The organism is Streptomyces sp. NPDC017202 (assembly GCF_044331705.1).
Lineage (GTDB): Bacteria > Actinomycetota > Actinomycetes > Streptomycetales > Streptomycetaceae > Streptomyces.
In genome coordinates this window covers 1-114,636 of sequence record NZ_JBIRNP010000004.1, presented here as the reverse complement: position 1 = coordinate 114,636, position 114,636 = coordinate 1, and the positions used below count along the sequence as shown (strand labels likewise).

95 protein-coding genes, 2 tRNA genes, 1 rRNA gene, 1 pseudogene and 1 riboswitch are annotated in these 114,636 nt (G+C 72.3%); of the genes and pseudogenes, 57 read left to right on the top strand and 42 right to left on the bottom strand.

Annotated elements, in window-relative coordinates; translation table 11 throughout:
• Window positions 1-27: 27 nt before the first annotated feature.
• The 6 genes from pth to ACH4N1_RS10525 form a co-directional block, all read right to left on the bottom strand.
• The gene (gene pth, locus ACH4N1_RS10550; RefSeq protein ID WP_398096115.1) at window positions 28-630 is read right to left on the bottom strand and encodes an aminoacyl-tRNA hydrolase; all 603 of its coding nucleotides are present in this window, start codon (window positions 628-630) and stop codon (window positions 28-30) included.
• Between the two features lie 72 nt (window positions 631-702).
• Window positions 703-1,299, bottom strand: a complete 597-nt coding sequence (locus tag ACH4N1_RS10545) for a 50S ribosomal protein L25/general stress protein Ctc (RefSeq protein ID WP_398096113.1) — start codon at window positions 1,297-1,299, stop codon at window positions 703-705.
• A gap of 201 nt (window positions 1,300-1,500) precedes the next feature.
• The gene (locus ACH4N1_RS10540; protein WP_363086569.1) at window positions 1,501-2,475 is read right to left on the bottom strand and encodes a ribose-phosphate diphosphokinase; all 975 of its coding nucleotides are present in this window, start codon (window positions 2,473-2,475) and stop codon (window positions 1,501-1,503) included.
• Window positions 2,476-2,610: 135 nt separating this feature from the next.
• Window positions 2,611-4,059, bottom strand: coding sequence for a bifunctional UDP-N-acetylglucosamine diphosphorylase/glucosamine-1-phosphate N-acetyltransferase GlmU (gene glmU / locus ACH4N1_RS10535; RefSeq protein ID WP_398096111.1), 1,449 nt, complete (start codon window positions 4,057-4,059; stop codon window positions 2,611-2,613).
• A gap of 112 nt (window positions 4,060-4,171) precedes the next feature.
• Window positions 4,172-4,246: transfer RNA gene (locus ACH4N1_RS10530), tRNA-Gln, on the bottom strand.
• 14 nt (window positions 4,247-4,260) lie between these two features.
• Complete coding sequence (locus ACH4N1_RS10525; protein ID WP_398096109.1) at window positions 4,261-5,124, bottom strand: hypothetical protein; 864 nt, start codon at window positions 5,122-5,124, stop codon at window positions 4,261-4,263.
• A gap of 166 nt (window positions 5,125-5,290) precedes the next feature.
• Between ACH4N1_RS10525 and ACH4N1_RS10520 the strand changes: the two genes are divergently transcribed.
• Window positions 5,291-6,583: a sensor histidine kinase gene (locus ACH4N1_RS10520; RefSeq protein WP_398096107.1), complete on the top strand. Its 1,293-nt coding sequence runs from the start codon at window positions 5,291-5,293 to the stop codon at window positions 6,581-6,583.
• A 39-nt stretch (window positions 6,584-6,622) separates the two neighbouring features.
• Here ACH4N1_RS10520 and ACH4N1_RS10515 read toward each other — a convergent pair whose 3' ends face one another.
• Window positions 6,623-7,150, bottom strand: coding sequence for an SUKH-3 domain-containing protein (locus tag ACH4N1_RS10515; RefSeq protein ID WP_398096105.1), 528 nt, complete (start codon window positions 7,148-7,150; stop codon window positions 6,623-6,625).
• Window positions 7,151-7,244: 94 nt separating this feature from the next.
• Window positions 7,245-7,760, bottom strand: a complete 516-nt coding sequence (locus ACH4N1_RS10510; protein ID WP_398096103.1) for a YwqJ-related putative deaminase — start codon at window positions 7,758-7,760, stop codon at window positions 7,245-7,247.
• A 308-nt stretch (window positions 7,761-8,068) separates the two neighbouring features.
• On the opposite strand from ACH4N1_RS10510, the gene ACH4N1_RS10505 reads away from it, so the two are divergent.
• The 3 genes from ACH4N1_RS10505 (at window position 8,069) to ACH4N1_RS10495 (ending at window position 12,938) form a co-directional block, all read left to right on the top strand.
• The gene (locus ACH4N1_RS10505) at window positions 8,069-9,082 is read left to right on the top strand and encodes an SMI1/KNR4 family protein (RefSeq protein WP_398096101.1); all 1,014 of its coding nucleotides are present in this window, start codon (window positions 8,069-8,071) and stop codon (window positions 9,080-9,082) included.
• Window positions 9,083-9,089: 7 nt separating this feature from the next.
• Window positions 9,090-11,861, top strand: coding sequence for an SUKH-4 family immunity protein (locus tag ACH4N1_RS10500; RefSeq protein WP_398096099.1), 2,772 nt, complete (start codon window positions 9,090-9,092; stop codon window positions 11,859-11,861).
• 207 nt (window positions 11,862-12,068) lie between these two features.
• Window positions 12,069-12,938, top strand: a complete 870-nt coding sequence (locus ACH4N1_RS10495; protein WP_398096097.1) for a cellulose-binding protein — start codon at window positions 12,069-12,071, stop codon at window positions 12,936-12,938.
• Between the two features lie 340 nt (window positions 12,939-13,278).
• On the opposite strand, the gene ACH4N1_RS10490 is transcribed toward ACH4N1_RS10495, so the two are convergent.
• Complete coding sequence (locus tag ACH4N1_RS10490) at window positions 13,279-14,784, bottom strand: MFS transporter (RefSeq protein ID WP_398096096.1); 1,506 nt, start codon at window positions 14,782-14,784, stop codon at window positions 13,279-13,281.
• A gap of 495 nt (window positions 14,785-15,279) precedes the next feature.
• On the opposite strand from ACH4N1_RS10490, the gene ACH4N1_RS10485 reads away from it, so the two are divergent.
• The 4 genes from ACH4N1_RS10485 (at window position 15,280) to ACH4N1_RS10470 (ending at window position 23,580) form a co-directional block, all read left to right on the top strand.
• A complete protein-coding gene (locus ACH4N1_RS10485; RefSeq protein WP_363086560.1) occupies window positions 15,280-16,068 on the top strand; it encodes an ABC transporter ATP-binding protein in 789 nt (262 codons plus the stop codon).
• Window positions 16,065-18,644, top strand: coding sequence for an ABC transporter permease (locus ACH4N1_RS10480; RefSeq protein WP_398096095.1), 2,580 nt, complete (start codon window positions 16,065-16,067; stop codon window positions 18,642-18,644). The genes ACH4N1_RS10485 and ACH4N1_RS10480 overlap by 4 nt, the downstream gene beginning before the upstream one ends.
• Before the next feature lie 444 nt (window positions 18,645-19,088).
• Entirely contained in the window at window positions 19,089-22,619 is a 3,531-nt protein-coding gene (mfd, locus tag ACH4N1_RS10475) for a transcription-repair coupling factor (protein ID WP_398096094.1), read from the top strand.
• A 241-nt stretch (window positions 22,620-22,860) separates the two neighbouring features.
• A complete protein-coding gene (locus ACH4N1_RS10470; protein ID WP_398096093.1) occupies window positions 22,861-23,580 on the top strand; it encodes an HNH endonuclease family protein in 720 nt (239 codons plus the stop codon).
• Window positions 23,581-23,664: 84 nt separating this feature from the next.
• Here the strand turns inward: ACH4N1_RS10470 and ACH4N1_RS10465 are convergent, their stop codons facing one another.
• Entirely contained in the window at window positions 23,665-24,057 is a 393-nt protein-coding gene (locus tag ACH4N1_RS10465; RefSeq protein WP_382783402.1) for a hypothetical protein, read from the bottom strand.
• Window positions 24,058-24,284: 227 nt separating this feature from the next.
• On the opposite strand from ACH4N1_RS10465, the gene ACH4N1_RS10460 reads away from it, so the two are divergent.
• The 10 genes from ACH4N1_RS10460 to ACH4N1_RS10415 all read left to right on the top strand — a co-directional run bounded on the left by ACH4N1_RS10460 (window position 24,285) and on the right by ACH4N1_RS10415 (window position 34,811).
• Window positions 24,285-25,115 carry a glycoside hydrolase domain-containing protein gene (locus ACH4N1_RS10460; RefSeq protein WP_398096091.1) on the top strand — a complete coding sequence of 277 codons (831 nt, stop codon included), beginning with the start codon at window positions 24,285-24,287 and terminating at the stop codon, window positions 25,113-25,115.
• A gap of 144 nt (window positions 25,116-25,259) precedes the next feature.
• Window positions 25,260-25,910 carry a SurA N-terminal domain-containing protein gene (locus ACH4N1_RS10455; protein ID WP_398096089.1) on the top strand — a complete coding sequence of 217 codons (651 nt, stop codon included), beginning with the start codon at window positions 25,260-25,262 and terminating at the stop codon, window positions 25,908-25,910.
• Between the two features lie 49 nt (window positions 25,911-25,959).
• Entirely contained in the window at window positions 25,960-26,943 is a 984-nt protein-coding gene (locus ACH4N1_RS10450) for a nucleoside triphosphate pyrophosphohydrolase (RefSeq protein WP_398096088.1), read from the top strand.
• A gap of 435 nt (window positions 26,944-27,378) precedes the next feature.
• Window positions 27,379-28,677: a cytochrome P450 gene (locus ACH4N1_RS10445; RefSeq protein ID WP_398096087.1), complete on the top strand. Its 1,299-nt coding sequence runs from the start codon at window positions 27,379-27,381 to the stop codon at window positions 28,675-28,677.
• 181 nt (window positions 28,678-28,858) lie between these two features.
• Window positions 28,859-29,899, top strand: a complete 1,041-nt coding sequence (locus ACH4N1_RS10440; RefSeq protein ID WP_398096086.1) for a transglycosylase family protein — start codon at window positions 28,859-28,861, stop codon at window positions 29,897-29,899.
• 204 nt (window positions 29,900-30,103) lie between these two features.
• Window positions 30,104-30,285: riboswitch (cyclic di-AMP (ydaO/yuaA leader) on the top strand.
• Window positions 30,286-30,288: 3 nt separating this feature from the next.
• On the top strand, window positions 30,289-31,005 hold the full coding sequence (locus tag ACH4N1_RS10435; RefSeq protein WP_398096084.1) for a transglycosylase family protein: 717 nt from the start codon (window positions 30,289-30,291) through the stop codon (window positions 31,003-31,005).
• Window positions 31,006-31,336: 331 nt separating this feature from the next.
• Window positions 31,337-32,623 (top strand): phosphopyruvate hydratase, encoded by a 1,287-nt coding sequence (gene eno, locus ACH4N1_RS10430; RefSeq protein ID WP_366057364.1) that lies wholly within the window; start codon window positions 31,337-31,339, stop codon window positions 32,621-32,623.
• A 137-nt stretch (window positions 32,624-32,760) separates the two neighbouring features.
• The gene (locus ACH4N1_RS10425) at window positions 32,761-33,240 is read left to right on the top strand and encodes a septum formation initiator family protein (RefSeq protein ID WP_398096082.1); all 480 of its coding nucleotides are present in this window, start codon (window positions 32,761-32,763) and stop codon (window positions 33,238-33,240) included.
• Window positions 33,241-33,267: 27 nt separating this feature from the next.
• Window positions 33,268-33,873, top strand: a complete 606-nt coding sequence (locus ACH4N1_RS10420) for a DUF501 domain-containing protein (protein ID WP_398096081.1) — start codon at window positions 33,268-33,270, stop codon at window positions 33,871-33,873.
• Entirely contained in the window at window positions 33,870-34,811 is a 942-nt protein-coding gene (locus ACH4N1_RS10415; protein WP_398096080.1) for an exopolyphosphatase, read from the top strand. The genes ACH4N1_RS10420 and ACH4N1_RS10415 overlap by 4 nt, the downstream gene beginning before the upstream one ends.
• A 4-nt stretch (window positions 34,812-34,815) precedes the next feature.
• On the opposite strand, the gene ACH4N1_RS10410 is transcribed toward ACH4N1_RS10415, so the two are convergent.
• Window positions 34,816-35,085 (bottom strand): type II toxin-antitoxin system RelE/ParE family toxin, encoded by a 270-nt coding sequence (locus ACH4N1_RS10410; protein WP_398096078.1) that lies wholly within the window; start codon window positions 35,083-35,085, stop codon window positions 34,816-34,818.
• On the bottom strand, window positions 35,082-35,354 hold the full coding sequence (locus tag ACH4N1_RS10405) for a type II toxin-antitoxin system Phd/YefM family antitoxin (protein WP_159768479.1): 273 nt from the start codon (window positions 35,352-35,354) through the stop codon (window positions 35,082-35,084). Before ACH4N1_RS10405 ends, ACH4N1_RS10410 begins: the two co-directional genes overlap by 4 nt.
• Before the next feature lie 528 nt (window positions 35,355-35,882).
• Here ACH4N1_RS10405 and ACH4N1_RS10400 point away from each other — a divergent pair.
• Entirely contained in the window at window positions 35,883-37,271 is a 1,389-nt protein-coding gene (locus ACH4N1_RS10400) for an NAD(P)/FAD-dependent oxidoreductase (protein ID WP_366057373.1), read from the top strand.
• Between the two features lie 206 nt (window positions 37,272-37,477).
• On the opposite strand, the gene ACH4N1_RS10395 is transcribed toward ACH4N1_RS10400, so the two are convergent.
• On the bottom strand, window positions 37,478-40,006 hold the full coding sequence (locus ACH4N1_RS10395; RefSeq protein WP_398096076.1) for an ABC transporter permease: 2,529 nt from the start codon (window positions 40,004-40,006) through the stop codon (window positions 37,478-37,480).
• 57 nt (window positions 40,007-40,063) lie between these two features.
• Window positions 40,064-40,834, bottom strand: a complete 771-nt coding sequence (locus ACH4N1_RS10390) for an ABC transporter ATP-binding protein (RefSeq protein WP_398096074.1) — start codon at window positions 40,832-40,834, stop codon at window positions 40,064-40,066.
• Between the two features lie 392 nt (window positions 40,835-41,226).
• Here ACH4N1_RS10390 and ACH4N1_RS10385 point away from each other — a divergent pair.
• The 3 genes from ACH4N1_RS10385 to ACH4N1_RS10375 all read left to right on the top strand — a co-directional run bounded on the left by ACH4N1_RS10385 (window position 41,227) and on the right by ACH4N1_RS10375 (window position 43,860).
• Window positions 41,227-41,312: transfer RNA gene (locus tag ACH4N1_RS10385), tRNA-Leu, on the top strand.
• A gap of 206 nt (window positions 41,313-41,518) precedes the next feature.
• The gene (locus ACH4N1_RS10380) at window positions 41,519-42,694 is read left to right on the top strand and encodes a 4-hydroxybenzoate 3-monooxygenase (RefSeq protein ID WP_398096072.1); all 1,176 of its coding nucleotides are present in this window, start codon (window positions 41,519-41,521) and stop codon (window positions 42,692-42,694) included.
• Window positions 42,695-42,945: 251 nt separating this feature from the next.
• Entirely contained in the window at window positions 42,946-43,860 is a 915-nt protein-coding gene (locus tag ACH4N1_RS10375; protein WP_382780666.1) for a Bax inhibitor-1/YccA family protein, read from the top strand.
• A gap of 99 nt (window positions 43,861-43,959) precedes the next feature.
• Here ACH4N1_RS10375 and ACH4N1_RS10370 read toward each other — a convergent pair whose 3' ends face one another.
• Complete coding sequence (locus ACH4N1_RS10370) at window positions 43,960-44,190, bottom strand: DUF4287 domain-containing protein (RefSeq protein WP_366057378.1); 231 nt, start codon at window positions 44,188-44,190, stop codon at window positions 43,960-43,962.
• A 104-nt stretch (window positions 44,191-44,294) separates the two neighbouring features.
• Between ACH4N1_RS10370 and ACH4N1_RS10365 the strand changes: the two genes are divergently transcribed.
• Window positions 44,295-44,606 carry a hypothetical protein gene (locus tag ACH4N1_RS10365; protein ID WP_398096070.1) on the top strand — a complete coding sequence of 104 codons (312 nt, stop codon included), beginning with the start codon at window positions 44,295-44,297 and terminating at the stop codon, window positions 44,604-44,606.
• Window positions 44,607-44,637: 31 nt separating this feature from the next.
• Here ACH4N1_RS10365 and ACH4N1_RS10360 read toward each other — a convergent pair whose 3' ends face one another.
• From ACH4N1_RS10360 to ACH4N1_RS10350, 3 genes are all read right to left on the bottom strand, one after another.
• Complete coding sequence (locus tag ACH4N1_RS10360; protein ID WP_398096069.1) at window positions 44,638-45,435, bottom strand: hypothetical protein; 798 nt, start codon at window positions 45,433-45,435, stop codon at window positions 44,638-44,640.
• Between the two features lie 295 nt (window positions 45,436-45,730).
• Window positions 45,731-46,951 carry an acetyl-CoA C-acetyltransferase gene (locus ACH4N1_RS10355; protein ID WP_382789813.1) on the bottom strand — a complete coding sequence of 407 codons (1,221 nt, stop codon included), beginning with the start codon at window positions 46,949-46,951 and terminating at the stop codon, window positions 45,731-45,733.
• Between the two features lie 247 nt (window positions 46,952-47,198).
• On the bottom strand, window positions 47,199-48,221 hold the full coding sequence (locus tag ACH4N1_RS10350; protein ID WP_398096068.1) for an SGNH/GDSL hydrolase family protein: 1,023 nt from the start codon (window positions 48,219-48,221) through the stop codon (window positions 47,199-47,201).
• A gap of 149 nt (window positions 48,222-48,370) precedes the next feature.
• Between ACH4N1_RS10350 and ACH4N1_RS10345 the strand changes: the two genes are divergently transcribed.
• The gene (locus tag ACH4N1_RS10345; RefSeq protein ID WP_398096067.1) at window positions 48,371-49,759 is read left to right on the top strand and encodes a cystathionine beta-synthase; all 1,389 of its coding nucleotides are present in this window, start codon (window positions 48,371-48,373) and stop codon (window positions 49,757-49,759) included.
• Between the two features lie 591 nt (window positions 49,760-50,350).
• Here ACH4N1_RS10345 and ACH4N1_RS10340 read toward each other — a convergent pair.
• Window positions 50,351-50,776: a hypothetical protein gene (locus ACH4N1_RS10340; RefSeq protein ID WP_398096664.1), complete on the bottom strand. Its 426-nt coding sequence runs from the start codon at window positions 50,774-50,776 to the stop codon at window positions 50,351-50,353.
• Between the two features lie 270 nt (window positions 50,777-51,046).
• On the opposite strand from ACH4N1_RS10340, the gene ACH4N1_RS10335 reads away from it, so the two are divergent.
• Together ACH4N1_RS10335 and ACH4N1_RS10330 are read left to right on the top strand one after the other, a co-directional pair.
• Window positions 51,047-51,979, top strand: coding sequence for a MurR/RpiR family transcriptional regulator (locus ACH4N1_RS10335; RefSeq protein WP_398096066.1), 933 nt, complete (start codon window positions 51,047-51,049; stop codon window positions 51,977-51,979).
• A 164-nt stretch (window positions 51,980-52,143) separates the two neighbouring features.
• Entirely contained in the window at window positions 52,144-52,728 is a 585-nt protein-coding gene (locus tag ACH4N1_RS10330; protein WP_398096064.1) for a hypothetical protein, read from the top strand.
• A gap of 69 nt (window positions 52,729-52,797) precedes the next feature.
• Here the strand turns inward: ACH4N1_RS10330 and ACH4N1_RS10325 are convergent, their stop codons facing one another.
• The 4 genes from ACH4N1_RS10325 to ACH4N1_RS10310 are packed head-to-tail and all read right to left on the bottom strand — an operon-like array spanning window position 52,798 to window position 54,916.
• Window positions 52,798-53,172, bottom strand: coding sequence for a hypothetical protein (locus ACH4N1_RS10325; protein WP_398096063.1), 375 nt, complete (start codon window positions 53,170-53,172; stop codon window positions 52,798-52,800).
• 19 nt (window positions 53,173-53,191) lie between these two features.
• Window positions 53,192-53,668 (bottom strand): roadblock/LC7 domain-containing protein, encoded by a 477-nt coding sequence (locus ACH4N1_RS10320; protein WP_398096061.1) that lies wholly within the window; start codon window positions 53,666-53,668, stop codon window positions 53,192-53,194.
• A gap of 34 nt (window positions 53,669-53,702) precedes the next feature.
• Entirely contained in the window at window positions 53,703-54,527 is an 825-nt protein-coding gene (locus ACH4N1_RS10315; protein WP_398096060.1) for a transcriptional regulator, read from the bottom strand.
• A complete protein-coding gene (locus tag ACH4N1_RS10310; RefSeq protein WP_398096058.1) occupies window positions 54,524-54,916 on the bottom strand; it encodes a hypothetical protein in 393 nt (130 codons plus the stop codon). The genes ACH4N1_RS10315 and ACH4N1_RS10310 overlap by 4 nt, the downstream gene beginning before the upstream one ends.
• Before the next feature lie 565 nt (window positions 54,917-55,481).
• On the opposite strand from ACH4N1_RS10310, the gene hutU reads away from it, so the two are divergent.
• The 4 genes from hutU to hutI all read left to right on the top strand — a co-directional run bounded on the left by hutU (window position 55,482) and on the right by hutI (window position 61,145).
• Entirely contained in the window at window positions 55,482-57,200 is a 1,719-nt protein-coding gene (hutU, locus tag ACH4N1_RS10305; RefSeq protein ID WP_398096056.1) for a urocanate hydratase, read from the top strand.
• A 122-nt stretch (window positions 57,201-57,322) separates the two neighbouring features.
• The gene (locus ACH4N1_RS10300) at window positions 57,323-58,525 is read left to right on the top strand and encodes an allantoate amidohydrolase (protein ID WP_398096054.1); all 1,203 of its coding nucleotides are present in this window, start codon (window positions 57,323-57,325) and stop codon (window positions 58,523-58,525) included.
• On the top strand, window positions 58,522-59,859 hold the full coding sequence (locus ACH4N1_RS10295; protein WP_398096052.1) for a formimidoylglutamate deiminase: 1,338 nt from the start codon (window positions 58,522-58,524) through the stop codon (window positions 59,857-59,859). Before ACH4N1_RS10300 ends, ACH4N1_RS10295 begins: the two co-directional genes overlap by 4 nt.
• Window positions 59,856-61,145 (top strand): imidazolonepropionase, encoded by a 1,290-nt coding sequence (gene hutI / locus ACH4N1_RS10290; RefSeq protein ID WP_398096051.1) that lies wholly within the window; start codon window positions 59,856-59,858, stop codon window positions 61,143-61,145. The genes ACH4N1_RS10295 and hutI overlap by 4 nt, the downstream gene beginning before the upstream one ends.
• A 116-nt stretch (window positions 61,146-61,261) precedes the next feature.
• Here the strand turns inward: hutI and ACH4N1_RS10285 are convergent.
• Both ACH4N1_RS10285 and ACH4N1_RS10280 read right to left on the bottom strand, forming a co-directional pair.
• A pseudogene (locus tag ACH4N1_RS10285) lies at window positions 61,262-62,158 on the bottom strand (DMT family transporter); the annotation flags it as partial.
• A 260-nt stretch (window positions 62,159-62,418) separates the two neighbouring features.
• Window positions 62,419-63,336: an RNA polymerase sigma factor SigF gene (locus ACH4N1_RS10280; RefSeq protein ID WP_398096049.1), complete on the bottom strand. Its 918-nt coding sequence runs from the start codon at window positions 63,334-63,336 to the stop codon at window positions 62,419-62,421.
• Window positions 63,337-63,569: 233 nt separating this feature from the next.
• Between ACH4N1_RS10280 and ACH4N1_RS10275 the strand changes: the two genes are divergently transcribed.
• Complete coding sequence (locus ACH4N1_RS10275) at window positions 63,570-63,947, top strand: STAS domain-containing protein (RefSeq protein WP_382794555.1); 378 nt, start codon at window positions 63,570-63,572, stop codon at window positions 63,945-63,947.
• A gap of 343 nt (window positions 63,948-64,290) precedes the next feature.
• A complete protein-coding gene (locus tag ACH4N1_RS10270) occupies window positions 64,291-64,773 on the top strand; it encodes an ATP-binding protein (RefSeq protein WP_363086520.1) in 483 nt (160 codons plus the stop codon).
• A 153-nt stretch (window positions 64,774-64,926) separates the two neighbouring features.
• On the opposite strand, the gene ACH4N1_RS10265 is transcribed toward ACH4N1_RS10270, so the two are convergent.
• A complete protein-coding gene (locus tag ACH4N1_RS10265) occupies window positions 64,927-66,423 on the bottom strand; it encodes an oligopeptide:H+ symporter (RefSeq protein WP_398096047.1) in 1,497 nt (498 codons plus the stop codon).
• Between the two features lie 508 nt (window positions 66,424-66,931).
• On the opposite strand from ACH4N1_RS10265, the gene ACH4N1_RS10260 reads away from it, so the two are divergent.
• Both ACH4N1_RS10260 and ACH4N1_RS10255 read left to right on the top strand, forming a co-directional pair.
• Complete coding sequence (locus ACH4N1_RS10260) at window positions 66,932-67,609, top strand: response regulator transcription factor (RefSeq protein WP_366057401.1); 678 nt, start codon at window positions 66,932-66,934, stop codon at window positions 67,607-67,609.
• Window positions 67,610-67,849: 240 nt separating this feature from the next.
• Window positions 67,850-69,124 (top strand): ATP-binding protein, encoded by a 1,275-nt coding sequence (locus ACH4N1_RS10255; protein WP_366057402.1) that lies wholly within the window; start codon window positions 67,850-67,852, stop codon window positions 69,122-69,124.
• Between the two features lie 40 nt (window positions 69,125-69,164).
• On the opposite strand, the gene ACH4N1_RS10250 is transcribed toward ACH4N1_RS10255, so the two are convergent.
• Window positions 69,165-69,668: a GtrA family protein gene (locus ACH4N1_RS10250; protein ID WP_382788582.1), complete on the bottom strand. Its 504-nt coding sequence runs from the start codon at window positions 69,666-69,668 to the stop codon at window positions 69,165-69,167.
• A 199-nt stretch (window positions 69,669-69,867) separates the two neighbouring features.
• Between ACH4N1_RS10250 and ACH4N1_RS10245 the strand changes: the two genes are divergently transcribed.
• The 5 genes from ACH4N1_RS10245 to ACH4N1_RS10225 all read left to right on the top strand — a co-directional run bounded on the left by ACH4N1_RS10245 (window position 69,868) and on the right by ACH4N1_RS10225 (window position 73,333).
• A complete protein-coding gene (locus ACH4N1_RS10245) occupies window positions 69,868-71,010 on the top strand; it encodes a 5-(carboxyamino)imidazole ribonucleotide synthase (RefSeq protein ID WP_398096045.1) in 1,143 nt (380 codons plus the stop codon).
• The gene (gene purE / locus ACH4N1_RS10240) at window positions 71,007-71,537 is read left to right on the top strand and encodes a 5-(carboxyamino)imidazole ribonucleotide mutase (RefSeq protein WP_398096044.1); all 531 of its coding nucleotides are present in this window, start codon (window positions 71,007-71,009) and stop codon (window positions 71,535-71,537) included. Before ACH4N1_RS10245 ends, purE begins: the two co-directional genes overlap by 4 nt.
• A 5-nt stretch (window positions 71,538-71,542) precedes the next feature.
• Entirely contained in the window at window positions 71,543-72,721 is a 1,179-nt protein-coding gene (locus ACH4N1_RS10235) for a dipeptidase (protein ID WP_398096662.1), read from the top strand.
• Between the two features lie 79 nt (window positions 72,722-72,800).
• Window positions 72,801-73,073, top strand: a complete 273-nt coding sequence (locus tag ACH4N1_RS10230) for a type II toxin-antitoxin system Phd/YefM family antitoxin (RefSeq protein WP_398096042.1) — start codon at window positions 72,801-72,803, stop codon at window positions 73,071-73,073.
• Window positions 73,070-73,333, top strand: coding sequence for a Txe/YoeB family addiction module toxin (locus tag ACH4N1_RS10225; protein WP_398096041.1), 264 nt, complete (start codon window positions 73,070-73,072; stop codon window positions 73,331-73,333). The genes ACH4N1_RS10230 and ACH4N1_RS10225 overlap by 4 nt, the downstream gene beginning before the upstream one ends.
• A 154-nt stretch (window positions 73,334-73,487) precedes the next feature.
• Here the strand turns inward: ACH4N1_RS10225 and ACH4N1_RS10220 are convergent, their stop codons facing one another.
• Entirely contained in the window at window positions 73,488-73,892 is a 405-nt protein-coding gene (locus ACH4N1_RS10220) for a VOC family protein (RefSeq protein WP_398096039.1), read from the bottom strand.
• 217 nt (window positions 73,893-74,109) lie between these two features.
• Entirely contained in the window at window positions 74,110-75,453 is a 1,344-nt protein-coding gene (locus ACH4N1_RS10215; RefSeq protein ID WP_398096038.1) for a UDP-glucose dehydrogenase family protein, read from the bottom strand.
• Between the two features lie 205 nt (window positions 75,454-75,658).
• Here ACH4N1_RS10215 and ACH4N1_RS10210 point away from each other — a divergent pair, with 205 nt between their 5' ends.
• Window positions 75,659-76,816 carry an acyl-CoA dehydrogenase family protein gene (locus ACH4N1_RS10210; RefSeq protein ID WP_382793424.1) on the top strand — a complete coding sequence of 386 codons (1,158 nt, stop codon included), beginning with the start codon at window positions 75,659-75,661 and terminating at the stop codon, window positions 76,814-76,816.
• A 75-nt stretch (window positions 76,817-76,891) separates the two neighbouring features.
• On the opposite strand, the gene ACH4N1_RS10205 is transcribed toward ACH4N1_RS10210, so the two are convergent.
• On the bottom strand, window positions 76,892-77,521 hold the full coding sequence (locus tag ACH4N1_RS10205) for an HAD-IA family hydrolase (protein ID WP_398096036.1): 630 nt from the start codon (window positions 77,519-77,521) through the stop codon (window positions 76,892-76,894).
• Window positions 77,514-78,806 carry an LCP family protein gene (locus ACH4N1_RS10200; protein WP_398096034.1) on the bottom strand — a complete coding sequence of 431 codons (1,293 nt, stop codon included), beginning with the start codon at window positions 78,804-78,806 and terminating at the stop codon, window positions 77,514-77,516. The genes ACH4N1_RS10205 and ACH4N1_RS10200 overlap by 8 nt, the downstream gene beginning before the upstream one ends.
• Window positions 78,807-78,924: 118 nt before the next feature.
• Between ACH4N1_RS10200 and ACH4N1_RS10195 the strand changes: the two genes are divergently transcribed.
• Entirely contained in the window at window positions 78,925-79,482 is a 558-nt protein-coding gene (locus ACH4N1_RS10195) for an acyl-CoA thioesterase (protein WP_398096032.1), read from the top strand.
• 102 nt (window positions 79,483-79,584) lie between these two features.
• Here the strand turns inward: ACH4N1_RS10195 and ACH4N1_RS10190 are convergent, their stop codons facing one another.
• The gene (locus tag ACH4N1_RS10190) at window positions 79,585-80,937 is read right to left on the bottom strand and encodes an LCP family protein (RefSeq protein WP_398096031.1); all 1,353 of its coding nucleotides are present in this window, start codon (window positions 80,935-80,937) and stop codon (window positions 79,585-79,587) included.
• 249 nt (window positions 80,938-81,186) lie between these two features.
• Between ACH4N1_RS10190 and ACH4N1_RS10185 the strand changes: the two genes are divergently transcribed.
• Complete coding sequence (locus tag ACH4N1_RS10185; RefSeq protein ID WP_398096029.1) at window positions 81,187-82,230, top strand: glycosyltransferase family 2 protein; 1,044 nt, start codon at window positions 81,187-81,189, stop codon at window positions 82,228-82,230.
• A 28-nt stretch (window positions 82,231-82,258) separates the two neighbouring features.
• On the opposite strand, the gene ACH4N1_RS10180 is transcribed toward ACH4N1_RS10185, so the two are convergent.
• The 4 genes from ACH4N1_RS10180 to ACH4N1_RS10165 form a co-directional block, all read right to left on the bottom strand.
• Window positions 82,259-83,944, bottom strand: coding sequence for an LCP family protein (locus ACH4N1_RS10180; protein ID WP_398096027.1), 1,686 nt, complete (start codon window positions 83,942-83,944; stop codon window positions 82,259-82,261).
• A gap of 53 nt (window positions 83,945-83,997) precedes the next feature.
• On the bottom strand, window positions 83,998-85,752 hold the full coding sequence (locus tag ACH4N1_RS10175) for an LCP family protein (RefSeq protein ID WP_398096025.1): 1,755 nt from the start codon (window positions 85,750-85,752) through the stop codon (window positions 83,998-84,000).
• Window positions 85,753-86,017: 265 nt separating this feature from the next.
• A complete protein-coding gene (locus ACH4N1_RS10170) occupies window positions 86,018-87,094 on the bottom strand; it encodes an LCP family protein (protein ID WP_398096023.1) in 1,077 nt (358 codons plus the stop codon).
• A gap of 387 nt (window positions 87,095-87,481) precedes the next feature.
• Complete coding sequence (locus ACH4N1_RS10165; protein WP_382784580.1) at window positions 87,482-88,240, bottom strand: TIGR03089 family protein; 759 nt, start codon at window positions 88,238-88,240, stop codon at window positions 87,482-87,484.
• A gap of 129 nt (window positions 88,241-88,369) precedes the next feature.
• Here ACH4N1_RS10165 and ACH4N1_RS10160 point away from each other — a divergent pair, with 129 nt between their 5' ends.
• On the top strand, window positions 88,370-89,893 hold the full coding sequence (locus ACH4N1_RS10160) for a peptidoglycan recognition protein (RefSeq protein ID WP_398096022.1): 1,524 nt from the start codon (window positions 88,370-88,372) through the stop codon (window positions 89,891-89,893).
• A 207-nt stretch (window positions 89,894-90,100) separates the two neighbouring features.
• Window positions 90,101-91,183 (top strand): sugar phosphate nucleotidyltransferase, encoded by a 1,083-nt coding sequence (locus ACH4N1_RS10155; protein ID WP_398096020.1) that lies wholly within the window; start codon window positions 90,101-90,103, stop codon window positions 91,181-91,183.
• Between the two features lie 109 nt (window positions 91,184-91,292).
• On the opposite strand, the gene ACH4N1_RS10150 is transcribed toward ACH4N1_RS10155, so the two are convergent.
• The 4 genes from ACH4N1_RS10150 to ACH4N1_RS10135 form a co-directional block, all read right to left on the bottom strand.
• Window positions 91,293-92,336 carry a DNA-3-methyladenine glycosylase family protein gene (locus tag ACH4N1_RS10150; protein WP_398096018.1) on the bottom strand — a complete coding sequence of 348 codons (1,044 nt, stop codon included), beginning with the start codon at window positions 92,334-92,336 and terminating at the stop codon, window positions 91,293-91,295.
• A 102-nt stretch (window positions 92,337-92,438) separates the two neighbouring features.
• Entirely contained in the window at window positions 92,439-93,743 is a 1,305-nt protein-coding gene (locus ACH4N1_RS10145; RefSeq protein WP_398096016.1) for a coenzyme F420-0:L-glutamate ligase, read from the bottom strand.
• Entirely contained in the window at window positions 93,740-94,699 is a 960-nt protein-coding gene (gene cofD, locus ACH4N1_RS10140; protein ID WP_398096015.1) for a 2-phospho-L-lactate transferase, read from the bottom strand. Before cofD ends, ACH4N1_RS10145 begins: the two co-directional genes overlap by 4 nt.
• A 75-nt stretch (window positions 94,700-94,774) precedes the next feature.
• Window positions 94,775-95,269 carry a cysteine dioxygenase gene (locus ACH4N1_RS10135; RefSeq protein ID WP_398096013.1) on the bottom strand — a complete coding sequence of 165 codons (495 nt, stop codon included), beginning with the start codon at window positions 95,267-95,269 and terminating at the stop codon, window positions 94,775-94,777.
• A gap of 716 nt (window positions 95,270-95,985) precedes the next feature.
• On the opposite strand from ACH4N1_RS10135, the gene ACH4N1_RS10130 reads away from it, so the two are divergent.
• The 3 genes from ACH4N1_RS10130 to ACH4N1_RS10120 all read left to right on the top strand — a co-directional run bounded on the left by ACH4N1_RS10130 (window position 95,986) and on the right by ACH4N1_RS10120 (window position 101,693).
• Window positions 95,986-96,255 (top strand): WhiB family transcriptional regulator, encoded by a 270-nt coding sequence (locus tag ACH4N1_RS10130; RefSeq protein ID WP_363086494.1) that lies wholly within the window; start codon window positions 95,986-95,988, stop codon window positions 96,253-96,255.
• A 168-nt stretch (window positions 96,256-96,423) separates the two neighbouring features.
• On the top strand, window positions 96,424-100,092 hold the full coding sequence (locus tag ACH4N1_RS10125) for a glycosyltransferase (protein WP_398096012.1): 3,669 nt from the start codon (window positions 96,424-96,426) through the stop codon (window positions 100,090-100,092).
• Window positions 100,089-101,693 (top strand): DUF5719 family protein, encoded by a 1,605-nt coding sequence (locus tag ACH4N1_RS10120; protein WP_398096011.1) that lies wholly within the window; start codon window positions 100,089-100,091, stop codon window positions 101,691-101,693. The genes ACH4N1_RS10125 and ACH4N1_RS10120 overlap by 4 nt, the downstream gene beginning before the upstream one ends.
• A gap of 34 nt (window positions 101,694-101,727) precedes the next feature.
• Here the strand turns inward: ACH4N1_RS10120 and ACH4N1_RS10115 are convergent, their stop codons facing one another.
• Entirely contained in the window at window positions 101,728-102,177 is a 450-nt protein-coding gene (locus tag ACH4N1_RS10115; RefSeq protein WP_366057444.1) for a metallopeptidase family protein, read from the bottom strand.
• A gap of 294 nt (window positions 102,178-102,471) precedes the next feature.
• Between ACH4N1_RS10115 and ACH4N1_RS10110 the strand changes: the two genes are divergently transcribed.
• The 8 genes from ACH4N1_RS10110 to ACH4N1_RS10075 all read left to right on the top strand — a co-directional run bounded on the left by ACH4N1_RS10110 (window position 102,472) and on the right by ACH4N1_RS10075 (window position 111,854).
• Window positions 102,472-102,894: a DUF3499 domain-containing protein gene (locus ACH4N1_RS10110; protein WP_359061972.1), complete on the top strand. Its 423-nt coding sequence runs from the start codon at window positions 102,472-102,474 to the stop codon at window positions 102,892-102,894.
• A gap of 210 nt (window positions 102,895-103,104) precedes the next feature.
• Window positions 103,105-104,469, top strand: coding sequence for a phosphomannomutase/phosphoglucomutase (locus tag ACH4N1_RS10105; protein WP_398096009.1), 1,365 nt, complete (start codon window positions 103,105-103,107; stop codon window positions 104,467-104,469).
• A 661-nt stretch (window positions 104,470-105,130) separates the two neighbouring features.
• A complete protein-coding gene (locus ACH4N1_RS10100) occupies window positions 105,131-105,301 on the top strand; it encodes a Trm112 family protein (RefSeq protein ID WP_094102991.1) in 171 nt (56 codons plus the stop codon).
• 251 nt (window positions 105,302-105,552) lie between these two features.
• On the top strand, window positions 105,553-106,686 hold the full coding sequence (locus tag ACH4N1_RS10095) for an SIS domain-containing protein (protein ID WP_398096007.1): 1,134 nt from the start codon (window positions 105,553-105,555) through the stop codon (window positions 106,684-106,686).
• Between the two features lie 232 nt (window positions 106,687-106,918).
• On the top strand, window positions 106,919-108,070 hold the full coding sequence (manA, locus tag ACH4N1_RS10090) for a mannose-6-phosphate isomerase, class I (protein ID WP_398096005.1): 1,152 nt from the start codon (window positions 106,919-106,921) through the stop codon (window positions 108,068-108,070).
• Between the two features lie 193 nt (window positions 108,071-108,263).
• The gene (locus tag ACH4N1_RS10085; protein ID WP_398096003.1) at window positions 108,264-109,244 is read left to right on the top strand and encodes a cation diffusion facilitator family transporter; all 981 of its coding nucleotides are present in this window, start codon (window positions 108,264-108,266) and stop codon (window positions 109,242-109,244) included.
• 345 nt (window positions 109,245-109,589) lie between these two features.
• Complete coding sequence (ahcY, locus tag ACH4N1_RS10080) at window positions 109,590-111,047, top strand: adenosylhomocysteinase (RefSeq protein ID WP_398096002.1); 1,458 nt, start codon at window positions 109,590-109,592, stop codon at window positions 111,045-111,047.
• A 192-nt stretch (window positions 111,048-111,239) separates the two neighbouring features.
• Window positions 111,240-111,854, top strand: coding sequence for a hypothetical protein (locus tag ACH4N1_RS10075; protein ID WP_398096000.1), 615 nt, complete (start codon window positions 111,240-111,242; stop codon window positions 111,852-111,854).
• Between the two features lie 17 nt (window positions 111,855-111,871).
• On the opposite strand, the gene ACH4N1_RS10070 is transcribed toward ACH4N1_RS10075, so the two are convergent.
• On the bottom strand, window positions 111,872-112,843 hold the full coding sequence (locus ACH4N1_RS10070) for an RDD family protein (RefSeq protein WP_398095999.1): 972 nt from the start codon (window positions 112,841-112,843) through the stop codon (window positions 111,872-111,874).
• Window positions 112,844-112,970: 127 nt separating this feature from the next.
• Here ACH4N1_RS10070 and ACH4N1_RS10065 point away from each other — a divergent pair, with 127 nt between their 5' ends.
• Window positions 112,971-113,975, top strand: coding sequence for a stage II sporulation protein M (locus tag ACH4N1_RS10065; protein ID WP_398095997.1), 1,005 nt, complete (start codon window positions 112,971-112,973; stop codon window positions 113,973-113,975).
• 573 nt (window positions 113,976-114,548) lie between these two features.
• Window positions 114,549-114,636, top strand: a 16S ribosomal RNA gene (locus ACH4N1_RS10060); the annotation flags it as partial.

Here is a 114,636-nt window from a genome sequence, read left to right as displayed (position 1 = left end):
CACCTGTCCACGCCCCGCACCCCCGGCTCAGGAGTTGTACGTCCCCTGCGCCCGCTCCAACCCCTCGATCACCAGACACTCCACCGCGTCCGCCGCCCGGTCCACGAAATAGTCCAGCTCCTTGCGCTCCGCCCCCGAGAAGTCCTTCAACACGAAATCCGCCACCTGCATCCGCCCCGGCGGCCGGCCGATCCCGAACCGCACCCGGTGGTAGTCCGCCCCGAACGCCTTCGTCATCGACTTCAGACCGTTGTGCCCGTTGTCCCCCCCACCCAGCTTCAACCGCAACATCCCGTAATCGACGTCCAACTCGTCATGAACCGCCACCACCTGCGCCACCGGCACCTTGTAGAACTCCCGCAAGGCGTTCACCGGCCCACCCGACAGATTCATGTACGACATCGGCTTCGCCAGCACCACCCGCCGGTTCGCCGGCCCCGGCGGACCGATCCGCCCCTCCACCACCTGCGCCTGCGCCCGCCCGGCCCGCTTGAACCTCCCCCCGATCCGCCCGGCCAGCAGATCGGCCACCATGAACCCCACGTTGTGCCGGTTCATCGCGTACTCCGGACCCGGATTGCCCAGCCCCACGATCAGCCAGGGGGCATTGGCGTCGGTCGTCACGTCCATGTCTCCTCGATACGCGCCAGCCGCTGCCCCCCGAGGGAACAGCGGCTGACGAACAAACGACGACGGTGAGGATCAGGCCTCCGCGGAAGCCTCCTCGCCCCCAGCCTCACCCTCGGTGGGCTCCTCCGCCTGCGCGGCCAGCACCTGCAGCACGACGGTCTCGCCGTCGACACCCAGCTTGGTGCCCGACGGCAGCGGGATGTCCTTGGCCAGAACCGAGTCACCGGCCGTCAGACCCTCGACGGAGACCGTGACCGACTCGGGGATGTGCGTGGCCTCGGCCTCGACCGGCAGCGCGTTCAGGACGTGCTCCAGCAGGTTGCCGCCCGGAGCCAGCTCACCCTCGGTCTGCACGAAGATCTCGACGTTGACCTTCTCACCACGCTGGACCAGCTGAAGGTCCACGTGCTCCAGGAAACCCTTGATCGGGTCACGCTGCACGGACTTCGGGATCGCCAGCTCGTTCGTCTTGCCGTCGATGTCCAGCGAGATCAGGACGTTCGGCGTACGCAGCGCGAGCAGCAGCTCGTGACCCGGCAGCGTCAGGTGGATCGGGTCCGAACCGTGGCCGTACAGCACACCGGGAACCTTGCTGTCACGACGGATACGGCGGGCCGCACCCTTGCCGAACTCGGTGCGGGACTCAGCGGTGATCTTTACCTCGGACATGGCACTCACTCCTCGTAGGAACAGCGACGACACAAAGGTCACCCGGCCACGAACGGCCTGCTACGAAGAGCGCGTCGATAACGGACCGCCGTACACACGCGTCACACGCGTACGGCCTCCCTCGCCGAGCAACTCGCGCAGTCTACTCGGCGGGGAAGGCCGCAGAAAAATCGATCAACCCGGCAGAAGCGGGCGCACCGCCTACTGCTCGTCGAACAGGCTCGTCACCGAACCGTCCTCGAACACCTCACGCACCGCGTTCGCGATCGTCGGCGCGATCGACAACACCGTGATCTTGTCCACTTCCAGCTCACCCGGCGTCGGCAACGTGTTCGTGAAGACGAACTCACTCACCTTCGAGTTCTTCAACCGGTCCGCCGCCGGCCCCGACAGCACCCCGTGCGTCGCCGTCACGATGACGTCCTCCGCACCGTGCGCGAACAACGCGTCCGCCGCCGCGCAGATCGTGCCACCCGTGTCGATCATGTCGTCGACCAGGACACACACCCGGCCCTTGACCTCACCGACCACCTCGTGGACCGTCACCTGGTTCGCCACGTCCTTGTCACGCCGCTTGTGCACGATCGCCAGCGGCGCACCCAGACGGTCGCACCAACGATCCGCCACCCGGACCCGACCCGCGTCCGGCGACACCACCGTCAGCTTCGAACGGTCCACCTTGCTGCCCACGTAGTCCGCCAGCAACGGCAACGCGAACAGATGATCCACTGGACCGTCGAAGAAACCCTGGATCTGATCCGTGTGCAGATCCACCGTCAGGATCCGGTCCGCACCCGCCGTCTTCATCAGATCAGCGATCAGCCGCGCCGAGATCGGCTCACGACCACGGTGCTTCTTGTCCTGCCGCGCATAACCGTAGAACGGCACGATCACCGTGATCGAACGCGCCGACGCACGCTTCAATGCGTCGATCATGATCAACTGCTCCATGATCCACTTGTTGATCGGAGCCGTGTGGCTCTGGATCAGGAAGCAGTCCGCACCACGCGCCGACTCCTCGTAACGAACATAGATCTCACCATTGGCGAAGTCGAAGGCCTTCGTCGGGACGACCCCGACACCCAGCTGGTGGGCGACCTCCTCGGCAAGCTCGGGGTGGGCGCGGCCGGAGAAGAACATCATCTTCTTCTCGCCGGTCGTCTTGATCCCGGTCACAGCACTGTCTCCTCAGAGGTGTCTCAGCCGGCTGACCCAAGACCTCGCCACTGGGCGCGACGGGGCCGTCTCAGCTGGTGGGGGTGCGGATGTGCACTTATCACGGTACGCCGTCCACGACGCACTCGTTTCCGGTCAGTCCTCGCCGGCGCCCTCCCGGGAAGCCGCCTCGGCAGCCTTCGCCGCCGCACTCCCCGGACGCTTACGAGCCACCCAACCCTCGATATTCCGCTGCTGACCACGGGCCACGGCCAGCGAACCGGGCGGCACATCCTTCGTGATCACGGACCCGGCAGCGGTGTACGCACCGTCCCCGACCGTGACAGGAGCCACAAACATGTTGTCCGAACCCGTCTTGCAGTGCGACCCGACCACGGTGTGATGCTTGTCCTGCCCGTCATAGTTCACGAACACACTCGCCGCACCGATGTTCGTGTACTCACCGATCGTCGCGTCCCCCACGTACGACAGATGCGGCACCTTCGTCCCCTCACCGATCACCGCGTTCTTCGTCTCCACGTACGTACCGATCTTCGACCTCACCCCCAGCCGCGTACCCGGCCGCAGATACGCGTACGGCCCCACCGTCGCCTCCGGACCCACCTCGGCCCCGTCCGCCACCGTGTTGTCCACCCGCGCCCCCGCACCCACCACCGTGTCCTTCAACCGGCTGTTCGGACCCACCTCCGCACCCTCACCCACACGCGTCACACCCAGCAACTGCGTCCCCGGCAACACCACCGCGTCCTGCCCGAACGACACCGTCACATCCACCCACGTCGACGCCGGATCCACCACCGTCACCCCCGCCAGCATCGCCGCCGTCAGCAACCGGTCGTTCAGAATCCGACGCGCCTCCGCCAACTGCACCCGGTTGTTGATCCCCGCGATCTCACGATGATCACCAGCCACGGACGCACCCACCCGATGACCCGCCGCACGCAGAATCCCCAGCACATCCGTCAGGTACTCCTCACCCTGACTGTTGTCCGTACGCACCTGCTTCAACGCCTGAGCCAACAACTGCCCGTCGAACGCGAACACACCCGAATTGATCTCCCGGACCGCCCGCTGCGCCTCCGACGCGTCCTTGTGCTCCACGATCCCCGTGACCGCACCCGACACCTCGTCCCGCACGATCCGCCCGTACCCGGTCGCATCCGGCACCTCGGCCGTCAGCACCGTCACCGCGTTCCCGTCCGCGTGATGCGTCGCGGCCAGCCGCGCGAGCGTCGCACCCGTCAGCAGCGGAGTGTCACCGCAGACCACCACCACGGTCCCGTCCACCGCACCGCCGAGCTGCTCCAGACCCATCCGCACGGCGTGCCCGGTGCCGTTCTGCTCCTCCTGCACCGCGGTCCGCACGGCCGGGTCGATGCCGGCGAGATGAGCGGTGACCTTCTCGCGCGCGTGACCGACGACGACGACCAGGTTCTCGGGGTCCAGCTCACGGGAGGCGGCCAGGACGTGCCCCACGAGACTGCGGCCGCAGATCTCGTGCAGGACCTTCGGTAGGGCCGACTTCATACGGGTGCCCTCACCCGCTGCGAGAACGACGACGGCTGCCGGGCGGATGGCGCTCACGGAGTTGCCCTTCGGCTGTGGAGAGGTGGGACATCCGAAGGATACCGGGGCGTTCCCCGGCGGACATGAGAGTGGGCCCCGACCCTTACTAGGTCAGGACCCGAACCGAGCATGGCTCCCCCGCCAGGACTCGAACCTGAAATACATTATCCAAAGTAATGTGTGTTGCCGATTACACCACGGGGGATCACGAGGTGCAGCCTACGCGGTTCGCTGCTTGGCCTCCACCACCATGCCAGACCACCACCCCTCGATGCGACGGTACAAATCGGCTCCTGCGCGAACATCGATGCGGAGGCACCCGCGGTAGCTCTCGTTGGTGTTCTGACGGTTCGTACGAGGGTTGTGCTTCTTGAGCGTCGTCTTGAGGAGCTCGGCCCGCTGCACGCCGACATGGTCCGCCCAGAACTGCTCGGCACTCGCCACATCGGCAGTCTCATGGATCTGCACAGCGAACCTGCGGCGCCCTGACTCCACGCCGAGCAGGTCGAGCCAGGCCAGGTAGAGCGTGATCATGTCCGGGTCGCTGTTCACGAAGGTCACCCGCTCTTGCCGTCTGTAGGGCTTGTTCTTCGCGCCCTCAGCCCAATAGAGGCCTACGCCAACCAGAAAAAGCTCGCGGTCTGTCAGTTGCCTGATCTCGCGTGCCGCAGCCTGCTTGGTTCGCTGCCTCTCCTCATCTCGCAGGCGCAGCGTGGCTTCCCAGCCGCGCTTGGCGATTGCAGATGCTTCTTCGCGTGTCCGCTTGCGCCGCTCCGGCCTCGGCAGATCCCGCACCCACAGCGAGATCGAGCTTTTCGAGCACCCCAGTTCCACCTGGATCTGGTCGTACGTCCAGCCCTGGAGCCGCAGCTCTCGCGCCTTCGCCCGCAGGTCGTCCTTCGCCCTCGGTTGCTTCGTCCACTCCGGGGGAGGCTCGCCCTCCAGGAGGCGGTTGAGGAGGTCGTTGTTGTCCACGTGCAGCCGGTCGCGGATCTGCCGTCGGCTGAGTCCCGCCCGTCGCAGTGCGAGCGCTCGCTCCCGCAGGCCCTCGAAGTCCGCGTACTTGCCGAGTGAATGTGTCATAGGCATACCGTCCGGCCGGAATGCGGGGTTCCGGGCTCGAACAGGGCTCATTCAGCAGTTCGAGGGATACCGGGGGGTTTCGATGCTGTTCGGTTGTGGGGTGTGGTGGGGAGGAGTCGGTGAAAGTCGCCGGAAAAGGCGGGGTGGGCGCCCGTAGGGTGGAGGTATGACCACGACGGGGGAAGAGCACGCCTCGGCTCGGGGAGGGCCTTGGTGGTGGAGCAGGCGCCGCAGCGCGGTGTTCGACTGGAGTCTCGCGGTGGTGTCCGCCGCGGAGTGCGCGGTGGAGGGGTATCCGTTCGCGCGGGACGCGGGTGTGCCGGCGGCGGCGGGGGTGGTGTTCGGGCTGCTCGCGGGGTCGGTGCTGCTGGTGCGGCGGAAGTGGCCGATCGCGGTGGTGCTGGTGGCGATCGCCATCACGCCGGCGCAGATGGGCTTCCTGATGGGGATCGTCGGGCTGTACACGCTGGCCGCGTCCGAGCTGCCGCGGCGGATCATCGCCTCGTTGGCGGGGATGCAGTTGGTGGGGACGTTGATCGTGACGTTCGTGCGGGTGGGGCAGAGCATGGACCAGGGGCGTCTGACGATCGGTGACTGGTTCATTCCGTTCGCGGCGATCACGACGTCGTTGGGGCTGACCGCTCCGCCGTTGCTGCTGGGGCTGTACGTGGGGGCGCGGCGGCGGTTGATGGAGAGTCTGCGGGAGCGGGCGGACAGTCTGGAGCGGGAGTTGCAGTTGCTGGCCGAGCGGGCCGAGGAGCGGGCGGAGTGGGCGCGGGGTGAGGAGCGGACGCGGATCGCGCGGGAGATGCACGACGTGGTGGCGCATCGGGTGAGTCTGATGGTGGTGCACGCGGCGGCGTTGCAGGCGGTGGCGCGGAAGGATCCGGAGAAGGCGGTGCGGAACGCGGCGCTGGTGGGGGACATGGGGCGGCAGGCGTTGACCGAGTTGCGGGAGATGCTCGGGGTGTTGCGCAGTGGGGACGGGCGGGGGCGGCGTGAGGGGCCGTCGGTGTCGGTGGCGGCTGTGGCGGTGGTTTCGCGGGCGCCGGAGGAGGGGGAGGGGCCGTGTCTGTCGGAGTTGGACGAGTTGGTGGGGCAGTCGGCGGCTGCGGGGATGGCGGTGGATCTGTCGGTGGAGGGTGAGGTGCGGGGGTATGCGCGGGAGGTGGAGCAGACGGCGTACCGGGTGGTGCAGGAGGCGTTGACGAACGTGCACAAGCATGCGGCGGGTGCGAAGACGTATGTGCGGTTGGCGCATCGGGTGGCGGAGATCGCGATGCAGGTGGAGAACGAGCCGCCGCCGGAGGTGGGGTCGGCGTCGTCGGCGCGGTTGCCGTCGGGTGGTAACGGGTTGGTGGGGATGCGGGAGCGGGTGGTGGCGTTGGGTGGGGTGTTCGTGTCGGGGCCGACGGAGGCGGGGGGGTTTCGGGTGTCGGCGGTGATTCCGGCGGTGTAGGGGGTGTGGGGGTGGGGCGGGGGTGGGGTGCCTGCGGTGTCAGCCGGCGGTGAGGCGGACGGGTGCGATGCCGGAGACGAGGGCGCCGAGGGCGTGGTCGATGTCGGGGCCGAGGTACCAGTCGCCGGTGTGGTCGAGGGCGTAGACGCGGCCTTCGGCGTCGATGGCGAGGAGGGAGTGGTTGTCGGTCTCGGTGCCGAGGGGGCTGACGTCGGTGTCGAGGGCGCGGCCGAGGTCGACGAGGGTGCGGGCGAGGTGGAGGCCGTGGAGGGGGTCGAGGTGGACGGCGGTGGGGGCGATCTGGCGGCCGGGTCCGGTGGGGGTGATGTGGAGGCCGCCGAATTCGGCCCAGGCTTCGACGGCGGCGGGGGAGACGGCGTGGCGGTGGCCGGCGGGTGAGGTGTGTTCGCGCAGGGTGTCGGCCCAGATCTCGGCTTGTCTGATGTCCCAGCGTCCGGGTTGCCAGCCGGCGGTGCGCAGGGCGGCGTCGACGGGTACGGGGAAGCGCGATGGGGGTCCCGCCGGTCGAGCGGAGTCGAGGCTGGGGGAGGTGCGGTCGGGGTGCATCTGCCCTTCGTTCGTCGGGGTCGTGGGTGGGCGCGGGGCCGTTGTGCGGGGGTGGTGTGGGGTGGTTCGTGGGGGCGTGTGTGGGGGGTGGGGGTCAGTTGCCGTCGGTGGTGGGGTCGACGATGCGGACGCCGAAGTGGGCGCTGAGGGCGGTGCAGGCGCGGCAGGGGGTGGCGAAGCTGCCGTGGAGCGGGTCGCCGTCCTCGCGGATGCGCCGGGCGGTGAGTTTGGCCTGTTTGAGGGCTTTGCGGGCTTCGCCGTTGGTCATGGGTCTGCGGGCGGCGCGTTTGCTGCGGGAGGCGTCGGCGGTGGTGATGTGGCGGGAGATGAGGAGTGCTTCGGCGCAGCGGCCGGTGTAGCGGTCGCGGCGGTCGCTGGGGAGGGTGTCGAGGAATTCCTGGACGAGGGGGTGCAGGGTGGGGGGCTGGTCGCCGCGGGCGGCGGTGCTGGTGAGGGTGGCGCCGCGGACGGAGAGGGCGGCGGCGATGGTGGGGAGTATGCCGTCGCGGCGGTGGCGGAGGACGGGTGCGTGGGGGGTTTCGTCGCTGCTCCAGCCGATGCGGGGGTCGCCGGAGCGGCTGGTGTGCGGTCCCGTTTGCGTGACGTTCATGATCGTTTTTCCCCTCCGTGCATCCCCCCGGAAGTCATCAGAGTGCCAAACGGCGTGGCCGGTGGGGAAGCTGGGGCGGTGCGACACGCCCGGTTCGGGCTGGCTGTCACGAGGGGGTGACGGCTGGTCACGGAAGCGGAGGGCCGGTGACCGGTGTCGTCGTACCGCATAGGCTGTCGGCACCGCCTGGCGCGCGGTTGACGCGCGTGGGAGACCGTTGGAGACAGTCGGATACGGGGCGTGGTGGTCGGTCCGGAGGCGGATTCGGCCGCCGGGGTCCGTCCAGAGCGCCGCAGGGGGCAACCGCCATGACGACAGGTCGGCTCGGGGAGCGAGCCGCGCCGCCGAACGCGGCCTACGCCGGGCAGGTCGTGCATTTCCCGGATCCGGTCCGGGCCGCACGTCACCCGAGAGGGGTACGGGTGGACGAGCGCGGTCACCCGGATTTCTCGTCCTATGCGCGGGCGGCCGCGGAGATCGCGGAGCCGCCGGAGGGTTTCGGTGTGGACGAGCTGCGGCTGACGGACTACGTGTCGGCGAACGCGGCGTTGTCGGCGTCGGGGCACGAGTTGTGGGACACGGTGGACAGTGTGGCGACGCCGCACGGCTGGACGTGGCACCACGTGGCGGGTTCGCGGCGGCTGGAGCTGGTTCCGGTCGAGGTGAAGGCGTTGTTGCGGCATCACGGTGGGATCGCGACGGCGGTGGTGGACCAGGGGAAGCGGGGGACGCGGCCGTTGCAGGAGACGCGTCCGGCGCATTTCGGGCTGCCGAAGTCGGGTGTGGCGGTGACGGAGCAGCAGGTGCAGGGGGTCGAGGAGGACCTCGGGTACCGGTTGCCGGGCGCGTACCGGACGTTTTTGAAGGCGGCGGGCGGTTGTGCTCCGGTGGGTGCGGCGCTGGACGCGGAGTTGGGGCTGTTGGTGGATCAGCCGTTCTTCACGGTGCGGGACGAGGCGGCGGTCAACGATCTGGTGTATGTGAACAAGTGTCTGCGTGATCATCTGACGAAGGACTATCTGGGTGTCGGGTTCGTGCAGGGTGGTCTGCTGGCCGTGAAGGTGAAGGGTGACCGGATCGGTTCGGTGTGGTTCTGCGCGTACGACGACGTGCGGGACGTGGATCCGGCGTGGTCGCCGGCGGAGCGGGTGGAGCGGTTGCTGCTGCCGTGCGGTGAGGACTTCGACGTCTTCCTGTCGCGGTTGGCGGGGCGGCCGCCGGAGTTGGAGACGGTGGCGAATCTGATGGTGGACGGTGGTTTCGCGCGGGTTGTTCCCGTGGCTTCCGGTTCTTCCGTTCCGTCCGTCGGCGTGGGGGAGTGATCGGGTGATGGTGACGTTCGCGCAGGCGCAGGAGCGCGGTGAAGAGTGGGTCAACGGGGACGTTCCGGCGTATCAGCACCGTGAGGTGCGGGTGCGGGAGTTCGGGCTCGGGTTCGTGGTGTGGGCCGAGGACCGTGCGGAGGGGCCGCGTTCGGACGGTGGTGGGCAGCGGTTGGTGCTGGCCCGTGACAGCGGTGAGGTCACGTTGTGGCCGGCGTTGCCGGTGGGTGAGGTGATCCGCCGGTACGAGGAGGAGTACGGCCGTCCGGAGGGTGAGCCGGCGCCGGTGCCGCCGGCCGCGGCGCGGGTGGATCTGAACCAGACGTCGTTCCTGCTGTCGCCGCCGGAGTGGTTGCAGGAGGCGGCGGACCGGTTGGGGATCGGGGAGGCGGCGGATTCTCCGTCGTCAGCGTCGTCAGCGTCGTCAGCGTCGTCAGCGTCGTCAGCGTCGTCAGCGTCGTCCGTGTCTTCTCCGTCCGGGGCCGCTTCCGCTTCCTCCGCTTCCGCTTCCCCGGCTGCTTCCTCCTCGCCCGCACCCGCCGCTTCGGTGGGTGCGGCCGGTGACTTCGGTGATCCGTCGCTGCCCCGGACGCAGGCGGGGATCCCGACGCCGGCTCCCACGCCTGCCGGGGCCACGCCCTGGACGGGTACGGACACCAACGGCGATTCCGGTGACGACCGTTCCGTGCCGCTGCCGGTGACGGTGTTCGCGCCGCCGCTGAGCGGTGCCGACGACGAGGTTCCGCCGCCCTCCGTCGCGTCGGACGCCAAGACGGCGCTGATCTCGGGCGGCAGCCGGATTCCGCCCACGGCGGTCTCGCCGGCGCTCCCGGACGTGGACGGGCAGGGCGCGTCGGGCGGTGCTCCCGCACCGTCGTCCGCCCCTCTGCCGCCTCCGCCTCCGCCTGCGGTGTCGGGTGGGCCGGGGACGCCGCCGCCGCCACCGCCGTCGGCCGGGCCGCAGGGGACGCCTCCGCCGGGACCGTCGTCCTACGGCGGTCCGCAGGCGCCCGGTGCGCCGCGGCCGCCGGCCGGTCCGGGGGCCACGGGGAGTCCGGCCCGGCCGCTCGCGCCGAACGCCGGGGACATCGCCGATGCGGCGACCAGCAAGGCGGCTCCGCCGCCGCGTCGGCGTACCGGTGGGGCGCCGCCGCCCCCGCCGAGCGCGCCGGGGATGCCCGGCGCGCGGCCGGGTGCCACACCTTTGCCGTCCGCCGGTCCGGGTGGGCCGGGTGCGTCGGCGGGCGGTTACGTGCCCACGCAGCTGGTGTCGGCGCTGGGTCCCGAGGGACCGGCGGGACAGCAGGCGCCGGGCGGTCCCGGTGCACCCGGTGCGCCTGGTGCCCCCGGTGGGCCGAACCCGCCCGCGCCGCCGAACTCGCCCGGCGGTACGCCCGCGGGTGGGGTGCACCACGCCGCGACGATGTTCGCCGACCCGAGCCGGATGGGGCCGGGCGTGCCGCAGCCGCCGGGTGCTCCCCAGCCGCCGGGTGCTCCGGGGATGCCCCCTGCCCCGGCCGGGCCCGGCGCCCACGGCTCCGCCGGTGGGGCTCAGGGTGCCGCGCACCGGGCCGCCACGATGCTGTCCGGGCCCCCGTCGGGCGGTCCCGGTGCGCCGCCGCCTCCGCCGCCGCCCGCTCCCGGTGCGCCGGGTGCTCCGGGAATGGCTCCGGGCGCCCCGCGGCCGCCGATGCCGCCGCCCGGTGCGATGCCGCCGGGTGCGATGCCGCCCCCCGGTGCCGTGCCGCCGCCGGGTGTGCCCGGCCCCGGGCAGCCGCAGGCGTACGGGTATCCCCCGCAGGGTCAGCCGACCGTCGGGCCGGGTTACCAGGCCGTGCTGCGCTACCGGGCGCACGACGGGTCGGAGCAGCAGGTGATCCGGCGTTCGGCGCCGGGCACGCCGCACCCGGAGTGGCAGATCTTCCACGAGCTGCGGGCGATGAACGTGCCGCCGGACCAGGTGCTGGAGCTGCACACCGAGCTGGAGTCGTGTGAGCTGCCGGGGGCGTACTGCGCGCGGATGATCCGTGAGCAGTGGCCGCAGGCGCGGATCACGAGTATCGCGCCGTACGGCACGGATCATGCGAGCCGGCAGCAGGGGATGCGGCAGCTCCTGGCTCATCAGGGTGAGTTGCATCAGGTCGCCGACGGTCCGGCGCGTCCCGCCCCGGTGCGGGCCCCGTTGCCGCCGGTGCACCCGGTGCCGCCGGTCCCGCCGGAGGCGATCGCGCAGGAGATGGCCGCGGCGTTCGGGCCGGGGGTGTTCCGGTTCGAGCAGGCGGCGGTGTCCCGGCAGGGTGTGCCGCCGATCGTGGCGCACACGCTGGTGGTGGCGGGTCTGCCGGTGGACCTGGGGCCGTTCTTCTGGGCGCAGGCCCAGCCGGGGCGGCCGGTGCCGACGCTGGCGGAGCTGGCGGCGGAGCGGGGGGTGCAGCCGGCGGCGGACGCGGGCTCGTACCTGGTCATGGGCAGCGACTTCGGCAAGGCGGTCTGCGTGCAGTACGGCACGGCGCACATCGTCGCCGTGCCCGTGGAGGCGGGGCCGGGCGGGGCGCCCGTACCGCCGCAGTTCGTGAACAGCGGGCTGCCGGAGTTCGCGCGCTGCCTGGCGCTGCTGGGGCGGATGTGGCGGCTGCGGTTCGGTCTGAACCAGGAGCAGGCGGGCCGCTGGACCGTCGACTTCCAGGCGCAGTTGGCCGCGCTGGACCCGGCGGCGCTCGGTTCGCCGGAGAGCTGGTGGTCGGTGCTGCTGGAGGAGATGTGGGACGGGCTGCTGTGAGGCGTGCGCCCCGCTGACGCGCATGGGTGCGGGAGGGCCGGACCCGGTCGTGTGACCGGGCCCGGCCCTTTCGTGTGGGTGGCCGACCGTCACCCGCACACGGAGTGTCGCGTTATGAACCCTTACGTCTCATACCTCAGGATATGCGGGAAATCATCTTTTCTGCGGCCGTCCGGTGGAGAGGGGTTCCAGGTGATCAGGGCTTCGATGGCACCACCCGGGTTCATGACCGTGCGCGGGCGCGGTTACCGGCCCGAACAGGTCGACGTGTACGTCGCCGCGCTCTCGGCCGACCGGGACGCCGCCTGGGAGCGGGCCGCCCGGCTGACCGTGCTGGCCAAGGACATGGAGGCGGAGGCCGTACGGCTGCGGGACGCCGTGAGCGGGCTGGCGCCGCAGACGTACGACGCTCTCGGGGAGCGTGCGCGGCGCATCTTCCAGCTCGGACGGGAGGAGGCGGCGGCCGTGCGGGAACGCGCCCGGAGCGCGGCGCGGGAGCAGGTCGCGCGCGCCGAGGCGGACGCCCGGGCGGTGCGCGCGGCGGCGCGGGAACGGGCCGCCGAGGTGCGCGCGGAGGCGGAGGAGCGCGCCCGGCAGCACCTGCGCGCGGCGGGCGCCGAGGCCCACGGGATCCGTGTCGGCGCCCGTCGCGAGGTGAGGGAGCACCGGGGCGAGGCCCTCGCGGCCCTGCGCGAGATGCGCCGGCGCACCGCCGCCCTGCTCGCCGACCGGGAGGGGGCCGAGGCCGAAGGGTGGGCCGCGGTCGAGCGGGCGGAGGCCGACCGGGCCGCCGCGCTCGACGCGGACCACGCGCGGCGGGTGGCGCGGGCCGAGTCGGCGCTGTCCGCGGCGCGGCAGGCCTTCGCCGACGCGGGGGAAGCCGCCCGCCGGCACCAGGAGGAGGCACACGTGCGTGCCGCCGAAGTCCTCGCCGAGGCACGCGCGCGTGCGGAACGGATCGCCCGCGAGACGGAACGGGTGCTGCGCGAACACGGCGAGCGGTGGGACGACGTGCAGGCGCAGATCGACTCCGTGCGCAGCAGCCTGAGCACCCTGACGGGGCACGCCGTGCAATGAGCGCCCGCCGGACCCCGCCCGTCCGCCGGTCACCCCGCCCGCGGGCCGGTCCCCCCGGCCGTCCGTCGGTTTCCCCGCCGGACTGCGCCCGCCGGACTGCGCCCGCCGGACTGCGCCCGCCGGACTGCGCCCGCCGGGACGCAGCCCTCCGCGGCCTCGTACCGGTGCCGCTGTTCCACCGCCCCGCGGCGGCCCGAGGCGGCCCGCGGCGAGGGTGCCGAGCCGGCCGAGGGCGGAGCCGTTGCGCAGGGGAGGGGGGAGGGGCGGCCGGTCTGGAACTCGCCCCGTGGCGCAGGGGCGGTGAGCCGGGGCGTCACCCGCGTCGACAGGCGGTGCGGGATCAGTCGCCCGGCTCGGCCAGTACCGGGAAGCGGCGCGGGGCCAGGCACAGCAGCACCAGGAAGGCGAGCGCGGCGGCGCCCGCCGCGCCCAGGTACACCGCGTGCACGGCCTCCGCGACCGCGTGCCGGGTCGCCCCGGCGGCGGTGCCCGCGTCCAGGTCGCGCACGACGGAGTCCAGGTCGCCCGTGCCGCCCAGCCGGGCCGCCAGCACGCCGTTGGCGACCGCCCCGAAGACGGCCGCGCCGACCGTCTGCCCGCTCTGGCGGCAGAAGAGGACGGACGCGGTGGCGGTGCCGCGCTCCGACCAGCCGACCGTCGACTGCACGCCGACGATCAGCGGCAGCTGGAACAGGCCCAGGGCCGCGCCGAGCAGCAGCATCAGCAGCGCCGGCTGCCAGGCCGCACCCGGATAGGGCAGCAGGGGGAACGCGAGCAGGACCAGCGTCGCCGCGCCGATGCCGAGGAGGGCGGTGTCGCGGAAGCCGATGCGCCGGTACACGTGCTGGCTGAGGGCGGCCGACAGCGGCCAGCTCAGCGTCCACACCGACAGCACGAACCCGGCCGTCACCGGATCCAGGCCCAGCACCGCCTGGGCGTACGTCGGCAGGAACACCGCGGGCGCCACCATCAGCAGGCCCAGCGCGCCCAGCGCGAGGTTGACCGCGGCGATCGTACGGCGGCGCCACACCCAGCCGGGGATGATCGGCTCGGCGGCCCGGCGCTCGACGGCCACGACGAGGCCGGCCAGGGCCAGTCCCGCGGCGAACAGCGCGAACGACGGCGCCGACAGCCACGGCCAGGCCACCCCGCCCTGCACCAGCGCGGTCAGCAGCACCCCGCCGGTCGCGAAGACCGCCAGCGCGCCCGCCCAGTCGACCCGCGCGCGTGTCCCGGACGTCCGCTCCGGCTCGTGCAGGTGACGCACGATCAGCCACAACGCCACCGCCCCGACCGGCAGGTTGACCAGGAAGATCCACCGCCAGTCGGCGTACGCCGCCAGCAGCCCGCCCAGACCCGGTCCCGTGATCGCGGACACCGCCCACACCGTGGACAGCCTGGCCTGGATCCTGGGGCGTTCCTTCAGCGGGTAGAGGTCGGCGGCGAGGGTCTGCACGGTGCCCTGCAGCGCGCCGCCGCCCAGCCCCTGCACGACGCGGAACGCGATCAGCGCGCCCATGTTCCAGGCGAGCGCGCACAGCAGCGAGCCGAGCAGGAAGAGGACCGCGCCGGCCACCAGTACGGGCTTGCGGCCGAAGGTGTCGGAGAGCTTGCCGTAGACGGGCAGGGTGACGGTGACGGCGAGGAGATAGCCGGAGAACAGCCAGGAGAAGACGGAGAACCCGCCGAGGTCGCCGACGATCTGCGGCACGGCGGTGGAGACGACGGTGGCGTCGAGCGCGGCCAGCGCCATGGCGAGCATCAGCGCGGCGACCACCGCTCCCCGCTTCCCGGTGGCCGTGCCCCGCCCCGCGGCCTCCCGCGTCGCGGGTCTGACGTCGCCCATCCCGTACCTCTCCCCTGCCGGTCCCGTGCCCCTTGCACCCATCAGCCCCGGACAGCCTCCCACTTGACCCCGACCCGAGGGGAGGGTGGAGCCTGACCGGGCCTGAGGGTGGACACGACCCCGAGGAACACTCCACCTCTCGGTGGACAGCCCCTAGGGGTATCTCCGTACTACGGCTCGGGGAGGGGTCGTACCGCCGGAGGACGAGAAGGGCCGGGACGGCTCCTTAACCTGGCTTTACGCCGCTGGGGCGGACAACCCCGCCGGCCGGAGGTGGGGTTAACCCCCCGTGAAGACGGGCCCGAGCCCCAGCGCGCCGCACCCGGTCGCGCCGACAGACTCTTCGACGTAGCACCGATGACGCACCACCGGGACGCGCCGCCGCACCACGCGCCGCCGCACCACGCAGCACCGCACCACGCGCCGCCGCACCACACACCGACGCGGCACCACGCGCGTCCCTCGCTTCCTCACTTTCGACCTTTGGAGATTCACGTGACTTCGGCTGTGACCATTCCCAGGCACGGGGGCACTGGAGGGCGTACGGCCGTTGCCGCTCGGGCGCGGCAGGTCGTCAAGGCGTACGGGTCCGGGGAGACCCGCGTCGTCGCCCTCGACCACGTCGACGTGGACATCGCCCGTGGCCGCTTCACCGCGATCATGGGCCCCTCGGGGTCCGGCAAATCCACCCTGATGCACTGCCTCGCCGGCCTGGACACCGTCACGTCCGGGCAGATCCACCTGGACGAGACCGAGATCACCGGGCTCAAGGACAAGAAACTCACGCAACTGCGCCGGGACCGGATCGGGTTCATCTTCCAGGCGTTCAACCTGCTGCCCACGCTCAACGCGATCGAGAACATCACGCTGCCCATGGACATCGCCGGCCGCAAGCCCGACAAGGCCTGGCTGCAGCAGGTCGTCGAGACGGTCGGGCTGTCCGACCGGCTCAGGCACCGGCCCACCCAGCTCTCCGGCGGCCAGCAGCAGCGCGTCGCCGTGGCCCGCGCCCTCGCCGCCCGCCCCGAGATCATCTTCGGCGACGAGCCGACCGGGAACCTCGACTCGCGGGCCGGCGCCGAGGTCCTGGGCTTCCTGCGCCGCTCCGTGGACGAACTCGGCCAGACCATCGTGATGGTCACCCACGACCCGGTCGCCGCCTCCTACGCCGACCGCGTCCTGTACCTCGCCGACGGCCGCATCGTCGACGAGATGCACCAGCCGACCGCCGAGCAGGTCCTGGACCGCATGAAGGACTTCGACGCCCGGGGGCGCACGTCATGACCGTGATGAGAACCTCGATGCGCAACTTCTTCGCGCACAAGGGGCGCATGGCCCTGTCGGCCGTGGCCGTCCTGCTGTCGGTGGCCTTCGTCTGCGGGACCCTGGTGTTCACCGACACCATGAACACCACCTTCGACAAACTGTTCGCGGCCACCTCCTCCGACGTGACGGTGAGCGCGAAGGGCGCCTCCGACACCGGTGAGACGACCTCCAAGAACGGCAAGCCGCCGGTCATGCCGGCCGACGTGGTCGGCACGGTCCGCGGGGCGGCCGGCGTGAAGTCGGCGGAGGGAACCGTCTTCTCCAGCGCCGTGACCGTCGTCGACGCCGACAAGGACAGCCTTTCGCCCACCAGCGGCGGCCCCACCATCGTCGGCAGCTGGAACGCCAACGAGGCCCGCACCATGAAGATCACCGAAGGTGCGGCGCCCCGGAAATCCGGCCAGGTCATGGTCGACGCCGACACCGCCGACAAGCACCACCTGAGGCTCGGCGACGAGATCGCCGTCATCACCGCGGTCGGCACCCACACCGCGAAGGTCTCGGCCATCGCGTCCTTCACCGTCACCAACCCCGGCGCGGCGATCTTCTACCTGGACACCAGGACCGCGCAGCAGACCCTCGTCGGCGAGCCCGACGTCTTCACCGCCGTCAACGTCACGGCCGCGGCCGGGGTGAGCGACGCGCAGCTGAAGAAGAACGTGGCGGCCGCGCTCGGCGGCGACTACAAGGTGCAGACCGCCAAGGAGATCGCGGACGCCAACCAGAAGGACATCGGGGAGTTCCTGAACGTGATGAAGTACGCGATGCTCGGCTTCGCCGGGATCGCGTTCCTCGTCGGCATCTTCCTGATCATCAACACCTTCTCCATGCTGGTCGCCCAGCGCACCCGTGAGATCGGCCTGATGCGGGCCATCGGCTCCAGCCGCAAGCAGGTCAACCGCTCGGTCCTGGCCGAGGCGCTGCTGCTCGGCGTCGTCGGCTCCGTCCTCGGCGTCGGCGCGGGCGTCGGCATCGCCGTCGGCCTGATGAAGCTCATGAGCATGACCGGCATGAACCTGTCCACCGACGACCTCACGGTGGCCTGGACGACCCCCGTCGTCGGCCTGGTCCTCGGCGTCGTCGTCACCGTCCTCGCCGCCTACCTGCCCGCCCGCCGGGCCGGCAAGGTCTCCCCGATGGCCGCGCTGCGCGACGCCGGCGCCCCCGCCGACGCCAGGGCCGGTGTCGTACGGGCCGTCCTCGGACTGCTCCTCACCGGCGGCGGCGCGGCCGGCCTCTACCTCGCCTCCGCCGCCGACAAGGCGAGCGAGGGCTCCCTGTGGCTCGGCCTGGGCGTCGTGCTCAGCCTGGTCGGGTTCGTGGTGATCGGCCCGCTCCTCGCGGGCGGCCTGGTCCGGGTGCTCGGCGCGGTCGTGCTGCGGGCCTTCGGCCCCGTCGGCCGGATGGCCGAGCGCAACGCCCTGCGCAACCCGCGCCGCACCGGCGCCACCGGCGCCGCCCTCATGATCGGGCTCGCCCTGGTCGCCTGCCTGTCGGTGGTCGGCTCCTCCATGGTGGCCTCCGCCTCCGAGCAGCTCGACAACAGCGTCGGCACCGACTTCATCATCCAGAACGACCGGGGCCAGCCGATCATCCCGCAGGCCGTGCGGGCCGTGAAGTCGACGCCGGGCCTGGAGCGGGTCACCGAGTACAAGCTCCTCGACGCCGACCTGACGACCCCGGACGGCAGGACGTCCAAGGGCGAGACCGTCAACGCCGCCGACCCGACGTACGCGACGGACGTCTCCACCGAGACCGTCGCCGGCAAGCTCGCCGACGCCTACCGGCCCGACTCGATGTCCGTCTTCGAGGGCTTCGCCGAGGAGCACGGTCTGACGATCGGCTCCGAGGTCGGGGTCGCCTTCAAGGACGGCACCGCCGCCACGCTCACCGTCCGCGCGATCACCAGCGACGAGGTCGTCATCGACAAGGGCGCCATGTACGCCTCCCTCTCGACCGTCGCCAGGTACGTGCCGGCCGAGAAGATGCCGCTCGACCAGCTCGTCTTCGCCACGGCGAAGGAGGGCCAGCAGGACGCCGCCTACACCTCGCTCAAGGCCGCGCTGCACGACTACCCGCAGTACACCGTCCGCGACCAGACCGACTACAAGGAGGAACTGAAGGACCAGATCGGCCAGATGCTGAACCTGATCTACGGCCTCCTGGCACTCGCGATCATCGTGGCGGTGCTCGGCGTGGTGAACACGCTCGCCCTGTCCGTGGTCGAGCGCACCCGGGAGATCGGCCTCATGCGGGCGATCGGCCTCTCCCGCCGGCAGCTGCGCCGCATGATCCGCCTGGAGTCGGTCGTCATCGCCCTCTTCGGCGCGCTGCTCGGCCTCGGCCTCGGCATGGGCTGGGGCGCCACCGCCCAGCAGCTCCTCGCCCTGGAGGGCCTGACCGTCCTCGACATCCCCTGGCCGACGATCATCGGCGTCTTCGTCGCCTCGGCCTTCGTGGGCCTGTTCGCCGCGCTGGTCCCGGCGTTCCGGGCGGGCCGGATGAACGTCCTGAACGCGATCGCCACGGACTGACCTCCGGTCGGGCGGGCCGGCGCCGAGGAGCCACGGGGGGCTCTTCGGCGCCGGCTCCGTCGTGCCCCCGGTCCGGGGCTTCCGCCTCCGGGTCCTGTCAGGGGCTTCCGCCCCCGGGTCCCGTCAGGGGCTTCCGCTCCCGGATGCTGTCAGGGGCTTCCGCCCCGGGTCCCGTCAGGGGTCCCCGCTCCGGGCCCCGGCCCGTGCCCGCCCATCCGGCTCGGTGGGAGACAGAGCGACGGTGGGGCGTGCCGGCCCGTCCGGCGTCCGGCGGGGGCGGAACGACCCGGCCCGCCGCCACCCCGCGTTGTCCACAGCCCCGGACGCCCCGCCCCGCCCCGTCGTACCCTGGACACCCCCGGCTCGTGACACGCGTCGGGCCCTTCGCGTTGCCCACCCAGCAAAGATCACCCACCTCGGACCCCCGGACGGAAAACCCCCTCCATGAGCCTGCACGGTCTGCTCGACGCCGTAGTGAAGGACCCCGCCCTCGCGGAAGCGGTCTCCGCCGCCGCCGACGGCAACCGCATGCACGTCGACCTCGTCGGCCCCCCGGCAGCCCGCCCCTTCACGATCGCCGCCCTCGCCAGGGAGACCTCCCGCACGGTCCTCGCGGTCACGGCGACCGGCCGGGAGGCGGAGGACCTCGCCGCCGCCCTGCGCTCGCTCCTGCCCCCGGACGGCGTCGTGGAGTACCCCTCCTGGGAGACCCTCCCGCACGAGCGGCTCAGCCCGCGCAGCGACACCGTCGGCCGCCGCCTCGCCGTCCTGCGCCGCCTGGCCCACCCCCGCCCCGACGACCCCGAGACCGGCCCGGTCTCCGTCGTCGTGGCGCCCGTGCGCTCGGTGCTCCAGCCGCAGGTCAAGGGGCTCGGCGACCTGGAGCCGGTGGCCCTGAGGAGCGGCCGGACCGCCGACCTGAACGAGGTCGTGGAAGCCCTCGCCGCCGCCGCGTACGCGCGCGTGGAGCTGGTCGAGAAGCGCGGCGAGTTCGCCGTGCGCGGCGGCATCCTGGACGTGTTCCCGCCCACCGAGGAACACCCCCTGCGCGTCGAGTTCTGGGGCGACGACGTCGAGGAGATCCGTTACTTCAAGGTCGCCGACCAACGCTCCCTCGAAGTCGCCGCGCACGGGCTGTGGGCGCCCCCCTGCCGCGAACTCCTCCTCACCGACGACGTCCGCACGCGCGCGCGTGCCCTCGCCGAACAGCACCCCGAACTGGGTGAGCTGCTCGGCAGGATCGCCGAGGGCATCGCCGTCGAGGGCATGGAGTCCCTCGCGCCCGTCCTCGTCGACGACATGGAGCTGCTGCTCGACGTGCTGCCCAAGGGTTCGATGGCCGTCGTCTGCGACCCCGAGCGGGTCCGCACGCGCGCGGCGGACCTGGTGGCGACGAGCCAGGAGTTCCTCCAGGCGTCCTGGGCGGCCACCGCGGGCGGCGGCGAGGCCCCCATCGACGTCGGCGCGGCCTCCCTGTGGTCCATCGCCGACGTGCGGGACCGCGCGCGCGAGCTGGACATGATGTGGTGGTCGGTGTCCCCCTTCGCCGCCGACCTGGAGCTGGAGGCGGACACCCTCAAGCTCGGCATGCACGCCCCCGAGGCCTACCGCGGCGACACCGCGAAGGCCCTCGCCGACACCAAGGGCTGGCTGGCCGACGGCTGGCGCACGGTCTTCGTGACCGAGGCGCACGGCCCGGCGGCCCGCACGGTCGAGGTGCTGGGCGGCGAGGGCGTCGCGGCCCGCCTCGACGCGGACCTCGGCGAGATCTCCCCCTCGCTCGTGCACGTGGCGTGCGGCTGCATCGACCACGGCTTCGTCGACCCGGCGCTCGGACTCGCCGTACTGACCGAGACCGACCTGACCGGACAGAAGGCGGCCGGCAAGGACGGCGCCCGGATGCCCGCGCGCCGCCGCAAGACGATCGACCCGCTCACCCTGGAGGCGGGCGACCACATCGTCCACGAGCAGCACGGCGTGGGCCGATACATCGAGATGGTGCAGCGCACGGTCCAGGGCGCCACGCGCGAGTACCTGGTCGTGGAGTACGCCCCCGCCAAGCGCGGCCAGCCCGGCGACCGCCTCTACATCCCCACCGACCAGCTGGAGCAGATCACCAAGTACGTCGGCGGCGAGGCCCCCACCCTGCACCGCCTCGGCGGCGCCGACTGGACGAAGACGAAGGCGCGCGCGAAGAAGGCCGTCAAGGAGATCGCCGCCGACCTGATCAAGCTGTACAGCGCCCGCATGGCCGCACCCGGACACGCCTTCGGCGCGGACACCCCCTGGCAGCGCGAACTGGAGGACGCCTTCCCCTACGCGGAGACGCCCGACCAGCTCACCACCATCGCCGAGGTCAAGGACGACATGGAGAAGTCGGTCCCCATGGACCGCCTGATCTGCGGCGACGTCGGCTACGGCAAGACGGAGATCGCCGTCCGCGCCGCCTTCAAGGCCGTTCAGGACGGCAAGCAGGTCGCCGTCCTCGTGCCCACCACGCTGCTGGTGCAGCAGCACTTCGGCACCTTCAGCGAGCGGTACGCGCAGTTCCCGGTGAAGGTGCGGGCGCTGTCGCGCTTCCAGTCCGACACGGAGGCCAAGGCGGTCCTGGAGGGCCTGCGCGAGGGCTCCGTCGACGTCGTCATCGGCACCCACCGCCTGTTCTCCTCGGAGACGAAGTTCAAGGACCTGGGCCTGGTCATCGTCGACGAGGAGCAGCGCTTCGGCGTCGAGCACAAGGAACAGCTGAAGAAGCTGCGGGCCAACGTCGACGTCCTGACGATGTCGGCCACCCCCATCCCGCGCACCCTGGAGATGGCGGTGACCGGCATCCGCGAGATGTCGACGATCACCACGCCCCCCGAGGAGCGCCACCCGGTCCTCACCTTCGTCGGCCCCTACGAGGAGAAGCAGATCGGCGCCGCGATCCGCCGCGAACTGCTGCGCGAGGGCCAGGTCTTCTACATCCACAACCGGGTCGAGTCCATCGACCGGGCCGCGGCGAGGCTGCGCGAGATCGTGCCCGAGGCGCGGATCGCCACCGCCCACGGCCAGATGTCGGAGGCCGCGCTGGAGAAGGTCGTCGTCGACTTCTGGGAGAAGCGCTTCGACGTGCTCGTCTCCACCACCATCGTCGAGTCCGGCATCGACATCTCCAACGCCAACACCCTCATCGTCGAACGCGGCGACAACTTCGGCCTGTCCCAGCTGCACCAGCTGCGCGGCCGGGTGGGCCGCGGCCGCGAACGCGGCTACGCCTACTTCCTGTACCCGCCGGAGAAGCCGCTCACGGAGACGGCCCACGAGCGCCTGGCGACCATCGCCCAGCACACGGAGATGGGCGCGGGCATGTACGTGGCGATGAAGGACCTGGAGATCCGCGGCGCCGGCAACCTCCTCGGCGGCGAGCAGTCCGGACACATCGCCGGCGTCGGCTTCGACCTGTACGTGCGGATGGTCGGCGAGGCGGTCGCGGACTACCGGCGGCAGCTGGAGACCGGCGAAATCGAGGAGGAGGTCCCTCTCGAGGTCAAGATCGAGCTGCCCGTCGACGCCCACGTCCCGCACGACTACGCCCCCGGCGAGCGGCTGCGCCTGCAGGCCTACCGGGCCATCGCCTCGGCCAACTCCGAGGACGACGTCAAGGCCGTGCGCGAGGAACTCGTCGACCGCTACGGCAAGCTGCCCGAGCCGGTGGAGAACCTGCTGCTGGTGGCCGGGCTGCGGATGCTCGCGCGCTCGTGCGGCGTCGGGGAGATCATGCTCCAGGGCACCAACATCCGGTTCGCGCCGGTGGAGCTGCGCGAGTCCCAGGAACTGCGGCTGAAGCGGGTCTACCCGGGGACGGTCGTCAAGCCGGCCGCGCACCAGCTCCTCGTACCCCGTCCCAAGACCGCGAAGGTCGGCGGCAAGCCGCTGGTCGGGCGCGAACTGCTGGGCTGGGTGGGCGAGTTCCTGGTCACGGTGCTGGGGTAGTCACCGTGCGCGGGCGGCGGGCGGGCACCGCTGCGCGAGGTCCGGTGCCCGGGGTCCGGGCGCCGGGGCCCGTGCCCCGCGGCCCCACGGACGAAGGGCGGCGCGGGGCCGTCCGCGGGAGGCTCGCTCCGCGGACGGCCCGCCCGGCCCGCCCCCGTGCGCCCCTGGCCTACGGTGTACACGGGTCCGGCGGGGGAAAACGCCCTGTGCGGGTGTCGGTGGTCCAGCGAGGGAGGGACGCGTGCGGCGTCTGAGCGGCGGAGCGGCGACGGCCGCGGTACTGGTGTGCGTCATGTCCGGCTGCACCGACCAGGTCACCGGCACCGGCTCCACCGGGTCCGGACGCACGGGGGGCGGGGGAGCCGCCCTGGCGGCCGCCGAGTCGCTCACCGTGAAGGGGCGGGCGCCGCGCACCGGTTACGACCGGGACAAGTTCGGCCGCGCCTGGGCCGACACCGACTCCAACGACTGCGGAACCCGCGACGACATCCTCAAACGGGATCTGGAGGACGTCCGGTTCACCGGCGGCACCTGCAAGGTGTCCTACGGCGTGCTGGAGTCGGACCCGTACTCCGGCAAGCACGTCACCTACCGGCGCGGCAGCAGCAAGGTCGACATCGACCACGTCGTCGCCCTGTCCGACGCCTGGCAGAAGGGCGCCAAGTACTGGGACGCGAGCAAACGCATCGCCCTCGCCAACGACCCCCTCAACCTGCTGGCCGTGGACGCGAGCACCAACCGTTCCAAGGGGGACGGCGACACGGCGACCTGGCTGCCGCCCAACAAGGCCTACCGGTGCCCGTACGTGGCGGCGCAGGTCGCGGTGAAGAAGAAGTACCAGCTGTGGGTCACCGCCGCCGAGCAGGCCGCCATGAAGAAGGTCCTCTCCGGCTGCCCGGACCAGAAACTCCCCACGGGCGGCAACCCGACCAGGGCGCCGGAACGTTTCCACGCCGGCTGAGCGCGCAGCCCGACGCCGCCGAGACAGCCGGTGCCGAGACAGCCGGTGCCGAGACAGCCGGTGCCGCCGGGCCCCGTACCGGGACTACCGCCCGTACGGGTACCCCTGCTGGTAGGGGTGTCCCTGCGGCCCCGGCGTGCCGTACGCCATCGCCGGCATCGTCGGGACCCGCCGGTCGAACATGGCGAACAGCAGCATGCAGGCCGCCGTCACCAGCGTCACGATGATGGCGAGGCCCATGAACCCGTCCCCGTCGGAGCTGTCGTCCGTCGCCATCCACGGCACGGTCACGCACTCGTACAGCGCGTACGCGCCGAAGGCCACCCAGTCCGAGGACCGCCCGCGGCGGATCGCCACGTACAGGAACGGCACCCACGCCAGCAGGCCGAAGGACAGCCACGCCAGCGCCACCCAGGCGATCCGCTGGAGCCAGCCCGCCTCGAGCCGCTTGTCCGCATCCGTCATCACTGTCGTCATGTCGCCCCCCTAGTAGCCAGGGAGCAAGATTAGGCCACGGCGGGGCCCGTCCGGACCTCCCTGTCTTTACCGTGACATGAGCGAATCTTGTCGCTGTGAGGGCCCGGTGTTTCCCGATCGCGGGGGAGCCGCCGGGTACCGTGCGTCCGGTTCAGGGGGCACACACCTGCGCACACGCGTACGCCACGACCGGGCCGTGCGCGCGCGGACGAAACGATGGGGTGGGGATGGCCGAGCACCGGCAGTCCAGAAGACGCAGGTACATCACGTGGGGGGTGGCCGGCGCCGCCGTCCTCGCCGGGGCCGGGATCGCCGCGCAGACGTCGATGGCGGCCACCACCTGGCCCGCCCAGAAGACCTACACCGGCCGCGCCTTCGACACCTGCACCGCGCCCTCCCTGGCCGCGATGAAGGCGTGGAAGAGCGACGGCTTCTACGGCGCCGCCGCCGTCTACGTCGGCGGCAAGAACCGCGGCTGCACCCAGGCCAACCTCACCGCGTCCTGGGTGAAGTCGGTCGACGCGGCCGGCTGGAAGCTCATCCCGCTCTACGTCGGCGCCCAGCCGCCCTGCCAGACCGGCACCAGCCCCGAGAAGATCAGCGCCGCCACCGCCGCCTCCCTCGGCGCCACCGACGCCGCGGACGCGGTCGCCAAGGCCGGCGCGCTCGGCATGAAGGCCGGCAGCCCCATCTACCTCGACATGGAGCCGTACGACATCACGAACAAGGCGTGCAACGACGCCGTGCTCACCTACGTGCGCTCCTTCACCAAGACCCTGCGCGCCAAGACCTACCGGGCCGGCTACTACGGCTTCAGCAGCTCCAGCGCCAAGGCGATCGCCACCGCGACGAACAAGACCGACCTGCCGGGCAACCTCTGGTACGCCCTGTGGGACAAGCAGAACACCACCACCACCGACTGGCCGTGGGCCGCGACCCAGTACACCGACCACAGCCGCGGCCACCAGTACATGGTCAACAGCAAGGAGACCCGCGGCGGTTACACGATCACCGTGGACCGAAACGCCTGGGACGCCCCCGTCGCCCTCGTGGGCTGACCTCCCCGCACGGGTGCGGGCGCGGCGGTGCCCGAAGTCCCGGTGAATCGTTGGTCCAATGGGTTGGCCCCAGCCGCACCACTGCCTACCATCGATCACCGCAAGACTTTGTGCACCGCCGCACAATCTCCTCGGGAGGCTTCCTTGCACCGCCGTCGTCGCACCGCGCTCCTGCTGTCCGCCGCGATCGTCGTGGCGGGCCCCCTCCTCACGGCCTGCGGGAACGAGGCCCATCCCGGAGCGGCGGCCGTCGTCGGCGGCCAGCGGATCACCGTCTCGCAGCTGGAGAGCCGGGTGAACGAGGTGCGCGAGGCGCAGCGCGCCGCCGTCCCCGACGAGACCCAGTACGCCCAGGCCATCGCCCGCACCGGCACCCTCACCCGCGACACCCTGCACGGCATGGTCCTCGACCGGGTGCTGCACCGTGCCGCCGAGGACGCGGGCGTCACCGTCAGCCGCAAGGAGGTCCAGGCGATGCGGGCCGGCCTGGAACAGCAGGCGGGCGGCGCCAAGGGCCTGGAGAGCACCTGGCTCCAGCAGTACGGCATCCCGCCGCAGCGCCTCGACGAGAACCTCCGCCTCCAGCTGGAGGCCCAGAAACTCGCCACGGAGCTCGGCACCGACACCAGCCGGCCCGAGTTCTGGAACGCCCTGTCGAAGGCGTCGAAGGAACTCGACGTCGACCTCAACCCGCGCTACGGCGCCTGGGACGTGCAGAAGGTCAGCCGCGTCGACGCGAGGACACCGTGGGTCCGCGACGTGACGACGGCCTCCCAGCCCCCGCAGACGGCCTGACCGTCCGGCACGGCCGGGGGCCGTCGGCGGGTTGGGTTACGTTCGGGGAGTGAACGCAACGAGTCCCGAAGGCGCCCCGGCCCCCGGCCGCGTCGTCCTGCTCACCACCAGCCACCGGGTCGCCCCCGGCCTGCTGTCCTGGCCCGCCTGGCAGGCGCTGCGCGAGGCCGACCAGGTGATGTGCGCGGACGGCACCCATCCCCAGCTGCCGTACCTGCGCGAGGCCGGCATAGCGGTGGCGGAGACCGCCCCCACCGCCGAGGACCTCCTCGCGGCCTGCGCCGGCGGCCGCACGGTCGTCGTGGTGGCGACCGGCGAGGGGGAGCCCGCCCTGACCGACGGCCTGGCCCGCCTGGCCGGCTCCGGCCGCGTGACCATGCCCGACCTGGAGCTGCTCCCCGCCTCCTACGACCTCCCCGGCGCCCGCCTCCTCGACCTCGTGCAGGTCATGGACCGCATCCGCGCCGAGTGCCCCTGGTCCTCCCGGCAGACCCACCAGGGCCTCGCGAAGTACGGCATCGAGGAGGCGTACGAACTCGTCGAGGCCATCGAGGACGGCGACCGCGACGAACTGCGCGAGGAACTGGGCGACGTCCTCCTGCAGGTCGTCTTCCACGCCCGCATCGCCGAGGAGCACGAGGAGGCCCCGTTCTCCGTCGACGACGTCGCGGGCACGATCGTCACCAAGCTCATCCACCGCCACCCGCACGTCTTCGGCGACGCCACCGCGACCACCCCCGAGGAGGTCAAGGAGCACTGGCTGCGCACGAAGGCGGTCGAGAAGCGCCGCGAGTCGGTCACCGACGGCATCCCCCTCCACCAGCCGGGCCTGGCCCTGGCGGCGAAGCTCGCGTCGAGGGTCCGCTCGGCGCACCTGGAGGTGCCGCTCCCGGCGGCGGAGGGCATCGGCTACGAACTGCTCGCCCTGGCGGCCCGCGCGGAGGAGGAGGGCGTGGACCCGGAGGCGGCCCTGCGAGCGGCGGCCCGCACCTACCGGGACGCGATCCGCTCGGCCGAGGGAGTCGGGGAGTAAGGAGGACGGCGCTCGCGCGGGCGGCGCGGGACCCGGACCGCACAGGGCGCACACCGCGCGGCACCCGCTGCCCGCTGCCGCCGGGTGCCGAGCACCACCCGCCGCCCGCTGAGCATCATCTGCCGCCTGCCGCCTGCCGCCTGCCGCCTGCCGCCTGCCGCCTGCTGTCGCCGGGCACCGCCGGGCGCGGTGCCGGGCGCGGTGCCGGGCACATCGGGGCGGCGCCCGCGAGGCGTGCGAGGGCATCGAGCGGAGCCGGGCCGGGGGAGCCGGACGGCCACGACGTGGTCCCGCGCCGGGCGCCGTGAGGCCGGGACGGAACCCCGCCTCCGCGCTCCGGGTTCCGTCCCGCCGAGGCCCCGCGACCGGCGGCCGTGGGCCGTGGCCGCCTCGGGCCGCGCGCGGTCGCCGGCCCGGCCCGGTTACCGTCGGGGAGTGACCCAGCAGCCCGCACCCGAGCCGTCCCCGCCAGCCCTGTTCACCTGGGAGTTCGCCACCGACCCCTACCCCGCCTACGCCTGGCTCCGCGAGCACGCGCCCGTGCACCGCACGCGGCTGCCCAGCGGGGTGGAGGCCTGGCTGGTCACCCGGTACGCCGATGCCAAGCAGGCCCTCGCCGACCAGCGGCTCAGCAAGAACCCGGCGCACCACGACGAGCCCGCGCACGCCAGGGGCAGGACCGGGATCCCCGGTGAGCGCAAGGCCGAGCTGATGACGCACCTGCTGAACATCGACCCGCCGGACCACACCCGACTGCGACGCCTCGTCAGCAAGGCGTTCACGCCCCGCCGGGTCGCCGAGTTCGCGCCCCGCGTGCAGGAGTTGGCGGACGGGCTCATCGACCGGTTCGCGGAGCGGGGCACCGCCGACCTCATCCACGACTTCGCCTTCCCGCTCCCCATCCACGCCATCTGCGACCTGCTCGGCGTCCCCCGCGAGGACCAGGACGACTTCCGGGACTGGGCGGGCATGATGATCCGGCACGGCGGGGGCCCGCGCGGCGGCGTCGCCCGGTCGGTGAAGAAGATGCGCGGCTACCTCCTGGACCTCATCCACCGCAAGCGCCTGGAGCTTCCCGCGGATCCGGCCCCCGGCGAGGACCTCATCTCGGGTCTGATCCGCGCCTCCGACCACGGCGAGCACCTCACCGAGAACGAGGCCGCCGCCATGGCCTTCATCCTGTTGTTCGCCGGGTTCGAGACGACGGTCAACCTGATCGGCAACGGCACCTACGCCCTGCTGACCCACCCCGGTCAGCGCGCCCGCCTCCAGGACTCCCTGGCCGCGGGCGAGAGCGACCTCCTGGCGACCGGCGTGGAGGAACTCCTGCGCTACGACGGCCCGGTGGAACTCGCCACCTGGCGGTTCGCCACCGAGCCCCTGACCGTCGGCGGGCAGGACATCGCCCCCGGCGACGCCGTCCTCGTCGTCCTGGCGGCCGCCGACCGGGACCCGGAGCGGTTCGCCGACCCGGACGTCCTCGACCTGTCCCGCCGCGACAACCAGCACCTGGGCTACGGCCACGGCATCCACTACTGCCTGGGCGCCCCCCTCGCCCGCCTGGAGGGGCAGACCGCGCTGGCCACCCTCCTGACCCGGCTGCCCGATCTGCGACTGGACGCCGACCCGGCCGACCTGAGGTGGCGCGGCGGTCTCATCATGCGCGGACTGCGCACCCTGCCCGTGCGGTTCGGCCCGGCCGTTTCCGGTGAACCCCCCGCAGCCGTCCGCTGACCATCCGTTATGTGCCCGGACGGCGAAGCAGAAGTGACCATTCCTCACTTCTGTGATCTTCACGTGATCTGCGCGGCATTAACTTGTGACAAGTGATCGTCTGCCGATACGTTCACCTGTCAGCGCGGCGCCCCCGTTTCGCGGCCCGTGCAAGCACTGCTGTCTCGAGAAAGGCCCTTGCATGCTCTCCGGGAACGGTCGACACCGGCGCCCCCGCCAGGCTCCGGCCCTCCTCGTCGCGGCCGGCGTGACCGGCTCCGCGATCGCCATCCCGCTGCTCGGCGCCACCGGCGCGAGCGCGGCCGACGGCACGGTGTGGGACACGGTGGCGGAGTGCGAGTCCGGCGGCTCCTGGAGTGCCGACCAGGGCAACGGCGAGTACGGCGGCCTGTCGCTGAGTCAGAAGGACTGGGAGGCGTACGGCGGACTCGACTTCGCCGAGCGCCCCGACCTGGCCAGCCGCAACCAGCAGATATCCGTCGCGCAGAAGGTCCTCGCCGACCAGGGCGTCGGCGCCTGGGGCACCTGCGGGCTGACGTCCGGGCTCAGCAAGGAGAACGGCGCGGGCAGCCTGGACACCGGGGTGGCGGACGAATCGTCCGGCTCCTCCGTTTCGTCCGGCTTGTCCGACCTGTCCAAGGGGTCGTCCGGCTCCTCGAACTCCTCGGGCTCCTCGGGCTCCTCGAACTCCTCGGACTCCTCGGACGGCAAGGGGGCGTCGGCCTCCCCGTCGGCCGAATCCTCCCCGGATGCCACGGACGAGACCTCTCCGTCCGCTTCGTCCTCTTCCTCCGGCAAGCCGGACGGCTCCTCGAAGTCCGATGCGCCGGCGGACGCCGACGCGGGCACCTCGGGGGCGGACGGCGGCTCGCCCACGGCCACCCCCGAAGTGGACGACTCGGACAAGTCGGTCCAGGAGGCGGGTTCTTGGAGCCTCGTCGACACCGGCTCCCTCGCCTCCGGCCGCCACCGCGGCACCTCCGCCGACGAGGTCGTGCCGGACGGCACCACCACCGCCTCCTCCGGCCGGCACGCCGCGGGCGCCTCCGGCGGCGCGGTGGGCACCTACGTCGTGCGCGACGGCGACTCCCTCGTCTCCATCGCCGACTCCCTTGACCTCGACGGCGGATGGCGCGCCCTCTACGCCGAGAACAAGGACGCCATCGGCGCCGACCCGAACAACATCACCCCCGGTCAGACGCTCGACACAGGGGTGGAATAGGGCGGAAAAACGGGAAAAGCAGCGGGAGTTCACGTCACACTTCGCGCTGAATGTCCGTTTTGATCAAAGTGTGGGATGAGTCTCAGAAGGCGTGATCGTCTTTGAAATTCCGCCGAGCGCGTGTCTACGGTCGTGACCGCTCGGCAACCCGAGCCCCGGCTGTCGCAACGCCGAATCCTGCCAGTGGCAGCCCGGGAACAGTCGTCGCGTCAAGCGCCGTAGGCAGGAGCGGGGGACCCAAGGTAAGTGCCGCACCGGTCGGTCGACCGGAACGGCTCGGGGTGAAGCCACACCTCCCGGGAGCAGTGCTCCCGGACGGGAGTGGCCGGGCAACTCACACGGCCCGAACCCGACAGCTCACCTCGCAGGCGTCGGTGAGGGGATCCACCATGCTGTTTTCCGCCAAGGGCAAGCACCGTCGTCCGTCCAGGGCCACCCGCGCCGCCGCGCTCGCCGGTGTCACCGGTGTCGCCATCGCCGCCCCGCTGATGGCGGCCGGCAACGCCTCCGCCGCCACCACCTCCGAGTGGGACGCCGTCGCCCAGTGCGAGTCCGGCGGCAACTGGTCCATCAACACCGGCAACGGCTACTACGGCGGCCTGCAGTTCTCCGCCTCCACCTGGGCCGCGTACGGCGGCACGCAGTACGCCGGCACCGCCGACAAGGCCTCGAAGTCCCAGCAGATCCAGATCGCCGAGAAGGTCCTCGCGGGCCAGGGCAAGGGCGCCTGGCCGGTCTGCGGCGTGGGCCTGTCCGGCGCCGCGTACAACGGCGGCTCGGGCTCCACCGGCGGCTCGTCCGCCGGCGGCTCCTCGGCCGGCGGTTCCTCCTCCTCGGAGACCACCACCCGCTCCACCGAGAAGCAGAGCGCCTCCCGCTCCGCCGAGCGCCCGGCGGCCAAGTCCCAGAAGACCGTCACCACCCCGACCGGCAAGAAGGTCAAGAAGGGTGACGGCGAGTACAAGGTCGCCACGGGCGACACCCTCAGCTCCATCGCCCAGGCGCAGGGCGTCAAGGGCGGCTGGGCCGAGCTGTTCGAGCTGAACAAGGACATCGTCCAGGACGCCGACCTCATCTACCCGGGTCAGCAGCTGCACCTGAAGTGACCTCCGGCTCCCGGCCGGACCGCGGCCCCCTCACGGCCGAGGCGGTCACGCCGAGAGCCTCGTGAGGGAGCCCCCGTCCCCACGGTCCCCCCGCCCCGGTGCGTGTTCCCCCGTACGCACCCGGGCGGGGTTTTCTTTTCCCGTTCGCCGCCTTCTGTTGGCCACCCCCTTTGTTCCGGGCTGAAACAATGGGTACCGTCTCCCTGTCCACGGGACGGTCGGTCGGCCGACCGACGCCCCGAGGCGGTTAGGCTCTAGTCGCAAGGCTCGGCAAGGCCTCCACACGGCCCGCCCGCGCCCCGCACAACCAGCGTCACATCCCAAGAAGGAGATGCTCGTGCCGTCCATCGACGTCGTCGTAGCCCGGGAAATCCTGGACTCCCGAGGCAACCCCACGGTCGAGGTCGAGGTCGGCCTCGACGACGGCAGCACGGGTCGTGCCGCCGTCCCCTCCGGCGCCTCCACCGGCGCCTTCGAGGCCATCGAGCTCCGCGACGGTGACCCGAACCGCTACCAGGGCAAGGGCGTCGAGAAGGCCGTCCTGGCCGTCATCGAGCAGATCGGCCCCGAGCTGGTCGGCTACGACGCCACCGAGCAGCGCCTGATCGACCAGGCCATGTTCGACCTGGACGCCACCGACAACAAGGGCTCCCTCGGCGCCAACGCCATCCTCGGCGTCTCCCTCGCCGTCGCCCACGCCGCCTCCGAGGCCAGCGACCTCCCGCTCTTCCGCTACCTGGGCGGCCCGAACGCGCACCTGCTGCCCGTTCCGATGATGAACATCCTGAACGGCGGCTCGCACGCCGACTCCAACGTGGACATCCAGGAGTTCATGATCGCCCCGATCGGCGCGGAGTCCTTCTCCGAGGCCCTGCGCTGGGGCGCCGAGGTCTACCACACCCTCAAGAAGGTGCTGAAGACCAAGGGCCTGTCCACCGGCCTGGGCGACGAGGGCGGCTTCGCCCCGAACCTGGAGTCCAACCGCGCCGCGCTCGACCTCATCATCGAGGCCATCAAGCAGGCGGGTTACGTCCCCGGCGAGCAGATCGCGCTCGCGCTCGACGTCGCCGCGTCCGAGTTCTACAAGGACGGCGTCTACGAGTTCGAGGGCAAGTCCCGCTCGGCCGCCGAGATGACCGAGTACTACGAGGAGCTGGTCTCCGCGTATCCGCTGGTCTCCATCGAGGACCCGCTGTACGAGGACGACTGGGCCGGCTGGAAGGTCATCACCGACAAGCTGGGCGACAAGGTCCAGATCGTCGGCGACGACCTCTTCGTCACCAACCCGGAGCGCCTGGCCCGCGGCATCGAGGAGGGCTCCGCGAACGCCCTCCTGGTCAAGGTCAACCAGATCGGCTCGCTGACCGAGACGCTGGACGCCGTCGAGATGGCCCAGCGCAACGGCTTCAAGTGCATGATGTCCCACCGCTCCGGCGAGACCGAGGACGTCACCATCGCCGACCTCGCCGTCGCGGTGAACTGCGGCCAGATCAAGACCGGCGCCCCGGCCCGCTCGGACCGCGTCGCCAAGTACAACCAGCTGCTGCGCATCGAGGAGATCCTCGACGACGCCGCCGTGTACGCCGGCCGCAGCGCCTTCCCGCGCTTCAAGGGCTGAGCCGCACGGCAACAGGTTGAACCGGCCCGGCTGAGCCGTTGAGGGCTCATCCCGAGCCAGTCGTACGTACGTCCCCGTACCGGTCCCGTACCGTGTCCGGGGACGTACGCACGTGTGAGACGGGAGGCGGGGACGACATGGCCGTGAAGAACCGGGACCGTTTCTCCACCACGACCAGGATCAAACTGCTCGGCGAGCAGACCGCGGCCCGGGTCTACCGGTCCCAGACCAAGCGCCAGGCCCGCCGCTCGCGCCTGACCGGCCGCGCGGCCCTCCTCGCCCTGGTCCTGTGCACGCTGATCGTGGCCCTGGCCTACCCGATGCGGCAGTACGTCTCCCAGCGCGCCGAGATCGCCGATCTCCACCGCGAGAGGGAGCAGGCCCGCGAGCGGGTGGAACAGCTGCGCGACCTCAAGGCACGCTGGCAGGACGACGCCTACGCCGAACAGCAGATCCGGCTGCGGCTGCACTACGTGCTGCCGGGGGAGACGGGGTACATCGTCGTCGACCCCGACGCCGCCGAGCAGTCCCGCGCCGACCAGGGGGCCGCCGACCGCCCCTGGTACTCGAACGTCTGGGACGCCGTCGACAAGTCCGACGCCGCCGCCGGCCGATGAACCGACTAGAGAGACTTCCGTACAGGCATGGAAACCCCCCCGCCCACCACCCCCCGCACCGAGCCCACCGACGCCGACGTCGAGGCCTTCCGGCAGCAGCTCGGACGACCGCCGCGCGGACTGCGCGCCATCGCCCACCGCTGCCCGTGCGGTCAGCCGGACGTGGTGGAGACGGCCCCCCGCCTCCCCGACGGCACCCCCTTCCCCACGCTGTACTACCTGACGTGTCCCAAGGCGAACTCCGCCATCGGCACGCTCGAGGCGAACGGCGTGATGAAGGAGATGACGGAACGGCTCCAGGCCGATCCCGAGCTGGCGGCGGCCTACCGGGCGGCGCACGAGGACTACGTGCGGCGCCGGGACGAGATCGAGGAGCTGAAGAACTTCCCCAGCGCGGGCGGCATGCCGGACCGGGTGAAGTGCCTGCACGTGCTGGTCGCGCACTCGCTGGCCGCGGGGCCGGGAGTGAACCCGCTCGGTGACGAGGCGCTGGGCATGCTGCCGCAGTGGTGGGCCAAGGGGGCCTGCGTGACGCCGTCCCGGCCGCCGGCCGGGGAGGGCCGGCAGGTGGACACGTCCGAGGACGGCACGGGCCGCTTCGCCTTCGAGCCGGTCGAGGGAGACGCCCGATGACACGCGTCGCCGCCGTCGACTGCGGTACCAACTCCATCCGGCTGCTCGTCGCCGACGCCCACCCCGACACCGGTGAACTGGTCGAACTGGACCGCCGTATGACCATCGTGCGGCTCGGGCAGGGGGTCGACCGGACCGGGCGGCTCGCGCCCGAGGCGCTGGAGCGGGCCTTCGCCGCGTGCCGGGAGTACGCCGCGGTCGTCAAGGAGCACGGCGCCGAGCGGCTGCGTTTCGTGGCCACCTCCGCCTCGCGCGACGCGGAGAACCGGGACGAGTTCGTGCGCGGGGTGCTGGACATCCTGGGCGTCGAGCCCGAGGTGATCTCCGGCGACCAGGAGGCGGAGTTCTCCTTCACCGGCGCCACCAGGGAACTGACCGGCCGTGACGACCTGACGAAGCCCTACCTCGTCGTGGACATCGGCGGCGGCTCGACCGAGTTCGTCGTCGGGGACGACCGGGTGCGCGCCGCACGCTCCGTGGACGTCGGCTGCGTGCGGATGACCGAACGGCACCTGGTCGTGGACGGGGCGGTCACCGACCCGCCCACCGAGGCGCAGATCACGGCGATGCGCGCCGACATCGAGGCGGCCCTGGACCTCGCGGAGCGCACGGTCCCGCTGCGCGAGGCGCACACCCTGGTGGGTCTGGCCGGCTCCGTCACGACGGTCTCGGCGATCGCGCAGGAACTGCCGGAGTACGACTCGCGGGCCATCCACCACTCCCGGGTCTCCCGGGAACGGGTCCGTGAGATCACCGAGTGGCTGCTGCGCTCGACCCACGCCGAGCGGGCCGCGGTCCCGTCGATGCATCCGGGCCGGGTCGACGTCATCGCCGCGGGCGCCCTGGTGCTGCTGTCGATCATGGAGCGGATCGGCGCCGAGGAGGTCGTCGTGAGCGAGCACGACATCCTCGACGGGATCGGATGGTCTGTGGCCTGAGCACCTACAGGTTGCGGTGGACGTCCCGCCGGTCGCCCACCTTGACGACGAGGACGACGAGTTCACCATCGTTGATCTGGTAGGCGACCCGGTAGCTTCCGACCCGGAGCCGGTAGAGCCCGGACGGGCCGGTGAGCTTCCTGACGTCGGCGTCCTCGCGGTACGGGTCGTCGCCGAGCGCGGTCAGTGCGGTCAGGATGCGCATGGCGTCGGGCCGGCTGACGGCCCGGAGCTGCCGCTGCGCTGCCGTAGTGAACCGGAAGGCGTACTTCACGCCGTTTCCCCATCGTGCTCGGTGAACAGATCCGCCAGCAGTTCCGCCATCGTCACGGTGGGACCGCCCTCGGCCAGGACCGCTTCGGCTTCGCGCGCCAGCATGACGTCGGCCGCCTCCTCCAGCGCTTCGAAGTCCGCGATCGGGACCACGGCCGCCACCGGAGCGCCGTTGCGCGTGATGACGGTCGGAACGCCTTCCTCGGCCCGGTTGATGTGGTCGGCGAGGTGCGCGCGGGCTTCCCTTACGGTCACGGTGTTCTCAGTCATGAAAATAGTGTACGCATTTTCGTGTACACGCAGGGTCCGGTTCGGCGAGTCCCGTGCGTGAGCGGTCCTCGACGGCATCGCCCGGCCGGTGGCACGACCTCCTCTGCTGAGCAGGTGGGAGAACGTTTGAGCGCGTTCGGGGGGCTGGGAGCGGCCGGGAAACGCCCCTCGGCGACCCCCCTTCGGAAAACTTCGTGAAGTTCTTCACAAGGAAAACGGCCCTCTCGGAGGACCAAGTGGGGCCGCTTGGCCCTTACGGGGGCCCGACAGTCGGGTGAACATGTTCAAAAGCGGAGGGCGCGGACGTTTCGCGAGGGTCGCGCGAGACGTGTTTCGGGGCCCTCACCCGGCACCCCGGAGCCCGGAGAGGCAGCTCACGCGGCATTGACAACGGCACCGCATGCACACCGGTTCCCGTCGCGCATCATGACATGGATCACGTGGGCGGCGGAGGATAGCACATACCCAGAGGAAGCTTGTGAAGGGGCGCACGAGCGACCCCCCTGGGGCGGGTGGATACTCGATGGCATGAGCACCACGGAGCGTCCCAGGATCCTCGTAGTAGGCGGTGGGTACGTAGGCCTGTACGCAGCTCGGCGTATCCAGAAGAAGATGCGCTACGGCGAGGCGACCGTCACGGTCGTCGACCCCCGGTCGTACATGACCTACCAGCCCTTCCTCCCCGAAACCGCCGCCGGCAACATCTCCCCGCGCCACGTCGTCGTCCCGCTGCGACGCGTGCTGCCCAAGGCGGAGGTCCTCACCGGCCGGGTCACCACCATCGATCAGGACCGCAAGGTCGCCACGATCGCCCCGCTGGTCGGCGAGGCGTACGAGCTGCCCTTCGACTACCTGGTCATCGCCCTCGGCGCGGTCTCCCGCACCTTCCCGATCCCCGGCCTCGCCGAGCAGGGCATCGGCATGAAGGGCATCGAGGAGGCCATCGGCCTGCGCAACCACGTCCTCGAGCAGCTCGACAAGGCCGACTCCACCACCGACGAGGAGATCCGCCGCAAGGCGCTCACCTTCGTCTTCATCGGCGGCGGCTTCGCCGGCGCGGAGACCATCGGTGAGGTCGAGGACATGGCCCGCGACGCGGCCAAGTACTACAAGAACGTGTCCCGCGAGGACATGCGCTTCATCCTCGTCGACGCCGCCGACAAGATCCTTCCCGAGGTCGGCCCCAAGCTGGGCGCCTACGGCAAGGAGCACCTGGAGAGCCGCGGCGTGGAGATCTACCTCTCCACCTCGATGGACTCCTGCGTCGACGGCCACGTGGTGCTGAAGAACGGGCTCGAGGTCGACTCCAACACGATCGTCTGGACGGCCGGCGTCAAGCCGAACCCCGTCCTCGCCCGCTACGGCCTCCCGCTGGGCCCCCGCGGTCACGTCGACACGGCCGCCACGCTCCAGGTGCAGGGCACCGACTACATCTGGGCCGCCGGCGACAACGCCCAGGTCCCCGACGTCGCCGCCCGCAAGGCCGGCGTCGAGAACGCCTGGTGCCCGCCGAACGCGCAGCACGCGCTCCGTCAGGCCAAGGTCCTCGGCGACAACGTGATCTCCGGCATGCGGGGCTTCCCGCAGAAGGAGTACGCGCACTCCAACAAGGGTGCGGTGGCGGGCCTCGGCCTCCACAAGGGCGTCGCGATGATCGTCATGGGCAAGATGAAGATCAAGCTCAAGGGCCGGCTGGCGTGGTACATGCACCGCGGCTACCACGGCCTGGCGATGCCGACGTGGAACCGCAAGATCCGCGTCTTCGCCGACTGGACGCTCGGCATGTTCCTCAAGCGTGAGGTCGTCTCGCTCGGCGCGCTGGAGTCCCCGCGCGAGGAGTTCTACGAGGCCGCGAAGCCGGCCCCGGTGGCGGCGAAGCAGACCGAGAAGACCGGCGAGAAGGCCAAGGCCTCCTGACACGGCTTCACCGAACCGCCCCCCGAAGGGGCCGCCCGCCATCCGTGGTGCGGGCGGCCCCTTCGGCATGAGCGGGGCGGCCGGGCAGGCCCGGACTCCGGCACCGCCGGCCTGCCGCTGCGCGCCCGCACCTGGAACCGACCTGCCGCGGACAGCGGAAGGGGCCCCGTCGCCGTACCCGACGGGGCCCCCGAACCAACCCTGCGTCACTCCGACTTGATGGCCGTCAGCACGTTCAGCCGGGCCGCCCGGCGCGCCGGCCAGAGCGCGGCGAGCACTCCGACCGCGCCGGCCAGCGTCAGGAACACGGCCATCCGGCCCCACGGCAGGACGAGTTCGTAGGTCGGCATCGACGTGCCGATCAGCTCACCGGCCGCCCAGCCGAAGAACACGCCGAGCCCGATGCCCAGGACCCCGCCGAACAGCGAGATCACGAGGGACTCCAGCCGCACCATCCGCTTCACGGCCCGCCGGTCCAGCCCGATGGCCCGCAGCATGCCGATCTCCTGCGAGCGCTCGAACACCGACATCGCCAGCGTGTTGACGACCCCGAGCACCGCGACGATCACGGCCATCGCGAGCAGGCCGTAGAGCATGTTCAGCATCAGCGTGAACATCTGCGCGATCTCGTCGGAGAGGTCCTGCCTGCTCTGCACCTTGATGGCCGGATTGGCGCCGAGTGCCTTCTCCAGCCCGTCCTTCGTGGCGTCCGAGGCGCCGCCGGCCGTCTTGACCATGACCTGCATGTCGGTCGGGTCGTCCTGGTGCGGGGCGAGGGCGGTGTTGTCCAGGATGACGCCCCGGATCATCTCGTTGCCCTGGTAGACGCCGGCGACCGTCAGCCGCTGCTTCGCGCCGTCCTCGTACGCCACCGTGAGGTCCGAACCGGCCCTCCAGCCGTGGGACTCGGCCGTGTCCTCGTCCACGACGACCCGGCTGCCGCCGACCCGGAAGGCGCCGTCGTCGACCGTGAGGTCGGTGAGCCGCGCGATGGCGGAGCCGGTGACGCCGGTGACGTACTCGGTCTGCCCGTCGATGCGGACGGGGGCGTTGCGCAGCGGGCTGGTGACGGTCACCCCGTCGGTCGCCCTCAGCTTCCTCTCGACGTCGGGGGAGAGGCCGCGGCCGTTCGCCATCGACACGACGTAGTCGGCCCGCACCGCGTCCGACGCCATCTTGTCGATCGACTTCTGGAGGCTGCCCGCCATCACCGTCATGCCGGTGATCAGGGTGAGGCCCACCATCAGCGCGGAGGCCGTGGCGGCCGTACGGCGCGGGTTGCGCACCGAGTTCTGCCGGGCCAGCTTGCCGGACACGCCGAAGATCCGCAGGACCGGCGCGGCGGCCGCGATCAGCGGCCGGGACAGCAGGGGCGTCAGCACGAACACGCCGATCACCAGCAGGGCCGCGCCGAACCCCATGGGGGCCTGGCCGTCGGAGCCGTTCATCGTGGTGGCCGCGAGGACGACCGCGACACCCGCCGCCGAGAACAGGGCGCCGAGGGTGTTGCGCAGCACCAGCGACCTGGTGGTCGCGGTGGCGTGGACGCTGCTCATCGCGGCGACCGGCGGGATCTTCGCGGCCCGTCGGCCGGGCAGCCAGGCCGCCAGCACGGTGATGACGACGCCGACGGCCAGGGCGGTCGCGACCGTGCCGGGCGACACGACCAGCGGGCCGTCGGGAACGGTCGCCCCCAGCGTGCCCATCAGCGAGCGCAGTCCGGCGCCGATGCCGACGCCCGCGACCAGTCCGGTCAGCCCGGCGACCGTGCCGACCACGAACGCCTCGACCAGCACCGACCGGGTCACCTGCCGGCGGGAGGCGCCGACCGCGCGCAGCAGCGCCAGCTCCTTGGTGCGCTGGGCGACCAGCATGGTGAAGGTGTTGGCGATGATGAAGGTGCCGACGAAGAGGGCGATGCCGGCGAAGACCAGCAGGCCCTGCTTCAGGCCGCTCATCTGCGAGGAGATCAGTTCTGCCTGCTCGTCGGCGAGTTGCCCGCCGGTGGTGGTCTCGACGAGGTCCTTCGGCAGCGCCTTGTCGAGGGCGGCCTTCAGCGCGGCCTGCGAGGTGCCGGCGGCGGCCTTGACGTCGATCTCGTGGTACGTGCCGGGCTTGCCCAGCAGCCGCTGCGCGGTGGCCGTGTCGAAGAGGGTGAGGCTGCCGCCCGCGGCGACGTTGCCGTCGTCGGTGGTGAAGACGCCGGTGATCCTCGGGGTGAGGACGGGCCCGTCCACCGAGAGTCGCACGGTGTCGCCGACCTCGTAGCCGGCCCGCCGGGCGGTCTCGGAGTCGAGGGCGATCTCGCCGGGGCCCCGCGGGGCGGTGCCCTCCTGGAGCGGGTACCGGGGGTCCTTGTCGCCCCAGTAGTTACCGCCCTGTGACTGGAAGCCCTCGCCGACGAGCTTGCCGTCCTTGTCGGCGATCGCGGTGAAGCCGCGCACGACACCGATGGCGGACGCGGCGCCGGGCACCTTCGCGCTCGTGTCGAGAAGGGACGGGGTCAGATCGGGGGTTCTGCCGATGCGGTCGCCCTCGTCCTCCTGGAACTCGGCCGTGACGGCGACGTCGACCTGGTCGAATCCCTTGGCGGAACTCTTCTGGTAGGCGTCGGAGATGGTGTTGGTGAAGACCAGCGTCCCCGACACGAAGGCCACGCCGAGCATCACGGCGAGCACGGTCATCAGAAGCCGGGCCTTGTGCGCGAGGACGTTGCGCAGGGCGGTACGGAACATGGGTTCTTTTCTTCTCGGTCCTGTCGGTCCTTCGGCCCTGTCGGACCTGACCGGGATTCAGCTGGTGCGGCCCTTGGCGTCGAAGCGCTTCATGCGGTCGAGCACGGACTCGGCGGTGGGGCCGTGCACCTCGTCGACGATCCGGCCGTCCGCGAGGAACACCACCCGGTCCGCGTACGCCGCGGCCACCGGGTCGTGGGTCACCATGACGACCGTCTGGCCCAGCTCGCGCACCGAGTTGCGGAGGAAGCCGAGCACTTCGGCGCCCGAACGGGAGTCGAGGTTCCCGGTCGGTTCGTCGCCGAAGACGATGTCCGGCCGGGAGGCGAGGGCGCGGGCGACGGCGACGCGCTGCTGCTGGCCGCCGGAGAGCTGCGAGGGGCGGTGGCGCAGCCGGTCGGCGAGCCCGACCATGCGGATGACCTTGTCCAGCCACTCCTTGTCCGGCCTGCGGCCGGCGATGTCCATCGGGAGGGTGATGTTCTCCAGGGCGTTCAGGGTGGGCAGCAGGTTGAACGCCTGGAAGATGAACCCGATCTTGTCCCGGCGCAACCTGGTGAGCTGCTTGTCCTTCAGGGAGCCCAGCTCGGTGTCGCCGATGCGCACGGAGCCGGAGGAGAAGGTGTCCAGCCCGGCCACGCAGTGCATCAGGGTGGACTTGCCGGAGCCGGAGGGGCCCATGATCGCGGTGAACTCTGCCTGCCGGAAGTCGACGGAGACCCGGTCCAGGGCGACCACCCGGGTCTCGCCCTGCCCGTAGGTCTTGGACAGGTCGGTGGCGCGCGCGGCCACGACGGTGGACCGGTCGGCGAGGGGCGTGGTGGTCACGGCGGGGCTCCTGTGGGGACGACGGCGTGGTGCGTTTCGGGATCCGCACCATCGTCTCGGCCGCCCGGCGCCCTGTAGTCAGCCGCTGCTCCGGTATCGGGGGCAGACCTGCGAGGGACCGCGGGCCGCCGTGTCATACCAGGGGATGACACGCGCCCCTGAGGTGCCGTTCGTCAAGAACAGGTGGAGCACCCTCGTTCGGGCGGTGAAATTCCGTCATTCCGTCCCCACCCGACGACGGCGCGCATGAGGCTACTGGCACGTGCGGATGGCGAGTTCACGGTCTGATGCACACTCAGAAGTCAATAAAATAAGACAACATCGGGTCGCCCGGCCCCTGTTGGTCCGAGACCTCCCGATAGGCTCCAGTCGCGACGCGGAGCCCATGGCCTGCCCGGATGGTGGAATGCAGACACGGCGAGCTTAAACCTCGCTGCCCCTCGCGGGCGTACCGGTTCAAGTCCGGTTCCGGGCACCACCTTCTTGCGGCGGCCGGCCGTTCACCGCCCCCGGCTCCGATCCTCATCGCTTCCCGCCCCACCCGTTGACACCTGGCGAACGCACGCGCACACTCACGTCCGGCAAGAGTGAAGAAAAGTTCACTACACGAACATCGTGCCCCGGTGTCGCGAGCACCAGGCACCGGACACCGTGGCAATGACGCCCGTCTGAAGGGAACGCCCGATGCGCACCACTGTCGGCATCATCGGCGCCGGCCCCGCCGGCCTCCTCCTCGCCCGGCTGCTGCACAACGCCGGGATCGACTCCGTCGTCCTGGAGGGCCGCGACCGGGCCTACGTCGAGCAGCGCCAGCGCGCCGGGATCCTGGAGCAGGGCACGGTGGACGTCCTGCGCGCGGCCGGGGCCGGGGAGCGCCTGGACCGCGAGGGGCTGCGCCACGACGGGATCGAGCTGCGGTACGACCGCAAGCGCCATCGCGTCGACTTCCCCGCCCTCACCGGCGGCCGGTCCGTCACGGTCTACGCCCAGACCGAGGTGTGCAAGGACCTCATCGCCCTCCAACTGCAGGAGGGCGGCCCGCTGCTGTTCGAGGCGGAGGCGCTCGCCGTCGAGGGGGCCGGCACCGACCACCCGCGCGTGCGGTTCCGGCGCGACGGGCGCGAGGACGTCCTGGAGTGCGACTACGTCGTCGGGTGCGACGGCTTCTGGGGGGTCTCCCGTGCGGCCGTACCCGCCGAACTGACCCGCGTCTTCGAGCGCACGTACCCCTTCGGCTGGCTCGGCGTCCTCGCCGACGTGCCGCCCTCGCACGACGAGCTGGTCTACGCCCGCCACGACCGCGGCTTCGCCCTGCTGTCCATGCGTTCCCCGTCCGTGTCCCGTCTCTACCTCCAGGTGCCCGAGGGCACGGACGCCGGGTCCTGGAGCGACGAGGAGATCTGGGCCGAGCTGGAGCGCCGCTTCGAGACGGACGACGACTGGACGCTGGAGCGCGGCCCGATCACCCAGAAGTCGGTCACCCCCATGCGGTCCTACGTCCACGAGCCCATGCGGCACGGCCGCCTCTTCCTCGCCGGTGACGCGGCCCACATCGTGCCGCCCACCGGCGCCAAGGGCCTGAACCTGGCCGTCGGCGACGTCGTCACCTTCGCCCGCGCCCTCGTCCACGAGCGGGAGACGGGATCGGCGCGGCTGCTGGAGGCCTACTCGCAGACCTGCCTGCGCCGCGTCTGGCAGGCCGAACGGTTCTCGTACGACATGACGACCCTCCTGCACCGCGCCCCCGGCGCCACCCCCTTCGAGGAGCGCCTCCAGCTCGCCCGCCTGGACCGCATCGCCTCCTCCCGGGCCGCCGAGACCGACCTGGCGGAGGCCTACACCGGGTTCCCGTTCGAGTGACGCGAGCGACGCGAGTGATGTGAGTGGCGTAGGGGCAGCGTCGGCGCGCTGTCGCCGCCCGGTCCCGGTCCGGTACCGAGTCGGTACCGGACCGGTCAGGAATGAGGTACTCCACCCCGGGGAATCAGAGATCGACATAGCGTGTTGCCCAAGACGGCAAGGGAAAGATCCTCCCCAAGCAGTAGGGTCATTCCTTTGCCTACCTATTACTCTTGAGCCAAGGCCGCGCTGTGTGGCCATGGAGGAGTGAAATGAGGAGCAGAAACCCGGTCTTCTCGCGACGGGGGTTCAGCCGCGACAACGGCTACGCGGGCTTCGACGCCGCGCCGCAGGCCGGGGGTCCCGCTGTCGGCACGCAGCAGGGCAACCCGTACGCGCAGGGCGGCCCCGCCGCCCAGCCGGCCGGCAACCCCTACGCGCAGAACCCCTACGCCCAGCAGGACGTCCAGTACGGCGCACCGCAGGCCCCGGTCACCACCGGCGGCGTCATGACCATGGACGACGTCGTCGCACGCACCGCGACCACGCTCGGCGCCGTGGTCGTCACCGCGGTCCTGTCCTGGCTGCTGCTGCCCGTCGACGAGGCCAACCTCGGCAAGTCCTACGCCATCGGCGTCGGGGCCGGTCTGGTCGCGATGGTGCTGGCGCTCGTCCAGTCCTTCAAGCGCCGCCCGTCGCCCGCGCTGATCCTGTCGTACGCCGCCCTCGAGGGCGTCTTCCTCGGCGTGATCTCCAGCGCGGTGTCCACGTACATCGCGGACGGCGTCGTCGCCCAGGCCGTGCTCGGCACGATGGCGGTCTTCGCCGGCGTGCTCGTGGCGTACAAGGCGGGCTGGATCCGCGTCAACCGCCGCTTCTACGGCTTCGTGATGGCGGCGGCCCTCGGCTTCGTCCTGCTGATGGCGGTGAACCTGCTGTTCAGCGTCTTCGGCGGCGGTGACGGCCTCGGCTTCCGCAGCGGCACCCTCGGCATCGTCTTCGGTGTCATCGGCATCATCCTCGGTGCCTGCTTCCTCGCCCTGGACTTCAAGCAGGTCGAGGACGGCATCGCCTACGGCGCCCCGCGCGAGGAGGCCTGGTTCGCCGCCTTCGGCCTCACGCTGACCCTGGTGTGGATCTACATGGAGTTCCTGCGACTCCTGTCGATCCTCAACAGCAGCGACTGACGCGAGCGCCTCGGCGGCGACGCGCCGACGTCACGAAGGGCCCCGGGTCACCCCGGGGCCCTTCGTCGTGGGTGACGTGCGGGATGCGGTGCGGGCGCGCTACCGGAGCTTGCGCGCGGCCCTCCTCAGGTCGTACTCGTGGACGATCGCCTTCGCGTGGCCGTACGCGAGGTCGTACTCGTGGCGGAGCCAGCTCACCTTCTCCTCGAAACGGAAGAGGGAGGGGCCGTCCTCCACGGTGCGGAGCCAGTCGGCGACTTCACGACCGGTGCAGTGGGGGATGCGGGCGAGCATGTTGCGGTGGGTCTCCTCGGAGAGGACATGGGACATCGGCGCCTCCGGACGCAAAGGGGATGTAGGCCGGTCCTTCAGGTCACCGTGCCTGAGCGTTCGCCCGTTGGCAACAGTCCCGGTACGGCGCGTACGCTCACGACGTGGTGGATACGAAGCGTCTGACGCAGGCCGTGGATCACTTCGCCGACCGGTTGCGGGCGGCACCGCAGAGTCGGCTCCAACGGAGCGGCGCGGCCGAAGCGCTGGGGCTGGCCAGGGAGTTCGCCCGGCGGGCCCAGCTCGCCGAGGCGCCGGGAGCCGAACCCCGGGAGATGCCCGACGCCGGGATGTTCGCCGCGGCCGACCAGATCACCGTCGCCGTGCACGACCTGGCCCTCGTCCTCACGGACGAGGGCCAGGTCGACGAGGCCGTGCGGTTGGTGGAGGAGGCGCAGAAGCGGGCGGGGGTCTGACGGGGGACGGGACCCGGCCGCCGGGGACGCCTCAGAGACCGGCTATGACCCGGTCCGCCAGGATGTAGACGCTCTCCTCGCCGCAGGCGAAGGTCAGGGCGTACGCGCCCGAGATGCCCGAGCCGCCCAGCAGGTACGGCGTCTCACCGGCCGTCAGGGCCCGCGCGAGGCGGTCCGCGGTCTCCCGGTGACCCGGAGTCATGCACAGGGTGGTGCCGTCGGCGAAGACGTAGACGTCCAGGGTGCCGAGCGGACCCGGCCGCACATCGGTCAGTTCGACACGGGCGGCGGCGAGTTCCTCCAGCGCGGTCACCGTGCGCTCGTGGTCGTTGGCGACGGGTGACTGGACCGGCACGAAGTCCGGGTGGGAGGGGTGACGGCGGCGGGCCGCCGCCAGTTCGGGGGAGTCACCGGCGAACTCGTCGGCGTCCGCGGGCGGCTCGGTCACCGGCTCCAGCGGCTCCATGCCCACGAAATCGGCCTGCCGGGGCAGGAACAGCTCGCTGTCGGGCAGACCCAGCAGGGAGGGCGCGTCGGAAGCGTCACGGGCCTCCTGGGCGGCCCAGAAGGCGCGCGCCTCGGCCAGCTCCCGCTCCCGCTCCTCGGCGAGGGCCTCGGCCACCGCCGCGCGTATCTCCTCCGTGTCGGCCGTGGTGCGGGCGGCCGGAACGAAGCCGCGCGTCCCGGCGGCGCCCTCGGCGGTCTCCGCGAGCTGCGTGTGCAGAGCCGCGACCTGACGGCGCAGCTGCAGCAGGGTGCGCAGGACGGCGACGCCCACGGCGCCCGTGGCGGCCGTGGTGACCAGCAAGGCGATCGGCATGGCGCTCACTGACGTACTCCCGGTTCAAAGTCGACCCCCGACTTCCTACATCAGCTTGAAGGGCGGACTATCCAGCTGTCAGTGCGTAACGTCACGAAACGGGCAGGAAATTGGACCCGGCCCCAGGTGGTGAAACGACTCTGAGCTGCGTAAATCCCTCCGGGGAGGGAGATAGGTCACATCCTGGGGGAGATTGGATCACAAAACGGCCCGGAATCCAGGGGCTTCCCAGACTCCGGGCCATCGGCTCACGGCGGGTGCCCCGACGGCTACCGAGAGGTGACGGTCGGGGCCTGCGCGCGACTCAGCTGAGGCGCTCGACGACCATCGCCATGCCCTGGCCGCCGCCGACGCACATCGTCTCCAGGCCGAACTGCTTGTCGTGGAACTGGAGGGAGTTGATGAGCGTGCCGGTGATGCGGGCGCCGGTCATGCCGAAGGGGTGGCCCACGGCGATCGCGCCGCCGTTGACGTTCAGCTTCTCCAGCGGGATGCCGAGGTCGCGGTAGGAGGGGATCACCTGGGCGGCGAACGCCTCGTTGATCTCGACCAGGTCGATGTCGTCGATGGTCAGGCCGGCCCGACGCAGGGCCTGCTTGCTCGCCTCCACCGGGCCGAGGCCCATGATCTCGGGAGAGAGGCCGGAGACGCCGGTGGACACGATCCGGGCGAGCGGGGTCAGGCCCAGCTCACGGGCCTTGGTGTCGCTCATGATGACGAGCGCGGCGGCGCCGTCGTTCAGGGGGCAGCAGTTGGCGGCGGTGACCATGCCGTCGGGGCGGAAGACCGGCTTCAGGCCCGCCACGCCCTCCATCGTGACGCCGGCGCGCGGACCGTCGTCCTTGCTGACCACCGTGCCGTCGGGGGTGGTGACCGGGGTGATCTCCCGCTCCCAGAAGCCGTTCTTGAGGGCTTCCTCGGCGAGGTTCTGCGAGCGGACGCCGAACTCGTCCATGTCCTGGCGGGTGACGCCCTTGAGGCGGGCCAGGTTCTCGGCGGTCTGGCCCATCGCGATGTAGGCGTCCGGGACCAGGCCGTCCTCGCGCGGGTCGTGCCAGGTGGTGCCCTCCTGCTCGGCGACGGCCGCGGTGCGGGCCTCCGCCTCCGCGAAGAACGGGTTGTGCGTGTCGGGCAGGCTGTCGGAGTTGCCCTTCACGAACCGGGAGACCGTCTCGACGCCGGCCGAGATGAAGACGTCGCCCTCGCCGGCCTTGATGGCGTGCAGGGCCATGCGGCTCGTCTGGAGGGACGAGGAGCAGTAGCGGGTGACCGTGCAGCCGGGCAGGTGGTCCATGCCCATCTGCACGGCGACGACGCGGCCGAGGTTGTTGCCCTGCTCGCCGCCGGGGAGGCCGCAGCCGAGCATCAGGTCGTCGATGTCCCTCGGGTCCAGCTCGGGGACCTTGGCGAGGGCGGCCTGGATGATGGTGGCGGTGAGGTCGTCCGGGCGCAGGTCCTTCAAAGAGCCCTTGAAAGCGCGGCCGATGGGGGAGCGGGCGGTCGAGACGATGACGGCTTCGGGCATCACGGCTCCAGAGAGGAAGGGGGCGGCGCGCGGCGCCTCGTCGAGGGGCGGCGGGCGGGCGTACGGGTGGTTCTCCCGGACGGGACGTGACTGGAAGTTACCCGTACGTATGGGCCAGGTCACGGGTGTGGCGGTGTGACCCTGGCCGCAGTTTTCTAAGCGCTTGCTTTTTCGGCGCCCCTCCCTCCGCCGGTCCTTCCGGCCCTTGCGGTCCCGCCGCGCCCTCCGGTCCCGCCGCGCCCTCCGGTCACGGCGACACCCGGGACGGCTCCGGCTCCGGCACGCGGCGCCGCCGCCGCTTGAGCAGGGCCCACGGACCCCTCGGGCCCGTCGGCATGGCCGCCGCGACCTCGGTGCCCGCCTCCTCCACCGCCTCGGCCGCCGCCCGGGCCACCGGGAGGAAGCCTTCGCGTCGGGAGGCGTCGGGACGCTCCTCCTCCGCCGGCCACAGCCCCAGCGCCGCGCAGACCGTCGGCAGGACCGCCATCGCCGCCGTGGCGTAGCCCTCCGCCGAGGGGTGGTAGTGGTCGGGGCCGAACAGCTCGCCCGGATTCGCCTCGAACTCGGGACCCAGCAGGTCGCCCAGCGACACCGTGCGGCCGCCCTGCTCGACCACGCCGATCGTCTGGGCGGCCGCCAGCTGGCGGGAGGCCCGTCTGGCGAGCCACCGCAGGGGCTGCCCGACCGGCTCGATCGTGCCCAGGTCGGGGCAGGTGCCGACGACCACCTCCGCGCCGGCCGTGCGCAGCCGTCGTACCGCCGCCGAGAGGTGGCGCACCGAGCGGGTCGGGGGCATGCGCGCGGTGACGTCGTTCGCGCCGATCATGATGACGCAGACGTCGGGCACCGGGCCGTGGTCGCCCAGGACGAGCGCCACCTGACGGTCGAGGTCGTCGGAGCGGGCGCCGGGCAGCGCCACGTTCCGCAGTTCCACCGGCCGCTCGGCGACCGCCGCGAGCCCCGAGGCCAGCAGCGCCCCCGGCGTCTGCCCGGCCCGGTGCACGCCCTGCCCCGCCGCCGTGGAGTCGCCCAGCAGCGTCAGGTACAGCGGCTCCACGCCGGGGCCGGGGGAGTCGTAGGCGCGGCCGTAGCGGCCGTCCGCCGGGGGGACGTGCGGGTGTGTGCCGTTGCCGACCTGGCGCCGGGCCAGCCGCACCTCGGCCAGCACCAGGCCGACGGCCGCCGCGCCGGCCAGCCCGATCCCGCCGCCGCCGTAGGCCGCTCCGGCCGCGATGCGCCGGGCCACTCTTGCCCTGGACATGCTCGTCATGCCTCGCCGCCACCTCCTCGTGTCCGTACACCCACTCCTTGCCCCGCACGGACCGTGGGTCAATCTCGACAGGGAGTGAACGTCGCGGGCGGGGCCGTAGGCTGGCGTGACCACTACGACCACTGTTTTGCAAGCAACCGGAGACAACGGTGCAATTCCACGACTCGATGATCAGCCTCGTCGGCAACACCCCGCTGGTGAAGCTCAACAGCGTGACCAAGGGCATCCGGGCGACCGTCCTGGCCAAGGTGGAGTACTTCAACCCGGGCGGTTCCGTGAAGGACCGCATCGCCCTGCGCATGATCGAGGCGGCGGAGGAGAGCGGCGCGCTCAAGCCCGGCGGCACGATCGTCGAGCCGACCAGCGGAAACACCGGTGTGGGCCTGGCCATCGTGGCGCAGCAGAAGGGGTACAAGTGCATCTTCGTGTGCCCCGACAAGGTGAGCACCGACAAGATCAACGTGCTGCGGGCGTACGGCGCCGAGGTCGTCGTCTGCCCGACCGCCGTGGACCCCGAGCACCCGGACTCCTACTACAACGTCTCCGACCGGCTGGTCCGTGAGACGCCCGGCGCGTGGAAGCCCGACCAGTACTCCAACCCCAACAACCCGCTCTCCCACTACCACTCGACCGGCCCCGAGCTGTGGGAGCAGACGGAGGGGCGGATCACCCACTTCGTCGCGGGTGTGGGCACGGGCGGCACCATCTCCGGGACCGGCCGCTACCTCAAGGACGCCAGCGACGGCCGCGTCCAGGTCGTCGGCGCCGACCCCGAGGGGTCCGTGTACTCGGGCGGCTCCGGACGGCCGTACCTCGTCGAGGGTGTCGGCGAGGACTTCTGGCCGACCGCCTACGACCGGACCGTCGCCGACGAGATCGTCGCCGTGTCCGACAAGGACTCCTTCCAGATGACCCGGCGGCTGGCGAAGGAGGAGGGGCTGCTCGTCGGCGGCTCCTGCGGCATGGCCGTCGTGGCCGCCCTGCGGGTCGCCGAGCGGCTCGGCCCCGACGACGTCGTCGTCGTACTGCTGCCCGACAGCGGCCGCGGCTACCTCAGCAAGATCTTCAACGACGAATGGATGGCCGACTACGGCTTCCTGGAGGACGAGGGCCCCAGCGCCCGCGTCGCCGACGTCCTGGAGGACAAGCAGCACGGCGCCATGCCCTCCCTCGTCCACATGCACCCGGAGGAGACCGTCGGCCAGGCCATCGAGGTGCTGCGCGAGTACGGCGTCTCGCAGATGCCGGTCGTCAAGCCGGGCGCCGGCCACCCCGACGTGATGGCCGCCGAGGTGGTCGGCTCCGTCGTCGAGCGCGAGCTGCTGGACGCCCTGTTCAGCAAGCGGGCCTCGCTGGAGGACCCGCTGGAGAAGCACATGTCCGCCCCGCTGCCGCAGGTCGGCTCCGGTGAGCCGGTCGGCGACCTGATGTCCGTCCTGGGCACCGCGGACGCGGCGATCGTGCTCGTCGAGGGCAAGCCGACCGGTGTCGTCAGCCGGCAGGACCTGCTGACCTTCCTCGCCCGGGGCGGGAAGTAGTTTCCGGCGCGCGGGGGCGGAACACCGGGGAAACCTGCGGTGAACCGCCCCCGGCGGCGTCGGACTTCCGTTTCCCCACCGAAAAGGTGGAATTCGGAGCGGACTTCGCGGAAGTGGTACGCGGGCGTCACGTCCGCGCAGCACACGCTTAACACGCGTCCGGCATATTCGTGGGTGTCGGCAGGAGCGGTGGGGGTACCTCCCAGGCGTTGAGCACTGGGGGAGGCTCCCCGCCCCACCGGCGACAGAACGGCGTCACGGACCTCCGGAGCGGCTCCCGGACCTCCACCGACGCCACGGACGCGTAGGTCTGGCCTGACCCGGCCCGCGTCCCTCGCGGGGACCGCCGTCGTCCCGCCCCCCGTAAGGGGGTGCGGCGGTCCCCGCGCACACCTTTTCCCCCGCGCACACCTCTTCCCCCGCGCACACCTCTTCCCCCGCGCACACCTCTTCCCTCGCGCGCACCTCTTCCCGGCGCCCCGGACCGCTCCTCGTCGACCTCGGGTCCGCGCGGACCCCGCTGCCCCCGGACGCCGCCGGGCGTGCCCGGCCGGCCTCCGGGGGCCGGATCCGCGTCCGTGCCGCCGGCCGTCAGCCCTCCCAGTCGCCGTTCTGCGAGGATCCGCGCCGCCGGCCGAACAGGCCCGGGTTGGTCCGGGCCGCCTGGACGACGTTGACGCCGACGATGCCGACCCAGGACACGATCAGGCCCGGCAGGCCGGCCGCGCCCGCGCCGATCCCGGACAGCGGGATCGCCAGCACCAGCGAGACGATCCCGAAGCCGAAGCGCTCGCCCCAGGAGTCGGTCGCCCCGGACGGGCGGCCGCCCCGGGCCGACACCATCTGCTGCTCCGCGAACTGCCGGCGCACCCGGCGCTCGACCGCGCCGTCGATGCGCTGGTCGACCTTCTCCAGGAACGAGTCCACCAGCGCGGACTCGTACTCCTCGCCCAGCTCCCTGCGGGCCTGCAGGGTGGCGTCGAGTTCCTTCTTCAGCTCGGTGTCCCGCGCGTCCATGGTGGTCTCCCGTCCGGTCATGGGATCCACGGTAGGCAGCGGTCGCGGCGCGGGCACTGGGGTTAGCCCCCGTGTCGGTAGGGGGGCCCGCCGACGGTCCGGCATCCGGGCGGACCGTCCGGACCGTCGGCGGGCCGGCGTCCGGGCACCCGCCCGCCGGCCGACGGCGACCGGTGCCGCCCCGCTCGCCTTGCCCGGCTGTATGACGTCATGCAGAGTTACTGACCGGTGAATAGCTCGGCGGGCGGACGCCCGGAGGGGGAACGAGGCATGAGCGCGGACAGGGACACGGGAGCGGACGGGGACACGCCCGGTGCGGGTGCGGGTGCGGGTGCGGGTGCGGCGGACGGCGCCGGCTCCAGGGCCGCCGACAGTCCGGCCAACCGGCTCCAGGCCCTCTTCGAGGGGCACCGGCTGACGCCCACCCAGCGGCGCATCGCGCACAGCATGGTGCGCCGTGCCGCCGACGTGCCCTTCCTGTCCAGCGTCGAGCTGGCCGAACTCGCCGGGGTCAGCCAGCCCTCCGTCACCCGCTTCGCGGTCGCCCTCGGCTTCGACGGCTACCCGGCGCTGCGCCGGCACCTGCGGGAGGTCGCGCCCGCCGAGCAACAGAGCGCGGACTCGGCGTCGTACAACGAGTACCAGCAGGCCGTCGAGGCCGAGATCGAGAACCTGCGGCATCTCGCCGAGGCGCTCGCCGACCCGCGGCCGGTGCGGAAGGCGGGACGGCTGCTCGCGGCCTCCCGGCCGCTGCCGGTGCTCGGACTGCGGGCCGCCGCCTCCCAGGCGTACGGCTTCGCCTACTTCGCCGCCAAGGTCCACCCCGACGTCCGGCTGCTGCACGAGGGCGGCACGATGATCCACGACCGGGTCGACGCGGCCGTCCGCGCGGGCGCCTCCGCGCTGCTGTGCTTCGCGCTGCCCCGCCATCCGCGCGAGGTCGTCGACACCCTCGCCTACGCCAGGGAGGCCGGGCTGACCGTGGTGACGGTCGCCGACTCCGCGTTCGCGCCCGTCGCCAAGGTCTCCGACCTGCTGCTGCCGGCCGCCGTCGGCACCGGCCTCGCCTTCGACACCGCGTGCGCCCCGATGCTGCTCGGGCGCGTGCTGCTGGAAGCCATGTGCGACGACCTGCCGGACGCCCAGGCCCGGTTGGAGGAGTTCGACGCCAGGGCGGCGGCACGGGGCCTGTTCGTGGAGTGAGCCCGCCGTCCCGCCCGTCGCGGGACCCTGCCGCCCCTTCTCGCGCGCTTCTCATGGACATCTCACGTTCGCTCGCTAATCTGCCCGATCGGAACGGGATGTGATGCGTCATCGGAACGGGATGTGACGCGTCCTGATGCGTCCGGGCTACGAGGAGGCGGAACATGGCACGTGGAGGTCAGGGACTGGCTCGGGTGGCCGTCGTCGTACGGGCCGGGGCCGCGCCCCTGTGGTGGGGCGGAGTGCTCGCGGCCGGTGTCGGCGTACTGCCGCCCGGGATCACGGGGCGGCGGATCGGGGTGATGGCGGGGGCCGTGCTGTTCATCGTGGCGGCGGCCGTGGTCCCGCTGGTGCGGCGCAAGCGGTACACCGCGCTCGCCCGCGCCGCCGTCCGGGCGGGCAAGCACGATGTGCTCCAGGACCGCGGGGTGACCGTGCGCAACTGGCGCCGCGGTCACCGCTGGTGGCTGCTGTCGGCCTTCGTCGCCGCGCTGGGCGGCGCGTTCGCCGTGCCGGCCGCGGGCGGTCTGCTGCTCGCCGGGTGCGGCGCGGGGCTGCGGCTCAAGGCCGCCTGGCTCGGGAGGCTGGAGCGGGCCGAGGACGCACTGTTGTGGGTGCGCGTCGACTGGCTCGCCGCGGACGGCGGCCGGCCGGTCGGCAAGGCGGTCGGGTCCTACCGCAGCACGGGCATCGCGGCGGGCGACGCGGCCCCCGGTGGAGCGCGCCGCCGCACCGCGGCACTCGTGTAGCCCGGGTGGTACGGGTGGTCCGGGCGGCTCGTGCGGCGCGGCTTCCGCGGCCGGTGGAGGCCCGGCGGGTCAGACCTCCAGGTCCTCCTCGATCCGCTTCAACTGGTGGCGGGCCATCGCCAGGTTGGCCCGCTTGCCGTCCAGGACCAGGTAGAGGAAGAGGCCGTTGCCGCCGCGCCCGCTGATCAGACGGATCAGGTGGTACTGGTCGGACAGCGTGATCAGGATGTCCTCGATCTGGGCCTTCAGCCCCAGGTGTTCCATGGTGCGCATCTTGGCGCGCACCACGTCGGTGTTGCCCGCGGCGGCGACGTTCAGGTCGAAGCTCTTGCTGCCGCCCAGCGTGCCCAGGGCCATGCCGCTGGTGTAGTCGACGAGCGCGACGCCGGTGGCGCCCTCGATGACGGCGAGACATTCCTTGAGCGTGGTTTCGGTGTTGGCCATGACGGTTCCTCGGTTCCTCTCAACTTTCGGTGGTGGTACGGGGCTCGGTGGTCGTGGGACGGGAGGCGCGGGCGCTCCTGGTCCGGGTGACGGCCGGCGCGGCCGGGGCGGGGGCGCGCGCCCGCTCGGCGGCGTCGACGAGTTCGCCGACGCGGGCGCCGGAGCGGCGGCTCTCCAGATGCAGCCGGCCGACGTTGACGCGGTCCTGCGCGAGCACCGTCAGCACGGCGTTCTCCCCGGCCGCGTACGTCGCCACGTAGCCGTACACGCCGCGCACGAGCAGCTCGCGGAAGTCGCCCTGGCCGGTGGTGTCCGCCAGCCGCACGGCGACGGCCAGGGCGGTCGCGGTGAGCGCGGCCACCCCCTCCGCCTCCACGCCGGGCGTGTCGTGGGCGAGGACGAGGCCGTCCACACCGGCCACGAGCGCCCCGGTCAGCTGGGGCACCCGCGTCCGCAGCCGCCGCAGCTCGGCGAGCATCTCGGGTCCCGCCGCCATCAGCTCGCTCCTCTCGGCACGCGGTCGCTGCCGTTCAAAGGGCCTCCAGCGCATCCCTGAGCCTCTTCAGCAAGGTGATGTCGGGGTCGTCGACGTGGGGCAGGAAGAGGGCCGGCGGCGGTTGCGGGACGGGGGGCGGGAACCGGGCGGTCACCAGCCCCGCCGCCGCCAGCCGCCGGACGTCCACGAGGGTGGGGAACGCCCGCCGGCCCAGCTCCCCGGCGATCTCCGACGCCGTGCGCACACCGTCCACCAGCGCCAGCACCGCGCGCTGCCGGGCGGACGGCGGCGGGGCGGCGGCCGGGTCGGCCCGCAGCAGCGGCGCGCTGTCCGGCAGCGGATCGGGCCACAGGCGGTGCAGCAGCTCGCGGCGGCGCAGCGTCTCCCGCTCCACCGCGTCGACCGGGACCGGCCGCAGCGCGCCGAACCAGTGACCGGCTCCGTACCGGAAACGGCCCGGGGAACTGCTCGGCGCGAGCGCGAAGTACGCGGCGTCGTACAGGGCCCCCAGGTGGCACAGCTCCAGCGCGCTCCGCCCGATCCGGCCGGCGTCGAGCAGCAGCCGGGCGGCGCCGCGCGTCTCGTCGGCCCGCTCCACCGCCTCCCACCAGACGCGGGGCTCCAGCGTGCCGTGGGTCAGGAGGAGCACGTCGAGGCCCGGGGCGAAGGGGCTCTCGGCGTGCACCACCCGGCCCTCGGCCAGGTAGATCGCCCCGCGCTCGCGCTCCAGGACGCCGGTGGCCCGTTCGGCGGCCAGCCGGGTCAGCATCGGCGAGACCGCGCCGCTCGCGTACTGCCGGCCGGCCACTCTGTCCCGCAGGGGCAGCCGGGGCGGCGGGGTGGTTTCCACGACGGTCATCCCAGCACCAGCCGTCCGGCCATCTCGCCCAGCCGGATCCGGGCCAGCGCGAGATTGCCGTCCGACCGGGCCAGCCACACGTGCAGGAACACGCTGCTGTCGAAGGACGTGGGAACGAACCGCAGGACGTGGTAGCTGTCCCGGTTGCTGATGATCAGGTCCTCGACCGGAGGGTCGGCTTGCTCCCCGGCGTCGTCGGGCGTGAACGCCCGCTGTTCCGCCGTGAGCCGCGCGACCTCCGCGGCCTCGGCGGCCGCGGCCTCGTGGTCACCGCCCGGGAACTCCCCGACCGTGCCGAGGGCCAGCCCGCTGGTCCAGTCGACCAGTGCGGCTCCCCGGGCTCCGGGCAGCCGCATGGCCTCCAGTAGACACTCGTCGATTCCGGGCACCGTTGGCTCCCCTCCTGCCTGCGGTTCGGCTGAGTGAGGAAGAAGCTACGCAACGTGTGCGACATGAGTGAGTCTTCTGGCATTTTCCAGCGGAACATGCTCGGCGGTGACTAGGGTGGGTCGACTGACCTCCTTTTCCGCACAGTTCAACACCGTGTCGCCGGGCGCGTGTCAAGGGCGCGCGGGCGGAGGGGCGGGTGGTGCGGGGACGGTCGGTCGCCCCGCCCCCCGGTCGCGCCGGGGTCCCGGCCGTCGGCCGCCGGTCCCCGCCGCCGGCCGCCTCCCGGTCCCCGCCGGTCCTCGGCCTCCGGCCGCTGCTTCGCCGACGTGCCGGCGCCCACGGGTGACGCGCCCGAGATCTCCACCGGAGCCGTTTCTCCGCTCCGGGGCCCCGCGTTCCTTCGGCGCCCGCTTCCGGCCCCCCGCCCCCGCCCCGCGCCTGTCCCGCCTCGTTCGCCGCCCGCCCCGCGCTCCCGGCGTATTGACTAGGCCTATTCATCAAGTCAGGATGTGAATAGTCACTGCAACAATGCGTCGGGATCCCCCACCCTCCAGGAGGCAGACCATGTCAGGACCCCGCCCGCCCGCCTCCCACCACCACCCTCAGACGAGGCCCTACGGGCCGCCCCCCGGTGGTGTCCGAGCGCCGCGCGGTACGGAACTGAGCGCCCTGGGATGGCAGCAGGAGGCCGCGCTGCGGATGCTCCAGAACAACCTCGACCCCGAGGTCGCCGAGCACCCCGACAAACTCGTCGTCTACGGCGGCACCGGCAAGGCGGCCCGTGACTGGCGCTCCTTCGACGCGATGGTGCGCACCCTGCGCACGCTGAAGCAGGACGAGACCATGCTCGTCCAGTCCGGCCGCCCGGTCGGCGTCATGCAGACCCACGAATGGGCCCCGCGCGTCCTGATCGCCAACTCCAACCTGGTCGGCGACTGGGCCAACTGGGAGGAGTTCCGCCGGCTCGAGCAGCTGGGGCTGACCATGTACGGCCAGATGACGGCTGGCTCCTGGATCTACATCGGCACCCAGGGCATCCTCCAGGGCACCTACGAGACCTTCGCCGCCGTCGCCGCCAAGCAGTTCGGAGGCACCCTCGCGGGCACCATCACCCTGACCGCCGGCCTCGGCGGCATGGGCGGCGCCCAGCCGCTCGCCGTCACCATGAACGACGGCGTGGCGATCTGCGTCGACTGCGACCCCCGTGCCATCGACCGCCGCATCGAGCACCGCTACCTGGACGTCCGGGCCGACAGCCTGGAGCACGCCCTCCAGCTGGCCGTCGAGGCCCGCGACCAGCGCAAGCCCCTCTCCATCGGTGTCCTCGGCAACGCCGCCGACCTGGTCCCGCGGCTCCTCGCGATGGGCGCCCCCATCGACATCGTCACCGACCAGACCTCGGCCCACGACCCGCTGGCCTACCTGCCCACCGGCATCGCCTTCGAGGACATGGCCGACGCCGCCGCGAAGGACCCGGCCGGCTTCACCACCCGGGCCCGCGAGTCGATGGCCCGGCACGTCGAGGCGATGGTCGGCTTCCTGGACGCCGGCGCCGAGGTCTTCGACTACGGCAACTCCATCCGCGGCGAGGCCCGACTGGCTGGATACGACCGGGCGTTCGCCTTCCCCGGCTTCGTCCCCGCCTACATCCGCCCGCTGTTCTGCGAGGGCAAGGGCCCCTTCCGCTGGGCAGCCCTGTCCGGCGACCCCGCCGACATCGCCAGGACCGACAGGGCGATGCTGGACCTCTTCCCCGAGAACGAGTCCCTCGCCCGCTGGATCAAGCTGGCCGGCGAACGCGTCCACTTCCAGGGCCTGCCCGCCCGCATCTGCTGGCTCGGCTACGGCGAGCGCGACAAGGCCGGCGAGCGGTTCAACGACATGGTCGCCGCCGGTGAGCTGGCCGCGCCGCTGGCCATCGGGCGGGACCACCTCGACTGCGGTTCCGTCGCCTCGCCCTACCGCGAGACGGAGGCCATGCTCGACGGCTCCGACGCGATCGCCGACTGGCCGCTGCTGAACGCGATGGTCAACGTGGCCTCGGGCGCCTCCTGGGTGTCGATCCACCACGGCGGCGGCGTCGGCATGGGCCGCTCCCTGCACGCCGGCCAGGTGACGGTGGCCGACGGCACCAAACTGGGCGGCGAGAAGATCCGGCGCGTGCTGACCAACGACCCCGGCATGGGCGTCATCCGGCACGTCGACGCCGGATACGACATCGCCGAGTCGGTCGCCGACGAACGGGGCGTACGGGTGCCCATGCGCGAGGGTGACGACGCGTGACCCGCACAGGAGACGCACCGGGCGGCGACCGCGCGGCCGGGGCCGAAGACCCGTTTCCGGGCACGGGTCCGGGTCCGGTGCCGGGGCCGGACCCGAGGCCGGCAGGCGAGTCCTTCCACCGGATGTGGAGTGACCTGCGCCCGATCGGACGGCACCCGGAGTCCGGCGGCTACCGCCGCTACGCCTGGACGGCCGCCGACGCCGACTGCCGGGCCTGGTTCGAGGAGCAGGCCGAGGCACGGGGGCTGGCCCACGAGGTCGACCGCAACGGCAACCAGTGGGCCTGGCTCGGCGACCCCGCCGCCGGGGACGCCGTCGTCACCGGGTCCCACCTCGACTCGGTGCCCGACGGCGGCGCCTTCGACGGCCCCCTCGGCGTCGTCTCGGCCTTCGCCGCCCTCGACGAACTGCGCCGCCGGGGAGCGCGCTTCGCCAAGCCCCTCGCCCTCGTCAACTTCGGCGACGAGGAGGGCGCCCGCTTCGGACTCGCCTGTGTCGGCTCCCGGCTCACCGCCGGACACCTCACGGCCGAGCAGGCCCACCGGCTGACCGACGGCGACGGCATCACCCTCCCGCGCGCCATGGAGGCCGCCGGGTACGACCCCGACGCCATCGGACCGGATCCCGAGCGGCTCGCCCGGATCGGCGCCTTCGTCGAACTCCACGTCGAGCAGGGCCGCGCCCTCGACCTCAGCGGCGACCGGGTCGGCATCGCCAGCGCCATCTGGCCGCACGGCCGCTGGCGGTTCGACTTCCGGGGCGAGGCCAACCACGCCGGCACCACCCGGCTGACGGACCGCCGCGACCCGATGCTGCCGTACGCCGAGACCGTGCTCGCGGCCCGCCGCGAGGCCCGGCTCGCGGGTGCCGTCGCCACCTTCGGCAAGATCTCCGTCGAGCCGAACGGCGTCAACGCCGTCCCCTCCCTGGTGCGCGGCTGGCTCGACTCCCGCGCCGCCGACCAGGAGAGCCTCGACCAGGTGGTCGGCGGCGTCGAGGAGGCGGCCCGCGCGTACGCGCGGGCGCACGGCGTCGACCTGGACGTCGTCCGCGAGTCCTTCACGCCCGTCGTCGAGTTCGACCACGCGCTGCGCGACGAACTGGTCCGCCTCCTCGGCAAGGACGCCGACCTGAAGGTCCCCGTCCTCGGCACGGGCGCCGGACACGACGCCGGAATCCTCTCCGGGAGCATCCCGACCGCCATGCTGTTCGTGCGCAACCCCACGGGCGTCTCGCACTCCCCGGCCGAGTCCGCGGCCGAGGACGACTGCGTGGCCGGGGTGACCGCGCTCGCCGACGTACTGGAAGGGCTGGCCTGCCGGTGACACCGAAGACCTACTGGCTGGAGCACGCCTGGCTCGGCGACCGCGTCGCCCCGGGCGTCGCCCTCGACGTCGGCGACGGCCGCGTCGCCGCCGTCCGCACGGATGTCCCCGCCCCGCCGCCCGGCGCCGAGATCCTGCGCGGCCTCACCCTCCCCGGCCTCGCGAACGCCCACAGCCACGCCTTCCACCGCGCCCTGCGCGGCACCGTCCAGGTCGGTTCCGGGACCTTCTGGACCTGGCGCGAGGTCATGTACTCCGTCGCCGACCGGCTGACCCCGGAGACCTACCACCGGCTGGCCCGCGCGGTGTACGCCGAGATGGCGCTGGCCGGCATCACGGCCGTCGGCGAGTTCCACTACGTGCACCACGCGCCCGGCGGCACCCCCTACGCCGACCCCAACGCGATGGGCGAGGCCCTGATCGAGGCCGCCGCCGACGCCGGCATCCGCATCACCCTCCTCGACACCGCCTACCTCTCCGCCGGCTTCGGACAGCCCCCCACCGCCCACCAGCTCCGCTTCTCCGACGGCGACGCGGACGCGTGGGCCGAACGCTGTTCACTTCTCAAGGAACGGGATCACGCACGGATCGGGGCCGCGATCCACTCCGTACGGGCCGTGCCCGCCGACCAGTTGGCGACCGTGGCCCGGTGGGCCGAGGAGCGGCGGGCCCCGCTGCACGTGCACCTGTCCGAGCAGACCGCCGAGAACGACGCCTGTGCGGAGGTCCACGGCTGCACCCCGACGCAGCTCCTCGCCCTGCACGGCGTCCTCGGACCACGCACCACCGGCGTCCACAACACCCACCTCACCGCCGGGGACATCTCCCTCATCGGCGGCAGCGGCACCGGAACCTGCATGTGCCCGACGACCGAGCGGGACCTCGCGGACGGCATCGGACCCGCCGCCGCCCTTCAGAACGAGGGCTCCCCGCTCTCCCTCGGCTCCGACAGCCACGCCGTGATCGACCTGCTCGAAGAGGCGCGCGCCATGGAGCTGAACGAGCGCCTGCGCACCCGTACCCGAGGCCACTGGACGGCGGCGGCCCTCCTGCGGGCGGCCTCGGGCGACGGCCACGCGGCCCTCGGCCGGGACGACGCGGGCGCCCTGGAGCCCGGCGCGCCCGCCGACTTCACGACGATCGCGCTCGACTCGGTCAGGACGGCAGGGCCGCTTCCGCGGCTCGGGGCCGAGACGGCCGTATTCGCCGCGTCGGCAGCGGACGTGTCGCACACGGTCGTGGCCGGTCGGCACGTCGTGCGGGACGGGGTCCACCGCCTCGTACCGGACGTGCCGAAAGCCCTCGCGGACGCCGTCGCAGCCCTGCGCGGATGACCGCCGCCCGCCCGCCCGGGCGGCCGGCCCCCGCCCCCGACCCCACCGCCGACCAGGCCAGCAAGGACGCCATGAGCAACGCGACGACCGTCAGCCCCGCCCACTCCGCGAGCACCGCCAGCACGCTCATCACCAACATCGCGGCCCTGGTCACCAACGACCCCTCCCTGGGTGACTTCTCCCCCCTCGGACTGATCCAGGACGCGGCCGTCGCCATCGAGGGCGACCGCGTCGTGTGGACCGGTGAACGAAGCAAAGCACCCGCCACTGACAACCGGGTCGACGCCGGCGGCCGGGCGGTCGTCCCCGGCTTCGTCGACTCCCACTCGCACCTCCTCTTCGCAGGCGACCGGACCGAGGAGTTCAACGCCCGGATGTCGGGGCGGCCGTACAGCGCGGGCGGCATCCGCACGACCGTCGCGGCCACGCGGGCGGCGAGCGACGCCGACCTCGAACGCAACCTCACCCGCTACCTCGCCGAGGCCCTGCGCCAGGGCACGACGACCTTCGAGACGAAGTCCGGCTACGGCCTGACCGTCGCCGACGAGGCCCGCGCCCTGCGCGTCGCCGCCGCCCACACCGACGAGGTCACCTACCTGGGCGCCCACATCGTCCCCCCGGACCTCGCCGACGACCCCGCCGCCTACGTCGCCCTCGTCACCGGCGAGATGCTCGACGCCTGCGCCCCGCACGCCCGCTGGATCGACGTCTTCTGCGAGCAGGGCGCCTTCGACGGCGACCAGGCCCGCGCGATCCTCACCGCCGGCCGGGCCAGGGGCCTGCACCCCCGCGTCCACGCCAACCAGCTCTCCCACGGCCCCGGCGTGCAGCTGGCGGTCGAACTGGACGCGGCCAGCGCGGACCACTGCACCCACCTCACCGACGCCGACGTGGACGCCCTCGCGAACAGCGCGACGGTCGCCACGCTGCTGCCCGGCGCCGAGTTCTCCACCCGGGCCGCGTGGCCGGACGCCCGCCGCCTGCTGGACGCCGGCGTCACCGTGGCCCTCTCCACGGACTGCAACCCGGGCTCGTCCTTCACGTCCTCGGTCCCGTTCTGCGTCGCGCTCGCCGTGCGCGACATGCGGATGACCCCCGACGAGGCCCTCTGGTCGGCCACGGCAGGCGGCGCCGCGGCCCTGCGCCGCACGGACGTGGGCCGCCTGACCCCCGGCGCCCGCGCCGACCTGGTCCTCCTGGACGCCCCCAGCCACGTCCACCTGGCCTACCGCCCCGGTGTGCCCCTCGTCTCGCAGGTGTGGCGACGGGGCGTGCGGGTGGCCTGAGAGGGCTCGCCCGCGGCCCCGCGCCCCTCCTCTGCGGCTCCGCGCTCCTCGCCCGCGGCCCCGCGCCCCTCGCTCACGGTTTCGCTCCCCTCGCCCGCGACCGTGCGTCCCCGGTCCGCCACCGACCGCCCCCACGCCGTACCGGCGAGGACCAGCACCGCGCCCGCGAACCCCGGCCACCCCGGCCGGTCCCCGGCGAGCGCGATGCCCACGGCCGCCGCCCACACCGGCTCGGTCCCCAGCAGCAGGCTGACCCGGGACGGCGACGTACGGCGGACGGCCCACATCTGCACGAAGAACGCGAACAGCGTGCAGAACACGGAGAGGTAGACCAGGCCGGCCCAGTCCCCGGCGTCGAAGCCGGCAGCGGCGGCCCACGGCGAGGCGCCCGTCCCCGGCATCGCCACCAGCACCGCGAACACGGCGACCGCCCCGCCCAGTTGGACCGTGGTCAGGGACAGCGCGTCCGCCCCCCGCACGGACTCCATCCGCGCCATCGCCAGCACGTGCACGGTACGGGCGACCGCCGCCCCCAGCATCAGCAGATCGCCCCCGGACGGAGCGGTGAACCCGGCGCCCTGCGTCAGCAGCGCCACCCCCAGCACCGACACGCCCGCCGCCGCCAGGAACGCCCCCGGCAGCCGCACCCCGCGCACCCGGCTCTCCGCGAGCGGCGTGAACACCATGGTCAGGCTGATGATCAGCCCCGCGTTCGTGGCCGAGGTGTGCACCACCCCGTACGTCTCCAGCAGGAAGATTCCCGCGAGGACCAGCCCGAGCAGCCCGGCCCCCCGCCACTGCGCGCCGCTCAGCGCGCGCAGTGGCCGCCGGCCGACGGCCACCAGCACCGGGAGCACCACGGCGAACCGCAGCACGAGCACGGCCGGCACGGTGTCGGCGGTGGTGACGCCCTTCGCGGCGAGGTAACTGGACCCCCACACCACGGCGACCAGCAGCACGGGAACGTCAACGAGGCGGCCGAGGCGGGCCGGGACGGCGGGGGAGTCGGGCATGGGGTTCCTCACGAGCGGACGACGTGGCCGACCCAGCAGCGCCGCTGGTCATGGGGCGGGGCCAGCGTAGTCGTCGCGGGGAGTCCGGCCAGTGGGTTTCCACCCAGTGGGTTTCCACGACGAGGACACCCGCCGCGACGCCCCCGCGCGCGTACGGCCCCGCACGGCAAGGCCGCGCCCGGGTGGCGGCATCCGACCGCTCACCCGGGCGCGGACCGCACTGGTCTCCGGCCGGCCCCGGTCCCACCGGGGAGGCGCGCTCACTCCTCCAGCGTCAGGCCCTTGCGCAGCCGCACCAGCGTGCGCGACAGCAGCCGCGAGACGTGCATCTGCGAGATGCCGAGTTCCTCGCCGATCTCCGACTGGGTCATCCCGGCGACGAAGCGCAGCGAGAGGATCTTCCGGTCGCGGGGCGCGAGTCCGGCGATCAGCGGCTTCAGCGACTCGACGTACTCGATGCCCTCGAGTCCGTGGTCCTCGTAGCCGATGCGGTCGGCGAGGGCGCTCTCCGCGTCGTCCTCCTCCGGCTGGGCGTCCAGCGAGGCGGCGGTGTACGCGTTCGAGGCGGCCATGCCCTCGACGACCTCCTCGCCGGGGATGCCGAGGCGCTCCGCCAGCTCTGCCACGGTGGGGGCGCGGTCGAGCTGCTGGGCGAGTTCGTCGCCGGCCTTGGCCAGGTCGATCCGCAGCTCCTGGAGCCGGCGCGGGACGCGCACGGACCAGGACGTGTCACGGAAGAACCGCTTGATCTCGCCCACGATGGTTGGCATCGCGAAGGTGGGGAACTCCACACCACGGCTCAGCTCGAAGCGGTCGATCGCCTTGATCAGGCCGATCGTGCCGACCTGGATGATGTCCTCCATGGGCTCGCTGCGGGAGCGGAAGCGGGAGGCCGCGAACTTGACCAGGGCGAGGTTCAGTTCGACGAGGGTGTTGCGCACGTACGAGTATTCGTACGTGCCTTCCTCCAGCGACTCCAGTCGCTCGAAGAGGGTCTTGGACAGGGCCCGCGCGTCGACCGGTCCGACCTGGTCGTACGGCGGGATCTCCGGGAGTCCTGCGAGGGCGTCTCGGGGATCGCCGCTCCGCTCGATGGGATTCAGGTGTTCCGGAGGGGGTGTCGACGTCGCCCTGTGGGTATGCGGAGCGTCGAGCCGGGATGACATGATGTCCTCCATCGTTCTCGGCATATGGCTGCCGAAGCCAGTGCGTGCACTACGGTGTGCGGCGCCTCCAAAGCCGGCCGTGTCGGGTGTGTTCCTCTAGCCCTACCCGCTTTACTCAGCCGATCGCAAGTGCGGTTTGTTGGGTTGTGTCCGTTTGTGGGTGATTGTTCGGCTGTTGGAGTGCGGATCGAAGGCGTAGTGTTCGAGGGCGTCAGCAGCAGTCACGACCTCGGGAGAGACACGGCATGGACCGCGGGACGGTCGGCAGCGCACAGTCTGGCCGGCTCATGGTGGAAGTGCGGGAAGAGGGCACCAGTGCCGTCGTGACCCCCGCCGGTGAGCTGGATCACCACACGGCCGATCTGTTGCGCGAGCCACTCGACGAGTGCCTCGCCAAGGGGCTGAGCCGGCTGGTCGTGGACTGCTCCCGGCTGGAGTTCTGCGACTCCACGGGGCTCAACGTCCTGCTCGGCGCCCGCCTGAAGGCCGAGGCCGCGGGCGGCGCGGTGCACCTGACGGGCATGCTGCCCGTGGTGGCCCGGGTGTTCGAGATCACCGGCGCGGACGCCGTCTTCACCGTGCACGACACGGTCGAGGCGGCCCTCGCGGACGGCGACCGCTGACTCCGGGGCCCGCCCGTCGGCCCGTACGGCGGCCGGGCGCGACCGGGACTCCCGCGCGCCACGGACGACCGGGGGCGGACGGGCCGGTCACCTGTGGGCGAACGAGGGGTGTTCTGCCGGTCGTGTCGGGCAGGAGACACCTGAACATGTCGGTGGCACAGCACGAGGAGAGGGCGGGATGCGCAGACCGACCGTGCAGTGGCCGCTGAACGTGTACGGGGATTCCGGCACCGCCGGGGTGTCGTGCCCCCTGGGGATCCCCCGTCGTGCGAACGACGAACCGCGGCACGAACTGAACGCTGAAGTGAACCCTGAACTGGTGAATCGGTGAGGTGAAGCGCTGATGAGCACCACCCGGCCTTACTCGCCGGGCGACCGCGGCCCGGAGCCCAGCGGCGCTTCCGGAGCGTCGTCGGGTCGTCAGGTCCGCACGCTGAGCTTCGACGGCGAGAGCGGTGTCGTCCCGCTCGCCCGCGACTTCGCCCGTCAGGCGTTGTACGCGTGGGGCTGGCTGCCCGCCGGAGGCGCCGACCAGCGGGCCGCCGCCGAGGACGTGCTCCTCGTCGTCTCCGAGCTGGTGACCAACGCCTGCCTGCACGCCGAGGGGCCCGACCGGCTCCAGATCGGCTGCGACAACAAGGTGATCCGCGTCGAGGTCTCCGACCGCGGCAGCGGCCAGCCCGCCCCCCGCAACCCCCACCGCGCCGGCCGCCCCGGTGGCCACGGCATGTTCATCGTGCAGCGCCTCTGCCTGGACTGGGGGGTCGTACGGACCCCGGGCGCCGCGGGCAAGACGGTCTGGGCGGAACTGGGCGCCCCGGCCTGAGCCACGGCGCCGGGAGTCCTCGCCCCCGAGACCCCCGGTACGACCCCCACCCGCACTCCGACAGGCCGGCGGACCCGCCGAACGCGCGCGGGGCCGCCGCGACCGGAGTCGTGGCGGCCCCGCGGGAACCGTGAGGGCGTGGGGGAGGGGACGTCAGCGGACGTCGCCCATGAGTTCCTTGACGCGCTTGCGGTACATCCACACCGCGACACCGGCGACCACCGCGAGCGCGGCCTCCATCGCGACGATGCCCGTCCTGTTCAGGTCGACGCCGGCGATGGAGAGCAGACCGGTGGTGGCGTCACCGGCGGTGACGGCCAGGAACCAGACGCCCATCATCTGCGAGGCGTACTTCGCCGGCGCCATCTTCGTGGTGACCGACAGGCCGACCGGGGAGAGCAGCAGCTCACCGACGGTCTGCACGAAGTAGATCGCCACCAGCCACATCGCGGCCGCCTTGTGACCGCCCTCGGCGATCGACAGCGGGGCGAGGAAGAGGAAGAAGGACGCGCCGACCAGGACCAGGCCCGAGGCGAACTTCACGATCGTGCTCGGCTCCTTGCCGCGCTTGTTCAGCGCGAGCCAGAACCAGGCGAAGACCGGGGCCAGGGCCATGATCAGGACCGGGTTGACCGACTGGTACCAGGAGACCGGGAACTCCCAGCCGAGGACGGTGTTGTCGGCGGAGGAGTCGGCGAAGATCGACAGGGTCGAGCCGCCCTGGTCGTAGATCATCCAGAACACGGCCGCGGCCACGAAGAACCAGATGTACGCGGACATCTTCGACTGCTCGGGGCGGTCGAGCTCCCTGTCCCGCTTGATGTTGACCAGCACCATCACCGGGATGATCACACCGAGCAGGGTCAGCGGGACCAGGATCCAGTTCAGCGTGTAGTGGCCGGAGAAGCCGACGACCGCGTACGCCACGACGGCGATGCCGGCCCAGATCGCGGCCTTGCGCAGCGTGCGGGCCTTCTCCTCGGCGGACAGCGGCTTCGGCACGAGGCTGGAGCGGTCGGCCAGGTGGCGGCTGCCGAGCAGGAACTGCGCCAGGCCCAGCGCCATGCCGAGCGCGGCGAGCGCGAAGCCGAAGTGCCAGTTCACGTTCTCGCCGATGGTGCCGATGATCAGCGGGGCGGCGAAGGCACCGAGGTTGATGCCCATGTAGAAGACGGTGAAGCCGCCGTCACGGCGCGGGTCGTCCGGACCGTCGTAGAGGTGGCCGACCATCGTGGAGATGTTGGCCTTCAGCAGACCGGAGCCGATCGCGACCAGGCCCAGACCGGCGTAGAAGGTCCCGGAGGACGGCAGGGCCAGGGTGAGGTGGCCGAGCATGATGACCGCACCGGCGACGGCGACGGTCCTGCGCGGCCCCCAGACGCGGTCGCCGAACCAGCCGCCGGGCATGGCGAGCAGGTACACCAGCGACACGTACACGGAGTAGATCGCGGTCGCGGTGCCCGCGTTCAGGTGCAGGCCGCCCGGCGCGACCAGGTACAGCGGGAGGAGAGCCCTCATGCCGTAGTAGGAGAACCTCTCCCACATCTCGGTCATGAAGAGAGTGGCCAGTCCGCGGGGGTGGCCGAAGAAGGTCTTCCCGGTTCCGGGGGTTCCCGGGCGGACCGAGTCCTTCGTCAGGCTGGACGCCATGGTCGTTCCTTGCTGGTCGGGACGCGCGGTGGAGCGTGCGCGCCCGGTTGGGGCGGCCGGCACCGGCTCGATCGGCCCGTCCACCCACGCCCACGGGGGAGCCGCTCCGGGTCACGGAACGGCGGACGGCGACCACCGGGATCCACGCCCCGCGAGTGGGGGCCCGGCCACAGGTCATTCCTTTCGAGGGCCGGCGGAGAGCCGGCCCGCACACAAAAGAGACCCTCAGCGTCAAGTCGAGCGCCAAAGGTCCCCGTGGTGCTACAGGCGTCCTTTCACCATACGGCAGGACAGAACCGGATATGGAAGGACTTGAGGCGCATATCACAGGCCAGGCAGGAACCGGGGCGAGGTTTCCAAGGTCCATACCAGGATGGCATCCCGCGACCTCAGGTCCGTACCAGGGGCGGCGGGCTACTGCGGGCGGGTTGTCCGGCATGTCCCCGAGTAAGAGCCGGGGCCGGGCATCACACCCTTGGCCCAGTCCCACGCGGACTACCATCGCCTCATGACCCGTGTACTGCTCGCCGAGGACGACGCGTCCATTTCGGAGCCGCTGGCCCGCGCCCTGCGCCGGGAAGGGTACGAGGTCGAGGTGCGTGAGGACGGCCCCTCCGCGCTCGACGCCGGAATGCAGGGCGGCGTCGACCTGGTCGTGCTGGACCTCGGGCTCCCCGGCATGGACGGCCTGGAGGTGGCCCGCCGGCTGCGCGCCGACGGCCACGCCATCCCCATCCTGATCCTCACCGCGCGCGCCGACGAGGTCGACACCGTCGTCGGACTGGACGCGGGCGCCGACGACTACGTCACCAAGCCGTTCCGGCTCGCCGAACTCCTCGCCCGCGTCCGGGCCCTGCTCCGGCGCGGCTCCGTCGAACCCCAGCAGCCGCCCGCCACGCACGGGGTCCGCATCGACGTCGAGTCGCACCGCGCCTGGATGGGCGAGGAGGAACTCCAGCTCACGGCGAAGGAGTTCGACCTCCTGCGGGTCCTCGTGCGCGACGCCGGCCGGGTGGTCACCCGCGACCAGCTGATGCGGGAGGTCTGGGACACCACCTGGTGGTCCTCGACCAAGACCCTCGACATGCACATCTCGTGGCTGCGGAAGAAGCTGGGGGACGACGCGGCGAACCCCCGCTACATCGCCACGGTGCGGGGCGTGGGCTTCCGCTTCGAGAAGAGCTAGCCGCTTCGAGGAGAGCAGACCGGCGGCCGGCCGGCCGGTGAAGGGCATGACCCGGCGTCGGCCCGGCCGGTCAGGGGCCCGGTCGAGGAGGGCCGCGGTCGCCGAGGGCCGGCCGGCGGCAGCCGCGGGTCACCGCCGTCGGGGCCGGCCGCGCCCCGTGGCGCAGCCGGGTGCGGACGCGGCCCCGTCCCGGGCGAGCCGCCCCCACCCGTCCCGTGAAGCCACCGTCCGGAGGGCCCTGTGCGTCGCCGTCTGATCCAGTCCACGCTGGCCGTCGTGCTCGTCGTGATCGCCGTGTTCGGGGTCTCCCTCGTCATCGTCGAGACGCGCACGATCAGCAACAGCGCACAGGAACGCGTCGAGCTGGAGGCGGCCCGCCTGGCCAGCATCGTGGACAGCCGGCTCGCCGGCGCCGGGACCGTCGACGCCGAGGTGCTGCGCAGCCAGCTCACCCACGAGCGGTACGCGGTGATCCGGATGCCCGGGAAACCGGTCATCGCGGTCGGCAGCCGCCCCGAGGGCGACGTCATCCGGGGCGAGGCCCGGGGCGAGGAGGGGGAGACCGTCGTCGTCGAGGAGCCCCGCTCCTCCGTGACCCGCGAGGTCGGCCGCACCCTGCTCATCATCGGCCTGGTGGCACTGCTCGCGGTGGTCGCCGCGGTCCTCCTGGCCATCCGCCAGGCCAACCGGCTCGCCTCCCCGCTCACCGACCTCGCCGAGACCGCCGAACGCCTCGGCTCCGGCGACCCCCGCCCCCGCCACAAGCGGTACGGCGTCCCCGAGCTGGACCGGGTCGCCGATGTGCTCGACTCCTCCGCCGAACGCATCGCCCGCATGCTGACGGCGGAACGCCGGCTCGCCGCCGACGCCTCCCACCAGCTGCGCACCCCGCTCACCGCCCTGTCCATGCGCCTGGAGGAGATCACCCTCACCGACGACCCGGACACGGTGAAGGAGGAGGCCACGATCGCGCTGACCCAGGTGGAACGCCTCACCGACGTCGTACAGCGCCTGCTGACGAACTCCCGCGACCCCCGCACCGGCTCCGCCGTCACCTTCGACCTCGACGAGGTCATCCAGCAGCAGCTCGCCGAGTGGCGCCCGGCCTACCGCGGGGTGGGCCGGGCGATCGTCAGCTCCGGCAAGCGGCACCTCCAGGCGGTGGGCACCCCGGGCGCGGTGGCCCAGGTGCTGGCGGCCCTCATTGAGAACTCGCTCATGCACGGCGGCGGCACGGTCGCCCTGCGCACGCGTGTCACCGGCAACCAGGCGGTCATCGAGGTCACCGACGAGGGCCCCGGCGTCCCCGCGGACCTCGGCGCCCGCATCTTCGAGCGCACGATCAGCGGCCGGAACTCCACGGGAATCGGCCTCGCGGTGGCCCGGGACCTCGCCGAGGCCGACGGCGGCCGCCTGGAGATGCTCCAGACCAAGCCCCCGGTCTTCGGCCTGTTCCTGTCACGAACGGCCCCGGAGAAGAAGCCGCCCCAGGACACGGAACCCACGGTGAGATGACCGGCCGGCCGGCCCGTCCGGGGCCGCGGCCCCGGGCCCCTCAGCCCACCCGCTGCTTCGCCGCGGCCTCGGCCGCCGTCACCCGCGACTCCCCGACCACGGTCCCCTGCCGGGGCAGCGCCTTGAACACCCACGTCCGGTAGGACCAGAACCGGAACAGCGTGGCGATCCCGATCCCCAGGAACTTGAACACGTTGCTCTGCAACGGGCTGTCCCAGCCGAACCCGTACGTCGCCAGGAACAGCAAGCCGTTCTCGATGACCAGTCCCACCGCGCTGAACAGCAGGAACAGGGACATCTCCTTCGTGCGCCCGCTCTTGTCCCGGTCCCGGTAGGTGAAGTACCGGAACCCGACGTAGTTGAAGGCGATGGCGACCACCGTGGCGATGACGCTCGCGCGCACCACCGGGAGGTCGGTGACGTGCCGCACGAAGTTGAACACACCGAGGTTGACCAGCAGGCCCGCCCCACCGACCGCGCCGAACTTGGCGAGCTCGCGGAAGACCCTCCGCAGCCGTCCTTCCCCCGAGGAACCATGTGCCATGGTCGTGCAGGCCCCCGTCCGGGTGTCGGTTTCGTCAACCCAGCCATGCTAACCACCCCCCTCGTGGGTTTCCTGTGCTGCCGCCCCACCGGTGCGCGACGGCCCGGCGGGAAGCCGGGAAACCGCCGGTACCGGGCCGGAACGGGCCCGGCAGGAGGCGCGGAACCGGCCGGTGCGACGTGGCCGATACCCTAGGGGCGTGACGTTCCCGGTAGTCGGCATGGTCGGCGGTGGCCAGCTCGCTCGTATGACACACGAGGCGGGCATCCCGTTGGGCATCAGGTTCAAGCTCCTCAGTGACACTCCTCAGGATTCCGCGGCCCAGGTGGTGAGCGATGTCGTCGTCGGCGACTATCGCGACCTGGACACGCTGCGCGAGTTCGCGCGGGGCTGTGACGTGATCACCTTCGATCACGAGCACGTCCCCACCGAGCACCTCCGGGCCCTGGAGGCGGACGGCATCCCCGTCCGCCCGGGCCCCGAGGCGCTCGTGCACGCCCAGGACAAGGGCGTGATGCGCGCGAAGCTCGACGCGATCGGCATCCCCTGCCCACGGCACCGCATCGTGGCCGACCCGGCGGACGTGGTCGCGTTCGCGGCGGAGGGTGGGGGAGGTTTTCCCGTCGTCCTCAAGACGGTCCGCGGCGGCTACGACGGCAAGGGCGTGTGGGTCGTGAACTCCGCCGAGGAGGCCGAGGACCCCTTCCGCGCGGGCGTCCCCGTCCTCGCCGAGGAGAAGGTCGACTACGTCCGCGAGCTGGCCGCGAACGTCGTGCGCTCCCCCCACGGCCAGGCGGTCGCCTACCCGGTCGTCGAGTCCCGGCAGGTCGACGGCGTCTGCGACACGGTGATCGCCCCCGCCCCCGGCCTCGACGAGACCCTGGCGCTCAAGGCCGAGGAGATGGCCCTGACCATCGCCAAGGAACTCGGCGTCGTCGGCCACCTCGCCGTCGAGCTGTTCCAGACCCGCGACGGCCGCATCCTCGTCAACGAGCTGGCGATGCGCCCGCACAACTCGGGCCACTGGACCATGGACGGCGCGATCACCTCGCAGTTCGCCAACCACGTCCGCGCGGTCCTCGACCTCCCGCTCGGCGACCCGCGCCCGCGCGCCGAGTGGACGGTCATGGTCAACGTCCTCGGCGGCGACTACCCGGACATGTACTCCGCGTACCTGCACTGCATGGCCCGCGACCCCCAGCTGAAGATCCACATGTACGGCAAGGACGTGAAGCCCGGCCGCAAGGTGGGTCACGTCAACACCTACGGCGACGACCTCGACGACGTGCTGGAGCGCGCCCGTCACGCTGCCGGCTACCTGAGAGGCACGATCACCGAATGAGCCCAGTCGTAGGCATCGTCATGGGGTCGGACTCCGACTGGCCCGTCATGGAGGCCGCCGCCCAGGCCCTCGACGAGTTCGAGATCGCGTACGAGGTCGACGTCGTCTCCGCGCACCGCATGCCGCGCGAGATGGTCGCCTACGGGGAGCAGGCCGCCGACCGCGGACTCAAGGTGATCATCGCCGGCGCCGGCGGCGCCGCCCACCTGCCCGGCATGCTCGCCTCCGTCACCCCGCTGCCGGTCATCGGCGTGCCCGTGCCGCTGAAGTACCTCGACGGCATGGACAGCCTGCTGTCGATCGTGCAGATGCCGGCCGGCGTCCCCGTCGCGACCGTCTCGGTCGGCGGCGCCCGCAACGCCGGTCTGCTCGCCGCCCGCATCCTCGCCGCGCACGACGAGGACCTCCTCACGCGGATGCGCGAGTTCCAGCAGGACCTCAACGACCAGGCCACCGAGAAGGGCAAGCGGCTGCGCGCCAAGGTCGAGGGCGGCGCAAACGGCGGCGGCTTCGGCTTCGGGAAGTGACGACGATGACCTTCCTGGAGCAGGCCCGAGAACTGCTGCGCGAACACCCGGTCGTCGACGGCCACAACGATCTCCCGTGGGCGCTGCGCGAGCAGGTCCGCTACGACCTCGACGCCCGTGACATCGCCACCGACCAGCACACCCACCTGCACACCGACATCCCCCGCCTGCGCGCGGGCGGCGTCGGCGCGCAGTACTGGTCGGTGTACGTCCGCTCGGACCTGCCGGGCGCGGTCCCGGCGACGCTGGAGCAGATCGACTGCGTACGGCAGCTCATCGACCGCCACCCCGAGGCGCTCAGGGCCGCCCTCACCGCGGCCGACATGGAGGCGGCGCGCGCGGAGGGCCGTATCGCCTCGCTCATGGGCGCGGAGGGCGGCCACTCCATAGCCAACTCGCTGGGCACCCTGCGCGGGCTGTACGCGCTCGGCGTGCGCTACCTCACGCTCACCCACAACGACAACGTGGACTGGGCGGACTCCGCGACCGACGTGCCGAAGGCCGGCGGGCTGACGGCGTTCGGCCGCGAGGTCGTCCGGGAGATGAACCGCGAGGGCATGCTGGTCGACCTCTCGCACGTGGCGGCGACGACGATGCGGGACGCGCTCGACGTCTCCGCCGCGCCGGTGATCTTCTCGCACTCCTCCTCGCGTGCGGTGTGCGACCACCCGCGCAACATCCCCGACGACGTCCTGGAGCGGCTGCCCGCCAACGGCGGCGTCGCCATGGTGACGTTCGTGCCGAAGTTCGTGCTCCAGGCCGCCGTGGACTGGACGGCGGCCGCGGACGAGAACATGCGCGCGCACGGCTTCCACCACCTCGACACCACCGCCGGGGCCATGGCGGTCCACCGCGCCTTCGAGGAGGCGAACCCCCGCCCGGTCGCCACCGTGGCGACGGTCGCCGACCACCTCGACCACATGCGCGAGGTCGCGGGCGTCGACCACCTCGGCATCGGCGGCGACTACGACGGCACCGCCTTCACCCCCGAGGGCCTCGGCGACGTCTCCGGCTACCCGAGGCTCCTCGCCGAACTGCTGGAGCGCGGCTGGTCGACGTCCGACCTCGCCAAGCTGACCTGGCAGAACGCGGTCCGGGTCCTGGGCGCCGCGGAGGACGTGGCCCGCGACCTGAAGGCCACCCGCCCGCCGTCCAACGCGACGATCGAGTCGCTCGACGGCTGAGGCCGACCGGAGCGGTACCGGAATGTCGTACCGGTTCGGTACGGCATTCCGGTACCGCATTCGGAAGGGGTGGCCGGTCATGACCGTAAGCGCCGGCGAAGCCCGCCGGGACCTGTTCCCCCTCATCAAGCGGGTCAACGACGATCACACGCCGATCCGGATCAGTTCGAAGAACGGTGACGCGGTGATCATGTCGGCGGACGACTACGAGGCGTGGCAGGAGACGGTCTACCTCCTGCGGTCACCGGCGAACGCGCGACGCCTGAGGGAAGCCGTGGTCCGGGACAAGGCGGGGGCGTCCACCGTCGCCAAGACCGTCGAGGAACTGCGGGACCTGGCGGGGGACGGGTGAGGAGCGTCCACTTCGACCCGGACGCCGGGGAGGACTTCCTCTTCCGGCTCGGTTCGGACCGCAGGACGGCCCGCCGGATCACCCACCTGATCGGGGAGATCCAGCGGGACCCCTTCACCGGCATCGGCAAGCCCGAGCCCCTCAAGGGTGACCTCTCCGGCTACTGGTCCCGCCGGATCGACGACGAGCACCGCCTCGTGTACCGGGCCGACGAGAAGGAAGTGAAGATCCTCAAGGCGCGCTACCACTACCACGTCTGAGGGCGGCGCCCCCGTGTGACGCCCACCCGGCCGGTCCGGACGCAGGACCCCTCGGCCGGGCCCGCGCCCTCCTCGCCGCCCGTCCCGTCGTGGACGGCCACAACGCCCTGCCCCGGGTCACCCGCTCAAGGGCACGCCGGGCGCGGGCCGGCGCTCATGACCGGGCGTGCTCGATACGGCACAGGCAGAACGGGTGTCCCGCCGGGTCGGCGTACACCTGGAAGTCCTTCTTCTCCCGGTCCTCCAGGTCCAGCGGCCGCGCGCCCAGCTCCAGCACGCGGGCGTGGGCCGCGTCGACCTCCTCCCAGGTGGCGCCGGCGTCGAGGTCGAGGTGGAACTGCTGGGAGTTGCGGTCGGAGCGCGGCCACTCGGGCGGGGTCAGCCCCTCCGCCCGCTGGAAGGCCAGCCGGGGCCCGCCGGGAACCTGGAGCACGTACCAGTCCTCGTCCCCCTCCTCGGCCTGCGGGGTGCCGCCGACGACGGCGGCGTAGAACTCGGCCAAGGCACGCGGGTCGGGGCAGTCGAGCACGACGGAACGCAGACGGGCGGCGGGTGGCATGACAGTCTCCTCGGCCGGTGTACGACGGATGCTGAGGCGGACGGGTGCCCGCAGGGGCCGTCGCCCTAACGCACAGGGAGTTCACACGTCACGCACCGCGCCCGTGCGGCACAATGCACACAGACGCCGGTTCGGCCGACTGAGCCTCGGCCGAACCGGCGTCACCCGCGTGCCGGGCGCCCTCGTTGCGGGCGCCCCCGTGCCAGGCACCCCCGTGTCAGGCGGTCGGGCGGCCCATCGCCCGGTACGTCCAGCCCGCCTTGCGCCACAGCACCGGGTCGAGCGCGTTGCGCCCGTCCAGGACCAGCCGCGCCGCCGTGACCTCGCCGAGCTGCGCCGGGTCCAGCTCCCGGAACTCCCGCCACTCGGTCAGGTGCAGGACGACGTCGGCGCCCCGGACGGCCTCCAGGGCCGAGTCGGCGTAGCCGAGCGTCGGGAAGACGCGGCGGGCGTTGTCCATGCCCTTCGGGTCGTAGACGGTCACCTGGCCGCCCTGGAGGTGGATCTGCCCGGCGACGTTCAGCGCCGGCGAGTCCCGCACGTCGTCCGAGTCCGGCTTGAAGGTCGCGCCGAGCACGGCGACCCGCTTGCCGAGGAACGGCCCCCCGCCCAGCGACTGCCGGGCCAGCTCCACCATCTGCCCGCGCTGGCGCATGTTGATCGAGTCGATCTCGCGCAGGAAGGTCAGCGCCTGGTCGGCGCCCAGCTCGCCCGCGCGGGCCATGAACGCCCGGATGTCCTTCGGCAGGCAGCCGCCGCCGAAGCCGATGCCGGCCCGCAGGAACTTCTTCCCGATCCGGTCGTCGTACCCGATGGCCTCCGCCAGCTTGGCCACGTCACCGCCGGCGGCCTCGCACACCTCGGCCATCGCGTTGATGAAGGAGATCTTGGTGGCGAGGAAGGAGTTCGCGGAGGTCTTCACCAGCTCGGCCGTCGGGAAGTCCGTGACGACGAACGGCGAGCCCTCCCCGACCGGTCCGGCGTACACCTCCCGCAGCGTCCGCTCGGCCCGCTCGCTGCGCACCCCGACCACGATCCGGTCCGGGTGCAGGGTGTCCTGCACGGCGAAGCCCTCCCGCAGGAACTCCGGGTTCCACGCCAGTTCCGCGTCCTCGCCGGCCGGCGCCAGCTCCGCGATCGTGCGGGCCAGCCGGTCCGCGGAGCCCACCGGCACGGTCGACTTGCCCACCACCAGCGCGGGCCGCTCCAGATGCGGGGCGAGCGAGGCGATCGCGGACTCGACGTACGACATGTCGCAGGCGTACTCGCCGTGCTTCTGCGGGGTGTTCACGCACACGAAGTGGACGTCGCCGAACGCGCCGACCTCCGCCCAGTCCTGGGTGAAGCGCAGCCGCCCGCTGGAGCCCTCGAACCCGGCGACGTGCCGCCGCAGCAGCTCCTCCAGGCCCGGCTCGTACATCGGGGTCTCGCCCCGCTCCAGCATCTCGATCTTCTCGCGCACGACGTCGAGCGCCAGCACCTCGAAGCCCAGTTCGGCCATGGCCGCGGCGTGCGTGGCACCGAGATAACCGGTGCCGATCACGGTGATCTTGAGGGCCATGCGTGCTCCTGGGCTGGGTCGGGCGGGGGCCGGATGCGCAACGAGCATAGTCGGGGCGTACGGGCGCCCCTCACCGGGCAGTTCACCGGTGCGGCGACCCTGTCGCCAAGCTCACGTATCACTGTCGTGGGCAGGCCTCTAAAATTTGAGTTACTTAACGGTAATTAGCGAGATCACACCCAGCGTTCTTGGAGCGTGAGAGACCTTGGCCGGATCGGCTGACTTCGACCTGTACCGCCCGTCCGAGGAGCACGACATGCTCCGGGACGCCATCCGCTCGCTGGCCGAGGCGAAGATCGCGCCGTACGCCGCGGCGGTCGACGAGGAGGCCCGCTTCCCCCAGGAGGCCCTCGACGCGCTGGTCGCCGCCGACCTGCACGCGGTGCACGTGCCCGAGGAGTACGGCGGCGCCGGCGCCGACGCGCTCGCCACGGTCATCGTGATCGAGGAGGTGGCCCGCGCCTGCGTGTCCTCCTCACTCATCCCGGCCGTCAACAAGCTCGGCTCGCTCCCGGTGATCCTGTCCGGCTCCGAGGACCTGAAGAAGAAGTACCTGGCGCCGCTCGCCAAGGGCGACGCGATGTTCTCGTACGCCCTGTCCGAGCCCGACGCCGGCTCGGACGCGGCCGGCATGAAGACCCGCGCCGTGCGCGACGGCGACCACTGGATCCTCAATGGCGTCAAGCGCTGGATCACCAACGCGGGCGTCTCCGAGTACTACACGGTGATGGCCGTCACCGACCCCGCCAAGCGCTCCAAGGGCATCTCGGCGTTCGTCGTGGAGAAGTCCGACCCGGGCGTCTCCTTCGGCGCCCCGGAGAAGAAGCTCGGCATCAAGGGCTCCCCGACCCGCGAGGTCTACCTCGACAACGTCCGCATCCCCGCCGACCGCATGATCGGCGAGGAGGGCACCGGCTTCGCCACCGCGATGAAGACCCTCGACCACACCCGCATCACCATCGCCGCCCAGGCCCTCGGCGTCGCCCAGGGCGCCTTCGACTACGCCAAGGGCTACGTCACCGAGCGCAAGCAGTTCGGCAAGGCCATCGCCGACTTCCAGGGCATCCAGTTCATGCTCGCCGACATGGCCATGAAGATCGAGGCCGCCCGCCAGCTCACCTACGCCGCCGCCGCGAAGTCCGAGCGTCTCGACGCCGACCTCACCTTCCAGGGCGCGGCCGCCAAGTGCTTCGCCTCCGACGTCGCCATGGAGGTCACCACCGACGCCGTCCAGCTCCTCGGCGGCTACGGCTACACCCGCGACTACCCCGTCGAGCGCATGATGCGCGACGCCAAGATCACCCAGATCTACGAGGGCACCAACCAGGTCCAGCGGATCGTCATGGCCCGCAACCTGCCGTAACGCCTCCGCGCCGTACGACGGTCGCCCCCTGCCCGCGGAACGGGCCGGGGGCGACAGTCCTGTGCGGACAGGGTCCTAGGCGAACAGCGGTTCCAGTGCCTTCTCCAGGTCGGCCGCCGTGCGGAAGTGGACGGCCGTCATGCCGAGGGCGGCGGCCGCCTCGACGTTCTCCTCGGTGTCGTCGACGAACAGGCAGCGGTCGGGGCGTACGCCCGCCCGTGCCGCGCCCAGCTCGAGGATGCGGCGGTCGGGCTTGGCGAGGCCGACGCGGGCGCTGCTGACGACCTCGTCGGCCAGCTCGGTCAGGCCCATGGCCTCCAGGTCGCGCTCCAGCCCGAGCGTGGCGTTGGTGACGAGGACCAGCGGTACCCGGACCCGCGCCCGGCGCAGCAGTTCCAGCACCGTCACGTCGGCCCGGAAGGGCGACTCCAGCAGGGCGGTGCCCAGCGCCCAGCCCGTCTCCTCGTCCACCAGCCCGGCCAGCCCGGCCGCGATGGACGCCACCCACTCCTGCTCGGTGATCCGTCCCAGCAGCAGCGGTCCGACGGCCTCGGGCGAGAACGCCACCTTCTTGGTGGTGCCCTCAGAGAGCCCCGCGACCCGCTCCAGCGACTCCAGGTGGGTGGAGTCGAAGGTCCGGATCACGTTGTCGACGTCGCACAGGACCGCGTCGAAGGGCCGTGCGGAGGTGGACCGGTCAGTCACCCGACACCGTGACCTTCTCGTCGTTCTTCAGCTGGCTCACCAGCTGCTTCACCTTCGCCTTGTCCCAGACGAGGTTGCCGCCGGTGGACCCCGAGATCGGCATGTTCATCGACTTGCCGTCGCCGCCGTTGACGCCCTTCATCGCGAAGAACATCGACCCCAGGTCGTACAGGCCCATGTCCTTGTCGACGATCAGGGTGTCCAGGCCGGCGCTCATGGTCGGGTACAGCTTGAACGGGTTGAGGACCGTGCCCGGCGTGGCCACCTGGCCCGCGAGGGCCGCGAGGAACTTCTGCTGGTTCTTCGTGCGGTCCAGGTCGGAGCCGGCGAGCGCGTACCGGGTGCGGACGAAGGCGAGGGACTCCTCGCCGTTCAGGGTCTGCTTGCCCTTCTTGAGGTCCGCGCCGGACTTGGTGTCCTTGATGTCCTGCGGGATGTCGATCTCGACGCCGCCGACCGCGTCCACGATGTTCGCGAAGCCGGCGAAGCCGATCTCCACGTAGTGGTCGATGTGCAGCCCGGTGTTGAACTCGATCGTGCGGACGAGCAGCTCCGGGCCGTCCGTCGCGTACGCCGCGTTCAGCTTGGTGTGCCGGCCCGTGCCCGCGTACCGCTTGCCGGACTCCGAGCCCACGAACGACGGGATCTCCACGTCGGAGTCGCGGGGCAGCGAGATCAGCGTGTCGCCGTTGGACCCGGTGTGCAGGATCATCATCGAGTCCGTGCGCTTGCCCTCGGCGGAACCGGTGTGCAGGGCCTTCTTCTCCTCGGCGGACATGCCCTCGCGGCTGTCGGAGCCGACGATGAGGAAGTTGGTGCCCTCGCCGGCCTCGGGCCGGTCGATGACCTTCGACAGGTCGACCTCGCGGTTCAGCTTGGAGTCGGCCCAGAAGTACGTCCCGACGGTCGTCACGACCAGCACCGTCGCGACACTGATCGCGGTCCACTTGATCCGGCGGCGCCAGTCGGGCGCGGGGCGCGGGGCACCGGCGTCGCGGCCGCCCGGCCCGTCGGATCCGCCGCCGCCGTAGACCTGGCCCGTGCTGTAACCGCTGTCGTATCCGGTGTTCCGAGCGTTGGTGTAGTCACCGCCGCCGTCACCGCCGTATCCGTGGCCGTCGACGTACGACGGCTGCGGCGGCACACCGGCGCCCTGCGGCGGGGCGGCCGGACCGCGGCGGACCTGTCGCATCACGCGCGCGCTCTCGGGCTGCGCGCTCGCGCCGCCGCGGCCGTGGCCGGAGCCGCGGTTGTTGTCGGACCATCCCTCGGGCCAGTCATTCATGGGCCCAGTGTGCCGGGAAGCGCTGTGTCCCTTACAGGGGCGTCGGAGAATCAGCGCCCCGCTGTTGCCAACCTGACACAAAGTCCCGGCTTGTCCGCCTCGGCATAAGGTGGAGGCCATGACAGACCAGGTCACCCCAGTGGACTCGGACACCTCGGACATCCCGGGCAAGCCCACGTCCGCGTCGCGCACCACGCTCAGCCACATCATGAGCCACAACGACACCAACCTCCTGGGCACGGTGCACGGTGGCGTGATCATGAAGCTCGTCGACGACGCGGCGGGCGCGGTGGCCGGCCGGCACTCCGGGGGACCCGCCGTCACCGCGTCCATGGACGAGATGGCCTTCCTCGAGCCGGTCCGCGTCGGTGACCTCGTCCATGTGAAGGCCCAGGTCAACTGGACCGGCCGGACCTCCATGGAGGTCGGTGTCCGGGTCCTCGCCGAACGCTGGAACGAGTCCGCGCCGCCCACCCAGGTGGGCTCCGCCTACCTCGTCTTCGCCGCCGTCGACGCCGACGGCAAGCCCCGCCGCGTCCCCCCGGTCCTGCCCGAGACCGACCGCGACCGCCGCCGCTACCAGGAGGCCCAGATCCGCCGCACCCACCGCCTGTCCCGCCGCCGGGCCATCCTGGAGCTGCGCGAGCGCCGGGCGGCGGAGGGCTTCGACGACTGAGGCGGCCGAGGCGGCCGGGACGACTGAGGCGGCCGGGACGGTGGTAGGCCCGCCTGCCCCGGCGTCCCCTCGGCGTCCCCTCGGCCCGGCGGAGCCGGGCGTTCAGGCGCAGCTCACCTCGTCGCCGCGGACCACCGCGGACCCGCCCCGGTCCGGGGCGTCCGCCCGGACCCTGCGGACGTGGTGGGCCTCCGTGCCGGCGGTGACCTTCAGGGTGGGGCCGAGGCCCGGGACCGGGCGCAGTACGCTGCCGGGGAGGGCGGCGGCCAGGGACTTCGCGGAGCGGTCCCAGCGGGGGTCGTGGGAGACGACCGTGCGGCGCACCGAGGTGTCGCGGGCCGTGGCCGGCCGTCCGGTCGTACGGAAGCCGGTGGCGCGCAGCGCCGTGTCGACCTGCCTGGCCAGGCCGGGCGTACGGGTGCCGTTCTCCACCTGGACGCGGATCTGCTGCGGGGCCACCTCCACGCGTACGGCCCGGTCGCGGGGGCGCGGCGCCGCGGCGAGGGGCCTGTCGTCGCGCAGGGCCCCGAAGAGGCGCTCGGCGCGGACCGGGTCCCACTTCACGGTCGAGCCGATGCCCTTCACCGCGTACCCCATCCGCCCGATGGGGACGGTCGCGAACTCCGAGGAGGAGGGGGAGAAGGTGCGCATCGCCCGGCCGAGGTCCAGGAGCTCGTCCGTGCCGAAGCCGCGGTCGGCCCGCACCGAGCCCAGCACCGCCCGCGTCACGTCGCGGAACTTCAGCGGGTTCAGCAGGATGCCGGAGGAGGTCGCCCGGTCCACCAGCCCCGCCAGGAACCGCTGCTGACGTTTCATCCGGCCGAGGTCGGAGGAGGCGTCGGCGTGCCGGGAGCGGACGTACTGGAGAGCCTCGCCGCCGCGCAGGGTGTGGTCGCCGGGCGCGAGGTCGAGGCCGGTGTAGGAGTCGGTCAGCCGCCGGTCCGTGCAGATCCGCACGCCGCCGAGGACGTCGACGGTCTTCATGAAGCTGGTGAAGTCGACCTCCAGGTAGTGGTCGATCTTCACGTGGGTCATGTGCTCGACGGTCCGCACGGTCAGCTGCGGTCCGCCCTCCGCGTACGCCGCGTTGATCTTGATCGGGTGGCCGTGGTGTTCCTCACCGGTGGTCCGGTCGGTGTGCGGGGGCGTCTCGGCGTAGGAGTCGCGCGGCAGGCTCACCACGCTCGCCCGGTCCCGGTCCTCCGAGATGTGCACGATCATCAGCGTGTCGGTGCAGTGGCAGGGCGCCCCGCCGAGCCGGTAGCGCTGCCGTTCGGCCTCGGTGATCCGGTCGCGGCCGTCGGTTCCGACCAACAGCACGTTCATGCCGTGGCCGGCCCGCGGGCGGTTCTTCATGTCCTTGAAGGGGTCGACGCGGGCGATCCCGGAGTCGAGGCCGCTGACCAGGGAGTGGCCGATCCCGGCGGAGGCCAGCACGACGACCGAGAGCGTCATGGCCGCCCGCATGGCCCAGCGGGGACGTTTCCTCGGCGCGGGGCGGACCGGCCGGGGCTGCGGGCGGCGCGCCGGCCGGGAGGCGGGGGACCGGGGCGGGGCGGGGGACAAGCGGGTCACCTCCGGGCGAGGGCCGTACGAGGCGTACGAGGGAGCCGTGAGCACCGTAGGCCGAGACGATCCGCCGCCCGCCGCACGCACCCGGCGGCGCGCACCGGTGTCCCCCGTTCGCGGTAACGTGATGCTCCTATGAACGCGAAGTCCGACGTGCAGCTCCCCGCCGTGTCCGTCATCATGCCCGTCCTCAACGAGGAGCGGCATCTGCGCGGAGCGGTCCAAGCGATCCTCGCGCAGGAGTACGCAGGCGAGATGGAGGTCGTGATCGCCCTCGGTCCGTCCACGGACCGCACGGACGAGATCGCCGCCGAACTCGTCGCGGACACTGCGTCCGACGCGAACAAGCGCGTCCACACCGTCCCGAACCCGACGGGCCGTACGCCCGCCGCCCTGAACGCCGCGATCAAGGCCTCGCGCCATCCGGTCGTCGTCCGCGTCGATGGGCACGGCATGCTCTCGCCGAACTACATCGCCACCGCCGTCCGGCTCCTGGAGGAGACCGGCGCGCAGAACGTCGGCGGCATCATGCACGCCGAGGGCGAGAACGACTGGGAGCACGCGGTCGCCGCCGCGATGACCTCGAAGATCGGGGTCGGCAACGCCGCCTTCCACACCGGTGGGCAGGCCGGCCCGGCCGAGACCGTCTACCTCGGCGTCTTCCGGCGCGAGGCGCTGGAGCAACAGGGCGGCTACAACGAGGAGTTCATCCGCGCCCAGGACTGGGAGCTGAACTTCCGCATCCGTGAGGCCGGCGGACTGATCTGGTTCTCGCCCGAGCTGAGGGTGTCCTACCGCCCACGGCCCAGCGTCAAGGCGCTCGCCAGGCAGTACAAGGACTACGGCCGTTGGCGGCACGTCGTCGCCCGCTACCACGAGGGCTCCATCAACCTGCGCTACCTCGCCCCGCCGACCGCGGTGTGCGCGATCGCGGCCGGGACCGTGGTCGGCGCCGTCCTCACCCCGCTCGGCTTCCTGATCCCGGGCGGCTACCTGGCGGCGATCGCCCTCGGCTCGCTGCCGGCCGGCAAGGGACTGCCGCTCAAGGCGCGCCTGCAGATCCCGGTGGCCCTCGCCACCATGCACATGTCGTGGGGATACGGCTTCCTGACCAGCCCGAAGTCGCTGGCGAAGAAGGTCATCGCCTCCCGCCGCCCCGCGGTCCTCAGCGCGAACTGAGCACCGCGCGGCGGCCGGTGGGCCCGGTCTACCAGGTGTAGGCCGGGTCCACGTGCATGCACTGGCTGGTGTCGGCGGCGTTCATCGTCTCCGCCGAGGCGGGCGTCCTGTCGTCCTTCACCGGCGCCTTGTACGCCGTGCCCGAACGCCAGTCCGCGCCCACGAAGAGGGTGACTCCGGAGACCTCGGTGGACTGCTTCACCTGGCCCGCCGGGATCCCGAGGACCTTCGCCACCCGCAGGGCGTCGGCCTGGAGGTCGGCGCTCGGGTAGCGGATCACCGTCGTCTTCTCGGGGGTGGCCGGCGAGGTGTCCGCCTTGGCCCCGGTGAGGCCCTTGCCGACCAGCAGCTCCGTCACCGCGGCCGCCCGGCCGCGGGCCGCGCCCAACGTGTCGGTGTACGTGCCGTTGTGGACCTGCACGGCGATCTCGTCGTCCGCGGCGGCCGCGTCCGTGACCGACGGGGACGGGCTCGCGGTGGCCTTCGCGGCGTCCTTGCCGTCCAGGGCGATGTCCTCACGCACCAGCCGGAACAGCTTCTCCGCGTCCTCGGTGGGCACCACCCGGCCGGGCTGCGCGGTGTCGTACCGGTTGGGCATCGTCGTCATGGTGATGCGCTCGGTGGGCACCTTCTGCAGCTCGGTCGCCAGGTCGTACATCTTCTTGATGCTGTCCAGGCCGTCGTCGACGGTGATCGCCTGCGTGGCCGCCTCGGCGAGCTTGCGCAGTCCGTTGGGGTTGGACAGCTTCGCCTCCGAGCGCAGCTGACGGACCATCGAGTTCATGTACATGTGCTGCGCCTTGGCGCGCGCCAGGTCGGTGTCGTCCTCGAAGCCGTAACGGGTGCGCAGCCACTGGAGGGCCTGCTCGCCCTTGATGTCGTGGGTGCCCTCCGCCAGCTTCAGGCCGGAGCCCTTGCCGGTGCTGGTGTGCGAGTGGACGTTGGCGTCCACGCACACCGGGACGCCGCCGATCGCGTCCGCCATCGACACCACACCGGCGAAGTCGATCATCATGAAGTGGTCGACGTGGATGTCGGTGAGCTTCTCCCAGGTGGCCACCGTGCACCCCGGCCCGCCGCGCCCCAGCGAGGAGTTGGTGATCTCCCGGGTGAGCGCCCGGTACACCTCGCCGGTGTCCGGGTCGGTGCACTTGGGGATGTCGAGCAGGGTGTCGCGCGGCATGCTCACCACCGACATGTTGCTGCGGTCCGCGGACACGTGCAGCAGCATCTGGACGTCGGCGAGAGGCGTGCCGTTGAAGGTGTCCTTGGCCCCGCCGAGTTTCTGGTTCTCCGCGGTGTCCCGGGCGTCCGAACCGATCAGCAGGATGTTCAGCGCCTTCTGCCCGGCCTCGTTGGCCTTGGTGTCCGCCGCCCGGTCCTTGGCGTCGCCCAGGTTCAGCTCGTCGCTCTTGATGTTGGCGTTGAGATGCTCGTAGTAGAGGTATCCGGCCCCCGCGCCGCCCAGTATCACCAGGGTGAGCACGGTCGCCGACCAGCGCAGCGCGCGCCGTCTGCGCCTTCTGCGGCCGGTGCCGCCCGCGCCACCGTCCTCCGCGCCGCCGCCGTCCCGGGCGCCGTCCTCCGCGGTGCCGCCCTCGGCCGTCGTCCCGTCGTCCGCCGTCGTGGACGTGGTGTCCCCGGTCCCGGGAACCGTCCCCCGTACAGTGCTCCGCCCCACTGGCCCTGCCCCTCCCCGCCGTGCGCCTGACATGACACGGGCCCGTCCCGCGTCAAGTCAGACGCTTGACGGGCCCGCAGGGTTACCTACTTGGCGCACTCGACCTTGTCCGCCGTGGACTTGTCGACCGTGTCCGGCACGGTCGTCGGGGCCGTGAGCGAGACGCCCGCGCCCTTGAAGTCCTTGCCCAGCGTCAGCGTCATCGTCGGCAGACCCTGGGAGTTGGTGACGCTCTCGCCCGGCTTCAGCGCGGTCCCGGGCAGCCCCATGACGGCGGCGAGCTTGCGTGCCTGGGCGGCCTGTTCCGGCGCGTACTCGAGCGTCGTCCTGCTGAGTTCCTCCGGCGCGTTGCCCGCGTTCTCGGACTTCGTCACGCCCTGATCATTCTGCAGCCAGCTGAGAGTGGCCTGTGCGCTGCCGCCCTTGGCGCCGCCGTTCATGATCCGCACCCGCACCTCGGAGGCCGCGGACTGGGTGCCCTTGAGCCGGGCCGCCGCGGCCGCGGCCGCCGCGTCCTTCGACGCCTTCGCCTGCTCCTTCACCTCGGTGAAGGACACGTCGTCCTGGATCATCCGGAAGACGGTGGGCGCGGTCGACTGGTTCAGGACGACCGTGGCCTTGACCTTCTCGGCCGGGTTGTCGACGACCGGCACGGTGGTGAAGGTCAGGTTCTTGGTGTTGAGCTTGCCCAGCTCCAGACCGAGGTCCTTCAGCTTGTTGATGCTGTCCAGCTGGGAGTCGACGGTCAGCGCCTTCGTGCCCGCCTCCGCCAGCTTGATCATCTTGGTGGGGCTGGTGAGCGTGTCGTTCGACTTCAGCTTGCGCATCAGCGAGCCGAGGAACTGCTGCTGGATCCCGATCCGGCTCAGGTCGCCGCCGAAGCCCACCGAGTGCCGGGTGCGCAGGAATGCCAGCGCCTGCTCGCCCTGGACGGTGTGCGTGCCCTCCGACAGCTTCAGGTGGGAGTCCGGGTCGTCGATGTCCTTGGCCAGGCACACCTCGACTCCGTCGACCGCCGTCGTCAGCGTCTTGACCGCGTTGAAGTCGGCCACCATGAAATTGTCCGCCTGGACGCCGGTCAGCTCGGTCACCGTGCGCACGGTGCAGCTCGGCGTGCGGCCGCCCTGACCCAGGCTGGTGTTGAAGCGGGCGCCCTCGGTGCCCTTGATGACCTTGCTGCTGCCGTCCTCCTGCTCGGTCGGGCAGTCCGGGATGTCCACGATCAGGTCGCGCGGGATGCTCAGCGCGGTCGCGTTCGTCCGGTCCTTGGAGAGGTGCAGCAGGATCGTCGTGTCGGCGTGGCCCGGGCTGCCGGAGTCGCCGTAGCCGGCGTTGCCCGCGCCGGTGCGCTTGTCGGTGCCGATCAGCAGGATGTTGATCGCCTTGTCCTTGCTGAAGCCGCCGGTGCTCGCGCCGTCGTCGGAGACGGAGGTGATGTTGTCGTTGAGGTGCTCGAGGTAGAGGTAGGCCGCGCCGGCGGTGCCGACCAGGACGAAGGCCATGACCCCGCCGGTCCACAGCAGGACCTTCTTCGCCTTCGCCTTCTTCGCCGGCCGGCGCCCGCGCCTGCTCGGCGGCGGCTCCTCCGGAGCACCGCGGCGGCGGCGCGGCCCCGGAACCTCCGGGGCGTCCCGTTCCGGAGCCTTCGCAGGGCTGCCCGAGGCGGCCTCGGGGCCCGGCCCGCCGCCCGCGCGGCGGGCGGTACGGCCACGGGGTCCGGGGACCGTCGACTGCGGTGCGGAAGCAGCCAGTCGCAGTTCGTATTCGCCGGTGTCCGGATTGAGTACCCACTGGTCTGCGGGGTCGATGTTCTCCGCCCGCCCACGGCCTTGCGCGTCCACGGTTGTCCGAATCCTCCGTCGGGGCCACGCGGCGCCTTTCCCCCTCTAAGGCGCTCGGGTCTCGGTCACACAGTGCTCGACCCCGGAACGGTCCTCAGGCCGGGTGCACCGGATCGCTCACACTATCCGCCAAGTTCGGCGCGCAGCGACGGCGGTGACACATTCCACGTCCCTACAACCGGGCAATACGGGGTAATTCCTGGAACTGGAGTTCGCCGTGACCGGTCGGCTTGGGAAGCGTTTTACCCGCGGCCGTGCGCGCGGCTCACGTGCAGGTGTGATCGCCGGCCGTGTTCCCCCGGAAAGTCGGTTCGGCGGGACTCGGTGACGCGTACACATCGTGATCGGGCGACTCCGAAGAGGTGGAATTCCCTGGCTCCTTTCCGGTGACGTAGACGGGCGCGTCCGTCCTCAACCGCTCGAAGAGCTTCTCCGCCGCGGGCTCCACGAGCTGGTCGCGATTGGCGTTGTAGACGTACGACTCCCGCGGAACGGTCAGGAAGCGCACCTGCCCGGTGGGAATGTCGCGCAGGCCGCGCACGAGGTCGTACAGGCCGCGCAGGCTCGCCAGGGCCGGGTCCGTGGTGAGCGAGGACGTGGCCGCGTCCAGCACCGGGTACAGCTTCGCCGGATTCAGCAGGACGTCGTTGCTCTGCGCCTTGTCGACGAGCGCGCCGAGGAACCGCTGCTGCCGGTCCATCCGGTCGGTGTCGCTGCCGTTGCCGAGGGTCTTGCGGGCGCGGACGTAGCCGAGGGCCTGCTCGCCGTCGAGTCTCACGCGCCCGGCGGGCAGCCGCAGCTTGGCCGCCTCGTCGCGGATCGGCTCCTTCAGGCACACCTCGACGCCGTCGAGGGCGTCGACCATTTTCTTGAAGCCGTGGAAGTCGACGACGACGTGATGGTCGATCCGGACGCCCGTCAGCTTCTCGACCGTCCGGATCGTGCAGGCCGAACCGCCCGTCTGGAAGGAGTGGTTGAACATCGCGAACATCGGCGCCGACCGGGAGCCGTCCGGACGCCGGCAGGCCGGCACGTCCACCATGAGATCGCGGGGTATCGACACGGCGGTCGCGCTGCGCCGCCCGGCGGACAGGTGCAGCAGGATCGTCGTGTCCGACCGCTCGGTCCCCGAGTCCCGCCCGTACGCGCTGTTGCCGTCCCCGGCGCGCGAGTCCGAACCGATCAGCAGCACGTTGCGCGCGTCCTTCACCAGGGCGGTCGGCCGTTCCTTCGCGTACCGGGCCAGCTCCGCCGCGGCCGCCTCGTCCGGGGTGATGTTCCCGTCGAGCTTGGCGTACACCACCCACCCGGCCACCCCGGCCCCCACCACCAGCAGCGCCACCGTCCCCAGCCCGGCCGCCGCCCACCGCCGCCGGCGCCGCCGCGCGAGCCCCGCACCGAGAGCGGACGCCCCGCTCCCCGGCCCGAGGCGCCCGCTCGCCCCGCCTGCCGCCCCGAGAGGCTCTGCCGCCCCGAGAGGCTCTGCCGCGCCCTCACTCCCGCTCACGCCGGCACCCGCCCCTCCCGCTCACCGTACGAAAACGCCGTGCAGTGCCTACGACGATGCCGCGAGCACGGGCGAAGCGCGGTCGGGGGAGGCCGGACGGGTGACGGGTGACGGGTGACGGGTGGGGGAGCGGGCCGGGCGGACGGCGGACCGCGGCGCCGGCGGTCCCCGAGGTCCGGGGCCGGGCCCCGGGGACCGTCCGCCGGCCGGGGCGCGTCGCGGCTACCGCGCGGTGGCCGTCACCCGCTCGCTGTCGATGCGCCTGGTCAGGGTCTCCTCCGACGCCTCGTCCAGGTTCCGGCACAGCACGACCGAGCCGCCGGTGGCCAGGGGGGCGTACAGGCCGGCGCTGAGGCCCTCCCAGGTGTCGTACGGCAGGCCCGACAGGAGGCGGGAGCCGGGGCCCGTGAGGCCGAGAGCCGGCGCGTCGGCGCGGGCGCGCTCCACCAGCTCCGCGCCCGTGTACTCCGCGCCGGCCACGATCAGCGCCGGCGCCTCGGGATCGACGGGCGCGTACGGCGCGAAACGGTCGCCGTGGGTCGGGACGTCCACCGCGTAGTCGGCGTACCCCTCGGGCGGTGCCGGAACGAAGCGGCGGCCCAGCGGCGCGAGCGACAGCGCGTACCGCTCGCCCCGGCACGCCAGTCCCGCCTCGAACCGGCCGGGCCCGGCCACGACGAAGTCCGCGCGGGCCGGATCACCGGCCACGTCCGCGACGACCCCGACCGAGGAACACGCCACCAGCCACACCGCCGTCTGCCAGTGCGCGGGCAGCAGCAGCGCGACGCGGTCACCGGGTTCGGCGGACAGCCCGTCCTGGAGGAGGTTGGCGGTCTTGGCCACCCAATTGGCGAAGGTGGCCACGGACAATTCCACCCGTTCGCCCGTGGTGTCGTCGTAGAAGGTCACCAGAGGGCGGGCGGGATCCGCGGCGAGCGCGGAACGCAGCAGGTCGGCGGGGGTGCGGTCAGTGGCGTTCACCCGCGTCAGCGTACGCGCAACCCCCGGGCGGACGCCCGCCACCGGGCCACCGGTTCGGCCGAACGCCCTCCGACGCCCCGTCAAGACCCCGATGGACAGAAATGTATGGCTATGTCCACGATCGGTGGCATGCGTGGACTGCTTGCTTCCTCGATCGGCGTCACCTGTGCGGCCGCGCTGGCCCTCCCGCTGACGCCCCCCGCCTCCGCGGTGACGACGCGTCCGGCGTCGACCGCGCAGGCGGCGCCCGCCGCGGCCCGGCCCGCCGGCCCCGCCGCCCCGCTCGCCGGCAGCACCCAGTCGCTGCCCCTGACCCCCCTCGCCCGCGACCGTGCCGGCGGCGGCACCGGAGCCGAACAGGGCCTGCCGCCCCGCGACGTACGGTCCTTCTCCCTCCTCGGCGTCGTCTGGGACGACCCGGACGCCGAACTGCACGGCCGCGTCCAGGTCCGTACGCGCGCCGCCGGCACCGGCACCTGGTCCGGCTGGCAGGACGTCGAGACACACAACGCCGACCACGGCGCCGACCCCGACACGCCCGAACGCGCCTCGGGCCACGTCCGCGGCGCCACCGCCCCGCTGTGGGTGGGGGAGTCGGACGGCGTCGAGGTCCGCGTCAGCCCGGACGCCGAGCGGCGTACGGAGGACACCGCGGACGGCTCCCGCACCGTGTCCTCGCCCCTCGAACTCCCCGCGGGGATGCGCCTGGAACTCGTCGACCCCGGCACCACCGCCCCCGCCCACGCCCCCGTGGGCCCGCTCCGCGACCGGGCCGCCACCGCTCGGGCCGCGGCCGGCGTTCCGGCCGACGCCCCTGCCGACGCGGTCGCGGGCACGGCGGTGGACGCGGCGGCCGACGTGGTGGCGGGCACGGCGGCGGAGTCGGCCGCCGGCACGACGGCCGAGTCGGTGGAGGCCTCCGCCGCCAACGCCGCCCTCGCCCCCCTCGGCGCCGCCGAGATCCCCGCCCTCGACCTCGCGGGCACCGAACGCGAACTCCTCGCCCTCCGCTCCGGCGAACTGACGGCGGCTCAGCGCGCGAAGCCGTACATCGGCCCCCGCCCCGGCATCGTCACGCGCCGCGGCTGGGGCGCCGACGAGAAGCTGCGGGAGAAGAGCTTCGTGTACACGGCGAAGGTCAAGGCCGCCTTCGTGCATCACACGGCCTCGGGGAACACCTACAAGTGCTCACAGGTCCCCTCCCTCATCCGCGGTATCTACCGCTACCACGTCAAGAGCATGGGCTGGCGGGACATCGGCTACAACTTCCTCGTCGACAAGTGCGGCACCATCTACGAGGGCCGTGCGGGGGGCGTGGCGAAGCCGGTCCTGGGCGCCCACACCCTCGGCTTCAACAGCAACAGCATGGGAATCGCCGTCCTCGGCACGTTCACGTCCACCAAGCCGTCCGCCGCGGCGGTCAAGGGCGTCGCCCGCCTCACGGCATGGAAACTGGGCCTGTTCGGCGCCAATCCGAACGGCAAGACATACCTGAAGTCCGGCGGTGGCAATCTCTACCGAAAAGGTAAGAACGTACGACTGAACGTGATCTCCGGACACCGGGACGGCTTCGCCACGGAATGCCCAGGGCGGCAGCTCTACGGCAAGCTCGGCTCGGCCCGTACGACCGCGGCCGGCTACCAGGGCCGCTGACGCCGCGAAACCGGAACCCCGGGGCCGGGGAGGCCCCGGCGGCCTCCGGCGGGACGGGGACACGTCCAACGGGGGGCACCGTCCATAGCCGTCGGGGGGACTGCGCGTGGGACACCGCACGGCCATCGAAGTTGCCGCACCACCGTCTGCATACACTGGCCGGCCGAAAGACAGTTCGGCCGGTCCCGGCAGGAAGCAGAGACGAAGGTGACAGAAGCGATCCTCCTGGTCGGCGGCAAGGGAACCCGGCTGCGCCCGCTCACGGTGCACACGCCCAAGCCCATGGTCAGGGCGGCGGGGGTGCCGTTCCTCACGCACCAGCTGGCGCGGGCGAGAGCGGCGGGCGTGGACCACATCGTCCTCGCGACGAGCTACCTGGCCGAGGTCTTCGAGCCGTACTTCGGCGACGGCTCGTCGCTGGGCCTCCACATCGAGTACGTCACGGAGGAGGAGCCCCTCGGCACCGGCGGCGCCATCCGCAACGTCGCGTCCCGGCTCCGCTCGGGCCCCGACGACCCGGTGCTCGTCTTCAACGGCGACATCCTCACCGGCCTGGACATCAGACGACTGGTCGCCACCCACGAGGAGACGGCGGCGGACGTCTCGCTGCACCTCACGAGGGTGACGGACCCGAGGGCGTACGGCCTGGTCCCCACGGACGACACGGGCAGGGTGCTGGCCTTCCTGGAGAAGCCCCAGACCCCCGAGGAGATCGTCACCGACCAGATCAACGCGGGCGCCTACGTCTTCCGCCGCTCGGTCATCGACACGATCCCGGCCGGCCGCCCGGTCTCGGTGGAACGCGAGACATTCCCCGGCCTCCTGGCCGCCGGCGCCCACCTCCAGGGGATGGTCGACTCGACGTACTGGCTGGACCTGGGCACCCCGGCGGCCTTCGTCCGGGGCTCGGCGGACCTGGTCCTCGGCCGTGCCCCGTCCCCCGCGGTCCCCGGCCGCTGCGGCGACCGCCTGATCCTGCCGACGGCCACGGTCGCGCCCGACGCCAAGCTGACCGGCGGCACGGTGGTCGGCGAGGGCGCGTTCGTCGCGGAGGGCGCGCGCGTCTTCGGCTCGACGATCCTGCCCGGCGCGGTGATCGAACCCGGCGCGGTCATCACCGACTCCCTCATCGGCACCCGGGCCCGCGTGGGCGAACGCTCGATCCTCACCGGCACGGTCATCGGCGACGGCGCGGTGATCGGCGCCGACAACGAACTCCGCGACGGAGCGAGAGTGTGGTGCGACGCGAGAATCCCGGCGGCCGCCCTGAGGTTCTCCTCGGACCGGTAGCCGCCCCGCCGTCCGGCCCGTCCGGGAGCGCGCCCCGGGCGGGCGAAGCCGAGAGCGGGGAGGGCGGGGCGGCGGGAGTGGCGGGGGCGCATCCCGGACGGCCCTCTCCTCAGAGCCTCCCGATGTCCCCCACCGGCATCCGAGGACCCCGCCGCTCAGGCGTCCTCCCGCTCAACAGGATCAACCGCGCGGCCCGGTGCCGCTGCCCCGCGTACGGCTCCAGCAACGCCAGCATCACGGCATCGTCCGCGTACCGGTCCCGCGCCAGCGCCCACCCCACGATCCCCGGCAGATGCAGATCCCCCACGGTCACGGCGTCCGCCGCCCCGTGACTGCGCTGCACGACCTCCGCGGACGTCCACGGCCCGATCCCCGGCACGGCCTCCAGCCGGGCCCGCGCCCGGTCCGGCGGCATCCGGACCGCCTCCTCCAGCCGCCCGGCGACCCGCACGGCCCGCAGGACCGTCGACGCCCGCTTGTTGTCGACCCCGGCCCGATGCCACTCCCACGAGGGGATCAGCGCCCAGGTCCGCGGCGCCGGCATCACCCACAGCCGCCCACCCGCCGCGGGCCCGGGCGCCGGCTCCCCGAACTTGCGCACCAGCGTCCGCCACGCCCGGTACGCCTCGGCCGTCGTGACCTTCTGCTCCAGGATCGACGGGATCAACGACTCCAGCACCAGCCCGGTCCGCAGCAGCCGCAGCCCCGGCCGCCGGTGCCGGGTCATCGCCACCAGCCGGTGCCGGGGCACGAAGGCGTCGGGATCGTCCGCGGCCCCGAGCAACTCGGGCAACCGCTCCAGCAGCCACTCGGCCCCCGGCCCCCAGGCCTCCCCGCGCACCGCGCTCTCACCGGGCGCCACCGAGACCCGCAGCGTCCCCGGCCCGCCGGGCGTCAGACTGGCCCGCCACACCGACCCGTCGGGCATCGCCCGGAACGTCGGGTCCGCGGGCCCCCGCCGAAGCGGCCCCAGCACCAGTGCGAGATCGAGCGGCCCGTCCGGCACCCAGGTCCGCACCCGCCCGGCCGCGGACGCCTGTCCAGGCACCCCGGCACCCGCGCCGGCGGACCCGCCGCGCACGGGCACGCGGCCCCCGCCCGCGCCCTTCGGGCCGTGGGGGAGCGGGGGCCGGGGATCGAAGCGTCCTGCCACGAGCGAGGTCCTAGCTGAGCGGGGTCGTACGAGCGGACCGGGAGAGGCCGCGCCACGAGACGACCGGAGCCCTACGAGGGTAGGCGCCGCACCCCCCGGAGGTCACCGCACCGCCACGAAGTCCGCCACCTCCCGCACGCCCCGGACCTTCGGCTCCTCCGCCGGATGCCCGACCGCCACCGCCCCCATCGGATCCCAGTCCGCGGGCAGCTCCAGCACCTCGCGCACCACGTCCCGGCAGAACATGGTCGACGACACCCACGCGGACCCCAGCCGCTCCCCGGCCAGCGCGACGAGGAAGTTCTGCACCCCGGCCCCGGTCGCGACGACGAACATCTCCCGCTCGGCCGCGTCCCGCCGCGGGTCGCCGTAGGTGTGCGAGCCGTCCGTCACCAGGCACGGCACGACCAGACAGGGCGCGTTGCGCAGGACGTCCCCGCGCCGCACCCGCTTGGCGATCGACTCCTCGGACCTGCCGTCCCGCCGCAGGTCCTCGATCCACGCGTCCCGCATGGCGTCCAGCAGCCGGACCCGGGAGCGCGCCGACTCCAGGAGCACGAACCGCCACGGCGTCGTGTGATGCGGCGCCGGCGCCGTCAGGGCGGCGGCCACGGCCCGCCGCACCGCGCCGGGATCGACCGGCTCGTCGGTGAAGGAGCGCACGGTCCGCCGCTGGGTGACCGCCAGCCGTACGGCCTCGGACGTGCCGAGCCGGAACATGTCGTCGCGCGCGCCGCGCACCATGGCACGGGCGCCCTCCCTGTCGCCGCCGGCCACGACCTGGGGCAGCCCCCGCACCACGGCCACGGGCAGCCCCGCGGCCTTCCCCTTGACCAGGTCGCCCGCGGCGGCCAGCTCGTCCGCCGTGGCGACGACGGTGGCACCGAGCGGGTTGCCGTACGCGTCCGTGCCGCCCCGCAGGTCGTCCAGCACGCGGACGCCCGCGGCGCCGATCGCCACGTCGGTGAGTCCCGCGCGCCAGGGCCGCCCGAAGGTGTCGGTGACGAGGACCCCGACGTCGACGCCGAGCATGTCGCGCAGCCCGTCCCGGATCGCGCGCGCGGAGGCGTCCGGATCCTCGGGCAGCAGCAGCACCGTCCCCGCGGGGGTGTTGGAGGCGTCGACGCCGGCGGCCGCCATGACCAGACCCTGCCGGTTCTCGACGATCCGCAGCGCCCCGCGGCGGGCCACGACCCGCACGGTCTCCGCGTCGATGGCGGCCTCCCGGTCGTCCGCCCGGACGACGCGTCCTTCCGCCTTGGACACGATCTTCGAGGTCACCAGCAGGACGTCCCCGTCGGCGAGCCCCGGCTCGGCGGCGGCGATCAGCTTGGCGAGGTCGTCCCCGGCCCGCACCTCGGGCAGCCCGCCGACGGCCCAGACCCGGTAACCGGTCTCCGCGTTCACGCGCCCCGCACCTCCTCCGCCAGCGCCAGCGCCTGCGCGGCCATCCGCGCGCTCGCGTCGACGTCCGTCATCATCAGCGGGACGGCCCGGCAGCGGATCCCGGCGGCCTCGATCCGCGCCACGGAACCCGCGTCGACGGTGTCCACGAGCCAGCCGTCCAGCAGCCCCGAGCCGTAGTGCTCGGCGACCGCGGCGGCCGTCGACTCGACACCGACCGCCGCCAGCACCTTGTCGGCCATCCCGCGCACGGGCGCGTCCCCGACGATGGGGGAGAGGCCCACCACCGGCACCCCGGCCTCGGCGATCGCCTCACGGATGCCGGGCACGGCGAGGATCGTGCCGATGGACACGACCGGGTTCGACGGCGGGAAGACGATGACGTCCGCCTCGGCGATCGCCTCCAGCACACCGGGCGCGGGCTTCGCCTGCTCGGCCCCGACCGGCACGATCGCCTCGGCCGGCACCGACGCCCGCAGCCGCACCCAGTACTCCTGGAAGTGGACGGCCTTGCGCTCGCCGTCCACCTCGACGGCGACATGCGTCTCGACTCGGTCGTCGCTCATCGGGATCAGCCGCACGCCCGGCTTCCACCGGTCGCAGAGCGCCTCGGTGACCGCGCTGAGCGGATACCCGGCGCCGATCATCTGCGTCCGCACGATGTGCGTCGCGAAGTCCCGGTCGCCCAGCCCGAACCACTCGGGCCCCACGCCGTAGGCCGCGAGCTCCTCCTTGACGCGGAACGTCTCGTCGGCCCGCCCCCAGCCCTGCTCCTCGTCGATGCCGCCGCCGAGCGTGTACATCACTGTGTCGAGGTCCGGGCAGACCTTCAGCCCGAAGAGGTGGATGTCGTCCCCGGTGTTGCCGATGACCGTGATGTCCGCGTCCGGCGCGGCCCGCTTCAGACCGCGCAGGAACCGGGCACCACCGATGCCGCCTGCCAGAACCACAATGCGCATGCGCCAAGTCTTGCAGGCGCGTACGACAACCCGTCACACAGTCACCGCCCACCGCCCCGGCCGACGGTCGACGGGTCACGCGGTGACGGCACGCCCCTCGCAGGACGGCGCCGCGTGCATCGGCATCTCGGTCAGGCCGGGGAAGTACACGTGCAGGCTCACGGCCGGCTCCAGCGTGTCGTTGACCACCTCGTGGACGTACCCCGGAGCGAAAACGCGCTGCGCACCGCCCGTCAACGCGCGCGTGGCGCGCTCCGTGCGCTCGGTCAGCGTGCCCTCCAGGACGGTCAGCACCCCGGAGGAACGGCCGTGGTCGTGCGGTCCGGTGCCCTGTCCGGGCACCCAGGACAGCAGCCACACCTCGTAGCCGGGGCCGGTGCGCAGCCGGTGGTACCAGCGGCTGGCCGCGTCGTACCGGACGAGGTGCTCCCACTGGGAGCGGTCGGCGGCGATGGACCGGGCCAGGCCGGCGAACTCGGCGACGGTGGCCGGGTGCTCGCGGGGGGCCTGGAGGAGGTGCGGGACTTCGAGGATGTCGCCGGCGATCTGGAGGTCGCTGTCGCTGTTCATGGGATGCGGTGGTCCTCGGCGGGAGAAGAGGTGGGGGCTGGGTGTCACGTGCCGTCCGCCCGGATCACGGGCGAGAGGGGTGCCCTGGTGAGGGCGTGGAACAGGCAGCCGAGTCGAGGTCGGACTCAGGGGCAGCCGGAGCGGCGGGGCAGGCTCAACAGCTGGAACGGCGACAACAGCTACAGCGCGTCCGGGCAGCACCGTGGGACCCGGCGGTGCGGGTCGGGGTGAGCGCCAAGTTCGCGAGCATGCCCACAAGGACAGCGGTTTACACCTTCGGTGTCAACTCGGCAGCCATAGGGCGAGACCGGTTCACCTCATCAGGTCCATCTGCAAGGTGAGAGGTTTGTGCATGCCCTCACCGGGACACATGGCGCACAAGCCGGGCGCGAGGACCCGTCGCGATCCCGTGATCCGACTGTGATCCGGTTCGCTTCCGGGCGCGTGTCGGAACGAGATCGCTCCCTCGGGCGTCCTTCCCCGCACAGGAGGTGCGCGGGGCGGAGGTCTTTCGGGGCCTCATCTGCGTGTCAAGGTTTATGGCGATTTGAACACTTAACGCACGGCCTTGGTTCCGCAGAGTGAATAAGAGGCCCAATAGCAGATCTCAGCTTGACTCGCCCGGAGCAGCACACTTGTAATTTCACTCGTGTCGTTCAGCCGACATCGGTAACGGCCACGTCACGGGGACGCGAAAGACAGAGCGAGGGGCGCACATGACCGAGCTGGTGCAGCAACTGCTGGTCGACGTCGACGACACGGACGAGGAACTCGGCTGGCAGGAGCGCGCACTGTGCGCCCAGACCGACCCCGAGTCCTTCTTCCCCGAGAAAGGCGGCTCCACCCGCGAGGCCAAGAAGGTCTGCCTCGCCTGTGAGGTCCGCTCCGAATGCCTCGAGTACGCCCTTGCCAACGACGAGAGATTCGGCATCTGGGGCGGACTGTCCGAGCGGGAGCGCCGCCGGCTGAAGAAGGCGGCTGTCTGAACACGGCCCGGCCCGCGGCTTCGAACGGCCCGTCGCAGGTGGCTTGTCCACAGGGGGCGGGCCGCCGTCGTGCCCAGCCGATAGTGTGGGCGCTCGTCCGAGACACCCCGCCGCCCCCGTGCGGCGCGGGCGTCCACCGCAGTCCACCGAACCGGGGCCCGTACCTCGATGTCCGTGCACAGCCAAACGGCAGGTCAACGCGACGCTGCCACTCCTGAGTTCCCGCGCCACGTGGTGACCGCGGTCCTCGTCTCCCACGACGGCGCCCGCTGGCTGCCCGACGCGCTCGCCGGGCTGCTCGGCCAGGAGCGTCCCGTCCAAGCCGTCGTGGCCGCCGACACCGGCAGCGCGGACGACTCGGCCCAGCTGGTCACCGACGCCCTCGGCGCCGACCACGTCCTGCACCTCGCCCGGCGCACCGGCTTCGGCCAGGCCGTCGAGGAGGCGACCCGGACCGCCCCGGTCCTCACCCCCGACGAACTGCCGTACCTCAAACGCCCGAGCGGCTGGGACCCCGCCACGCGCACCTGGCGCGACGACGCCTACGACCTGCCCGACCTCCCGCACGGCGAACCCGTCCAGTGGCTGTGGCTGCTGCACGACGACTGCGCGCCCGAACCCGACGCCCTGGCCGAACTGCTGCGCGTCGTGGAGAACGAACTCGAACTGGGCCGTGACGACGTCGCCGTCGTCGGCCCCAAGCTCCGCGGCTGGTACGACCGCCGCCAGCTCCTCGAGGTCGGCGTCACCATCGCCCACTCCGGCCGCCGCTGGACCGGACTGGACCGCCGCGAACAGGACCAGGGCCAGCACGACCACGTGCGTTCCGTACTGGCCGTGTCCACCGCCGGCATGCTCGTCCGCCGCGACGTCTTCGAGGAACTCGGCGGCTTCGACCGCCGCCTGCCCCTCATGCGCGACGACATCGACCTGTGCTGGCGGGCGCACGCCGCCGGCCACCGCGTCCTCGTCGCCCCCGACGCCGTCGTCCGGCACGCCGAGGCCGCCTCCCGCGAGCGGCGCGCCGTCGACTGCGCGGGCCGCACCACGGCCTCCCCCCACAAGGTCGACAAGGCCGGCGCCGTCTACACCCTCCTCGTCAACAGCCGTACGGCCCTGCTGCCCTGGATCCTGGTCCGCCTGGTCGTCGGAACCCTCCTGCGAACCGTCGCCAACCTCGTCGGCAAGGTCCCCGGACAGGCCCTCGACGAGATCCGCGGCCTGCTGGGCACCCTCCTGCGACCCGAGCGGATCATCGCCGGACGACGCCGGCGCGGCGGCTCCGAGATCGACAAGGACGAACTGCGCCCGCTGTTCCCGCCGCCCGGCGCGACCGTACGGGCCACCGTCGAACAGGTCGCGGGCGACCTCTTCGGCGCCACCGACACCGAGACCACTACCGGAGCCGGCCGGCACGGCGGCGCCGTCGAGTCGGGACCCGGCGGCGACGACGCCGACTTCCTCGAGATCGAACAGTTCGCCCGCCTCAAGCGCATCGCCCGCAAACCGGGCCCGGTGCTCTTCCTGGTGCTGCTGCTGGTCTCCCTGGTCGCCTGCCGCAACCTCCTGGGCGGCGGCGCCCTCACCGGAGGGGCCATGCTGCCCGCCCCGGCCGACGCCTCCGAACTGTGGTCGCGCTACCTCGATGCCTGGCACCCGGTCGGCGCCGGCGGCACCCCGTCCGCCCCGCCGTACCTCGCGGTCGTCGCCCTGTTCGCCTCCCTGCTGTTCGGCTCGACCGGCCTCGCCGTCACCGTGCTGCTGGTCTGCTCGGTGCCGCTGGCGGGCCTCACGGCCTACTTCGCCTCCCGCCCGCTCATCACGTCGAGCCTGCTGCGCGCGTGGGGCGCCGTCGTCTACGCCTTCCTGCCCGCCGCCACCGGCGCCCTCGCGGGCGGCCGCATCGGCACCGCCGTCCTGGCCGTCCTGCTGCCGCTCATCGCCCGCGCGGGCATCGCCGCGAGCGGCCTCGCCCACACCTCCGGCGCGCGCGGCAGCTGGCGCGCCACCTGGGCGTACGCCCTGCTGCTGACACTCACCACCGCCTTCACGCCGATCATCTGGCCCGTCGCGCTGGTCCTCGGCCTCGCCGTCCTCGCCGTGCGCCGCACCGACATCCCCGCCCACGGCCTGCGCTTCCTCGTCCAGCTCGGCACCCCCCTGCTGGTCCTCGCGCCCTGGTCGCTGTCGCTGCTCCCGCTCGGCTTCTTCACCGAAGCCGGCCTGGAGTACGGCCCCTCGGCGGCCTCCGCGACCGACCTGCTCGGCATCAGCCCCGGCGGCCCCGGCACGGTCAGCGGCCTGATGCTCATCGGCGTCGTCCTGGCCGCACTGGCCGCCCTGCTGCGCACGGAGCGCCAGTTCGGCATCTGGACGGCCTGGACGGTCGCCCTGGTCGGCCTCGTCTTCGCGGTCCTGTCCAACACCTCCGCCTGGGCCGGCCCCGCGACCCTCGTCTACGGCATCGGCCTGCTCGCCGCCGCCCTCATGGGCGCCGACGGCGCACGCACGCGCGTCGCCGAGCAGAGCTTCGGCTGGCGTCAGCCGGTCGCCGCCCTCATCGCCTTCGCCTCGGCCGCGGGCCCGCTGCTCGTCGCCGCGGGCTGGATGCTCGGCGGCGCCGACGGCCCCCTGGAGCGCCGCGACCCGGTCCAGGTGCCCGCGTTCGTCGCCGAGGAGAGCAACACCCGCGACCAGGCCCGCACCCTCGTCCTGGACAGCGACTCCGCCGCCCACGTCGGCTACATGCTGGTCCGCGGCTCCGGCGCCCGCATGGGCGACGCCGAACTCGCCGCGGCCGACGGGGAGAACGCCACCCTCGGCAAGGTCGTCGCCAACCTCGTCGCCGGCTCCGGTGCCGACCAGGCCGACCAGCTCGGCAAGTTCGCCGTCCGCTACGTCCTCGTCCACAAGGGCGCGCCCCGCGAGGTCACCCGCGTCCTGGACGCCACCCCCGGCCTGTCCCGGCTCAGCCAGCAGGACGGCAGCGCCCTGTGGCGGGTCGACCAGGAGGTCTCCCGCGCGGCGATCGTCACCGCCTCCGGCAAGGGCACCCCGACGGCGGTCGCCGCGGGCCCGGTCGACATCCACACCACGGTCCCCGCGGGCGCCGACGGCCGGATCCTGCGCCTGGCCGACGCCGCCGCCGACGGCTGGACCGCCACCCTCGACGGCGAGCCGCTCACCCGCACCACCGTCGACGGCTGGGCCCAGGGCTTCGAACTCCCCGCCTCCGGCGGCCGCCTGGACGTCACCTACGACGACCCGTTCGGCCACACCGCCTGGCTGTGGGCGCAGGGCCTCCTCGCCCTCGTCCTGGTTGTTCTCGCCCTGCCCGGCCGCCGCCGCGACGTCGACGACGACCTCCCCGAGGAGCAGCCCGTCCCGGCCCAGGCCGTCGAGGGCGAGGGCCGCCGCGCCCGCCGCCTGCGCGCCCAGGCCGAATCCGAGGACCCCGGCCGGGACGAGGACGTCACGCCCGCCGCGCCCGAGGAGACCCCGGCCGCGGTGCCGCACCAGCAGTCCTACGACGGCTGGGAGGCACCGGCCGACCCGCCCGCCCGGTACGACGCCTACGGCGACGAGCAGTACCGGGGCGTCCCCCAGCAGTACGCCCCCGGAACCCACGACCAGGCCTCCTACGACCCGTACCAGGCGGGCCGGTACGACCCGTACGCCTACGAGGCCCACCCCGAGGCCACCGCCGCGTACGACCAGGCCTACCAGCAGAGCTACGACCCGTCGGCGTACCAGCAGGGCGGCTACGACCCCGCCTACGACCCGGCGCAGCACCCCCACGGCACCGGCAGCGAGCGCCCCGACGGGAGCCAGCAGTGAACCGCACCACCCTGTCCCTGATCGCCGGCACGGTCGCACTGGCCGCCGTCACCGGTTTCGCCACGCTCAGCGAGCCGGGCGCGTCCGGCACGGACACCGCCGAGGCGGCCGCGGTCCTGCCCGTGGAGCGCACCGGCCTGCTCTGCCCGGAACCCAGCGCCTCCGACCTCGCCGAGACGACGTACACGTCGTTCACCCCCGTCACCAAGGGCACCGGAAGCGACGGCTCGGCCGAACTCCTCGCCGCCTCCCGTGAGCCGACGGACACGGCCGCCGACGAGGACACCGGGGAGCCGGCCGGGGACGACAAGAACACGGACAAGACGGACACCGGCGAGACGGGCACCGACAAGGCGGCCGACGGCGACAAGGCCGACGACCGGAAAGCCGACGACAAGAAGACCGCGGCCACGTCGGTCCTGACCCCCAAGGCGCCCGGCACCCCCGTCACCGCCGAGACCTCCGGCGCCGACGAGCCCGCGCTCGTGGGCACCGCCGAAGGCAGGTTCGCGCCCGGCTGGACGGTCCAGCAGACCACCCAGGTCACCGCCGGCAACGGCCGCGGCCTGCTCGGCGTCACCTGCACCGCCCCGGACACGGAGTTCTGGTTCCCGGGCGTCAGCACCGCGGCCGACCGCACGGACTACGTCCACCTCACCAACCCCGACGACTCCGCGGCCGTCGCCGACATCGAGCTGTTCGGCAAGGACGGCACCGTCACGACCACGGTCGGCGAGGGACTGACGATCCCGGCGCACTCCAGCGAGCCCATCCTGCTGTCCACTCTCACCGGCGAGAAGCAGGACGACCTGACCGTCCACGTGAACGTCCGCAGCGGCCGCGTCGGCGCCGCCGTACAGGCCCTGGACGACAAGCTCGGCGGCGACTGGCTGGCCGCGTCCACCGACCCCGCGGGCACCCTGGTCGTCCCCGGCATCCCCGAGGACGCCACGGCGGTCCGCCTGGTCGCCTTCGCGCCGGGCGACGCCGACGCCGACCTCAAGGTGCAACTCGCCTCGCCCACCGGCCTGATCACCCCCGCCGGCCAGGAGACGATGCACGTCAAGGGAGGCATGACGACCGCCCTCGACCTGGGTGACGTCACGCGCGGGGAGGCCGGCTCGCTGGTCCTGACCCCCACCGACGGGTCGGCGCCGGTCGTCGCGGCCGTCCGGGTCGTGCGCGGCAAGGGCGACAAGCAGGAGTCGGCGTTCATCCCCGCCACCGGCCCGGTCGGCACGCGCGCGTCCGTCGTCGGCAACGGGGCCAAGGACGCCACGCTCTCCCTGACCGCGCCCACCGCCACCGCCAAGGTCAAGGTCACCGCGTCGGCGGGCACCGGCGGAGGCACCGCGACCTCCAAGACGTACACGATCAAGCAGGGCACCACCCAGGACGTCCCGCTCCCGGTCCCCGCGGGCCTCAAGGGCACCTACGCCCTGACCGTGGAGAACCTCACCGCCACCCCCGTCTACGCCGCCCGCACCCTGACGGCCACGGAGGGCGGCGTCCCCGGCTTCACCGTCCAGACACTGCCGGACGACCGGGGCACGGTGGCGGTACCGGAAGCCGACGAGGACCTCACGGTGCTGCAGAAGTGAGGACGGCGAGGGGAGCGCGCGGCCGCCCGCGCGCTCAGTCCTCGCCGTAGCGGGGATCCACCGTCTCCGGAGTCAGCCCCAGCAACTCCGCCACCTGTTCCACGACGACCTCGTGCACCAGCGCGGCCCGCTCGTCCCGCCCCTTGGTGCGGATCTCGACGGGCCGCCGGTAGACGACCACCCGCGCGCGGCGGCCGTCCCGCGCGGAGACCGTGCCGCCCAGCGGAACCGCCTCGTCGTTCCACGGCTCCCCGGAACCGTCCAGCCGCGGCACCTCGAGCACCATGAAGTCGATGTCGGCGAGCTGCGGCCACCGCCGCTCCAGCCGGTCCACCGAGTCCTGCACCAGGTCCGCGAACACCTCGCCGCGGCTCGCCGCCAGCGGTACCTGAGGGGGCGCGATCGGCCCGCGCATCCCTCTTCCGTGGCGATCACGACGACGAGGGCCGGGGGCTGCGGCACGAGGCGGTACGGGACTGTCCATCACCACCGCAGAGTAGTCCCCGCCGCCACCGGCCGCCCGGCTCCACGCGGCAACCCGGCCACCGTCCGGCCGCTCGCCCCGGATGGCCCGGGACGGCCGTTCCGGCCAAGGTCCGGCTCGATTCCGTATCTCTCCGAGACCGTCGAACTCGCGGCAATTGATGGCTTTTGTCCGCGTCGGCGGCCGGACCTGGACGCCTTCCTCACCGCCAGGACTGGTGTTCGCGCAGGTCAGCGGGGTATGACTGGAGTCGTCTGTGGGGCGTTTCACAACCCGACACGGGGGAGTGACCTGGTGGAGAGTCGTCGCGGCCCGCTCAAGAGTGCGGTACCGTCCAACATCGTGAGCCCTGTACGTCGCTGTTCGCGAACCGCCTGCGGCCGACCCGCCGTCGCGACGCTGACGTACGTCTACGCCGACTCGACCGCCGTCCTCGGCCCGCTCGCCACCTACGCCGAACCCCACTGCTACGACCTGTGCGCCGAGCACTCCGAGCGCCTCACCGCCCCGCGCGGCTGGGAGGTCGTCCGGCTCCTCGACGGTTCGGCTCCCGCCCGCCCCAGCGGCGACGACCTCGAAGCGCTCGCCAACGCCGTCCGCGAGGCCGCCCGCCCGCAGGGACGCGCGGCCGGCGCCGGCGGCGCGAGCCGCGGGGCGGACCCGATGGAGGTCGCCCGCCGCGGCCACCTGCGGGTCCTGCGCTCGCCGGACAACTGACCCGCCCGCTCCGCCCCGTCCGGCCGACGCACGGCCACGCACCCGCCGTCGCCGCGGACGGAACCGGACCGAACGCTTCCCCCTTGTGGCTCTGACCTGAGGTGACGGCGTACGCCACGTCTGCGGACCGGAGCCGGCGGACCCGCGACGGCCTGCCGGTCGCGCCGGGTAGTTTGTGGTGACTGACGAGACTTTCAGGAAGGTTTGGCCGTGGCTGCTGATCTGTCGCAGATCGTGAAGGCGTACGACGTACGCGGGGTGGTCCCGGATCAGTGGGACGAGTCGCTGGCCGAACTGTTCGGGGCTGCCTTCGCCCAGGTGACCGACGCCGAGGCGATCGTCGTCGGCCACGACATGCGCCCCTCGTCCCCCGGCCTGTCCGCCGCGTTCGCCCGCGGCGCGGCCGCACGCGGCGTGCACGTGACCGAGATCGGCCTGTGCTCCACGGACCAGCTGTACTACGCCTCGGGCGCGCTGGACCTGCCGGGCGCCATGTTCACCGCCTCGCACAACCCGGCGCGGTACAACGGCATCAAGCTGTGCCGTGCCGGCGCCGCCCCGGTCGGCCAGGACACCGGCCTGACGCAGATCCGCGAACTGGTGCAGACCTGGTCGGAGACGACCGGCCCCGAGCCGGCCGCGCGGCCCGGCACCCTCACCCGGGCGGACACGCTGGACGACTACGCGGCCCACCTGCGCTCCCTCGTCGACGTCACCTCCATCCGCCCCCTGAAGGTCGTCGTCGACGCGGGCAACGGCATGGGCGGCCACACCGTCCCCACCGTCCTCGCCGGCCTGCCCCTGGCCGTCGTCCCCCTGTACTTCGAACTGGACGGCACCTTCCCCAACCACGAGGCCAACCCCCTCGACCCCGCCAACCTCGTCGACCTCCAGAAGCGGGTGCGCGAGGAGGGCGCCGACCTCGGCATCGCCTTCGACGGTGACGCCGACCGCTGCTTCGTGATCGACGAACAGGGCGACCCGGTCTCCCCGTCCGCGATCACCGCCCTCGTCGCCGCCCGCGAACTCGCCCGGCACGGCGGCAAGGGCACCGTCATCCACAACCTGATCACCTCGTGGACCGTCCCCGAGGTCGTGAGGGAGAACGGCGGCACCCCCGTCCGCACCCGCGTCGGCCACTCCTTCATCAAGGCGGAGATGGCCCGCACCGGCGCGATCTTCGGCGGCGAGCACTCCGCCCACTACTACTTCAAGGACTTCTGGAACGCCGACACCGGCATGCTGGCCGCCCTCCACGTCCTCGCGGCCCTCGGCGGCCAGGACACCCCCCTCTCCGCCCTCGTCGCCCAGTACGACCGCTACGCCGGCTCCGGCGAGATCAACTCCACGGTCGACGACCAGAAGGCCCGCATCGCCGCGATCAGGTCCACCTACGGCGCTCGCCCCGACACCACCCTCGACGAGCTGGACGGCCTCACGGTCACCACCCCCGACTGGTGGTTCAACGTCCGCCCCTCCAACACCGAACCCCTCCTCCGCCTCAACGCGGAGGCCCGCGACGAGGCGACGATGAGGAAGATCAGGGACGAGGTCCTGGCGCTCATCAGGGGCTGAGACACGACACCGCCGGACCGCCGGTGCGCCGACGGGGTGCTTCGACCGACGCGACGCCGACGGTTCGAGGGCGGGGGGAGCCGGCCGGTGCCGGCTGCTTTCAACCTGTCCGGTAGTTGGCGGGCCGGGAGCCGGACGGTGCCGGCTGCTTTCAGCCTGCCCGGTAGTTGGCGGGCGGGGTGAGCCGGACGACGTCGGGTGCTTTCAGACTGTCCAGTAGTTCGCGGGTGGGGAGGGGGAGTCGGCCGGTGCCGGGTACTTTCAGCCCGTCCGGCGATTGAGGACGAGGCCGTCCAGGCCGATGGGGGTCCAGGGGGCCTGCCCCCTGGCGGGGGGGGGGAGGGGGGGGGCCCCCCGCCGGCGGGGGGGGGGGGGGGGGGGGGGGGGGGGGGCCCCCCCCCCCCCCCCCCCCCCCCCCGGCCCCCCCCCCCCCCCCCCCCCCCGGGGTCCTGAAGGGGCAGAGCCCCTTCAGGACGGGACGGGAAGGGGCGGCGGGGGCGACGGACCCTCACCGGACCACCCCCCACCCCACTCCGGCCAGCGGTACCCTGACCAGGCACATCCACCCCGGACCCACCAGCCGCATCCGCCCCACAATCACCCCACATTCACCCCGCAAGAACCCCGGAATCACCCCGGTCCCACCCCGAAAGGACACCCCATGCCGCTCGAAGCCGGCCTCCTGGAGATCCTCGCCTGCCCCGCCTGCCACGCCCCCCTCGAAGAGCAGGACACCGAGCTGATCTGCACAGGCCAGGACTGCGGCCTGGCGTACCCGATCCGCGACGGCATCCCCGTCCTCCTCATCGACGAGGCCCGCCGCCCCGCGTAACGGCCCCCGGCCCGCCGTACGGGCCGACGCCGACCGAACGCGAGGCGACTCGCACGCGACGCGTACGCCGGACGACGCGTACGCGAGGCCACGCTCGCACGAGGTCACGCGCACGCCGGGCCACCCGCACACGACGTGACCCGCACGCCGGGCCACCCGCACGCGAGCGACCGCACGCAGGACGCCCCACACCGGCCGCCCGCGCAGCGCCCCGCACACCGACGACCACAGGCGATCGGAGACCTGACGCCATGCTCGACGAATCGCTGCTCGACACGCCGGAGGCCTTGGCCGAGGCGGACCACCGTGCCCTCCTGCGGGGAGCGGCCGAGGCCGGCGCCCGCGTCCGCACCGCCGTCCGGCACGCCACCGAGGCAGGCGTGCAGCGACTCGAACCGGACGGCCGCCCGCGCGCGATCCTCCTCGCCGGCCCCGGCGCCGCCGCCACCTGCGTCGCCGACCTCCTCGGCACCCTCGCCGGCGCCGCCTGCCCGGTCACCCGCCTCGCCCCCGCCGGCGTGGCCCCCGCCGCGGGCGCCCTCCGCTGGGAACTCCCCGGCTGGGCCGGCTCCGTGGACCTCCTCCTCATCACCACCCCCGACGGCACCGAGCCCGGCCTCTCCCTCCTCGCCGAGCAGGCGTACCGCCGCGGCTGCACCGTCGTCGCCGTGGCCCCCGCCGGCTCCCCGCTCGCCGAGGCCGCCGACGCGGTGCACGGCCTGTTCGTCCCGATGGCGACCGCCCCCTACGAGCAGGACGAGCAGCCCCCCGTCGCGGCCTCCGCCCCGGGCGTCCTGTGGGCGCTCCTGACCCCCCTGCTCGCGCTCCTGGACCGCATCGCCCTGATCTCCGCCCCGCCCGAGGCACTCGAGAAGGTCGCCGACCGCCTCGACCACGTCGCCGAACGCTGCGGCCCGGCCGTCGCCACCTACAGCAACCCCGCGAAGACCCTGGCCGCCGAACTCGCCGACTCCCTCCCCGTGATCTGGACGGAGGGCACCTCGGCCGGCCCCGCGGGCCGCCGCTTCGCCGCCGCCCTCGCCGAACTCGCCGGCCGCCCCTCCCTCGTGGCCGAACTTCCCGAGGCCCTCGCCGCGCACAGTGCCCTGCTCGCCGGCCCGCTCGCCGCCGGCGCCGATCCGGACGACTTCTTCCGTGACCGCGTCGAGGAAGCGCCCGCCCTGCACGCGCGCGTGGTGCTGCTGCGCGACCGCCCGATCGGCGGCCTCACCGCCGCTCCCGCCGCCCGCGAGCTGGCCCTCAGCCACGACACGCCGATGAGCGAGATGGAACCGGAGGCCGGCGACGAACTCGTCGCCCTCTCCGAACTGATCGCCATGACGGATTTCGCCGCCGTTTACCTGGCGCTCGCTTCGGGAGCCTGATCTGACGACGACCGCCCGTCCAGCCCTCGAAAGCCGGCACGGACCGTCGCCCCGGACAGCAGCAGGCAGCCGGCCGGCCGCGGACATCCGACGGCCGACCATGATCGCCGGTAGCCGGTAGCCGGTAGCCGGTAGCCGGTAGCCGGTAGCCGGTAGCCGGCCGCCGACCACGGCCGCCCGACCGCCGCCCGCCCGACCGCAGGACAGACAGAACAGGCAGGCAGACACCCGCATGGACCGCCTCGACAACACGATCCGCCCCTACGCCTGGGGTTCCCCCACCGCCATCCCGCACCTGCTCGGCGTCGAACCCACCGGCGAACCCCAGGCCGAGATGTGGATGGGCGCCCACCCCGGCGCCCCCTCCCGCACCGGCCGGGGCACCCTCGGCGAGGTCATCGAGGCCGCCCCCGAGCGGGAGCTGGGCGAGAGGACCGTCGCCAAGTTCGGCCCCCGCCTCCCCTTCCTCCTCAAACTCCTCGCCGCCGGCGCCCCCCTCTCCCTCCAGGTCCACCCCGATCCGACCCAGGCCGAGGAGGGCTACGCCGACGAGGAGCGCCGCGGCATCCCCGTCGACGCCCCGCACCGCAACTACAAGGACGCCCACCACAAACCCGAACTCATCTGCGCCCTGACCGAGTTCGACGGCCTGTGCGGCTTCCGCGACCCGGCCCGCGCCGCCGACCTCCTCGACGCCCTCGACGTCGACTCCCTCAAGCCGTACGTCGACCTGCTGCACGCCCAGCCCGAGGAGGCGGCCCTGCGCGAGGTCCTCACGGCGATCCTCACCGCGGACCCGGACGAGATGGCCCGCACGGTCGCGGCCGCGGCCGCCGCCTGCGACCGCCTCGGCGGCGACCACGCCCCCTACGCCGGCCTCGCCCACCACTACCCCGGCGACCCCGGCGTCATCGCGGCGATGCTCCTCAACCACGTCCGCCTCCAGCCGGGCGAGGCCCTCTTCCTCGGCGCCGGCATCCCGCACGCCTACCTCGACGGCCTCGGCGTCGAGATCATGGCCAACTCCGACAACGTCCTGCGCTGCGGCCTCACCCCCAAGCACGTCGACGTCCCCGAACTCCTGCGCGTCGTCCGCTTCGAGCCCGGCGACCCCGGCGTCCTGCGCCCCGAGGCCACCCCCGACGGCGAGGAGGTCTACGAGACCCCCGTCGACGAGTTCCGCCTCTCCCGCTACACCCTCCCCGAGGGCGCCGCCCCGCACGACCTCACCCTGACGACCCCGCAGATCCTGCTCTGCACGGCCGGCACCGTACGGGCCGGCGAGCACGGCCTGACACCCGGTCAGTCCGTCTTCGTCCCCGCCGGCGAAACAGCCGAAGTGTCCGGAAGCGGCACCGTCTTCAGGGCCACCGTCATCGCCTGACGCATCCCACCCGCCCGTCCGGGCACACGCACGACGGGCCGGACTGCAACAATGGCCCACCGCAAAGGACGGGCAAAGCCGGAGACGGCGCGCAGCCCGGCCGGCACCCGCACGAGGCGACCCCGGGGCGACACGAACGCGCCCCGGGGACGACCCCGAGAACGACCCGAGGACGAAGGGACCACGCGAACACATGAGCGCGTCAGGCGGCACCAGGGCGATCGTGGCGGCACTCGCCGCCAACCTCGCGATCGCGGCATCGAAGTTCGTGGCGTTCGCGTTCAGCGGCTCGTCGTCGATGCTCGCCGAAGGCGTGCACTCGCTCGCCGACTCCGGCAACCAGGCCCTCCTCCTCGTCGGAGGAAAGAAGGCCCAGCGCGAGGCCACCCCGCAACACCCCTTCGGCTACGGCCGCGAACGCTACGTCTACGCCTTCCTGGTCTCCATCGTCCTGTTCTCGGTCGGCGGCATGTTCGCCATCTACGAGGGCTACGAGAAGATCAAGCACCCCCACGAGATCGAGCACTGGTACTGGCCGGTCGGCGTCCTCGTCTTCGCCATCATCGCCGAGTCCTTCTCCTTCCGGACGGCCATCAAGGAGTCCAACCCGCTGCGCGGCTCACTCTCCTGGGCCGAGTTCGTACGCCGCGCCAAGGCCCCCGAACTCCCCGTCGTCCTCCTCGAGGACCTCGGCGCGCTCGTCGGCCTCGTCCTCGCCCTCGGCGGCGTCGGCATCGCCCTGGCCACCGGCGACGGCATCTGGGACGGCATCGGCACCCTCTGCATCGGCGTACTGCTCATCCTCATCGCGCTCGTCCTGGCCGCCGAGACCAAGTCCCTGCTCCTCGGCGAGGCCGCCGGCCCGGAGGAGACCCGCAAGATCGAGGCCGCCGTCGTCGACGGCACCACCGTCACCCGCATCATCCACATGCGCACCCTCCACCTCGGCCCCGAGGAACTCCTCGTCGCCGCCAAGATCGCCGTACGGCACGACGACACGGCCGCCGAGATCGCGCAGGCCATCGACGCCGCCGAGTCCCGCATCCGCCAGGCCGTCCCGATCGCCCGCGTCATCTACCTCGAGCCCGACGTCTACAGCGAGACCGAGGCCGCCAAGGGCCCCGACGCCGAAGCCACCCCCGGCGGCCCGGCCCACCCCCCGGCCGACCACTGACCCCGGCCCCCTTCCGGCCGACCACCTGCCAGGCCCACCCGACGGGGCCCGCCGACCACCGGCGGGCCCCGCCGCCTTTCCCGGGCCCGGCCGTCACATCGGCGTGATCTGTTCGCCGACGGACTGGGGCCGTCCGCCGCGTCCGGTGTAGCTTGGAACGGAGCCAGACGTCGCTGCTGATGGCGGTCGGGCGGTCGCACACGGACCGTCCGAGGGAGAGAGGGCCTCCGACGGACTGCGCTGCGCGCACGCGGGCATGCCTGTGTCCCCCAGGGCACCCCTGTGTCCGCCGCCGCGCAGACCAGCCGTACCCAGACCTCTCCCCAACCCGAGGAGCAGCACCACATGACGACTGTCGACAACCGGCAGGACTTCAAGGTCGCCGATCTCTCCCTGGCCGAGTTCGGCCGCAAGGAGATCACCCTCGCCGAGCACGAGATGCCCGGCCTGATGTCGATCCGCAGGGAGTACGCCGAGGCCCAGCCCCTCGCCGGCGCCCGCGTCACCGGCTCCCTGCACATGACGGTGCAGACCGCCGTCCTCATCGAGACCCTGGTCGCGCTCGGCGCCCAGGTCCGCTGGGCCTCCTGCAACATCTTCTCCACCCAGGACCACGCGGCCGCCGCCATCGCCGTCGGCCCCGACGGCACGCCCGACAACCCGCGGGGCGTCCCGGTCTTCGCCTGGAAGGGCGAGACGCTGGAGGAGTACTGGTGGTGCACCGAGCAGGCGCTGACCTGGCCGGACAGCCCCACCGGCGGCCCGAACATGATCCTCGACGACGGCGGTGACGCCACCCTGCTGGTCCACAAGGGCGTCGAGTACGAGAAGGACGGCAAGGTCCCCTCGGTCGACACCGCCGAGAACGACGAGCACCGCGTCATCCTCGAACTCCTCAACCGCACCATCACCGACGGCTCCCAGAAGTGGACGCAGCTGGCGTCCGAGATCCGCGGCGTGACCGAGGAGACCACCACCGGCGTCCACCGCCTGTACGAGATGCAGCGCGATGGCGTCCTGCTGTTCCCCGCGATCAACGTCAACGACGCGGTCACCAAGTCGAAGTTCGACAACAAGTACGGCTGCCGCCACTCGCTGATCGACGGCATCAACCGCGCCACCGACGTCCTGATCGGCGGCAAGACCGCCGTCGTCTTCGGCTACGGCGACGTCGGCAAGGGCTGCGCGGAGTCGCTGCGCGGCCAGGGCGCCCGCGTCATCGTCACCGAGATCGACCCGATCTGCGCGCTGCAGGCGGCGATGGACGGCTACCAGGTCACGACCCTCGACGAGGTCGTCGACAAGGCCGACATCTTCATCACCACGACCGGCAACAAGGACATCATCATGGCCTCGGACATGGCCAAGATGAAGCACCAGGCCATCGTCGGGAACATCGGCCACTTCGACAACGAGATCGACATGGCCGGCCTCGCCAAGGTCCCCGGCATCGTCAAGGACGAGATCAAGCCGCAGGTCCACACCTGGACCTTCCCCGACGGCAAGAAGATCATCGTGCTGTCCGAGGGCCGCCTGCTGAACCTGGGCAACGCCACCGGCCACCCGTCGTTCGTGATGTCCAACTCCTTCGCGGACCAGACCCTGGCCCAGATCGAGCTGTTCACCAAGCCCGGCGACTACCCGACCGGCGTCTACACCCTGCCCAAGCACCTCGACGAGAAGGTCGCCCGCCTCCACCTGGACGCGCTCGGCGTGAAGCTCACGACCCTCCGCCCCGAGCAGGCCTCGTACATCGGCGTCGACGTCGACGGCCCGTACAAGTCGGACCACTACCGCTACTGAGTCCACCCGGCCGCTGAGGAGCACGTCCGCGCACGAACGCACTCCTCAGCACCAGGTCCTCCGAGACAGGCCCCCGCACCCCCGTGTCGGGGGCCTGCCTCGTCGGCCTCCGCCCGGACCGGCCGCCACCCGCACCGGCCCGGCCCGGCACGCCGAGGTGACCGGACCGGACCGTCACACCCCAGGACCCCCATGCCCCGCGGCCGCTATTCGCTCCACGATCCGCACGATCACACCCCCCTCGCACACGAACACTTCCAATGCGCCCCCGGCCCCTCCGGCTGGCGCTACGTCTCCCGGCTGACCACCCCCGCCGGCGATCACCACGGCTCCGTCGACCTCACGCTCGACGCCCTCGGACGCCCCCTCCGCCTCGAACTCCACGCGAGCGACTGGCAGGTACGCGGCGCGGCCCTCGACGGCGTCACCTGGGTCCGCACCGACCCCACCGGGACCCACGCCACGGAAGGCAACGTCCCCGCCCACGCCTTCACCGGCACCTCCCCCGCGTTCCTCGTCGCCACCGCCCGCCTGCTGCGCCTCACCCCCTCCGCGTCCGCGACCCGCGTACGCCTCGTCGCCTTCACCGACCCGGTCCTCGCACCGCGCACCGTGGACCAGTCCTGGGCCTTGGTCGGAAGAGAAACACACCCCACTGACAACGGCCCCCTGACCGTCGACGAATACCAGGTCACAGCCCTGGACACCGGTGAACAGCACAGCGTGCACATCACCGGGGACGTCGTCCTCGCGGCGCCCGGCATCGAGCTGGAAGACCTCGAATCGCCCCCGTCGGCCTTCGACTGAGCCCACCCCGGCGACAGCTACGCGGGCGGGACGAACCCGGTGGCGGACCGCTCACCCGACGGCGGCTCCACCGGCTCCACCGGAGCCGCCGGATACGCGCTCTCGGGCGCCGCAGCCGGCGCCCGACCGGCGTCGGCGATCCCCTGCACGACCGGCGGACCCGGAACCGGCGCGCCCGACGGCCCGGCCCAGGCCGCCGAGCCCTGCCCCGCCGCCACCGAACCCCGGCCCACCACCGGCCCTCCGCCGAACGCCCGCCGCGCCTCCCGCACCTGCCGTTCCTGCACCACCGCGGCCACGTACGCGGCCGGCGGCACCCCCGGCGGCACCGCGGCCCCCGTGCGCTCCGCGAGATCACCGGCCAGACGCTCCGCCATCGCCCACCCCACCTGCGGATCCAACTGGTTCATCCGCCCCAGGTACTGCCGGGCCGCCAACCACAGCCCGTCCGGCACCGCCGACAGGTCGAGCCCCGAGAACCTCCCGGCCAGCCACGGCGGAGGAGGCGGAACGAACCCCACCCGCGCCGCGGGCACCCGCTCCCGCACCACGAGCGTCCCCGCGAACACATCACCCAGCCGACGCCCCCGCGCCGACACCAGCGAGGCGACGCACGCCACCACCCCGGCCGTCAGCAGAATCTCCACCACCCCGAGCGCACCCCGCACCAGCGCATGCCGGAACCGGATCGGCCCCCCGTCGTCCCGCACCACCCGCAGCCCACAGGCCGCCTTCCCCAGAGACCGCCCATGGCTGAGGGTCTCCACCACTGTCGGACCCCCCACCAGCACCAGCAGGAACGTGGCGATCGACACCGCCGTCCGCGCCGCCTCGTCCAGAGACGCCGTCGCCACCAGCAACGCGACACTCACCGCCGCATAGGCCACCAGGGCCACGGTCAGGTCCAGCAACACCGCCAGCGCCCTGCTGGGCAGCCTGGCAGGCCGCAGCTCCAACGCCACCGCCTCACCCGTCACCAGCTCACTCACGCCCGCGCCCCTTCCCCGGCCTGCCGCGACACCGGCCAGTCTGCCAAGCTGAGAACGCATCGCGCCGCAGCACGACAAGCTGATCCCGCCCGGTCCGCCGACGAACAGCCGAGGAGCAGGCACCCCGATGGACCTCGACGTCTTCGTCTCCGCCCACCGAGCCGAATGGGACCGCCTCGACGCCCTGCTGCGCCGCCGCAGCCTCACCGGCACCGAGGCCGACGAACTCGTCACCCTCTACCAGCGCACCGCCACGCACCTCTCCCTCATCCAGTCCAGCGCACCCGACCCGCAGCTCACCGGCCGGCTGAGCCAGCTGGTGGCACGCGCCCGCAGTGCCGTCACGGGCACCCGCAGAGCCTCCTGGCGTGACGTCACCCGCTTCCTCACCCGGAGCTTCCCCGCCGCGGTCTACCGCTCCCGCCGCTGGTGGGTCCCCACCGCCCTGGCCTCCACGGCACTCGCGGCGCTCCTGGGCTGGTGGATCGGCACCCATCCGGAAGTCCAGTCCTCCATCGCGGCTCCGGACGAACTCCACGCGCTCACCCGCCCCGGCGGCCAGTACGAGACCTACTACTCCAGCCACCCCGCAGCGTCCTTCGCCGCCCAGGTGTGGACGAACAACGCCCAGGCCGCCGCGATGTGCCTGGTCCTCGGAGTCTTCCTCGGTCTCCCGGTCCTCTGGATCCTCTTCCAGAACATGCTCAACCTCGGCGTCGGCGTCGGGCTGATGTCCTCGGTGGGCCGGCTCGACACCTTCCTCGGTCTGGTCCTCCCACACGGCCTGCTCGAACTGACCGCGGTCTTCGTAGCCGCCGGAACCGGCCTCCGGCTCGGCTGGAGCGTCATCGATCCCGGCCTCCGCCCCCGCCGCACGGCCCTGGCCGAGGAGGGCCGGGCCGCCCTCGGCATGGCGATCGGCCTGGCCCTGGTCCTCTTCGTCTCCGGCGCCATCGAAGGCTTCGTCACCCCGTCGGACCTGCCCACCTGGTCCCGCATCACCATCGGCATCACCGCCGAGCTGGTCTTCCTGGGCTACGTCTACGTCCTGGGCGGCAGGGCGGCCCGGGCCGGCGACACGGGCGACCTCGAAGCAGCCGAACGCAGCGCCACGGTGCCGACCGCCGCCTGATGTGCATGTACGGCGGATGAACTGCTAGTCTCCTCTTCGCCCCGCAAAACCTGTTGACACAGGCCGCGCAGGGAGGTAGATTCGAACAGTTGCCTGGACTGGACTGAACCGGTCGGCGGCAGGGTTAGTATCTATAGAGCCTCTCGGAAGTCGATTCCGCAGAAGCAATCCGAATGCATCGGAAATGAGTGGCCGGTCAGACCGGCCCGGAACTTCTGATAAAGTCGGAACCGCCGGAAAGGAAACCGCGAAACATAAGCGGGGGCCTGGAAAGCACCGAGGAAATCGGGCCGGGAAACGGTCTGATAGAGTCGGAAACGCAAGACCGAAGGGAAGCGCCCGGAGGAAAGCCTGAGAGAGTCTCTCGGGTGAGTACAAAGGAAGCGTCCGTTCCTTGAGAACTCAACAGCGTGCCAAAAATCAACGCCAGATATGTTGATACCCCGTCCCCGGCAGTGATAGCCGGAGATGAGGTTCCTTTGAAAAAAACACAGCGAGGACGCTGTGAACGGTCGGGCCTATTCCGCCCGCCGTTCCGCTCTCGTGATGTGTGCACCGGAGTACCGGTAAACATTCACGGAGAGTTTGATCCTGGCTCAGGACGAACGCTGGCGGCGTGCTTAACACATGCAAGTCGAACGATGAACCACTTCGGTGGGGA

What these genes read in the sequence shown, in the direction of transcription:
- ACH4N1_RS10100 (WP_094102991.1), top strand. Translation starts at nt 105,131, where the DNA reads ATGCCGCTCGAAGCCGGCCTCCTGGAGATCCTCGCCTGCCCCGCCTGC.
- ACH4N1_RS10415 (WP_398096080.1), top strand. Translation starts at nt 33,870, where the DNA reads ATGACACGCGTCGCCGCCGTCGACTGCGGTACCAACTCCATCCGGCTG.
- hutI (WP_398096051.1), top strand. Translation starts at nt 59,856, where the DNA reads ATGACCGCCGCCCGCCCGCCCGGGCGGCCGGCCCCCGCCCCCGACCCC.
- ACH4N1_RS10435 (WP_398096084.1), top strand. Translation starts at nt 30,289, where the DNA reads ATGCTGTTTTCCGCCAAGGGCAAGCACCGTCGTCCGTCCAGGGCCACC.
- pth (WP_398096115.1), bottom strand. Translation starts at nt 630, where the DNA reads ATGGACGTGACGACCGACGCCAATGCCCCCTGGCTGATCGTGGGGCTG.
- eno (WP_366057364.1), top strand. Translation starts at nt 31,337, where the DNA reads ATGCTCGTGCCGTCCATCGACGTCGTCGTAGCCCGGGAAATCCTGGAC.
- ACH4N1_RS10095 (WP_398096007.1), top strand. Translation starts at nt 105,553, where the DNA reads ATGCTCGACGAATCGCTGCTCGACACGCCGGAGGCCTTGGCCGAGGCG.
- ACH4N1_RS10375 (WP_382780666.1), top strand. Translation starts at nt 42,946, where the DNA reads ATGAGGAGCAGAAACCCGGTCTTCTCGCGACGGGGGTTCAGCCGCGAC.
- ACH4N1_RS10350 (WP_398096068.1), bottom strand. Translation starts at nt 48,221, where the DNA reads ATGACGAGCATGTCCAGGGCAAGAGTGGCCCGGCGCATCGCGGCCGGA.
- ACH4N1_RS10190 (WP_398096031.1), bottom strand. Translation starts at nt 80,937, where the DNA reads ATGACGCTCTCGGTCGTCGTGCTGGCCTCCGCCGGGATCGGCCACTCC.
- ACH4N1_RS10300 (WP_398096054.1), top strand. Translation starts at nt 57,323, where the DNA reads ATGTGGAGTGACCTGCGCCCGATCGGACGGCACCCGGAGTCCGGCGGC.
- ACH4N1_RS10420 (WP_398096081.1), top strand. Translation starts at nt 33,268, where the DNA reads ATGGAAACCCCCCCGCCCACCACCCCCCGCACCGAGCCCACCGACGCC.
- ACH4N1_RS10160 (WP_398096022.1), top strand. Translation starts at nt 88,370, where the DNA reads ATGCGTGGACTGCTTGCTTCCTCGATCGGCGTCACCTGTGCGGCCGCG.
- ACH4N1_RS10195 (WP_398096032.1), top strand. Translation starts at nt 78,925, where the DNA reads ATGACAGACCAGGTCACCCCAGTGGACTCGGACACCTCGGACATCCCG.
- ACH4N1_RS10320 (WP_398096061.1), bottom strand. Translation starts at nt 53,668, where the DNA reads ATGGCGGCGGGACCCGAGATGCTCGCCGAGCTGCGGCGGCTGCGGACG.
- ACH4N1_RS10330 (WP_398096064.1), top strand. Translation starts at nt 52,144, where the DNA reads ATGGCACGTGGAGGTCAGGGACTGGCTCGGGTGGCCGTCGTCGTACGG.
- ACH4N1_RS10505 (WP_398096101.1), top strand. Translation starts at nt 8,069, where the DNA reads ATGACGACAGGTCGGCTCGGGGAGCGAGCCGCGCCGCCGAACGCGGCC.
- ACH4N1_RS10355 (WP_382789813.1), bottom strand. Translation starts at nt 46,951, where the DNA reads ATGCCCGAAGCCGTCATCGTCTCGACCGCCCGCTCCCCCATCGGCCGC.
- ACH4N1_RS10315 (WP_398096060.1), bottom strand. Translation starts at nt 54,527, where the DNA reads ATGACCGTCGTGGAAACCACCCCGCCGCCCCGGCTGCCCCTGCGGGAC.
- ACH4N1_RS10250 (WP_382788582.1), bottom strand. Translation starts at nt 69,668, where the DNA reads ATGGCACATGGTTCCTCGGGGGAAGGACGGCTGCGGAGGGTCTTCCGC.
- ACH4N1_RS10380 (WP_398096072.1), top strand. Translation starts at nt 41,519, where the DNA reads ATGCGCACCACTGTCGGCATCATCGGCGCCGGCCCCGCCGGCCTCCTC.
- ACH4N1_RS10230 (WP_398096042.1), top strand. Translation starts at nt 72,801, where the DNA reads ATGACCGTAAGCGCCGGCGAAGCCCGCCGGGACCTGTTCCCCCTCATC.
- ACH4N1_RS10180 (WP_398096027.1), bottom strand. Translation starts at nt 83,944, where the DNA reads ATGTCAGGCGCACGGCGGGGAGGGGCAGGGCCAGTGGGGCGGAGCACT.
- ahcY (WP_398096002.1), top strand. Translation starts at nt 109,590, where the DNA reads ATGACGACTGTCGACAACCGGCAGGACTTCAAGGTCGCCGATCTCTCC.
- ACH4N1_RS10270 (WP_363086520.1), top strand. Translation starts at nt 64,291, where the DNA reads ATGAGCACCACCCGGCCTTACTCGCCGGGCGACCGCGGCCCGGAGCCC.
- ACH4N1_RS10495 (WP_398096097.1), top strand. Translation starts at nt 12,069, where the DNA reads ATGGCACCACCCGGGTTCATGACCGTGCGCGGGCGCGGTTACCGGCCC.
- ACH4N1_RS10500 (WP_398096099.1), top strand. Translation starts at nt 9,090, where the DNA reads ATGGTGACGTTCGCGCAGGCGCAGGAGCGCGGTGAAGAGTGGGTCAAC.
- ACH4N1_RS10460 (WP_398096091.1), top strand. Translation starts at nt 24,285, where the DNA reads ATGGCCGAGCACCGGCAGTCCAGAAGACGCAGGTACATCACGTGGGGG.
- ACH4N1_RS10325 (WP_398096063.1), bottom strand. Translation starts at nt 53,172, where the DNA reads ATGGCCAACACCGAAACCACGCTCAAGGAATGTCTCGCCGTCATCGAG.
- ACH4N1_RS10370 (WP_366057378.1), bottom strand. Translation starts at nt 44,190, where the DNA reads ATGTCCCATGTCCTCTCCGAGGAGACCCACCGCAACATGCTCGCCCGC.
- ACH4N1_RS10510 (WP_398096103.1), bottom strand. Translation starts at nt 7,760, where the DNA reads ATGAACGTCACGCAAACGGGACCGCACACCAGCCGCTCCGGCGACCCC.
- ACH4N1_RS10135 (WP_398096013.1), bottom strand. Translation starts at nt 95,269, where the DNA reads ATGAACAGCGACAGCGACCTCCAGATCGCCGGCGACATCCTCGAAGTC.
- ACH4N1_RS10130 (WP_363086494.1), top strand. Translation starts at nt 95,986, where the DNA reads ATGACCGAGCTGGTGCAGCAACTGCTGGTCGACGTCGACGACACGGAC.
- ACH4N1_RS10215 (WP_398096038.1), bottom strand. Translation starts at nt 75,453, where the DNA reads ATGGCCCTCAAGATCACCGTGATCGGCACCGGTTATCTCGGTGCCACG.
- ACH4N1_RS10220 (WP_398096039.1), bottom strand. Translation starts at nt 73,892, where the DNA reads ATGCCACCCGCCGCCCGTCTGCGTTCCGTCGTGCTCGACTGCCCCGAC.
- ACH4N1_RS10520 (WP_398096107.1), top strand. Translation starts at nt 5,291, where the DNA reads ATGACCACGACGGGGGAAGAGCACGCCTCGGCTCGGGGAGGGCCTTGG.
- purE (WP_398096044.1), top strand. Translation starts at nt 71,007, where the DNA reads ATGAGCCCAGTCGTAGGCATCGTCATGGGGTCGGACTCCGACTGGCCC.
- ACH4N1_RS10525 (WP_398096109.1), bottom strand. Translation starts at nt 5,124, where the DNA reads ATGACACATTCACTCGGCAAGTACGCGGACTTCGAGGGCCTGCGGGAG.
- ACH4N1_RS10075 (WP_398096000.1), top strand. Translation starts at nt 111,240, where the DNA reads ATGCCCCGCGGCCGCTATTCGCTCCACGATCCGCACGATCACACCCCC.
- ACH4N1_RS10440 (WP_398096086.1), top strand. Translation starts at nt 28,859, where the DNA reads ATGCTCTCCGGGAACGGTCGACACCGGCGCCCCCGCCAGGCTCCGGCC.
- hutU (WP_398096056.1), top strand. Translation starts at nt 55,482, where the DNA reads ATGTCAGGACCCCGCCCGCCCGCCTCCCACCACCACCCTCAGACGAGG.
- mfd (WP_398096094.1), top strand. Translation starts at nt 19,089, where the DNA reads ATGAGCCTGCACGGTCTGCTCGACGCCGTAGTGAAGGACCCCGCCCTC.
- ACH4N1_RS10125 (WP_398096012.1), top strand. Translation starts at nt 96,424, where the DNA reads ATGTCCGTGCACAGCCAAACGGCAGGTCAACGCGACGCTGCCACTCCT.
- ACH4N1_RS10115 (WP_366057444.1), bottom strand. Translation starts at nt 102,177, where the DNA reads ATGGACAGTCCCGTACCGCCTCGTGCCGCAGCCCCCGGCCCTCGTCGT.
- ACH4N1_RS10490 (WP_398096096.1), bottom strand. Translation starts at nt 14,784, where the DNA reads ATGGGCGACGTCAGACCCGCGACGCGGGAGGCCGCGGGGCGGGGCACG.
- cofD (WP_398096015.1), bottom strand. Translation starts at nt 94,699, where the DNA reads ATGCGCATTGTGGTTCTGGCAGGCGGCATCGGTGGTGCCCGGTTCCTG.
- ACH4N1_RS10465 (WP_382783402.1), bottom strand. Translation starts at nt 24,057, where the DNA reads ATGACGACAGTGATGACGGATGCGGACAAGCGGCTCGAGGCGGGCTGG.
- ACH4N1_RS10265 (WP_398096047.1), bottom strand. Translation starts at nt 66,423, where the DNA reads ATGGCGTCCAGCCTGACGAAGGACTCGGTCCGCCCGGGAACCCCCGGA.
- ACH4N1_RS10425 (WP_398096082.1), top strand. Translation starts at nt 32,761, where the DNA reads ATGGCCGTGAAGAACCGGGACCGTTTCTCCACCACGACCAGGATCAAA.
- ACH4N1_RS10400 (WP_366057373.1), top strand. Translation starts at nt 35,883, where the DNA reads ATGAGCACCACGGAGCGTCCCAGGATCCTCGTAGTAGGCGGTGGGTAC.
- ACH4N1_RS10085 (WP_398096003.1), top strand. Translation starts at nt 108,264, where the DNA reads ATGAGCGCGTCAGGCGGCACCAGGGCGATCGTGGCGGCACTCGCCGCC.
- ACH4N1_RS10335 (WP_398096066.1), top strand. Translation starts at nt 51,047, where the DNA reads ATGAGCGCGGACAGGGACACGGGAGCGGACGGGGACACGCCCGGTGCG.
- ACH4N1_RS10545 (WP_398096113.1), bottom strand. Translation starts at nt 1,299, where the DNA reads ATGTCCGAGGTAAAGATCACCGCTGAGTCCCGCACCGAGTTCGGCAAG.
- ACH4N1_RS10065 (WP_398095997.1), top strand. Translation starts at nt 112,971, where the DNA reads ATGGACCTCGACGTCTTCGTCTCCGCCCACCGAGCCGAATGGGACCGC.
- ACH4N1_RS10260 (WP_366057401.1), top strand. Translation starts at nt 66,932, where the DNA reads ATGACCCGTGTACTGCTCGCCGAGGACGACGCGTCCATTTCGGAGCCG.
- ACH4N1_RS10280 (WP_398096049.1), bottom strand. Translation starts at nt 63,336, where the DNA reads ATGGAGGACATCATGTCATCCCGGCTCGACGCTCCGCATACCCACAGG.
- ACH4N1_RS10235 (WP_398096662.1), top strand. Translation starts at nt 71,543, where the DNA reads ATGACCTTCCTGGAGCAGGCCCGAGAACTGCTGCGCGAACACCCGGTC.
- ACH4N1_RS10185 (WP_398096029.1), top strand. Translation starts at nt 81,187, where the DNA reads ATGAACGCGAAGTCCGACGTGCAGCTCCCCGCCGTGTCCGTCATCATG.
- ACH4N1_RS10200 (WP_398096034.1), bottom strand. Translation starts at nt 78,806, where the DNA reads ATGAATGACTGGCCCGAGGGATGGTCCGACAACAACCGCGGCTCCGGC.
- ACH4N1_RS10405 (WP_159768479.1), bottom strand. Translation starts at nt 35,354, where the DNA reads ATGACTGAGAACACCGTGACCGTAAGGGAAGCCCGCGCGCACCTCGCC.
- ACH4N1_RS10515 (WP_398096105.1), bottom strand. Translation starts at nt 7,150, where the DNA reads ATGCACCCCGACCGCACCTCCCCCAGCCTCGACTCCGCTCGACCGGCG.
- ACH4N1_RS10275 (WP_382794555.1), top strand. Translation starts at nt 63,570, where the DNA reads ATGGACCGCGGGACGGTCGGCAGCGCACAGTCTGGCCGGCTCATGGTG.
- ACH4N1_RS10395 (WP_398096076.1), bottom strand. Translation starts at nt 40,006, where the DNA reads ATGTTCCGTACCGCCCTGCGCAACGTCCTCGCGCACAAGGCCCGGCTT.
- ACH4N1_RS10480 (WP_398096095.1), top strand. Translation starts at nt 16,065, where the DNA reads ATGACCGTGATGAGAACCTCGATGCGCAACTTCTTCGCGCACAAGGGG.
- ACH4N1_RS10340 (WP_398096664.1), bottom strand. Translation starts at nt 50,776, where the DNA reads ATGGACGCGCGGGACACCGAGCTGAAGAAGGAACTCGACGCCACCCTG.
- manA (WP_398096005.1), top strand. Translation starts at nt 106,919, where the DNA reads ATGGACCGCCTCGACAACACGATCCGCCCCTACGCCTGGGGTTCCCCC.